This is a genomic window from Rhodococcus ruitaii (assembly GCF_055230935.1).
This window is the reverse complement of record NZ_JBUYWC010000002.1, coordinates 57,672-169,999: the sequence shown is the minus strand read 5'-3', so window position 1 is coordinate 169,999 and position 112,328 is coordinate 57,672. Positions and strand designations below refer to the sequence as shown.

Annotated in this window: 117 protein-coding genes and 2 pseudogenes (2 of these 119 cut by a window edge); 42 read left to right on the top strand and 77 right to left on the bottom strand. The window is 65.8% G+C overall.

The window, feature by feature from the left end; translation table 11 throughout:
* On the bottom strand, window positions 1-399 hold the 5' portion of the coding sequence (locus ACZI8W_RS01850; protein WP_463366780.1) for a CPBP family intramembrane glutamic endopeptidase. 351 nt of this gene lie to the left of the window's left edge; only the first 399 of its 750 coding nucleotides appear in the window; its start codon is at window positions 397-399; the stop codon falls past the left edge of the window.
* 219 nt (window positions 400-618) lie between these two features.
* Between ACZI8W_RS01850 and ACZI8W_RS01845 the strand changes: the two genes are divergently transcribed.
* Window positions 619-2,316 carry a fumarate hydratase gene (locus tag ACZI8W_RS01845; protein WP_463366779.1) on the top strand — a complete coding sequence of 566 codons (1,698 nt, stop codon included), beginning with the start codon at window positions 619-621 and terminating at the stop codon, window positions 2,314-2,316.
* Window positions 2,317-2,409: 93 nt separating this feature from the next.
* Here ACZI8W_RS01845 and ACZI8W_RS01840 read toward each other — a convergent pair whose 3' ends face one another.
* Window positions 2,410-2,802, bottom strand: a complete 393-nt coding sequence (locus ACZI8W_RS01840) for a hypothetical protein (RefSeq protein WP_463366778.1) — start codon at window positions 2,800-2,802, stop codon at window positions 2,410-2,412.
* A 247-nt stretch (window positions 2,803-3,049) separates the two neighbouring features.
* Here ACZI8W_RS01840 and ACZI8W_RS01835 point away from each other — a divergent pair, with 247 nt between their 5' ends.
* Together ACZI8W_RS01835 and ACZI8W_RS01830 are read left to right on the top strand one after the other, a co-directional pair.
* Window positions 3,050-3,388 carry a helix-turn-helix domain-containing protein gene (locus ACZI8W_RS01835; protein WP_463366777.1) on the top strand — a complete coding sequence of 113 codons (339 nt, stop codon included), beginning with the start codon at window positions 3,050-3,052 and terminating at the stop codon, window positions 3,386-3,388.
* 131 nt (window positions 3,389-3,519) lie between these two features.
* Window positions 3,520-4,011 carry a hypothetical protein gene (locus ACZI8W_RS01830; RefSeq protein WP_463366776.1) on the top strand — a complete coding sequence of 164 codons (492 nt, stop codon included), beginning with the start codon at window positions 3,520-3,522 and terminating at the stop codon, window positions 4,009-4,011.
* Window positions 4,012-4,031: 20 nt separating this feature from the next.
* On the opposite strand, the gene ACZI8W_RS01825 is transcribed toward ACZI8W_RS01830, so the two are convergent.
* The 9 genes from ACZI8W_RS01825 to ACZI8W_RS01785 all read right to left on the bottom strand — a co-directional run bounded on the left by ACZI8W_RS01825 (window position 4,032) and on the right by ACZI8W_RS01785 (window position 12,684).
* Window positions 4,032-4,628, bottom strand: coding sequence for a ClpP family protease (locus tag ACZI8W_RS01825; RefSeq protein ID WP_463366775.1), 597 nt, complete (start codon window positions 4,626-4,628; stop codon window positions 4,032-4,034).
* Complete coding sequence (locus ACZI8W_RS01820) at window positions 4,625-5,254, bottom strand: ClpP family protease (RefSeq protein ID WP_463366774.1); 630 nt, start codon at window positions 5,252-5,254, stop codon at window positions 4,625-4,627. The genes ACZI8W_RS01825 and ACZI8W_RS01820 overlap by 4 nt, the downstream gene beginning before the upstream one ends.
* Before the next feature lie 73 nt (window positions 5,255-5,327).
* Window positions 5,328-6,647 carry an MFS transporter gene (locus tag ACZI8W_RS01815; RefSeq protein WP_463366773.1) on the bottom strand — a complete coding sequence of 440 codons (1,320 nt, stop codon included), beginning with the start codon at window positions 6,645-6,647 and terminating at the stop codon, window positions 5,328-5,330.
* 39 nt (window positions 6,648-6,686) lie between these two features.
* The gene (locus ACZI8W_RS01810) at window positions 6,687-7,160 is read right to left on the bottom strand and encodes a VOC family protein (protein WP_463366772.1); all 474 of its coding nucleotides are present in this window, start codon (window positions 7,158-7,160) and stop codon (window positions 6,687-6,689) included.
* 69 nt (window positions 7,161-7,229) lie between these two features.
* Entirely contained in the window at window positions 7,230-7,772 is a 543-nt protein-coding gene (locus ACZI8W_RS01805) for a hypothetical protein (protein ID WP_463366771.1), read from the bottom strand.
* Between the two features lie 74 nt (window positions 7,773-7,846).
* A complete protein-coding gene (locus ACZI8W_RS01800) occupies window positions 7,847-9,274 on the bottom strand; it encodes a xylulokinase (protein WP_463366770.1) in 1,428 nt (475 codons plus the stop codon).
* Window positions 9,271-10,197, bottom strand: a complete 927-nt coding sequence (locus ACZI8W_RS01795) for a carbohydrate kinase family protein (RefSeq protein ID WP_463366769.1) — start codon at window positions 10,195-10,197, stop codon at window positions 9,271-9,273. Before ACZI8W_RS01795 ends, ACZI8W_RS01800 begins: the two co-directional genes overlap by 4 nt.
* Window positions 10,194-11,666 carry a mannitol dehydrogenase family protein gene (locus ACZI8W_RS01790; protein WP_463366768.1) on the bottom strand — a complete coding sequence of 491 codons (1,473 nt, stop codon included), beginning with the start codon at window positions 11,664-11,666 and terminating at the stop codon, window positions 10,194-10,196. The genes ACZI8W_RS01795 and ACZI8W_RS01790 overlap by 4 nt, the downstream gene beginning before the upstream one ends.
* Window positions 11,653-12,684: an NAD(P)-dependent alcohol dehydrogenase gene (locus ACZI8W_RS01785; RefSeq protein WP_463367027.1), complete on the bottom strand. Its 1,032-nt coding sequence runs from the start codon at window positions 12,682-12,684 to the stop codon at window positions 11,653-11,655. The genes ACZI8W_RS01790 and ACZI8W_RS01785 overlap by 14 nt, the downstream gene beginning before the upstream one ends.
* Before the next feature lie 126 nt (window positions 12,685-12,810).
* Between ACZI8W_RS01785 and ACZI8W_RS01780 the strand changes: the two genes are divergently transcribed.
* The 8 genes from ACZI8W_RS01780 (at window position 12,811) to ACZI8W_RS01745 (ending at window position 21,770) form a co-directional block, all read left to right on the top strand.
* Window positions 12,811-13,866 (top strand): sugar-binding transcriptional regulator, encoded by a 1,056-nt coding sequence (locus ACZI8W_RS01780; RefSeq protein WP_463366767.1) that lies wholly within the window; start codon window positions 12,811-12,813, stop codon window positions 13,864-13,866.
* A gap of 59 nt (window positions 13,867-13,925) precedes the next feature.
* Window positions 13,926-15,251: an ABC transporter substrate-binding protein gene (locus ACZI8W_RS01775; protein ID WP_463367026.1), complete on the top strand. Its 1,326-nt coding sequence runs from the start codon at window positions 13,926-13,928 to the stop codon at window positions 15,249-15,251.
* Window positions 15,252-15,283: 32 nt separating this feature from the next.
* On the top strand, window positions 15,284-16,213 hold the full coding sequence (locus ACZI8W_RS01770; protein ID WP_463367025.1) for a carbohydrate ABC transporter permease: 930 nt from the start codon (window positions 15,284-15,286) through the stop codon (window positions 16,211-16,213).
* On the top strand, window positions 16,210-17,100 hold the full coding sequence (locus tag ACZI8W_RS01765) for a carbohydrate ABC transporter permease (protein WP_463366766.1): 891 nt from the start codon (window positions 16,210-16,212) through the stop codon (window positions 17,098-17,100). Before ACZI8W_RS01770 ends, ACZI8W_RS01765 begins: the two co-directional genes overlap by 4 nt.
* Window positions 17,101-17,143: 43 nt before the next feature.
* Window positions 17,144-18,226, top strand: a complete 1,083-nt coding sequence (locus ACZI8W_RS01760; protein ID WP_463366765.1) for an ABC transporter ATP-binding protein — start codon at window positions 17,144-17,146, stop codon at window positions 18,224-18,226.
* A 78-nt stretch (window positions 18,227-18,304) separates the two neighbouring features.
* A complete protein-coding gene (locus ACZI8W_RS01755) occupies window positions 18,305-19,936 on the top strand; it encodes a helix-turn-helix transcriptional regulator (protein WP_463366764.1) in 1,632 nt (543 codons plus the stop codon).
* A gap of 92 nt (window positions 19,937-20,028) precedes the next feature.
* A complete protein-coding gene (locus ACZI8W_RS01750) occupies window positions 20,029-21,165 on the top strand; it encodes a flavin-containing monooxygenase (protein ID WP_463366763.1) in 1,137 nt (378 codons plus the stop codon).
* Window positions 21,166-21,185: 20 nt separating this feature from the next.
* Window positions 21,186-21,770, top strand: coding sequence for a hypothetical protein (locus tag ACZI8W_RS01745; protein WP_463366762.1), 585 nt, complete (start codon window positions 21,186-21,188; stop codon window positions 21,768-21,770).
* 38 nt (window positions 21,771-21,808) lie between these two features.
* Here ACZI8W_RS01745 and ACZI8W_RS01740 read toward each other — a convergent pair whose 3' ends face one another.
* The 11 genes from ACZI8W_RS01740 to ACZI8W_RS01690 form a co-directional block, all read right to left on the bottom strand.
* The gene (locus ACZI8W_RS01740; protein ID WP_463366761.1) at window positions 21,809-23,242 is read right to left on the bottom strand and encodes a lipase maturation factor family protein; all 1,434 of its coding nucleotides are present in this window, start codon (window positions 23,240-23,242) and stop codon (window positions 21,809-21,811) included.
* An 80-nt stretch (window positions 23,243-23,322) separates the two neighbouring features.
* Window positions 23,323-25,218, bottom strand: coding sequence for an exodeoxyribonuclease V subunit alpha (recD, locus tag ACZI8W_RS01735; RefSeq protein ID WP_463366760.1), 1,896 nt, complete (start codon window positions 25,216-25,218; stop codon window positions 23,323-23,325).
* Window positions 25,215-28,532: a UvrD-helicase domain-containing protein gene (locus ACZI8W_RS01730; protein ID WP_463366759.1), complete on the bottom strand. Its 3,318-nt coding sequence runs from the start codon at window positions 28,530-28,532 to the stop codon at window positions 25,215-25,217. The genes recD and ACZI8W_RS01730 overlap by 4 nt, the downstream gene beginning before the upstream one ends.
* 29 nt (window positions 28,533-28,561) lie before the next feature.
* A complete protein-coding gene (gene recC / locus ACZI8W_RS01725; RefSeq protein WP_463367024.1) occupies window positions 28,562-31,885 on the bottom strand; it encodes an exodeoxyribonuclease V subunit gamma in 3,324 nt (1,107 codons plus the stop codon).
* A gap of 88 nt (window positions 31,886-31,973) precedes the next feature.
* Window positions 31,974-32,189: an RNA-binding S4 domain-containing protein gene (locus ACZI8W_RS01720; RefSeq protein ID WP_463366758.1), complete on the bottom strand. Its 216-nt coding sequence runs from the start codon at window positions 32,187-32,189 to the stop codon at window positions 31,974-31,976.
* A gap of 78 nt (window positions 32,190-32,267) precedes the next feature.
* Window positions 32,268-32,777 (bottom strand): SgcJ/EcaC family oxidoreductase, encoded by a 510-nt coding sequence (locus ACZI8W_RS01715; RefSeq protein WP_463366757.1) that lies wholly within the window; start codon window positions 32,775-32,777, stop codon window positions 32,268-32,270.
* Between the two features lie 94 nt (window positions 32,778-32,871).
* A complete protein-coding gene (locus ACZI8W_RS01710) occupies window positions 32,872-33,084 on the bottom strand; it encodes a hypothetical protein (RefSeq protein WP_463366756.1) in 213 nt (70 codons plus the stop codon).
* 68 nt (window positions 33,085-33,152) lie between these two features.
* Window positions 33,153-34,355 (bottom strand): alpha/beta fold hydrolase, encoded by a 1,203-nt coding sequence (locus ACZI8W_RS01705; protein WP_463366755.1) that lies wholly within the window; start codon window positions 34,353-34,355, stop codon window positions 33,153-33,155.
* A gap of 147 nt (window positions 34,356-34,502) precedes the next feature.
* Window positions 34,503-35,006, bottom strand: coding sequence for a DUF2505 domain-containing protein (locus ACZI8W_RS01700; protein ID WP_463366754.1), 504 nt, complete (start codon window positions 35,004-35,006; stop codon window positions 34,503-34,505).
* A 94-nt stretch (window positions 35,007-35,100) separates the two neighbouring features.
* Entirely contained in the window at window positions 35,101-35,307 is a 207-nt protein-coding gene (locus ACZI8W_RS01695) for a hypothetical protein (protein WP_463366753.1), read from the bottom strand.
* A gap of 90 nt (window positions 35,308-35,397) precedes the next feature.
* Complete coding sequence (locus tag ACZI8W_RS01690; RefSeq protein ID WP_463366752.1) at window positions 35,398-35,673, bottom strand: helix-turn-helix domain-containing protein; 276 nt, start codon at window positions 35,671-35,673, stop codon at window positions 35,398-35,400.
* 72 nt (window positions 35,674-35,745) lie between these two features.
* On the opposite strand from ACZI8W_RS01690, the gene map reads away from it, so the two are divergent.
* Window positions 35,746-36,516 (top strand): type I methionyl aminopeptidase, encoded by a 771-nt coding sequence (map, locus tag ACZI8W_RS01685; RefSeq protein WP_463366751.1) that lies wholly within the window; start codon window positions 35,746-35,748, stop codon window positions 36,514-36,516.
* 249 nt (window positions 36,517-36,765) lie between these two features.
* Here map and ACZI8W_RS01680 read toward each other — a convergent pair whose 3' ends face one another.
* Window positions 36,766-37,407, bottom strand: a complete 642-nt coding sequence (locus ACZI8W_RS01680) for a TetR/AcrR family transcriptional regulator (RefSeq protein ID WP_463366750.1) — start codon at window positions 37,405-37,407, stop codon at window positions 36,766-36,768.
* Between the two features lie 101 nt (window positions 37,408-37,508).
* Here ACZI8W_RS01680 and ACZI8W_RS01675 point away from each other — a divergent pair, with 101 nt between their 5' ends.
* Window positions 37,509-38,390: an alpha/beta fold hydrolase gene (locus ACZI8W_RS01675; RefSeq protein ID WP_463366749.1), complete on the top strand. Its 882-nt coding sequence runs from the start codon at window positions 37,509-37,511 to the stop codon at window positions 38,388-38,390.
* A 209-nt stretch (window positions 38,391-38,599) separates the two neighbouring features.
* Here ACZI8W_RS01675 and ACZI8W_RS01670 read toward each other — a convergent pair whose 3' ends face one another.
* On the bottom strand, window positions 38,600-39,193 hold the full coding sequence (locus tag ACZI8W_RS01670; protein WP_463366748.1) for a TetR/AcrR family transcriptional regulator: 594 nt from the start codon (window positions 39,191-39,193) through the stop codon (window positions 38,600-38,602).
* Between the two features lie 42 nt (window positions 39,194-39,235).
* Between ACZI8W_RS01670 and zapE the strand changes: the two genes are divergently transcribed.
* Together zapE and ACZI8W_RS01660 are read left to right on the top strand one after the other, a co-directional pair.
* Window positions 39,236-40,285, top strand: a complete 1,050-nt coding sequence (gene zapE / locus ACZI8W_RS01665; protein ID WP_463366747.1) for a cell division protein ZapE — start codon at window positions 39,236-39,238, stop codon at window positions 40,283-40,285.
* Between the two features lie 178 nt (window positions 40,286-40,463).
* Window positions 40,464-41,960, top strand: a complete 1,497-nt coding sequence (locus ACZI8W_RS01660) for an arylsulfotransferase family protein (protein WP_463366746.1) — start codon at window positions 40,464-40,466, stop codon at window positions 41,958-41,960.
* Window positions 41,961-41,977: 17 nt separating this feature from the next.
* Here the strand turns inward: ACZI8W_RS01660 and ACZI8W_RS01655 are convergent, their stop codons facing one another.
* Both ACZI8W_RS01655 and ACZI8W_RS01650 read right to left on the bottom strand, forming a co-directional pair.
* Window positions 41,978-42,943: an NAD(P)/FAD-dependent oxidoreductase gene (locus ACZI8W_RS01655; protein WP_463366745.1), complete on the bottom strand. Its 966-nt coding sequence runs from the start codon at window positions 42,941-42,943 to the stop codon at window positions 41,978-41,980.
* Window positions 42,943-43,782 (bottom strand): class I SAM-dependent methyltransferase, encoded by an 840-nt coding sequence (locus tag ACZI8W_RS01650; protein WP_463366744.1) that lies wholly within the window; start codon window positions 43,780-43,782, stop codon window positions 42,943-42,945. The genes ACZI8W_RS01655 and ACZI8W_RS01650 overlap by 1 nt, the downstream gene beginning before the upstream one ends.
* Window positions 43,783-43,830: 48 nt before the next feature.
* On the opposite strand from ACZI8W_RS01650, the gene ACZI8W_RS01645 reads away from it, so the two are divergent.
* Entirely contained in the window at window positions 43,831-44,430 is a 600-nt protein-coding gene (locus ACZI8W_RS01645; protein ID WP_463366743.1) for a helix-turn-helix domain-containing protein, read from the top strand.
* On the opposite strand, the gene ACZI8W_RS01640 is transcribed toward ACZI8W_RS01645, so the two are convergent.
* Window positions 44,410-44,778 (bottom strand): hypothetical protein, encoded by a 369-nt coding sequence (locus ACZI8W_RS01640; protein WP_463366742.1) that lies wholly within the window; start codon window positions 44,776-44,778, stop codon window positions 44,410-44,412. The genes ACZI8W_RS01645 and ACZI8W_RS01640 overlap by 21 nt on opposite strands.
* Window positions 44,779-44,929: 151 nt before the next feature.
* Here ACZI8W_RS01640 and ACZI8W_RS01635 point away from each other — a divergent pair, with 151 nt between their 5' ends.
* Both ACZI8W_RS01635 and ACZI8W_RS01630 read left to right on the top strand, forming a co-directional pair.
* Window positions 44,930-45,574, top strand: a complete 645-nt coding sequence (locus ACZI8W_RS01635) for a DNA alkylation repair protein (protein ID WP_463367023.1) — start codon at window positions 44,930-44,932, stop codon at window positions 45,572-45,574.
* Window positions 45,575-45,591: 17 nt separating this feature from the next.
* Window positions 45,592-46,005: a hypothetical protein gene (locus ACZI8W_RS01630; RefSeq protein WP_463367022.1), complete on the top strand. Its 414-nt coding sequence runs from the start codon at window positions 45,592-45,594 to the stop codon at window positions 46,003-46,005.
* A 113-nt stretch (window positions 46,006-46,118) separates the two neighbouring features.
* Here the strand turns inward: ACZI8W_RS01630 and ACZI8W_RS01625 are convergent, their stop codons facing one another.
* Window positions 46,119-47,738 carry a long-chain fatty acid--CoA ligase gene (locus tag ACZI8W_RS01625; RefSeq protein ID WP_463366741.1) on the bottom strand — a complete coding sequence of 540 codons (1,620 nt, stop codon included), beginning with the start codon at window positions 47,736-47,738 and terminating at the stop codon, window positions 46,119-46,121.
* A gap of 224 nt (window positions 47,739-47,962) precedes the next feature.
* On the opposite strand from ACZI8W_RS01625, the gene ACZI8W_RS01620 reads away from it, so the two are divergent.
* A complete protein-coding gene (locus ACZI8W_RS01620) occupies window positions 47,963-48,838 on the top strand; it encodes an RCC1 domain-containing protein (protein ID WP_463366740.1) in 876 nt (291 codons plus the stop codon).
* Here ACZI8W_RS01620 and ACZI8W_RS01615 read toward each other — a convergent pair.
* Window positions 48,826-49,701, bottom strand: coding sequence for an alpha/beta fold hydrolase (locus ACZI8W_RS01615; RefSeq protein ID WP_463366739.1), 876 nt, complete (start codon window positions 49,699-49,701; stop codon window positions 48,826-48,828). The genes ACZI8W_RS01620 and ACZI8W_RS01615 overlap by 13 nt on opposite strands.
* A 203-nt stretch (window positions 49,702-49,904) precedes the next feature.
* Window positions 49,905-51,107, bottom strand: coding sequence for an acid phosphatase (locus ACZI8W_RS01610; RefSeq protein ID WP_463366738.1), 1,203 nt, complete (start codon window positions 51,105-51,107; stop codon window positions 49,905-49,907).
* 175 nt (window positions 51,108-51,282) lie between these two features.
* Between ACZI8W_RS01610 and ACZI8W_RS01605 the strand changes: the two genes are divergently transcribed.
* Genes ACZI8W_RS01605 through ACZI8W_RS01595 form a run of 3 tightly spaced genes read left to right on the top strand, consistent with a single transcriptional unit; the run spans window position 51,283 to window position 53,635 of the window.
* Window positions 51,283-52,260: a pseudouridine synthase gene (locus ACZI8W_RS01605; protein WP_463367021.1), complete on the top strand. Its 978-nt coding sequence runs from the start codon at window positions 51,283-51,285 to the stop codon at window positions 52,258-52,260.
* A 59-nt stretch (window positions 52,261-52,319) separates the two neighbouring features.
* Window positions 52,320-52,922, top strand: coding sequence for a TetR/AcrR family transcriptional regulator (locus tag ACZI8W_RS01600; RefSeq protein ID WP_463366737.1), 603 nt, complete (start codon window positions 52,320-52,322; stop codon window positions 52,920-52,922).
* Window positions 52,919-53,635: a GAP family protein gene (locus tag ACZI8W_RS01595; protein WP_463366736.1), complete on the top strand. Its 717-nt coding sequence runs from the start codon at window positions 52,919-52,921 to the stop codon at window positions 53,633-53,635. The genes ACZI8W_RS01600 and ACZI8W_RS01595 overlap by 4 nt, the downstream gene beginning before the upstream one ends.
* 124 nt (window positions 53,636-53,759) lie before the next feature.
* On the opposite strand, the gene ACZI8W_RS01590 is transcribed toward ACZI8W_RS01595, so the two are convergent.
* The 5 genes from ACZI8W_RS01590 to ACZI8W_RS01570 all read right to left on the bottom strand — a co-directional run bounded on the left by ACZI8W_RS01590 (window position 53,760) and on the right by ACZI8W_RS01570 (window position 56,531).
* Window positions 53,760-54,542: an aminoglycoside adenylyltransferase domain-containing protein gene (locus tag ACZI8W_RS01590; protein ID WP_463366735.1), complete on the bottom strand. Its 783-nt coding sequence runs from the start codon at window positions 54,540-54,542 to the stop codon at window positions 53,760-53,762.
* Between the two features lie 343 nt (window positions 54,543-54,885).
* A complete protein-coding gene (locus tag ACZI8W_RS01585) occupies window positions 54,886-55,311 on the bottom strand; it encodes a type II toxin-antitoxin system VapC family toxin (RefSeq protein WP_463366734.1) in 426 nt (141 codons plus the stop codon).
* A complete protein-coding gene (locus tag ACZI8W_RS01580; RefSeq protein ID WP_463366733.1) occupies window positions 55,308-55,541 on the bottom strand; it encodes a FitA-like ribbon-helix-helix domain-containing protein in 234 nt (77 codons plus the stop codon). The genes ACZI8W_RS01585 and ACZI8W_RS01580 overlap by 4 nt, the downstream gene beginning before the upstream one ends.
* Before the next feature lie 37 nt (window positions 55,542-55,578).
* Window positions 55,579-55,800 carry a hypothetical protein gene (locus tag ACZI8W_RS01575; RefSeq protein ID WP_463366732.1) on the bottom strand — a complete coding sequence of 74 codons (222 nt, stop codon included), beginning with the start codon at window positions 55,798-55,800 and terminating at the stop codon, window positions 55,579-55,581.
* Window positions 55,801-56,072: 272 nt separating this feature from the next.
* Window positions 56,073-56,531: a hypothetical protein gene (locus tag ACZI8W_RS01570; protein ID WP_463366731.1), complete on the bottom strand. Its 459-nt coding sequence runs from the start codon at window positions 56,529-56,531 to the stop codon at window positions 56,073-56,075.
* Between the two features lie 93 nt (window positions 56,532-56,624).
* Here ACZI8W_RS01570 and ACZI8W_RS01565 point away from each other — a divergent pair, with 93 nt between their 5' ends.
* The 4 genes from ACZI8W_RS01565 (at window position 56,625) to ACZI8W_RS01550 (ending at window position 58,979) form a co-directional block, all read left to right on the top strand.
* The gene (locus tag ACZI8W_RS01565) at window positions 56,625-57,233 is read left to right on the top strand and encodes a TetR/AcrR family transcriptional regulator (protein ID WP_463366730.1); all 609 of its coding nucleotides are present in this window, start codon (window positions 56,625-56,627) and stop codon (window positions 57,231-57,233) included.
* Between the two features lie 34 nt (window positions 57,234-57,267).
* On the top strand, window positions 57,268-57,966 hold the full coding sequence (locus tag ACZI8W_RS01560) for a hypothetical protein (RefSeq protein WP_463366729.1): 699 nt from the start codon (window positions 57,268-57,270) through the stop codon (window positions 57,964-57,966).
* A 29-nt stretch (window positions 57,967-57,995) separates the two neighbouring features.
* Window positions 57,996-58,577, top strand: coding sequence for a hypothetical protein (locus ACZI8W_RS01555; protein ID WP_463366728.1), 582 nt, complete (start codon window positions 57,996-57,998; stop codon window positions 58,575-58,577).
* A gap of 99 nt (window positions 58,578-58,676) precedes the next feature.
* The gene (locus ACZI8W_RS01550) at window positions 58,677-58,979 is read left to right on the top strand and encodes a MarR family winged helix-turn-helix transcriptional regulator (protein ID WP_463366727.1); all 303 of its coding nucleotides are present in this window, start codon (window positions 58,677-58,679) and stop codon (window positions 58,977-58,979) included.
* Here ACZI8W_RS01550 and ACZI8W_RS01545 read toward each other — a convergent pair.
* From ACZI8W_RS01545 to ACZI8W_RS01500, 10 genes are all read right to left on the bottom strand, one after another.
* Window positions 58,918-60,156 (bottom strand): type II toxin-antitoxin system HipA family toxin, encoded by a 1,239-nt coding sequence (locus ACZI8W_RS01545; protein ID WP_463366726.1) that lies wholly within the window; start codon window positions 60,154-60,156, stop codon window positions 58,918-58,920. The two genes, ACZI8W_RS01550 and ACZI8W_RS01545, sit on opposite strands and share 62 nt — an antisense overlap.
* Window positions 60,153-60,440 carry a helix-turn-helix domain-containing protein gene (locus tag ACZI8W_RS01540; RefSeq protein WP_463366725.1) on the bottom strand — a complete coding sequence of 96 codons (288 nt, stop codon included), beginning with the start codon at window positions 60,438-60,440 and terminating at the stop codon, window positions 60,153-60,155. The genes ACZI8W_RS01545 and ACZI8W_RS01540 overlap by 4 nt, the downstream gene beginning before the upstream one ends.
* A 264-nt stretch (window positions 60,441-60,704) precedes the next feature.
* Window positions 60,705-60,884, bottom strand: a complete 180-nt coding sequence (locus tag ACZI8W_RS01535) for a hypothetical protein (RefSeq protein WP_463366724.1) — start codon at window positions 60,882-60,884, stop codon at window positions 60,705-60,707.
* A 149-nt stretch (window positions 60,885-61,033) separates the two neighbouring features.
* Window positions 61,034-62,020: a quinone oxidoreductase family protein gene (locus ACZI8W_RS01530; protein ID WP_463366723.1), complete on the bottom strand. Its 987-nt coding sequence runs from the start codon at window positions 62,018-62,020 to the stop codon at window positions 61,034-61,036.
* Between the two features lie 58 nt (window positions 62,021-62,078).
* The gene (locus ACZI8W_RS01525) at window positions 62,079-62,306 is read right to left on the bottom strand and encodes a hypothetical protein (protein ID WP_463366722.1); all 228 of its coding nucleotides are present in this window, start codon (window positions 62,304-62,306) and stop codon (window positions 62,079-62,081) included.
* Between the two features lie 6 nt (window positions 62,307-62,312).
* A complete protein-coding gene (locus tag ACZI8W_RS01520) occupies window positions 62,313-63,248 on the bottom strand; it encodes an alpha/beta hydrolase (RefSeq protein ID WP_463366721.1) in 936 nt (311 codons plus the stop codon).
* 57 nt (window positions 63,249-63,305) lie between these two features.
* Window positions 63,306-63,629 carry a carboxymuconolactone decarboxylase family protein gene (locus ACZI8W_RS01515; protein WP_463366720.1) on the bottom strand — a complete coding sequence of 108 codons (324 nt, stop codon included), beginning with the start codon at window positions 63,627-63,629 and terminating at the stop codon, window positions 63,306-63,308.
* A 13-nt stretch (window positions 63,630-63,642) separates the two neighbouring features.
* Complete coding sequence (locus ACZI8W_RS01510) at window positions 63,643-64,500, bottom strand: aldo/keto reductase (RefSeq protein WP_463366719.1); 858 nt, start codon at window positions 64,498-64,500, stop codon at window positions 63,643-63,645.
* Window positions 64,497-64,931, bottom strand: a complete 435-nt coding sequence (locus ACZI8W_RS01505; protein ID WP_463366718.1) for a cupin domain-containing protein — start codon at window positions 64,929-64,931, stop codon at window positions 64,497-64,499. Before ACZI8W_RS01505 ends, ACZI8W_RS01510 begins: the two co-directional genes overlap by 4 nt.
* Before the next feature lie 11 nt (window positions 64,932-64,942).
* Window positions 64,943-65,674 carry a dihydrofolate reductase family protein gene (locus ACZI8W_RS01500; protein ID WP_463366717.1) on the bottom strand — a complete coding sequence of 244 codons (732 nt, stop codon included), beginning with the start codon at window positions 65,672-65,674 and terminating at the stop codon, window positions 64,943-64,945.
* A 146-nt stretch (window positions 65,675-65,820) separates the two neighbouring features.
* On the opposite strand from ACZI8W_RS01500, the gene ACZI8W_RS01495 reads away from it, so the two are divergent.
* Complete coding sequence (locus ACZI8W_RS01495; RefSeq protein ID WP_463366716.1) at window positions 65,821-66,714, top strand: helix-turn-helix domain-containing protein; 894 nt, start codon at window positions 65,821-65,823, stop codon at window positions 66,712-66,714.
* Here ACZI8W_RS01495 and ACZI8W_RS01490 read toward each other — a convergent pair.
* The 4 genes from ACZI8W_RS01490 to ACZI8W_RS01475 form a co-directional block, all read right to left on the bottom strand.
* A complete protein-coding gene (locus ACZI8W_RS01490; protein ID WP_463366715.1) occupies window positions 66,693-67,457 on the bottom strand; it encodes a dihydrofolate reductase family protein in 765 nt (254 codons plus the stop codon). The two genes, ACZI8W_RS01495 and ACZI8W_RS01490, sit on opposite strands and share 22 nt — an antisense overlap.
* 74 nt (window positions 67,458-67,531) lie before the next feature.
* Complete coding sequence (locus tag ACZI8W_RS01485; RefSeq protein WP_463366714.1) at window positions 67,532-68,293, bottom strand: SDR family NAD(P)-dependent oxidoreductase; 762 nt, start codon at window positions 68,291-68,293, stop codon at window positions 67,532-67,534.
* A 29-nt stretch (window positions 68,294-68,322) separates the two neighbouring features.
* The gene (locus ACZI8W_RS01480; protein WP_463366713.1) at window positions 68,323-69,201 is read right to left on the bottom strand and encodes an aldo/keto reductase; all 879 of its coding nucleotides are present in this window, start codon (window positions 69,199-69,201) and stop codon (window positions 68,323-68,325) included.
* 133 nt (window positions 69,202-69,334) lie between these two features.
* On the bottom strand, window positions 69,335-70,459 hold the full coding sequence (locus ACZI8W_RS01475) for an FAD-dependent monooxygenase (protein WP_463366712.1): 1,125 nt from the start codon (window positions 70,457-70,459) through the stop codon (window positions 69,335-69,337).
* Window positions 70,460-70,572: 113 nt separating this feature from the next.
* Here ACZI8W_RS01475 and ACZI8W_RS01470 point away from each other — a divergent pair, with 113 nt between their 5' ends.
* The 3 genes from ACZI8W_RS01470 to ACZI8W_RS01460 are packed head-to-tail and all read left to right on the top strand — an operon-like array spanning window position 70,573 to window position 74,464.
* A complete protein-coding gene (locus tag ACZI8W_RS01470) occupies window positions 70,573-71,316 on the top strand; it encodes a TetR/AcrR family transcriptional regulator (protein ID WP_463366711.1) in 744 nt (247 codons plus the stop codon).
* Window positions 71,313-73,841 carry an AAA family ATPase gene (locus ACZI8W_RS01465; RefSeq protein ID WP_463366710.1) on the top strand — a complete coding sequence of 843 codons (2,529 nt, stop codon included), beginning with the start codon at window positions 71,313-71,315 and terminating at the stop codon, window positions 73,839-73,841. The genes ACZI8W_RS01470 and ACZI8W_RS01465 overlap by 4 nt, the downstream gene beginning before the upstream one ends.
* Entirely contained in the window at window positions 73,838-74,464 is a 627-nt protein-coding gene (locus ACZI8W_RS01460) for an alpha/beta hydrolase (RefSeq protein ID WP_463366709.1), read from the top strand. The genes ACZI8W_RS01465 and ACZI8W_RS01460 overlap by 4 nt, the downstream gene beginning before the upstream one ends.
* A gap of 250 nt (window positions 74,465-74,714) precedes the next feature.
* On the opposite strand, the gene ACZI8W_RS01455 is transcribed toward ACZI8W_RS01460, so the two are convergent.
* From ACZI8W_RS01455 to ACZI8W_RS01395, 13 genes and pseudogenes are all read right to left on the bottom strand, one after another.
* A complete protein-coding gene (locus tag ACZI8W_RS01455) occupies window positions 74,715-74,972 on the bottom strand; it encodes a type II toxin-antitoxin system RelE family toxin (protein WP_463366708.1) in 258 nt (85 codons plus the stop codon).
* Window positions 74,969-75,211 (bottom strand): type II toxin-antitoxin system Phd/YefM family antitoxin, encoded by a 243-nt coding sequence (locus ACZI8W_RS01450; protein ID WP_463366707.1) that lies wholly within the window; start codon window positions 75,209-75,211, stop codon window positions 74,969-74,971. The genes ACZI8W_RS01455 and ACZI8W_RS01450 overlap by 4 nt, the downstream gene beginning before the upstream one ends.
* Before the next feature lie 650 nt (window positions 75,212-75,861).
* A complete protein-coding gene (locus ACZI8W_RS01445; protein WP_463366705.1) occupies window positions 75,862-76,278 on the bottom strand; it encodes a type II toxin-antitoxin system VapC family toxin in 417 nt (138 codons plus the stop codon).
* Window positions 76,275-76,505 carry a type II toxin-antitoxin system Phd/YefM family antitoxin gene (locus ACZI8W_RS01440; RefSeq protein ID WP_463366704.1) on the bottom strand — a complete coding sequence of 77 codons (231 nt, stop codon included), beginning with the start codon at window positions 76,503-76,505 and terminating at the stop codon, window positions 76,275-76,277. The genes ACZI8W_RS01445 and ACZI8W_RS01440 overlap by 4 nt, the downstream gene beginning before the upstream one ends.
* 231 nt (window positions 76,506-76,736) lie before the next feature.
* Window positions 76,737-76,961 (bottom strand): annotated as a pseudogene (locus ACZI8W_RS01435) (transposase); the annotation flags it as partial.
* A gap of 8 nt (window positions 76,962-76,969) precedes the next feature.
* Window positions 76,970-77,488, bottom strand: coding sequence for a DUF6262 family protein (locus ACZI8W_RS01430; RefSeq protein ID WP_463366703.1), 519 nt, complete (start codon window positions 77,486-77,488; stop codon window positions 76,970-76,972).
* Entirely contained in the window at window positions 77,478-79,706 is a 2,229-nt protein-coding gene (locus ACZI8W_RS01425) for a tyrosine-type recombinase/integrase (protein ID WP_463366702.1), read from the bottom strand. Before ACZI8W_RS01425 ends, ACZI8W_RS01430 begins: the two co-directional genes overlap by 11 nt.
* On the bottom strand, window positions 79,703-80,809 hold the full coding sequence (locus ACZI8W_RS01420) for a site-specific integrase (protein ID WP_463366701.1): 1,107 nt from the start codon (window positions 80,807-80,809) through the stop codon (window positions 79,703-79,705). The genes ACZI8W_RS01425 and ACZI8W_RS01420 overlap by 4 nt, the downstream gene beginning before the upstream one ends.
* Window positions 80,810-80,930: 121 nt before the next feature.
* Window positions 80,931-81,982: pseudogene (locus ACZI8W_RS01415) on the bottom strand (IS256 family transposase); the annotation flags it as partial.
* A 175-nt stretch (window positions 81,983-82,157) separates the two neighbouring features.
* The gene (locus ACZI8W_RS01410) at window positions 82,158-82,652 is read right to left on the bottom strand and encodes an NUDIX hydrolase (RefSeq protein WP_463366700.1); all 495 of its coding nucleotides are present in this window, start codon (window positions 82,650-82,652) and stop codon (window positions 82,158-82,160) included.
* Window positions 82,653-82,655: 3 nt separating this feature from the next.
* Window positions 82,656-82,910, bottom strand: a complete 255-nt coding sequence (locus tag ACZI8W_RS01405) for a HigA family addiction module antitoxin (protein ID WP_463367020.1) — start codon at window positions 82,908-82,910, stop codon at window positions 82,656-82,658.
* 34 nt (window positions 82,911-82,944) lie between these two features.
* Window positions 82,945-83,226, bottom strand: coding sequence for a type II toxin-antitoxin system RelE/ParE family toxin (locus ACZI8W_RS01400; RefSeq protein ID WP_463366699.1), 282 nt, complete (start codon window positions 83,224-83,226; stop codon window positions 82,945-82,947).
* Between the two features lie 133 nt (window positions 83,227-83,359).
* Window positions 83,360-83,809 carry a MarR family winged helix-turn-helix transcriptional regulator gene (locus ACZI8W_RS01395; protein WP_463366698.1) on the bottom strand — a complete coding sequence of 150 codons (450 nt, stop codon included), beginning with the start codon at window positions 83,807-83,809 and terminating at the stop codon, window positions 83,360-83,362.
* Between the two features lie 99 nt (window positions 83,810-83,908).
* Here ACZI8W_RS01395 and ACZI8W_RS01390 point away from each other — a divergent pair, with 99 nt between their 5' ends.
* Window positions 83,909-85,387, top strand: a complete 1,479-nt coding sequence (locus tag ACZI8W_RS01390; protein WP_463366697.1) for an MFS transporter — start codon at window positions 83,909-83,911, stop codon at window positions 85,385-85,387.
* A 340-nt stretch (window positions 85,388-85,727) separates the two neighbouring features.
* On the opposite strand, the gene ACZI8W_RS01385 is transcribed toward ACZI8W_RS01390, so the two are convergent.
* From ACZI8W_RS01385 to ACZI8W_RS01365, 5 genes are all read right to left on the bottom strand, one after another.
* On the bottom strand, window positions 85,728-86,147 hold the full coding sequence (locus tag ACZI8W_RS01385) for a PIN domain nuclease (protein WP_463366696.1): 420 nt from the start codon (window positions 86,145-86,147) through the stop codon (window positions 85,728-85,730).
* Complete coding sequence (gene vapB / locus ACZI8W_RS01380) at window positions 86,138-86,362, bottom strand: type II toxin-antitoxin system VapB family antitoxin (protein ID WP_463366695.1); 225 nt, start codon at window positions 86,360-86,362, stop codon at window positions 86,138-86,140. Before vapB ends, ACZI8W_RS01385 begins: the two co-directional genes overlap by 10 nt.
* Before the next feature lie 435 nt (window positions 86,363-86,797).
* Window positions 86,798-87,229 carry a MepB family protein gene (locus ACZI8W_RS01375; RefSeq protein ID WP_463366694.1) on the bottom strand — a complete coding sequence of 144 codons (432 nt, stop codon included), beginning with the start codon at window positions 87,227-87,229 and terminating at the stop codon, window positions 86,798-86,800.
* A 114-nt stretch (window positions 87,230-87,343) separates the two neighbouring features.
* Complete coding sequence (gene ychF / locus ACZI8W_RS01370; RefSeq protein ID WP_463366693.1) at window positions 87,344-88,423, bottom strand: redox-regulated ATPase YchF; 1,080 nt, start codon at window positions 88,421-88,423, stop codon at window positions 87,344-87,346.
* A gap of 36 nt (window positions 88,424-88,459) precedes the next feature.
* Entirely contained in the window at window positions 88,460-88,933 is a 474-nt protein-coding gene (locus tag ACZI8W_RS01365; RefSeq protein ID WP_463366692.1) for a hypothetical protein, read from the bottom strand.
* Window positions 88,934-89,049: 116 nt separating this feature from the next.
* Between ACZI8W_RS01365 and ACZI8W_RS01360 the strand changes: the two genes are divergently transcribed.
* Window positions 89,050-90,297: an AI-2E family transporter gene (locus ACZI8W_RS01360; RefSeq protein ID WP_463366691.1), complete on the top strand. Its 1,248-nt coding sequence runs from the start codon at window positions 89,050-89,052 to the stop codon at window positions 90,295-90,297.
* A 7-nt stretch (window positions 90,298-90,304) separates the two neighbouring features.
* Here ACZI8W_RS01360 and ACZI8W_RS01355 read toward each other — a convergent pair whose 3' ends face one another.
* Window positions 90,305-93,283: an AAA family ATPase gene (locus ACZI8W_RS01355; RefSeq protein ID WP_463366690.1), complete on the bottom strand. Its 2,979-nt coding sequence runs from the start codon at window positions 93,281-93,283 to the stop codon at window positions 90,305-90,307.
* Entirely contained in the window at window positions 93,280-94,470 is a 1,191-nt protein-coding gene (locus tag ACZI8W_RS01350; RefSeq protein ID WP_463366689.1) for an exonuclease SbcCD subunit D, read from the bottom strand. Before ACZI8W_RS01350 ends, ACZI8W_RS01355 begins: the two co-directional genes overlap by 4 nt.
* A gap of 78 nt (window positions 94,471-94,548) precedes the next feature.
* On the opposite strand from ACZI8W_RS01350, the gene ACZI8W_RS01345 reads away from it, so the two are divergent.
* Both ACZI8W_RS01345 and ACZI8W_RS01340 read left to right on the top strand, forming a co-directional pair.
* Window positions 94,549-95,712, top strand: coding sequence for a DNA recombination protein RmuC (locus tag ACZI8W_RS01345; RefSeq protein WP_463366688.1), 1,164 nt, complete (start codon window positions 94,549-94,551; stop codon window positions 95,710-95,712).
* 24 nt (window positions 95,713-95,736) lie between these two features.
* Entirely contained in the window at window positions 95,737-96,657 is a 921-nt protein-coding gene (locus ACZI8W_RS01340; protein ID WP_463366687.1) for a DUF6542 domain-containing protein, read from the top strand.
* Window positions 96,658-96,703: 46 nt separating this feature from the next.
* On the opposite strand, the gene ACZI8W_RS01335 is transcribed toward ACZI8W_RS01340, so the two are convergent.
* A complete protein-coding gene (locus ACZI8W_RS01335; protein WP_463366686.1) occupies window positions 96,704-97,702 on the bottom strand; it encodes a 4-hydroxy-3-methylbut-2-enyl diphosphate reductase in 999 nt (332 codons plus the stop codon).
* Between the two features lie 78 nt (window positions 97,703-97,780).
* Here ACZI8W_RS01335 and ACZI8W_RS01330 point away from each other — a divergent pair, with 78 nt between their 5' ends.
* The 3 genes from ACZI8W_RS01330 to ACZI8W_RS01320 are packed head-to-tail and all read left to right on the top strand — an operon-like array spanning window position 97,781 to window position 100,142.
* On the top strand, window positions 97,781-98,644 hold the full coding sequence (locus tag ACZI8W_RS01330; protein WP_463366685.1) for a lipid droplet-associated protein: 864 nt from the start codon (window positions 97,781-97,783) through the stop codon (window positions 98,642-98,644).
* Window positions 98,641-99,888: an exodeoxyribonuclease VII large subunit gene (gene xseA / locus ACZI8W_RS01325; protein ID WP_463366684.1), complete on the top strand. Its 1,248-nt coding sequence runs from the start codon at window positions 98,641-98,643 to the stop codon at window positions 99,886-99,888. The genes ACZI8W_RS01330 and xseA overlap by 4 nt, the downstream gene beginning before the upstream one ends.
* An 11-nt stretch (window positions 99,889-99,899) precedes the next feature.
* The gene (locus ACZI8W_RS01320; RefSeq protein ID WP_463366683.1) at window positions 99,900-100,142 is read left to right on the top strand and encodes an exodeoxyribonuclease VII small subunit; all 243 of its coding nucleotides are present in this window, start codon (window positions 99,900-99,902) and stop codon (window positions 100,140-100,142) included.
* 16 nt (window positions 100,143-100,158) lie between these two features.
* Here ACZI8W_RS01320 and ACZI8W_RS01315 read toward each other — a convergent pair whose 3' ends face one another.
* Complete coding sequence (locus ACZI8W_RS01315; RefSeq protein ID WP_463366682.1) at window positions 100,159-100,728, bottom strand: DUF4245 domain-containing protein; 570 nt, start codon at window positions 100,726-100,728, stop codon at window positions 100,159-100,161.
* Between the two features lie 188 nt (window positions 100,729-100,916).
* On the opposite strand from ACZI8W_RS01315, the gene glpX reads away from it, so the two are divergent.
* A complete protein-coding gene (glpX, locus tag ACZI8W_RS01310) occupies window positions 100,917-101,954 on the top strand; it encodes a class II fructose-bisphosphatase (RefSeq protein ID WP_463366681.1) in 1,038 nt (345 codons plus the stop codon).
* A gap of 85 nt (window positions 101,955-102,039) precedes the next feature.
* Window positions 102,040-103,458 carry a class II fumarate hydratase gene (locus tag ACZI8W_RS01305; RefSeq protein WP_463366680.1) on the top strand — a complete coding sequence of 473 codons (1,419 nt, stop codon included), beginning with the start codon at window positions 102,040-102,042 and terminating at the stop codon, window positions 103,456-103,458.
* A gap of 52 nt (window positions 103,459-103,510) precedes the next feature.
* Here ACZI8W_RS01305 and ACZI8W_RS01300 read toward each other — a convergent pair whose 3' ends face one another.
* The 5 genes from ACZI8W_RS01300 to ACZI8W_RS01280 form a co-directional block, all read right to left on the bottom strand.
* A complete protein-coding gene (locus ACZI8W_RS01300) occupies window positions 103,511-104,110 on the bottom strand; it encodes an LGFP repeat-containing protein (protein ID WP_463366679.1) in 600 nt (199 codons plus the stop codon).
* Window positions 104,111-104,310: 200 nt separating this feature from the next.
* Window positions 104,311-105,630 (bottom strand): RNA 5'-3' helicase PhoH2, encoded by a 1,320-nt coding sequence (locus tag ACZI8W_RS01295; RefSeq protein ID WP_463366678.1) that lies wholly within the window; start codon window positions 105,628-105,630, stop codon window positions 104,311-104,313.
* Window positions 105,631-105,881: 251 nt separating this feature from the next.
* Window positions 105,882-106,565 (bottom strand): isochorismatase family protein, encoded by a 684-nt coding sequence (locus tag ACZI8W_RS01290; RefSeq protein WP_463366677.1) that lies wholly within the window; start codon window positions 106,563-106,565, stop codon window positions 105,882-105,884.
* A gap of 224 nt (window positions 106,566-106,789) precedes the next feature.
* Window positions 106,790-108,085: a serine hydroxymethyltransferase gene (gene glyA / locus ACZI8W_RS01285; protein WP_463366676.1), complete on the bottom strand. Its 1,296-nt coding sequence runs from the start codon at window positions 108,083-108,085 to the stop codon at window positions 106,790-106,792.
* Window positions 108,086-108,179: 94 nt separating this feature from the next.
* Window positions 108,180-109,379: a DUF885 domain-containing protein gene (locus ACZI8W_RS01280; RefSeq protein WP_463366675.1), complete on the bottom strand. Its 1,200-nt coding sequence runs from the start codon at window positions 109,377-109,379 to the stop codon at window positions 108,180-108,182.
* A gap of 175 nt (window positions 109,380-109,554) precedes the next feature.
* On the opposite strand from ACZI8W_RS01280, the gene coaA reads away from it, so the two are divergent.
* Window positions 109,555-110,487 (top strand): type I pantothenate kinase, encoded by a 933-nt coding sequence (coaA, locus tag ACZI8W_RS01275; RefSeq protein WP_463366674.1) that lies wholly within the window; start codon window positions 109,555-109,557, stop codon window positions 110,485-110,487.
* Window positions 110,488-110,520: 33 nt separating this feature from the next.
* On the opposite strand, the gene ACZI8W_RS01270 is transcribed toward coaA, so the two are convergent.
* The gene (locus ACZI8W_RS01270; protein WP_463366673.1) at window positions 110,521-111,288 is read right to left on the bottom strand and encodes an isoprenyl transferase; all 768 of its coding nucleotides are present in this window, start codon (window positions 111,286-111,288) and stop codon (window positions 110,521-110,523) included.
* A 156-nt stretch (window positions 111,289-111,444) separates the two neighbouring features.
* Here ACZI8W_RS01270 and trhA point away from each other — a divergent pair, with 156 nt between their 5' ends.
* The gene (gene trhA, locus ACZI8W_RS01265; protein WP_463366672.1) at window positions 111,445-112,110 is read left to right on the top strand and encodes a PAQR family membrane homeostasis protein TrhA; all 666 of its coding nucleotides are present in this window, start codon (window positions 111,445-111,447) and stop codon (window positions 112,108-112,110) included.
* 48 nt (window positions 112,111-112,158) lie between these two features.
* Window positions 112,159-112,328 carry the 5' portion of a mechanosensitive ion channel family protein gene (locus ACZI8W_RS01260; protein WP_463366671.1) on the top strand. 763 nt of this gene lie beyond the right edge of the window, so 170 of the gene's 933 nt are visible here — the first part of the coding sequence; it begins with the start codon at window positions 112,159-112,161; its stop codon lies off the right edge, out of view.

Genomic DNA, 112,328 nt, shown 5'->3' with positions numbered 1-112,328 from the left:
GACAGTCTGCAACGGGATGATGATCATCGACGCCACCAGGGCGCCGGACACGGTCGCATACCGCTCGGACAGGAAGAACTGCCTGGTGAACGGCAATGCGATGCCGATGGCGACCACCGCGAGAACCAACCCGATCGCACCCACCGAGTAGAGCGTGCCGCGCTTCCAATGCCGCGGCGACAATCCGAGTTCGTTCCAGTGCATGCCACGCTGCCGCATGATCGCGACGAGCACAGCGGCCGCGATGGGGACAGTGGCGATCGACGCCCACACCGTGGTGAAGTGTGCGATGAGGTTGGTGACAACGAGAACGGACACGACCACAGCGACGTCGACCCACGCGTGGAAGTGCGGGGCCCGCCGGACCAATGGGACGATCCGTACGGCTTCGACGGTCACGCGGAACCACCCTCGATCCGGCGTGATCCGGGAGAATTGGTGGCGTCTTGCAGGTGACTCTGAAGCATCTCGTCCAGTGTACGGATCGAGGCACCACGTTTCCGTGATGCACATCACGAGCGGGGCGGAAGAGGGCCGTGTCACACGCCCCGTTGTCAAGGCCTTGCGTTGGCACCACTAATCTGATTCGCGAACCTCAGCCTCTTTTCAGGAGAAACAATGGCCGACTTCCTCTACGAGGACCTGCTGCCGATCGGGGAAGACCCCACCGAGTATCGGCTGCTGACCAGCGAGGGGGTGTCCACCGTCGAGGGACCCGACGGCCGCACTTTCCTGAAGGTCGAACCGGAGGCGATGCGGCTGCTCACGGAGACCGCGCTGCACGACATCTCGCATTACCTGCGCACCGATCACCTGAAGCAGCTCGCGCGCATCCTCGACGATCCCGAGGCATCGAACAACGACAAGTTCGTGGCCCTCGACCTCCTGAAGAACGCGAACATCGCGGCGGCCGGTGTGCTGCCGATGTGCCAGGACACCGGCACCGCCATCGTCATGGGCAAGCGCGGACAACACGTCCTGACCCCCGGCGACGACGAAGAATCGATCGCGCGCGGCGTATACGACGCGTACACACGACTGAACCTGCGCTACTCGCAGAACGCTCCCCTCACCATGTGGGAGGAGAAGAACACCGGCAGCAACCTGCCCGCGCAAATCGAGCTGTACGCCGACACCGCGAAAGGACACGAGAACTCCTACAAGTTCCTGTTCATGGCCAAGGGCGGTGGATCGGCCAACAAGTCGTACCTGTATCAGGAGACAAAGGCGATCCTGAACCCGGACTCGATGATGCAGTTCCTCGAGGCCAAGATCCGTTCGCTCGGCACTGCCGCGTGCCCGCCCTACCACCTCGCGATCGTCGTCGGCGGTACGTCTGCCGAGTTCGCATTGAAAACGGCGAAGTATGCGTCAGCGCACTACCTCGACGAGCTCCCCACCGAGGGCGCGATCACCGGCCGCGGCTTCCGCGACCACGAGCTCGAACAGAAGGTCTTCGAACTCACCCAGAAGATCGGCATCGGGGCGCAGTTCGGCGGTAAGTACTTCTGCCACGATGTCCGCGTCGTCCGGCTCCCCCGCCACGGCGCGTCGCTGCCCGTCGCGATCGCGGTGTCCTGTTCCGCAGACCGCCAGGCCAAGGCGAAGATCACTCCCGAGGGCGTCTTCCTCGAGCAGCTCGAGTTCAACCCCGGCCAGTTCCTGCCCGAGGTCACCGACACCCAGCTCGATGCCGAGACCTCCGGTGTCTCGGGCACCGGTAAGGGCGCAGCGGTCAGGATCGATCTGACCAAGCCGATGCCGGAGATCCTCGCGGAGCTGTCCAAGCACCCAGTCAAGACGCGCCTGTCGCTGACGGGCCCGCTGGTCGTGGCCCGCGACATCGCGCACGCCAAGATCAAGGAACGCCTCGACGCCGGCGAGGAGATGCCGCAGTACCTCAAGGATCACCCGGTGTACTACGCCGGCCCGGCCAAGACCCCCGAGGGTCTGGCGTCCGGCTCGTTCGGCCCGACCACGGCCGGTCGCATGGACTCGTACGTCGAGCAGTTCCAGGCGGCGGGCGGTTCGATGGTGATGCTCGCGAAGGGCAACCGTTCGAAGCAGGTCACCGACGCGTGCAACACCCACGGCGGCTTCTACCTCGGCTCGATCGGCGGCCCGGCCGCGCGTCTGGCCCTCGACTGCATCAAGAACGTCGAGGTCGTCGAGTACGAAGAGCTCGGTATGGAAGCTGTCTGGAAGATCGACGTCGAGGATTTCCCGGCGTTCATCGTCGTGGACGACAAGGGCAACGACTTCTTCGCCCACACCGGCGAGGTCACCCTCACGGTGGGCAAGCGCCCCGGCCTCTAGACATCCGGCGACCCGTTCCCGCGATTGAATTCGCTTCCCGCTACAGCAATTACCCGCGCGGGAAGCTGGAAAGGTCGCGGGAACGAGTGCGCGTCAGGCAGCGCAGGAATGTGTGCGCGAAAGGACCGCGGGTGACCGCGCGACGACGCTCTGCAGGAAGTCTGCGACGACAGCCGGTGTGGGTTCTTCACGCGGAGCAAGAATCTCGCACAGACGGCGGTAGGTGTCGATGCTCAGCACAGGCGCCACGCGGAAGTGCGTGGTCATCGCCAACGTGAAGCCGATTCCGTGCCTTCGGGAGCGCACCAACAATTCGGGTCCGTGTGCACCCTCGGTCAAACAGATTTCGAATACCGCACTGCCGGCGTCGTGCTCGAAGGACGCGGAGGCTACGTTGCCTCGGAGCATCTGACGATGGAGCGGCCGCAGTCCGCCGAGCACCAGCGGCGGAAGCGTCACGGTGCGGGAACGATCGGCGGTGAACATGCGAATCTCTCCTTGAGCTTCTCCGGCCATCGTACTCCGACCGGGATTTTTCTGGAATCAATCCAATAACTGGAACTATTCCAGAAAAAGTAGCTTGTCGCAATCACCCGATCCGAGGGGAGGTTCCGTGCACTATTCGATCACCGACTTCGACGCGCTGCCCCAACCCGGGCGGTCACGAAGTGCGGCTGTTCGTCGAGAGCGGAAGTGAACCCACTTCGCGGTCCGAAGCGCGACAATGAACCCCATGGAGCCGGAGCCACGGAACGTCGTCGATCTCGGAGCCGCGCGCGCTGCCCGCGAGCCGCGGCTGCTACGTCAGGTCTACGGAGAAGTTCTCCGCGGAGAGAGACGCGACCAGGACCGCAGCCTCGACGACGTTGCCCGCGCTGTGGGGATGTCGAAGCAGTATCTGTCCGAGATCGAGCGCGGGCGCAAAGACCCGTCGTCGGAGATACTCGGTTCTGTCTGCAGTGCGCTGGGCATGCCGGTGGAGCAGCTCCTCGAGAGGGGAATTCGCCGTATGTCGGCACATCGCGCGATCGGGACCACGCAGCAGACAACTGTGGAACTGCGCGCGGCCTGACGCTGATCAGCGAAGCGAATCAACAGATTTCGACACTTCTGTCTCCGGATTCGTTGTACAGTGCCACAATCGGCAGGGCAAGCAATCATCCACACGTGAGAACTCACGTTGTCGACTCGTGAAGGAGTGGTATGTACCGGAAGGTTCCCGGTCTCGTCGTCACCTCGTTCGTTGCCGCCACCGCTGCTGCTCTGACACTGAGCGCCGGAGCCCACGCGAACCCTCTGGGGTCCCTCGACCTCGATCCACCGGCCGATCCCGTCGAAACGCCGTTCTGCAGCATCGAATACCCCGACCCCAACCAATTCGACCGCACCGACACCAGCGACGTGACGGTCTCCTCGCCGGCGGGCGGGCAGGTGCGGTTCACCTTCCACACACGGTCGCAGACCTCGGCACCGTACACACAGGCCGCGTCGGTGACCTGGGCGAATCTCGACAGCGGGATCAGCGGTGTCGGCGACACCTCAGCACGAGTCGGAGCGGGTGAGACGACCCTCACCGTGCCGGTGCAGGAGACCGGCCCGGGTCGCATCACCGCGGTCACACGGGTCACCAACACTGCAGACAACGGGCAGGACGTCACCACACTCGATTGTTCCTCCGAGTACACGGTGCCCTGACACGCTTCGCTCTCACGGCTCTAGCCATCGTCGCGGTTGACGATGATGTGGTCGGCGAGCCCGTAGGCGACGGCCTCCTCCGGAACGAAGATGCGGTCGCGGTCGGTGTCGCGGCGAAGTTGCTCCACGTCGCGGTCGGTGTGCGCCGAAAGTATCTCCTCGGTCTGTGCGCGTACCCGCATCACCTCCGCGGCCTGCAACGCGAGATCGGAGATGGTGCCCTGGCCTTGCGACGACGGCTGGTGGAGCAGCACTCTCGAATGGGCGAGCACATGCCGACGTCCTTTCGTGCCGGCGGCAAGGAGAACCGCCGCAGCCGACGCGGCTTGCCCCATGCAGTACGTCGCGACCCCGGCCCGCAGGAACTGCATGGTGTCGTAGATCGCGAGCATCGCTGTGGTCGATCCACCCGGCGAGTTGATGTACAGCCCGATCTCCCGGTCCGGCGATTCGGCTTCGAGATGCAGCATCTGGGCCATCACGACATTCGCGACGCCGTCGTCGATCTCGGTGCCGAGGAAGATGATCCGCTCGTTGAGGAGGCGGCTGAAGACGTCGAACGATCTCTCCCCCGACGGTGTGCGTTCGATGACGTTGGGGATCGTGTACGAGCTCATCGGACGTCCTCCTGCCGATCGGCGAACAACCCGAGCGGACGTGTCGCCGCAAACGGGGCGATTTCCTGCAGCGAGCCCACGACGGCGTCGACCATCCCGTACTCGCGGGCCTGATCTGCGGTGAACCACCGGTCGCGGTCACTGTCGCGAGCGATCTCCTCTACCGAACGCCCTGTGGCGTCGGCGAGGATCTGCTGCGACTGCTGCTTCATGTATTCGAGGTGCTCGGCCTGGATCGCGATGTCGACTGCCGTACCGGAGAACCCGGCGGATGGCTGATGCATCATGATTCGGCTGTGCGGCAAGCTCAGCCGCTTACCTTTCGATCCCGACGCCAGGAGCACCTGACCCATGCTCGCGGCGAAACCGACAGCGACAGTGACGACGTCGTTGGGGATCAACCGCATGGTGTCGTAGATCGCCAGCCCGGCAAGGACAGATCCTCCCGGAGAGTTGATGTGGAGGACGATGTCGCGCCTGTCGTCGTCGTTGGCGAGCAGCACCAGTTCCGAGCAGACTCGTTCGGCCATCTCGTCGTCGACTTCGCCGGTGAGGAGGAGGGTTCGGTGCCGGAAGAGTCTTTCGACGAGGGTGTCGCGATAGGTGGGTGTTCCGTTCGTTGCCATGCGATCACCTTCGCCGCCGTCGGCGTGATTCGGTCCGTTTGTCCGCCCAGGGCAGACGGCGTCCCGGGGCAACCTAGTCCTCGAGCGCTACCCGGGCACGTTCCGGCAGGGTGAACGCGGCGACTGCCGCGACGACGAACGCCGCCGCAAAGGTGCCGAAGACCAGGGCGTTGCCGCCGCCATCGAGCAGCAACGGCACCAAAAGCGGGGCAATGATCGATGCGAGTCGGCCGAACGCTGCGGCGGCGCCCGTGCCGGATCCGCGTACCGAAGTCGGGTACAGCTCCGGCCCGATCGCGTACAAGGCACCCCACGCACCCAGGTTGAAGAACGACAAGGCCATGCCGGCGGCGATGATCGTTGCGGGTGTGTCGGCCAGTCCGAACAGGGCCGCGGACACGGCCGATCCCGCGAGGAACACCGCCAGGGTGATGCGCCTGCCCCACACCTCGATCAACCACGCGGCGACGCCGTAACCGGGTAGCTGAGCAAGGGTGATGATCAGCGTGTAGCCGAACGAGGTGACCAGGTCGAAGCCCTGTGCGACGAGCAAGCTCGGCAACCAGATGAACGCGCCGTAGTACGAGAAGTTGATGCCGAACCAGACGATCCACAGCGCGGCGGTGCGAGCGCGGAGACCCTCGTCCCAGATCGATCGCCGCGGCACCTCTGCCGGCGCTGCCCCGGCCGGTGCGTCGACGAGCTCCTCTCCCGGGGCCGCGACTCCCGCCGAGCGTTCGTAGTCACGGACGATGGCCTCGGCCTCCGCGTAGCGCCCCTTGCTCTCGAGGAACCGCACCGATTCCGGTAACCCGAGACGCACGACGAGCGCGTACGCGGCGGGAACCAGGCCGATCGCGAGAGCCCACCGCCACCCTTCGTCGTTCAGCGGCACGACGAAGTAACCGATCAATGCCGCGAGAAGCCACCCGGCAGCCCAGAAGGCTTCGAGCGCCACCACCACGCGACCACGGATCTTGCGCGGCGCAAACTCGCTGACCAGCGTCGACGCGACCGGAAGCTCTGCGCCGAGCCCCAGGCCGACGACGAAACGAAGAGCTATGAGCATCGCGACCGACGTGGACAGCGCCGCCGCACCCGTCGCCAGCCCGTACACGAGTAAGGTCGCGGCGAACACCTGCCGACGACCGATCCGGTCGGCGAGCAGCCCACCGATCGACGCACCGATCGCCATGCCGAGGAATCCGACGGAGCCGATCCACGACAGCTGGGTGGACGACAGATCCCACTGCACTGCGAGGGCTGCCATCACGAACGAGATGAGTCCGACGTCCATCGCGTCGAGCGCCCATCCGATTCCCGATCCGCCCAGCAACCGACGGTGCTTGGCTGTGAACGGCAGTTCGTCGAGCCGCTGGGTGCGCGTGGTCATGGATCGGAAGCTACACCCGGTGCCTCCGTGATCGGGTGGTCAGCCTCGCGCCGCCTCCTCGAGTTGCGCGATCTCGATCTTCTGCATCTTCATCATCACGTCGCTGACCCGCTCCGCGACCTTCGGATCGGGGCCGGTGAGCAGCTCCATGAGTCGCCGCGGTATCACCTGCCACGACACCCCGAACCGGTCCTCGAGCCAACCGCACTGCGATTCCTTACCGCCGTCGGCGATGAGCGAGTTCCAGTAGTGATCGACCTCGTCCTGGTCGCCGCAGTCGATCTGGAACGACACGGCCTCACTGAACGTGAACTGCGGACCGCCGTTCAGACCGGTAAATCGGGAACCGTCGATCTCGAATTCGACGGTCAGGACGGTACCGGGCGGAAACGGCCCGCCCTCCGGATAGTAGGAGGTGCTCAGGATCTTCGAATTGGGGAACACCGCGGTATAGAACTCGGCGGCTTCCTGGGCGTTCATGTTGAACCACAGGCACGGGGTGAGAGCAGGCATCACGAGGCTCCTTCATAAGTGGTGCGGCTGTCATATGGACTGACCGCCACCGAAGCCAAACCTCATCGCTCACGCGACGGCGTAACGCAGCGGGGGTTCGTACAAAGAACGGTCGGACCACAAGCTCGCACCGGCGTGACCGAGCAGCAGCTTGGTGTAGTACAGCGGTCCGAACCAGGGTGCGATACGTGCCGGACCGAGTGCCCGGTCCAGAGCGATGCCGCCCAGCGTCAGTGCCACACCGAGCGGGCGCCGATATCGGGGAGTGGCACGAATTGCGACGGTGGCAGCCATCATGTAGCCGTAGTGCGCGCCCGCCCACAGCCACACCGGAGCACGTTTCGGCTCATCGCGATCCCACCATGCAAACAACAACGGATGCACATGCAGTACAGCAAATTTCAGGTGTTCAGCGTCGGTTGCGGCGGGGCGCTCGTACCAGCGGACAGATGCCCGTGTGTTGTTCACCCATGCCCCTCCCCACAAGTCGACCGCGCACGCGCGAAGCGTCAGCGATTCGACGACAGACAGGTCGCGCGATCGACGTGAGAGTCTTGGCGGCGCCACCGCGCCGAGCACCGACAGCCCCGCGGTGGCGGTATTCTCCACCATCCCCGCTTCCGGCCCGACAAACCTGTCCCACGCTTTCCGAACTCGTTCTCGTTGATTCATACCCACGGAGTCTGTCAACCGTCCTCACCGTCAGCCATTCCGGGTGGAGCACCGTCCGTCAAGTCTCGCACGTCGGCGTACCGCTGACGGACATGCGGCGCCGGGTCGGCCTCGTAGCGTCGAATCTCGCCCTCCGCCCACTTCGGAGGTTCATCGCCACCACTGAGTACCCACGCCGCCTGCCTCGCCGCGCCGCGGGCGACGTACTCGCCCGGTTCGGGTACGTCCACCGGTAGACCGAAGATCGTCGGCGCAAGCTCACACAAGGCCTGGGACCTGGCCCCTCCCCCGACCATCAGCACCCGCCGCACCGGGGTGCCCTGACCGACGATGTGGTCGAGCCCCTCGGCCAGCGAGCACAGCAACCCTTCGACGGCAGCGCGGGCCAAGTACGCGGGCGTCGAATTCGTCAGTCGTAGACCGTGGATCGCGCCTGTCGCGTCGGGGCGGTTCGGGGTGCGCTCACCCTCGAGATACGGCACGAGCACCAAACCGCCGCTGCCCACCGGGGCAGACAGCGCGAGCCGGGACAATTCGGCATGTGCTACGCCGAGCATCGCCGCGGTTGCGTCGAGCACCCGGGCCCCGTTGAGCGTGCACACCAGCGGCAGGTGTCGCCCGGTAGCATCGGCGAAACCGGCAACGTATCCGTCGGAATCACGAGGCGCGGTCGTCGACACCGCACACACGACGCCGGAGGTTCCGATCGACACGATGACATCACCTTCGCGGGCATCCAATGCCAGTGCCGCGGCAGCATTGTCACCGGCTCCGGGGCCGAGCATTGCCCCCCAGGACGTTTCCCCGACGGAATCGCCCGGCCCCGCAATGGATGGCAACGCCGGACTCGGGCGTCGCAGTGCAAGTTCGAGCAGATCGCGACGATACTCACCGCTGGTGGCATCGAAGTAGCCGGTGCCGCTCGCGTCGCTACGGTCGGTGGCGATCGCGCGGATGTCGGTGCGGCCTGCAATTCGCCATGTCAACCAATCGTGCGGTAGGCACATCGCGGCGGTGCGCGCGGCATTGTCCGGTTCGTGGTCGGCCAGCCAGCGGGCTTTCGCGATGGTGATCGAGGCGACCGGCACGACTCCGACGGCATCCGCCCATGCCTCGGGCCCGCCGAAATCGCGGATCAGATCCGCCGCCGAAGGCGCAGATCGGTTGTCGTTCCACAGCAGAGCATCTCGCACCACCTGACCGGAGGAGTCGAGACACACCATCCCGTGCTGCTGCGCGCCCACCGACACCGCGGCGACGTCCTCGACACCCCCGGCCGCGGCGATCGCCTCGTCGAGCGCCGTCGACCATGCACGAGGATCCACCTCTGTTCCGTCCGGGTGCGACGCTCGGCCTTCCCGAACCACGGCGCCGGTGTCCGCGTCGCACACCATCACCTTGCAGGACTGGGTGGACGAATCCACACCGGCTACGAGCGTCATGGAGTCACCGCCTGGTTGCGTTGGGTCCGTGTGGGAAGGTCCGCACCGGGTCGAGCAACCGTGAGTCCCGCCATCAAAGAAGCTGTGTGTAATACGGATTCGAGGTCGTCGACTCCGATTTCGCGCAGCGCCTCGCGCTGTTCCGCGCCCAGAAGACCGAGTTCCCACAGCGCGTCGAGCAGCCCGACGGTGAACGCGTCGCCCGCACCGACCGTGTCGACCACATCAACTTTCAGCGCGGGCACCTCGACGGCACCGGTGCGACACACCGCGACGGCGCCGGCGGCTCCACGCGTGACGGCGACGATCGCCGGCCCTTGCGACAGCCAGTCGCGTGCGACGTCGAGCAGATCACGTCCCGGTGCGACCCATGCCAGGTCCTCGTCGCTGACCTTGACGACATCCGCAAGTGCCACCAGCCGCGCAATCCGGTCCCGGCCGCGCTGGTTGTCTCCGATCAGCGCCGGCCGGATGTTGGGGTCGAAGCTGATCGTCGATGTCCGCGCCTGCTGCTCGACGAGATCGGCGACCGCGTCGCATCCCGGCTCGAGTACGGTCGCGATCGAACCCGTGTGGACGAGCAGCACTTCGTCGGACGACGCCGGGAGCTCAGGGTGCCAGCTGATATCGAATTCGTATGTGGCGGCGTTGTCGTCGCCGATCCTCGCGGACGCGGTCGCGGTACTTGTCGGCGACACGCTGCCGTCGGTCAGGGCGACACCGGATGCATCGAGATGGCCGACGATGCGCCTGCCGCGTTCGTCCGCGCCCACACTCGTCGCGAGCCGCACTGCCCGGTCGAGCCGGCCCAGTCCGACGGCGACGTTCAGCGGACTCCCGCCGACGTGCTCGACTGGGTTGGCGTCACCGCGTCGGACGATGTCGATGAGGGCTTCTCCGACGATCAGTGCCCGGCCGCTCATTCCGGCTCCACAGGTAGGGCTTCGAGGGTGCCCTTCGCGCCCTCGTTGTGCAGGGAGTTGAGGGCCCAGGTGTACGCGTCGACAAAGCGCGTGCTCCGGGCGAGATCCCCGAACACCGAGGTGTTCTCGATGAACACTGCCGGGTGGGTGAGTTGCTTACGTGCGAGTGGCACCAGTTCTTCGGCGAGGCGATCCACCACCTCGATCGGGGTGCCTTGTTCGTCGACGCCTTCGGCATAGCGGGCCCAGGATGCGACGATCGCAGTGGAGCGGACGATGTGGCCGCCGCTCTCGAGATTCTCCCGGACGACCGGGAGGAGCCACTTGGGGATGCGATCGGACGATTCGGCGCACAGTCGCGCGATGGTGTCTCGGATCTCTGGGTTGGCGAACCTCTCGATGAGCGTCCGTGTGTATTCGTCGAGGTCGATACCCGGGACCGGCTTCAGAGTGGGTATCGCCTCGTTGGCCATGTAGTTCCGGAGGAACTGCGCAATCAACGGATCCTGCGCTGCGTCGTGCACGTACCGGTAGCCCATCAGGTACCCGAAATAACAGAGACCCTGGTGGCTCGCGTTGAGCAGTCGCAACTTCATCAGCTCGTACGGTGCGACATCGCCGACCACCTGCACACCTGCCTTTTCGAACGGTGGCCGCCCGTCGGTGAAGTCGTCTTCGAGGACCCACGTGGTGAATGGCTCTGCTATCACGGGCCAGCGGTCCTGTACATCGAAACGCGACGACAGTTCGTCGATCACGCTCTGCGTGGTGACCGGAGTGATGCGATCGACCATCGAGTTCGGGAAACGGGTGTTCTGGGTGATCCAGTCCGCGAGTTCGGGGTCCACCAGGCGGGCGTAGGCGGTGAACACCCGTCGGGCGACCACGCCGTTGCCTTCGATGTTGTCGCAGGACATGAGAGTCGGCGACGGAATGCCCCGAGCCCGCCGGCGCGCCAGTGCTTCGACGACCAGGCCGAACACCGTCGCCGGCGGTCCGGCGGAGCTCGAGTCCTGCCGCACCGCCGGGTTGTCGGTATCGAACTCTCCGGTGTCGTGGCGGATGTTGTAGCCGCCTTCGGTGACGGTGAACGAGATGATCTTCGTGGTGGGTGCGGCGAGGAGTTCGATGACGGCTTCGGGATCGTCGGGTGCGTACCGATAGTCGACGATCGATCCGATCACGCGGGGCTCCCACGTTCCATCGGCGTGAGTGAGGACGAGGGTGTAGAGATGATCCTGAGCGGCAAGTGCCTCCTGCATGCGCCGATCCCCCGGCATCACGCCGACCCCGCAGATCCCCCAGTCCTTCGCGAGGCCCTGCTCGAGCAGACGGTCGACGTACATCGCCTGGTGCGCACGATGGAATCCCCCGACACCGAAATGCACGATGCCGACGCTCACGTCGTCCCGGGAATAGGTCGGCGTAGGTATACCCAGTTCCGGCAGGGTCTCTTCACTCGGTTCCACGTTGCTCCTCCACGGTGGGTGATACGTGCACAACAGCCTTGATCGAGCCGGGAACCCGATCGGATTCGAGAGCGTCGGCCACTTTCTCGAGCGGGAAGTGTGCGGTGACCATCGAATCGAGGTCGACCCGCCCGGAGTGAAGAAGACTCAGAGCCGTCGGCCATGTGTTCGCATATCGGAAGACTCCGGTGAGCACCAATTCGCGGTTCTGAATCACCTGCACGGGCAGCGGCATCGTCTCGGCCCCCGACCCCACCAGCACGACGGTTCCGCCGGGGCGGACGGCCCGGATTCCCGAATCCACCGCCGCGGGCGAGCCGGATGCATCGATGTAACTGTCGACCCCCAGATCCGACGTGTCGTCCGATCGCGGATCGAGGGTGGCGGTAGCGCCGAACCTCCGCGCGACCTCGCGTCGGTGTTCGTCGAGGTCGGTCACGACGATGTCCACGGCACCGAATGCGCGCGCGACCTGGACGGTGACGATGCCGACCGGACCCGCGCCGCTGATCAGCACGCTCGACCCGGCCGTCACCTGCGCCTTCCGGACCGCGGCAATCCCCACCGAGAGCGGTTCGCACAGCGCTGCGGCGTCATCGGACACGGTGTCCGGGACAGGATGAGCGAAGTGTGCGCCGATGGTCACGTAGTCGCACAGCGCGCCGTCGACCGGTGGCGTCGCATAGAACTGCATGTGCGGACACAGGTTGTAGTCGCCGCGCCGGGTCGGGGCGCTGCCCGGGTCGGGGCGCTGCGGCTCGATCGACACCCGTTGCCCGACGCGTTCGGCGGGCACGCCGTCGCCCACCGCAACGACCGTGCCGGACGCCTCGTGCCCGAGGACGAGCGGTGCCTCGACCACGAATTCACCGATGCGGCCTTCACGGTAGTAGTGCGCGTCGGATCCACAGACACCCACCGAGGCCACACGGACCAGCACATCACCCGGTGCGGGCTCGGGAACGGGGCGTTCCTCCATGACGATCCGACCCGGCTCCACGAGAACCGCAGTGCGCATCGTGGCGGGAAGAGCCAATTGTGTTGTGTGGATCACACCTCGATGCTAACCTACTGAGCACATGGACGCACCCCTGCGCATCTGCTCACCATGTCGAATGCTTCTCGGGTGCAGAGGAGCTTCTCCGTGACTGATCCGCGTGCAGTACCGAAGACACCGGACGGCGATACCACCGCCGCACCCGAAGATCTTCGCCTTGCGCTGCGCGCGGCCTCCCTCTACTACCTCGACGGGCTCACACAAGCCCAGGTTGCCGACAGACTGGGTGTCTCCCGCGCAACCGCAGGACGCCTCGTGGCCCGTGCCCGTTCCCACGGACTCGTCCGCATCGAAGTCACCACACCACCCCATCTGCGCGACGATCTGCACGCCGACGTCGAACACGCACTCGAGAAGCGTTTCGACCTTGTCGAAGCGGTAGTCGTCGGCGTCCGGGTCGACGACCGCGGTCCGGTGGACAATTCGGCGAGCTTCACCTCACTCGGCCGGGCCGCCGCCTCACTTCTGACCCGCCGCCTCCGCCCTGCCGACACCCTCGGATTCACTTGGGGACCCGAAACCATCGCCGTAGCCCAAGCAATCCCGTCCGGTGTCGCGACCTGCAAGACGATCGTGCAATTGGACGGGTCGGTCACCACGAGCACCTACCAGACCGGAACCGAGTACGTGCTCGGTCGCTGCGCCGAACAGCTCCAAGCGCAGCCGGTCCGGCTTCCCACACCCCTGTACGCCGACGCCTCGACGGTCGCCTCCATGCGCACCGACTCCGTCATCTCCCGCACACTCGAACTCGGATCCCGCGCCGACGCGATGATGTTCGGCGTCGGCGCGGTGTCCTCGTCCACCACACTGTTCGAGGGCAGCTTCCTCGACACGGCAATGCTCGACACTCTCGACGAGCTCGGCGCGGTCGGTGAAATCGGAGGCCGCTTCTTCCGAGAAGACGGAACACCTGCCCACGCTGAGCTCGAAACCCGCACGATGTCGACACCGCTGTCCGACATCGCCGCATGCCCAGCAACGATCCTCATCGCCGGCGGCGCATCCAAGCACCGCGCAGTCCACGGCGCGCTCCGCGGCCGGTACGCAACCATGCTCGTGTGCGACATCTCGTGCGCTCAATGGCTTCTCGATCGAACCGACACTCACCCGTACGACTCGGACAGGACCCCACCGAAATGAGGTAGATGGCCGTGCAACCGCCCGGAAGCAGTACCCGCACGCTCGGTTTCGCCGGAAGGATGGTGGCGACCGCCGGCGCTCTGTGCCTGACACTGACCGGCTGCGCCGGCGCCGGGGCCCTCGGCGCGTCCGACCGGACCGTCACCATCGCGATGGTGTCGAATTCCCAGATGACGGACGCCCGGTCGCTCTCGGCACAATTCGAGGCCGAGAACCCCGACATCGACCTGCGCTTCGTCACATTGTCGGAGAACGAGGCACGCGCAAAGATCACCGCATCCACTGCGATGGGCGGTGGCGAATTCGACGTAGTGATGATCAGCAACTACGAGACGCCCCAGTGGGCGGAGTACGGCTGGCTGACGAACCTCGGTCCCTTCATCGACGCCACCGAAGGATACGACGAAGACGACTTCATTCCGTCACTGCGCGAGGCGCTCTCGTACGAGGGCGAGATGTACTCGGTCCCGTTCTACGGCGAGTCGTCGTTCCTGATGTATCGGCAGGATCTGTTTGAGGAAGCCGGCATCTCCCTCTCCGACCCGCCGACGTGGACCGAGGTCGCCGAGGCCGCAGCGCAACTCGACGGCCCGGACATCAACGGAATCTGCCTGCGTGGCAAACCGGGCTGGGGTGAACTCCTGGCACCACTCGACACCGTCATCAACACCTTCGGCGGCCGCTGGTTCGACGAGAACTGGAACGCTCAGCTCAACTCACCCGAGGTACAGCGCGCCGTCGAATTCTACGTCGACCTCGTCCGCAGTCACGGTCAGCCCGGAGCCGCCACCAGCGGGTTCACCGAATGCGCCACGCAACTCGCACAGGGCCGTGTCGCGATGTGGTACGACTCGACCTCCGCAGTCTCGACGCTCGAAGACCCGTCCTCGAGCAATGTCGTCGGCAAGATCGGATACGCACCCGCGCCCGTCATGGAGAAGGCCCCCTCCGGATGGCTCTACACCTGGTCGCTCGGGATCCCGGCGAGCAGCGAGAATTCCGAGGATGCATGGAAATTCATCTCGTGGATGACTGATCAGAGCTACATGCGCCTCGTCGGTGAAGAACTCGGGTGGGAACGGGTTCCCCCCGGTAGCCGGCTCTCGACCTACGAGATCCCCGAATACAAGGAGGCAGCGCGAGCGTACGGGCCCATCACCCTCGAATCCATCGAGGGTGCCGACCAATCGAATCCCACCGTCGAACCCGTCCCCTATACCGGCATCCAGTTCTTGGCGATACCCGAATTCCAGGACCTCGGCACCCGGGTGAGCCAACAGATCAGCGCCGCCATCGCCGGCCGCCAGACGGTCGCCGAGGCGCTCGACCAAGCCCAGAAGTACGCCGAAGCCGTCGGCGCAACGTATCGAGAGGAATCGCAGTGACTGCCCTCGACGTGTCTCAACCGACACCGGACGTGGCCGAACGCATCCGCCGCGTCAAGGCAGCGAAGAACGAGAAGGTCTCCCGCGCCGAAGGCTGGCGGCTGCGAGGCCCCCTCCTTCCCGCACTGATCTTCATGATCGTGGTGACACAGATACCGTTCCTGTTCACTCTCTTCTACTCCACACAATCCTGGAACCTCGTCAACCCAGGTTCCCGCCGGTTCGTCGGGATCCAGAACTACGTGGATGTCTTCCAGGACAGTCAGTTCTGGCAGGTCGCGCTCAATACCGTGATCCTCATCGTCGGAACCGTGCTGATCTCGGTGATTCTCGGGTTGCTGCTGGCGCTCCTGCTGGACCGGGCGTTTCTCGGTCGCGGCATCGTCCGCACGATGCTGATCACGCCGTTTCTCGTCACCCCGGTTGCCGCAGCGCTGGTATGGAAGACCTCGATGTTCGATCCGATCTTCGGCATCGTGAACTGGGTGTTGTCGCCGTTCGGCGTCGGTGATGTCGACTGGATCAGTCGGTACCCGCTACCCACGGTGATGGTTGCGCTGATCTGGCAGTGGACACCGTTCATGATGCTGCTGATCCTCGCCGGGCTGCAGTCGATGCCCCGCGACATCCTCGAGGCCGGCCGGGTCGACGGAGCGAGCGGGTTCTCGTTGTTCCGCGAGCTCACACTTCCGCACCTGCGCAGATTCATCGAGCTCGGCACCGTACTCGGCGCCATCTACCTCATCAACACCTTCGACGCCATCTACATGATGACGCAGGGTGGGCCCGGAACAGCGAGCGCTAACCTGCCGTTCTACATCTATCAGCGCGCCTTCCTCGGCTTCGACATCGGCCAGGCGGCAGCGATGGGGGTGGTCGTCGTGATCGCCACGATCGTCATCGCGACCTTCGCTCTGCGTCTGATCTTCAAGTCGTTCACCGGTAAGGAGGAAGCAGCATGAGCACCACAGCTGCGGGTCCGAAGGCATCGGACACCACGCTGCCGACCGGAAGAACCGCACGGGCGGTACGCAAACGCAAGAATCGCAAGATGAACCCGTGGGGTGTCCTCGCGTGGATCGCCGCGATCGGCTTCTTCTTCCCGGTGTTCTGGATGGTGCTCACCGCGTTCAAACAGGAGTCGGATGCCTACTCCGATCCACCGAAATTCTTCTTCACACCTACCCTCGACCAGTTCCGGTCCGTCTTCGAGACCGGTGCGAGCACGGCACTGCTCAATTCGGCGTTCGCGACCATCGTCTCAACCGTGTTGGTGCTCCTCCTCGGTGTTCCCGCAGCGTTCGCGTTGTCGCTGCGACCGGTCCGCAAGACCCAGGATGCACTGTTCTTCTTCATCAGCACCAAGATGCTGCCGATCGTCGCGGCGATCATCCCCCTGTACGTGATCGTCGCGAATATCGGTATGCTCGACAACATCTGGGCTCTGATCATCCTGTACACCGCAATGAACCTCCCCATCGCCGTATGGATGATGCGATCCTTCTTCCTCGAGGTCCCGGGTGAACTACTCGAGGCCGCCAGCATGGACGGCGCGAGTCTGTGGACATCCGTACGCGAGGTCATCCTCCCGCTCGTCTCTCCCGGTATCGCCGCGACCGCACTCATCTGCGTCATCTTCTCGTGGAACGAGTTCTTCTTCGCCGTCAACCTCACCGCGGTGCAAGCGCAGACGATTCCGGTGTTCATGGTCGGATTCATCACCGGCGAGGGCCTGTACTGGGCACAGCTGTCGGCCGCGGCGACCATGGCGGCTCTGCCCGTCATCCTCGCCGGATGGGTCGCACAGAACAAGCTCGTGCGCGGCCTGTCGTTCGGCGCCATCAAGTAAGCCACCGATACTCGTACATCTGCTGATTCGAAGGGTTTCCATTATGGCCGAGATCACCTACCGGAACGCCTCGTGCATCTACGAGAACTCCGATTCGCTCGCCGTCGACTCGCTCGACCTCGACATCGAAGACGGCGAGTTCGTCGTCCTCGTCGGACCGTCCGGATCGGGCAAGAGCACGGCACTGCGGATGCTCGCAGGCCTCGAGGACATCGACGAGGGCTCGATCTCCATCGGCGGCGTCGACATGACGGGCGTACCGTCGAAGGACCGCGACATCGCCATGGTGTTCCAGAACTACGCGCTGTACCCGAACAAGACCGTCGCCGAGAACATGGGCTTCGCGCTCAAGATGCGCGGGATCAGTGCCGAAGAAAGGCGGCGGAAGGTCGAAGAGGCGGCCAAAGTCCTCGACCTCACCGAATATCTCGACCGCAAACCCGCCAAGCTGTCGGGCGGTCAGCGTCAACGTGTGGCGATGGGTCGCGCAATCGTCCGCGAACCGCAGGTGTTCTGCATGGACGAACCGCTCTCGAACCTCGACGCGAAACTCCGGGTGCAGACCCGCACGCAGATCGCTGCGCTCCAGCGGCGTCTCGGCACCACCACCGTGTACGTCACCCACGACCAGGTCGAGGCGATGACCATGGGCGACCGCGTCGCCGTGCTGAAGAAGGGTCAATTGCAGCAGTTCTCGTCGCCGACAGAACTGTACGACCGGCCCGCAAATGCCTTCGTGGCCGGATTCATCGGGTCTCCCGCGATGAACCTGCTCCCCGCGACTGTCACCGACGACGGGGTGCTGTTGGGCAAGACCGTGATACCGGTCGAACGTGAACGGATCACCCGGCTGCACACGGCCGGCATCACCTCGGTCACCGCGGGTATCCGGCCCGAACAGTTCGAGATCACCGAGGGTGAAGGCGTGGAGGCCGTCGTCGAACTGGTCGAGGAACTCGGCAGCGAAGCGTACGTGCACACGCGGGTACCCGACAGCGGAAACCAGATTGTGGCACGGTCACTGACCCGCACGCCCGCCCGGCTGGCGGACACGATCCACTTGCGCAAACGCGAGGGCACAGTGCACCTGTTCCACCCCGACACCGGGGAGCGTGTGGGCGACTGACGTCGTGATCGTGGTGATGTGCCAGCGTAGAATGCCTCCTCGAGAGGATTCCGGCGACCACGGTCGATGGGAGCTCGGATGGACGCTACCGAGGCGCTCGAGCAAGCAGGTCTCGCGTTTCAGGACCGCAGGTGGACCGACGCGACCGCACATTTCCGCGTGGCCGACGAACACCTGCCGCTCGAAGCAGGCGATCTCGATCGTGCCGCGCAGTGCGCATACCTGACGGGCAACGACGACGAATGCGTCCGCTTGCTCGAGCGCGCCGTCGGAGCACACGTCAACGACCGACCGGCCGCGGGCCAGAGTACCTTCTGGTTGGCCTACATCCTGTCGAGCCGCGGCGACTCTGCACGCGCCTCAGGGTGGCTCGCACGGGCCGCACACGCCCTCGAAGACGAGCCGCCGACAGATGCCGTCCGTTCGGTCCGAGCACTTCTCTCGGTGCCGCAGGCGATCGGGGCACTACTCGGTGGCGACCCGGAGTCGGCCCTTCCCACACTCACCGCAGCGCGCGAGATCGGTGTCGCGTGTGGGCATCACGACCTCGTTGCGCTCAGTGGTATCGGCGTCGGGCAAGCGCGCGTGCTGCTCGGTGACACTCGTTCAGGGCTCGCGGTGCTCGACGAAACCATGGTGGCGGTCACCACCGGCGAGATCTCCCCCATCGCCACCGGGATCCTGTACTGCGCCGTCATCATCACCTGCCATCAGACCTACCAGCTCCGGCGTGCCGCCGAGTGGACCCGCGCGCTGGGCGACTGGTGTGATGCCCAACCCGACCTGGTGCCGTTCCGCGGCCAATGCCTCGTCCATCGGGCCGAGATGCTGCACCTGCGCGGCGCGTGGAGCGATGCGATGGAACAAGTGCGGCTCGCATGCCGACGCCTGTCCGAGCCGGTCACCGACCCCGCGATCGGCATGGCCCACTACGAACTCGCCGAACTGCACCGACTGCGCGGCGAATTCTCGGCCGCGGATGCCGCGTATCGGCGCGCGGCACTTTCGGGACATGAAATCCAGCCGGGGATGGCTCTGCTCCGACTCGCGCAGGGTAACTTCACCAGCGCCTATGCTGGAATCCTTCGAGCACTCTCCGAGACGACGTCGCTCTGCCGCCCGCGGCTACTCGAAGCGGCGGTCGAGGTGGCGCTTGCAGACGGCGACGTCGCGCAAGCACGGCGCTACGCAGAAGAACTGGACGAGGTGGCATCCCGTGCGGAGTCGACGGCGCTCTCCGCTATGACCGCCCATGCATTCGGTGCGGTGCTGCTCGCGGAAGGTGAGCCGCATCCCGCCCTCGATCGGCTCCGCGCCGCGTGGCGATTGTGGCAAGACCTCGACGCGCCCTACGCCTGCGCACAGGTGCGCGTTCTGCAGGGCCGCTGCTGCGAGGCGCTCGGTGACCACGACACCGCGCTGATCGAGCTCGAATCGGCCGCAACGGTGTTCCAGGAACTCGGGGCCGTACCGGATCTGCAGCAACTGCGACAGTACATGCCACATCCGTCGACGCGTACGGGGCTGACCGCGCGCGAACTCGAAGTGCTGCGAGTCGTCGCCGCGGGACACACCAACCGAGAGATCGCCGAGGCCTTGGTCCTCAGCGAGAAGACGGTCGCCCGTCACCTGAGTAACATCTTCGCCAAGCTCGGCGTCTCGTCGCGCTCGGCCGCCACAGCATACGCATACGCGCACCGTCTCGTCTGACGCCCTACACAGAATTACCCATGCCGGCGCAGGCGATGATCTGCACAGATCTCCCGATGCGACAGCAACTGCGCCGAATCTACCGTCGAAACATGACTACCGCATCGCTCTCCCAGACAGGTGCGCTCCCCCGGGCCGAGAACGTCGACACCGTCGTCATCGGCGCCGGACAGGCCGGGCTGGCCACCGGATATCACCTCGCCCGCGCTGGTCGGCACTTCGTGATCCTTGACGCGAACCCCCGCCTGGGCGACAACTGGCGTTGCCATTGGGATTCGCTTCGGCTGTACAGCCCGGCCGGTCGCGACGGTCTACCCGGCATGACGTTTCCCGCGGAGCCCGATTCGTTCCCCGGGAAAGAGCAGGTGGCGGACTATCTCGAAACCTATGCGGAAGCGGCCGATCTGCCGGTGCGCACCGCCACGCGAGTGCATCGCATTGCACGCAGCGACGACGGGTTTCTCGTCGAGTGTGGCACAGCGCGGATCGTCGCGCGCAACGTCGTGGTCGCGACCGACACCTTCGGACGGGCCCCGGCCGTACCCGGCTTCGCGCACGAACTCGACCCGTCGATCCTCCAGCTGCACTCGAGCGAATACCGCAACCCCGAGCAGTTGCAGGACGGTCCGGTACTCGTGGTCGGCGCCTCGCATTCGGGCTGCGACATCGCATTCGAAGTCGCAGGCACACACCCCACGATCCTGTGCGGGCGCGACACCGGGCAGATTCCGGTTCCGTTGGAGACCCGCCGGATGCGTGCGGTCTTTCCCGTCCTCTGGTTCGTGTGGGGCCACGTCATGTCGCTGCGGACACCGATCGGGAGGAAGCTCCGGAATCACGAGCGTCTTCATGGCGCTCCGGCACTACGTGTCAAGCGCAAGGACCTGGTCGCAGCCGGTGTCGAACGTGTCACCGACCGCATGACCGGCGTTCGCGACGGGCGCCCCACGCTCGGCGACAACCAGGTTGTCGATGTCACAAACATACTCTGGTGCACCGGGTTCCGTCAGGACTACGGCTGGATAGACCTCCCCGTCGTCGGCGACGACGGGTGGCCGCTCGAACACCGCGGAGTCGTCGCGGGTGTTCCCGGACTGTACTTCACCGGCCTGGCGTTCCAGTCGTCGTTCCGATCCATGCTGATCGGGGGTGCCGGAGCCGATGCCCGGTTCGTCGTCGATCATCTCGTGGCGCACCGTCCGGAGAGGGTCGTCGAACGCGGTGCATGAGGGTCGCTATGCTCCCGGGCATGATCAGTCGGGGCACTACCGCATCGTTCATCGCAGTCGCCGTAGCACTTGTCACCGTCACAGCATGCGGCGACACGGTTTCCGGAGAGGCCACCGCCGCTGACCCGGCCACGTCCGCGGCACAGACCACATCGGCCGCGCCGACGACCACGACCACAACGACCACCACGACCACAGCACCTGTTCAAGCCGATCCCGCGGACTACGCGGGTTCACAGCCCGGCGTGTATTACTTCCTCTCCGAGAGCGGAAAGTTCGAGTGCGCGATCCTCACTCACACCGATCCTGTTGCGGGCTGTCAGGGCACCATGCCGTCGAGCGCACCCCGTGTTCCCGGCAGCGGAGCGGCGGACGTCATGGTGCCTGCGAACGTCGTGATCGTGGAATCGTCCGGAGAAGGTCAGTTCAGCAGCATCGGCGACATCGCGTTCATGGACCCCAACCGGACCGCACAAGTCCTTCCGTACGGGGAGGCGTTGAAGGTCAGCGTATTCACCTGCACCATCGACGAAAGCACCGGTGTGACGTGCGAGTCGGACGCGCACGGATTCACCGTGTCCTCCGACGACTACGAGTTGTGGTGAGTGTCCGTGTGCGTGTGTATCGCCCGGTAGCGGCGGATTCAGAAGCCGGCCAGGTCGGTGCGCGATACCGGCAGCATGAAGTCGCCGTCCGGTGCCCGCACCCACCACGCGCCAGTCGCGCGCTGTTCCGCCCTCGTGGTGTATCGGTATCGGAACACTCGGGCACGGACCAAAGCGGGAGGTACGTCCGGAAACGGGTTGTGACGCAGTAACCGCAGGGTGTCGGGGTCGTTGTCGAGGAGTCGCGCGACGAAACGCGGGAACCAGCCGGCAGCGTAGTCGCGCGAGATCGCGGCGAACCACATCAGCCAGTCGAGTCGACGGTGGTAGGGCGCGCATTGGCGAGGCCGACGGAACACGTCGCCGGGCTTGCCGTCGAATTGGTACTCGAGCCATTCGGTTGCCGGGGTGATCACCGCATCGGTGGTGCCCTCGACGATCACTTCCCTGCGGATTCGGGTGATGCTGCCGAACGCGCCGTAGGTGTTGACGAAATGCCACGGGTTGTACGACGCATTCATCGCCTGCCGCTTCGATATCAGGTTCCGCACCGGCCGATAGCTCAGAACCGCAACCAGAGCGGTCAGCGCGAGGACTGCCGCGGTGAACGGCTCGGGCGTAGGACCGAAGTCGGAGTTCGGGGTGATGAGGACGGCGTAGAAGCCGTCGGGCAGCACCGACAACGCCAGCACAATGGTGACCCAGTTCAACCACGCGAAATTGCCGCTGAGCACCAGCCACAGCTGCGTCACGATCATGATTCCGGCAGCGATCCCCGCGACAGGCTGCGGTGTGAACAACGCGAACGGGATCACGAGTTGGGTCACATGGTTGCCGACGACCTCGATCCGATGCAGCCACCTCGGCAAGTGGTGGAACCACCGGCTGAACGGGCCGGGCATCGGCTGGGTTTCGTGGTGGTAGTACAGGCAGGTCAGGTCGCGCCAGCAGCGGTCCCCGCGCCACTTGATCAGTCCCGCACCGAACTCGAGACGGAACAGCAACCACCGCAGCATGATCAACACCAGGGCTGGCGGTGCGGTCTCCGCGTTGCCGAGGAAGATCGCGAGTACGCCGACCTCGAGCAAGAGCGATTCCCATCCGAACGAGTACCAGATCTGCCCCACATTGACGATCGACAGGTACAGCACCCACAGCGTGAACCACACGAGCGTGCAGACGATCAACGGCAGACGCTCGGTGACACCCAGAACAGTCGAGGCCGCCAGAATCGCACCGAGTGTCGCTACTGAGGCGAAAGTGCGGTCGGTGAACCGCCAGTGGAACAGGCTCGGGGACGAGCGGAACGGGTGTTTCCGCACGAAGTCGGGCACCGGCAACATTCCTCGTTCACCGATCAGTGCACGGAACTGCAGTAGGGCGGCGAGGAACGCAATCAGGTACAGCGCAGCAAGGCCCCGGGTGACCAGCAGCCGCCCGATCACATACTCGTCCGCGTCCAACCAGTGCACTGTCGTGAGATCCCGTCCGCCCCGGGTGCGGGGCCGAGCACCGTCCCCCTACAGGGTGTCACGGCGGACGGACCCCGGTGTCAGATACGAGTCGCGTGGCTGCGAATCGTCCGGCGCAGCCCGCTCGCTCGCAGCACTTGACGTTCCACACCCGCGCGCACCGCCGCTTCCGTCCCGACGACCCGCACCTTGGACCGCGCACGCGTGATCGCGGTGTACAGCAGTTCGCGGGTGAGCAGTGAGGATCGTTCGTCGGGCAGGATCACCGACACGGTGCCGTACTGGCTGCCCTGACTCCGGTGGATCGTCATCGCGTACACGGTCTGCACCGCCGACAGTTGGCTCGGGTGGAGTACGAACGGCTGCTCGCCGCGTGCGAAGGCGGCTGCGAGTTCACCGTCGTCGCGGCGCACGACGACACCGGTATCGCCGTTGTAGATACGAGCCTCGTGGTCGTTGGCCGTCACCAACAGCGGCTGCCCCGGATACCATCGCTCGGGGTCGAGTCGACGGCCCGTCGATTCGCCGATCCACTCCATGGCCTGCCGCGCCCACCGCTGCACCCCGTACGGGCCGTCGCGGTGCGCGCACAGCAGACGGTGCGTCTCGAACCGTTCGAGCACTGCTTGAACGTCGCCGGCCAGAGCGGCTGCGGTGACGTCCCGAGCCGAGCCCACCACGTCGTGCCGCAGCGACTCGACGTCGTCGGGCCGGTGGAACGCGATCTCCGGCGCTCCGCTGTTCAGAATCTCCATGACCTTGTCGCCGTCGCCGTCGCGCACCGCGACGGCCAGGTGCGCGATCTCCCCGCCGAAGCGGCGGCCACGGCTCAACCGCACGATCCCACCCCGCAACCGGTCGTGTTCGCGGGAGCTGAAGGTGGCCTCGTTCGGATCGCCCGAAGCCTCGAGGTCCTGGGCTGCGGCCCTCCTGAACGCCGGGTTCACATCGCCGGAGACCGGACGCGCGATCAGGTCGGCGAGCACCGCACCGGCGTCGACGGAGGCGAGTTGGTCGGGGTCGCCGACCAGGACGAGGCGCGCATCGGGGCGGATCGCTTCGAGGAGCCGGCACATCATCGTCAGCGACACCATCGAGGTCTCGTCGACGACGATGAGATCGTACGGCAGGTGATTGTCGGCGTGGTACCGGAAGCGGGTGCGCCCGCGTTGCCAGCCCAGCATACGGTGCAGCGTCATGGCCGTCAGTCCCGTCGGCAGCGACAACACCGACTCCTGCTCGCGCACAGACTCCTGCAGACGTGCCGCGGCTTTACCGGTAGGTGCCGCCAGGCCGATGCGCAGACCCGGTCCGTGCATCGTCTCCAGCAGCGCGAGGATCCGCGCGACGGTGTGCGTCTTTCCGGTTCCCGGCCCGCCTGCGATGACGGTGGTGCGGTGTGTGGCGGCGAGCGCCGCCGCGACACGTTGACGATCGGGCGCCGGAGACGGCTTCGTACGATCGGACTGGTCGCGGAACAAGTCGTCGAGTGTGACAGCGAGCCGATCGTCGTCGACGGCGGGGAAGCTGTCGGCGCGGGCAGCGAGGATCTCCCGGATCGACTGTTCCTGCCGGAAGTACCGGTCGAGGTACAGCAGCGGCCCTTCGACCGTGTCGACGAGACGCAGCGGGCGCAGCGACCCGTGGTCGCTGCCGATCACGAGCGGACTGCGCTGCAGCGCGCCCAGCACCTCGCGGTCGGGTGGCCACGGCAGCGACTCCGGGTCGACCACCGGATTGCCGTCCTCGTCCTCCTCGACGGTGACGTCGCGCAGTCGCGTCAGGTCGAGGCACACCGAACCGGAGCGCACGGCACGGACCGCGAGGGCGGTGGCGAGGTGCACGTCTGCATTCGGTTCGCCGCCGAGGTTCGCGAGTCTCAGCGCGACGTGGACGTCGGCGGCGGCCAGCACCCCGGCCTCGTTGAACTCGCGCAGTGCGCCTTTACCCCGCTGCGCAATTCGGGCTTCGATCACGGTAGTGCCCTTCCCGCAAGCAGATCCGACAGGTCGGTGACGAGCACGGCGGGTGGCGTCCAGTCGAACACGCCGCTGCCGGGGGGACTGGCCGGCCCCGCCATGCCGCGCACGAACAGGTACTGCGCGCCACCGAGATGGGTCTTCGGATCGTAGCCGGGCAGGCGCCACCTCAGATATCGGTGTAGCGCAACCGAATACAACAGTGCCTGCATTGGATAGTGAGCTCGGATCATCTCCGCTGCCATCGCGCTGCGGGTGTAGTGCCCCGTGGTCAGTTCCCCGGGGGCGAGCCGGTTGGTCTTGTAGTCGATTACGACGAACCGAGGTCCGTCGACGCGCAGGACGGCATCGATACTGCCCGTGAGGTATCCGCGCAACGGTACCGGCTCGAGAGTATGCACGTGATCGGCGTACCCGAACAGCGGATCGTCGGGCTCGAGGTGATGTCGTAGCAGGTCGGAGACCTGCCCCAGGGTGACCGTCGTGGCGGCGGGATCGTCGCCGCCCGCCAGCGGCAACTCGAAGTCGAGCTCCGCGAGCCTGTCTTTCGGCGGGAAGTCGGCGAGCGTCCGGCCGAGCCGGCCGAGCGGGGTGTGCAGGACGGGAAGCAGCGCGTGCGCGAGTTCGTCGGGATCGATGTCGGACAGCCGCTGCGCCACCACGATCCGACAGCATTCGGCGAGTTCGGCTTCGAGGTCTGCGCTGGCGGTGTCGACGATTTCGAGTACGGCGTGGACGAGCGTGCCGAAAACCGTGCCGCCGGGCAGGTGGTTCATGGTCGACGGGATTCCCTCCACCGGGGAATCGGGCGTCGCCAACGGAGGTTCTTCCGGCTCGTCGTCCGTCTCCGGTTCTTCGATCTCGCTGCCGACACCGACACCGTCGTGCGCCGAGGCAGTGAGCGCCGAATACGAGGTGCGCCGCCACGCGCTGTCGAGTACCCGGGTGAACTGTGCAGCTTCCAGAGACGCCGCACCGGGCCGCGGCTTCGACCAACTGATCGCCTTCTTACCGACGACCCCCGTGGCTTCCACGGAGATCCGGCCGCCGGCGGTCTTCGCCCACGACTCGAACTGATCGGCCATCACCGAGTCTGCGGGAATTCCTGCTGCAGGCGCAACCTCGGAGGTGCCTGGTTTGCGGGCGAACAACACACGGTGCAGCGGTGAGCGGGCGGTCCCGTAGGACGGAGCCCACCACAGAGTGAGCTGACAGCACGCGCGGGTCAGTGCCACATACAGCAGGCGGAGTTCCTCCCCGGCTTCCTCGGCCTCGTGGGTGCGGCGCCGCTCGCCGTAGCCCGGGCTCCCCTCACCGCCGACGTCCAGGATGCGGCGGCCGCCATCGTGCAGCAGCAGCGTGTCGGGGTACGGATTCTTGGCCGCATCCCATGCGTACGGCACGTAGACGACCGGGAATTCGAGCCCCTTGCTGCCGTGCACCGTGAGGATCTGTACGGCGGCGGCGTCGCTGTCCAGTCGGCGACTGCGGTCGGAGCTGCCTCGGCCCGGATCGTTCATCCGGTCTTCGAACCATCGCGCCAGCGCCGCAATACCGAACGAGTCGGAGGTGGCGGCGTCGTCGAGCAACTCCGCGATGTGCCGAAGGTCGGTCAGGTGCCGCTCCCCCGACGCCGTTCGCAGCAGCCGCGCCTCGAGTCGGCTCACGGTGGCGAGGCGCTCGAACAGGGCAGCGAATCCGGACTGTGCGAACACCATCACCAGGTCACGGAGCACACCCCCGACCTGCGCGATCAATTCGTCGCCGCGTGCAACGAGCTCTTCTGCGGTGTATCCGAGCAGCGGTGTCAGCGCTGCGAGACGCACCCGATCGGCGCGGTGCGCTTGCTCGAGCGCCTGCAGTACCCATAGCCACTGCTGGGCTGCGGGGGTGGTGAACACGCTCGTACCACCGGCGAGGACGCATGGCACACCCGTCCGTTGCAGTTCCTCGTACACCAGGGACACCTGGGCGTGCGTCCGCACGAGAATCGCAATATGGCCGGGTTCCATCGACTCCGGGCGCCCGCCTCGTTCGATCGTGGCGTCGCTGTCGAGCAGCGCGACCACATCGGCAGCGACGTCGCGGGCAACATTGACTCGCAGCGGCCCGATCGTCGGGTATCCCGACTTGCCCAGTGGTCCGGCGCCGGTACGCGGCAGGTGACGCAGACGCAGGGGAGGTCTTCCCGCGAGACGCGTCCCGTTGCGTGCCGCGTCGACCCGATGCACGACAATCCTCGAATCTCCCAGTGCTGCACCGCCATACACACATTCAAGTGCGGCGATCAGGTCAGGGTCGCTACGCCAGTTGGTGGTGAGCTCTCGGTGCGCGTCGGACGTGTTCACCGCATCGAGGTAGCTCAGCACCTCCGCTCCACGGAAGGCGTAGATCGCCTGCTTCGGGTCGCCGACCAGCACCAGAGTACTGTGGCCGTGAAACGCCCGATGGAGGATCTCCCACTGCTTGGGGTCCGTGTCCTGGAATTCGTCGACGAGGACCACACCGAATCGTGCGCGGATCCGCCGGCATGCGGCCGCACCGTACTCGGGATCGCTCAACACACGGTGCAGCAGCGCGAGCTGGTCGTCGAAGTCGCGCAGCCCCGTCATTCGCTTCCGGCGCTCGACCTCCGCACGTACCTGGTGCGCGAACTCGACGCGTTCCCCCGCCGGCGTTCCATCGGCGTGTTCGGGGGCGAGCGTCGCCTGCTGGTCGAAGATCGCTGCGCGGGCGGCGATCTTGGCTTCTGCGTAGGAGATCGGTGGCTCGCATCGAGCGTACCGACGCAGGTAGATGTCGGCGATGACCTCGAGCGTGAGATCGTCGACGTCCTCGACCACCGTGACGTGGGGTTCACGCTCGCCGGCGATACCGAGCTCGTCGAGCATGCGCTGGCAGAACCCGTGTGTCGTGGCGATGGTCGCGGCGTCGAAATCCGACAAGGCCTGCCGCAGGCGGGTGCGACGGTTGCCGACGTCATGAGCAGCCAGATACCGGATCAGCGGATCGCTGCCGGCTGCAGCTACCTGCGGGTGCGCAAGGGCATCGACGACCTCGGCGAACCGCGCGCGGGTCCGTTCCCGGAGTTCCTGCGTAGCTGCGCGACTGAAGGTGACGAGCAGTAGGTCGGACAGGTCGGTGATACCTTCGGCCACGTAACGGGTCGCAAGACCCACGATCGCGTAGGTCTTCCCGGTCCCGGCCGACGCTTCGAGTACCGTCGTCCCCGTCGGGAGCGCACCGAGTAGATCGAAACCCGTTGCGGTCGATACTGTCACGTTGTCCGGCGCTGTCGCGTTGTCGGTCATTGCGTCTTCCCGCACGATGTCACTTTCCATCACGGACGTCCCTGTGTTTCCGCTGCCAGCAGCGGTTCCCACAACCGGCGTGACAGCACGCCGAACCGGGTCGGGTCGTCGAACCAGGTGCGTTCGTCTACCAGCGGTTCGGCAGCGATCAGATCCCCGAACCCGACGCCGCTGCCGTACAGGTACTGCACGTGCCGGTCCTTCCCATCGCCGAATTTTCCGCCGAACTCGCCCCCTGCGGAATCAAGTGCCGTGTCGGCGGAGCCACCGCGGGCACGCTGCTCCGCATACGATGCGGACGCTCCCGTCGTCAGAGGGAGCGCCGCACCCAGGCCGCGGTCGCGGAGGTCTACGAGCTGCAGGAGCAGTTCGTGGGCGTTGTCGGGCGCCACCATCGTCGAACGCCACGCCGGCATCCGACCGCGGCCGCGCCCCGTGGTCACGGCCTGCCATCTGCCGTCATGGCCGGATGCGACGACGGCGAGGAGCTGGACCCATGCGGTGATCCGGTGCTTGGCAGACAACTTCGAGAAGATGCTGCGTGCGATCACGTTGCCGTGGAGCCCACCGACCGTACCGGTGAGCCGTCGCCCACCGCCCAGGTCCACCATCGTGTCGATGGTGGTGGACCGGCCGCGGTGCACGGCCGCACACGCGGACACAAGGTGTTCCACCGCATTGGTGATGTCGTCGAGCGAACTCTCGCCGAGTGCATACGGCGGGAGCGTCCCTCGGCGCCATTCCGCGGCCCGAAAGTCGGCTGCGGACACACCTGCGAGCCGAGATTCGAGCATGCGATCGCCGAGACTCCAGCGGGCCAACGGGTCGAGACCGACATCGAGCGCATCGGCCGCGCCTTCGTCGAGTTCGGGAATACGGATGCCGAGCCGTTGCCGCAGGAAACCCTGTGTGGGATGCACGAGATACGCGACGAGGTCGGCGAGGTCGATGTCGGTCTGCTGTTCGGGCTGGGCGAGGAGCATCTGAGCGAGAGCAGGGGTCGCGTCCGCCGTGACCGGGCTCTGTGCCGCGCGGGCACCGGCGAGCGCCGTCTCGTCGAAACTGAACGGCGCATCGGGCAGGAAGTTCCGGGCGTCGAAGGGCTGCAGCGGATGGTGTCGGACCACCGAAGTGACGCCGGCATCCGCGCCACCGATCATCGTGGCGACCACGTCTCGTACTTCGCTGAGCGGAATAGCGGGCGGTCGAGGTGCACCGGTGACCGGATCGGCACCGGTATAGAACAGCAGCACCTTCTCGCCCGCCGACATGATCGCGTCGAGCAGCAACTGCCGGTCTTCGCTTCGAGGATCGCGTTCACCGATGCGGGGGTTCTGAGTGAGCACGTCGTCGCCGTCGATGTGTGCGCTGCGGGGGAAGACGTCGTCGTCGAGTCCGAGTAGCACCACCACCCGATGGGGTACCGAGCGCATCGGCACCATGGTGCACACCGTCAGCTCGCCGGTGCGGAAGTTCGCCCGGGTGGGTCGACCGGCCAATCGGCTGGCGAGCATCGCCCGCACGTCGGCAAGTCGCAGCTCGGCGTCGCCGCTGTGTTCGACCGCCGCGCCGATCTCGCGATGCGCCTGCGCTCGTTGCCAAGCGTCGGCGGTGGGAACGTCCACCAACAGATCGAGTGCGTGGGCGAGCGCCTCCGCCCACTGCTCCGCGGCTTGTGGCCGACGCAGAACCCACAACGCTTTGTCGAGCCGGTCCACGTACTCGGCGAATCGCCCAGCGAGATCGATGTCGTTGCTCTCTACGTCGTCGAGCGGCATTGCGAGAGCGAGCCATTCGCTGTCGGTACCGTCTGCGGTGACTCCGAGCAGGACCCGGTCGAGTGCGGTGCCGAAGGTGTTCTGTGGGAAGTCGGCGAGCCCGAACGCGCTGCGTTGGCGTGTGCCCAGACCCCAGCGGGCGCCTGATTCGGTGGTCCATTCCTGCAGTCGCTCGAGGTCGTCGTCGTCGAAGGAGAACATCTGCCGGACCGGCGCCGATGCAGCGAGGTCGAGTGCGTCGCTCGCGGTGACGCGCGCATCGGCGAGGTCCAGCAGGGCGGCCACCACAGACAGCACCGGGTTGGTGCGACGCAGTCCGCGGTCGGCGAGGCGGACCCGCAGGCGGTGCCCGGGGTGTCCGCCGACGTCCTGGCCGAACGATGTCGCGACGAGCGGCGCGTAGGTGTCGACGTCCGGGCACATGACGATGACGTCGCGAGGATCGAGCGTCGGATCGTCCTCGAACAGGTGCAACAGACATTCGCGGAGCACTTCGACCTGGCGAGTAGGCCCGTGACACGCGTGGATCTGCACGGTGTCATCGACCCGTGGCCCTCCCGATCGCGTCGTTCGCCCCGAAACCCCCCGTCGCGTCGGAGCGCGATCGGCCCGGATGTCGGCCTGCAGCCTGCCGAGCAGCGTGTCGGGTGGCGCAGGCACGTCATGCAGTTCGTCCACCGCGCCGAGCTCGGACAACCTGCCCTGCAGTTCGCGGACGTCGCGAGCGAGCGCAGCGAGGAGGGGATGAGTGACAAGATCGACACTGCGGTCGTCCGCGCGCCGCAAGGCCGGCTCGCAGGCCGAGAGGTTCGCCCACATCCGAGGACTCGCGTGTGGCAACCACAGATGGACGTCTCGGCGGGCACCCAGCGCCGCCAGCACCTCGAGTTGCACCCGGTCCAGGCGGGTCGGCCCGAACAGCGACAGTCGATCGGGTAGCCCGACGATGCCGGGCTCGGCCCGCAGACGCGCGCACATCTCGTCGAGCCGCTGAGCGGGGCTGTCGACACCGAGGCGGTCGCGCAGGCGGCGCCACAGCTCGGCCTGCCACCTCAAGTGCTCGCCGAGCGGAGCGCCTGTGCCGTCGGTGTCGTGCCCGTCGGCCCAGTCGGTGAGCATGCGCGGCCGTTGCTGACCGTAGCTGCGCAGCAGGTCGCGGAGGTGTTCGGCGGTGGCGTAGCGACGGCCGGCCCGGTGATCGTCGGCACCGTGGCCGAGGTGCCGCGTCAGCGCTGCGCACCACGGTTGGCCGAGGCTTTCGTCGATGACGTCGAGCAGCGTCCACAGCACACGCGACGGATGCCACGGATCGTCGTCGGGGGTGGTTCCCGCGGCAGCGGACAACGCCTCGTCGACGAGGCGGGCCGGTGACGGGAAGGCGATGTTCGCGGCGACCCCATCGCCTGCGACAGCACCGAGCACGGTCGACAGCCGCTGGGTGAGCCAGCGCTCGATCCCGCGGGCCGGAACCGCGACGACCTCGTGGGCGAACGGGTCGGGCAGCGGGGTGGACAGAAGCTCGGCGAGTGCATCGGCCAACGTGTCGGTGCACTCGGCACGATGCAGTCTCAGCACGCGCAGCTCCCCCTCGTTGTCGTTCATCCGTCGGCTACGGCTTATCACACCGCGCCGACAGATGCCGACGGCCTGCGCTTCCCGAACGTCAGAGCAGGGACGTTGCTCCGAACACTGCAACCGCGTGGCTCCCCGACACCGACACCACATCGCCGGCCTTCAACTGCCTCCGTGGACTACGCACGGGAAAGTGGTTGACGCATACTGCGCCTTCCATGAGCAACGCTGCGGCTTCACCTCCGGAGGCGGCCAGGCCACTTTCCTGGAGGAATCCGAACAGCGAGTCGGGCACGAGTGCCTGCATGCATTCGATGGTCGCGGGGTAATGCATCAACACGGTCACCGGCCGGTGATGATCAGGTGAACTCGCGACGAACTGAGCTCACCCGGGCAGGAGCGGGTCGAGACGGCTGTTCTGGAACGAGCGGATGAGCCATTGCCCATCCGTCTTCAACGCGACAGTCGTATTCCGCGACAACGCCTCGTCGCTGCACTCCGTCTCGCCGTTCCAGAGCACACACCCGGTGCGGATGATGATGGCCATGTCCGGTCGGGGAAAGGCGATGTTCTCGGAGACTTCCTTCAGCTCGGTGCCGCCGACGTAGGTGTCGAAGAAGTACTGCATGCCCGATGCGATTTCGTCGTGGCCGTGCAACCGGTCGCCGCTGAAGGTCACCACGTCGGCATCGTGCGTGTGGATCGCGGCATACGCTTCACCGTCACCAGTGCTCCACGCGTCGTGCTGACGCACGCGCAGGTCTTCTATCGCTTGAAGGTCTGATGCGAGTTCTTGCGCTGCAGTCGGTGGCGCGGCCCCCGCAGTTGGGACACCGCCGAGCAGCGTGGCCGCTCCGAACAGGAGCGTGAGCACTGTGCTTCGCCGTTTCGACATCGGGACTCCTTCGACTGCTGGAGATTCTCGATGTCGAGTGTGCGTGGTACGACGTCGGGAGACATCCGGGACACTACCCATTTCGTCCCCCAGATCACACCCTCGAGGCACCACCTCCGCCGGGAATATCGAACAGTGGAAGCTGATCCCTCAGCGCCAACGCCGTGCATTCCGCGTGGTACTTCTCGCCGAGCTCGCGCGCCACATGTGCGGGGCATCCGAGCTCGGTCGCGATCTGCTCCCAGGTGTATCCGGCTTCGCGTTGCTCCCATGCGAAACCGCCATCGTCATCCCACGGCGCCGACATGGCCCGATACTGCGCCTACTACGTGCCGCCCGCAACGACCAGTGTCGGCGTGTCGCATATCACACGTCTCAGCTCGTCCCGGGGCGGATGCGCGACGCGACCGACCCCACGCATCTGCCCACTCCCACCGCGGCCGCAATCGACCGGCCGAGAGTGTTGGACATTCCTCTCTTCGGCAACCTCGACAACATGGGAACCAAAGAGGTCAGGCTCTCGAACCCGTTGCCGCCCCCCACCTCCGAGCATGCACCTGCAACCCTGACCGCCACGAGTTGATGAGTATCAAGCGCGCTGTGCGCCATCCCCGAGATCGGCACGAGGACCGCCCCGGGAATCAGTTCCACGATGCGTTCCGCGACGGGGCGCGGCGTGCGTAGATCACGCTCACCGGACAGCACCGCTGTGGGCCAGGTGAACTCGGGGATCAGGGAAGGTAGGTCGAACGGTTCCGCGTCGTACGCCGGATGCGGCCCCGCCGCCGCAAAGATCGACTGAGGGTCGAGCGGGTCTCCGTCGACGGGGAGGCCGAACCCCAGTTCGCGGTACATGATGCCCCGCACGAGATCGGTCTCCGCATAATAGGGCACCCCTGCGCCGCTGACCTCGGATCGGCCGAGTCCGCTCACCGTGCGCCAGGTTCGACGCAAGCGTCCACGAATGCGCTCGCGCAGGAGATCACGAAGCACGTCCGGCCCGGCGAATTCGTAGGTGATCTGCACTATTTCGCTGATCTCATCCTGCGGAAGGCCGGCATCGATCGCGTCCCGTACTGCCTCGGCGACCGATGCAAGTTCGGGGTCGGCGCCGTCCAGAAGCTGTCGTCGACGGTACGCACGCGCCATCTCGAGATCCTGTTCGACAGACAGCACCGGCGAATCCAGGATCATGCTCGCGACACGCGCCGGGTGTCGCACCCCGAACCCCTGCGCCAGGAAGGTCCCGTACGACGAGCCGTAGACGACCGCGCGCGGCACGTCGGCGTGGTCCAGGACCGCAGCAATATCGTCGACGGCACGCTCGATCGTCACTGCCTCGCCCGGAAGGTCGTGTCCGCGTTCGTCTCGGCGGGACAACCCGACGCCACGATGCTCCACCATGATCACGTCGAGTCCGTCGCGGGCCGCGAGTGCCCGAATCCGCTGGTACGGCACGGCCGATGCCAGCCCGGGCCCGCCGGGGAGGATCAGGACCGGAACGCGACCGCGCGGACCCGTACGGAGATAGGTGAGGCGAAAGCGGGCATCGGTGCCGTCGCCGACCGGCCTGTCCACCCGATGCCCATCGCGTTGCGCGATGCGGCGTGCGGTGCGCTCCGGTCCCGTTCGTTGTGCATCAGAAGACGTTCGAGTGGCACGCGATCGAAATCCCATACCACCCGAACATACGGCACGGGGGGCCGCCGGAGCGGCCCCACCGACTTACTTGGCTGCGAGCCAGTCGTTCAGTTCCTTCTGGTCGGCACTCACGATGCTCTCGACCATCTGGATGACGAGGCCCTCGACCTGTCCGCCGACGACCGGGATCTTCACGGCAACTTCGCCCGTGACCTCGACGACAGAACCGCCCGATGCGGAGGAGCGCAGTTCGGAGCGGCCTTCGATCGAGACGGGCAGGCTCGACGAGCCGCCGGTCATCGTGCCCTGCGCGTGGCCGCCGTCGAGTGCGTTCCACTCGTCTGCCCGGTTCATCTCCAGCGGGCCGCGCAGGATGCCACGAACCACGGCGGGTAGACCCGAGGGGTCCGTCTGCCCGGTGATCTCGACTCGGATCGTCCCGGGACCGCCCGGAGCGGACACGGTGATCGAGCTGCCCTCGGCGTCGGCTCCGCCTCTGCCCTTCCAGTACTGCTCGCTGGTCAGGGCAGCATGCACCGCGTCGACGCCGTGCTCGAATTCGGTGGTGAAGGTAAATGCTTTCGACATGGCGGGAAGAATAGCTCCCCCACATCACAGCTCCGCCACGGGATCACCCGCGTCGGCACGCACCCGTGACGCATGCCCGTCCGACGCGAGAACTTCACAACAGCGCGGCAAGAGCGGGTGCGCCGAAGCCGATCGCAGCGGCCGCCGCAGCTCCGAGTAGCGGAGAACCCGCAACGAAGGCCATTGCGAGACCGCCGAGTACGACCATGATCACCAGGAGCACGACGCCTGCCGCTCCGCTCTCGGTCAGCGCTCGGTCGCGAGTCGCGGTGTCGATCCGTACGGGTGTCGCAGTGACCATCGCTTCGTCCCTACTTTCGACTCATTCGATCTAGGGTTCGGGAAATCGTGTTCCCCGTTGCGGCGCTGCCCAAACACGCGCGACCGGTTCTTACCCGGTCGGTCGGATCGATTCTTCGCTGGGAGCAGTGCGCACGAGTTCCGCGAGTTCATCGAGGGGCACTGCGAGGACCTGCGCCAATGCGGCTACCGTCGCGAATGCGGGTGTCGCCATCCGACCGGCTTCGATCTTGCGGAGAGTTTCGGGGGAGATCCCCGCCTCACTCCCAATCTCGGCGAGCGTGCGCGTACCGCGCGCCGCGCGGAGGCGGCCACCGAGGCGCCGGCCGGCGGCGAGCTGTTCCGGGGTGAGCGGGAGACGAACCATACGCATGATCCTACACCGATTGGTATTAAAATACCGGTATCGTTGTTGTCTCCTACGTTCGAAGGACTGCAGATGCTCGAGCTCAAGACACCCGGAGAAGTTGCCGCCATGCGCGTCACCGGTACCTTCATCGCCGATTTGCTCGCCGACCTCTCGAACAGGGCCGAGCCCGGCGTGAACCTCCTCGACCTCGAAGAGCGTGCCCGCGATCTCATCGCAGAGCGCGGCGCGGTGTCCTGCTACTGGGACTACTCTCCCTCGTTCGGGCGCGGCCCGTTCCGCAATGTCATCTGCTTGTCTGTCAACGACGCCGTGCTGCACGGACTCCCCCACGACTACACGTTGCGCGACGGCGATCTCCTGAGCATGGACATCGCTGTCTCGATCGACGGCTGGGTCGCTGATTCGGCACGAAGCATCATCGTCGGCACACCGAGGGTCGAAGACCTACGGTTGATCGACGCGACGAGGCACGCACTCGACGCGGGAATTGCGGCCGCGCGCCCCGGCAACAGGCTGGGCGACATCTCCGCGGCCATCGGCACGGTCGCGGCCGAATACGGATATCCGGTCAACACCGAGTTCGGTGGACACGGCCTGGGGCGCACCATGCATGAGGACCCGCACGTCTCGAACACCGGACGAGCGGGACGAGGCCTGGTCCTGCGGCCCGGACTCACCCTCGCCCTCGAACCGTGGTTCGCGGCGGGAACCGACAAGATCGTGTACGACGCGGACGGTTGGACCATCCGGTCAGCGGACGGTTCACGCACCGCGCACAGCGAACACACCATCGCAGTCACCGATGACGTCGCGCAGGTCCTGACTCTCCCCGCCGCCTGACAGCTATGCAGTCACCTTCCGAACGAAGGTGATCGTGCGGTCGAGGGCATCGCGGACGTCGAACCAGAGTTCGCTCGGCTGTCATCGCGGTCTCCCTGTCGTGAGTCCGACCTTGCGCGGGTTCGCAACCCGGGCGACTTGATCATCGCAGGACACTCCTCCGAATGCCGCGAGTCGACCTTCAGGACGCGCTGCCCAGCTCGCGGGAACCATAGATCTTCAGGCGGAAAGCAACTCGTCGCGCGCTCTTCACGGTGCGACGTCATCCATGTCCGAGCCGGACGGCTTGTCGTCTGGGAGTCCGAGGACGAGGTCGAGTTGCTGATCGACGAGTTCGACAGCCAACTGCGCTGTGCCGTGGCCTTGAATCACCCCCTGGGCTATCCCGGCAATTGCCGCCGTGATGAGTTCCGCGACGAGGTCGGTCCGCTTCACTGCGGGTTCGAGATGGGAGACCTCCTTCAATTGCTCCGCAACGATCGAGACCAGCAGACGCGATGCTGTCAGCGTTTCCTCCGGGGTGATGCCTTGCCCGGTGACCGACCCCGTGCCGAACACTCCGAGAACGATCGTCTCCTCACGGCGCTCCTCGTCGAGGGGAAGTAGCTCGGTCAGCACTGCCCGAATGGCTTCGCGAGGCGTGACATCTTTCCCCAACGCGGACCAGCGCTGAGTGAACCGGGCACCCACGTTCTCCATCACCGACCGGTGGGTTGCCAGGAGGAGCTCCTTCTTGGTTCCGCAGTAGTACTGCACCAAGCTCACCGAAAAGCCCGCTTCAGCAGCGACCGACTGGAAGGTGACACCGTCCAGGCCACCGCGGACGATGAGTCGCCGCACGGCGCTGGTGATCTGCCGTCGCCTCAGCTCATGGTCGACCAATCGTGGCACTGATTCACTCCCTACTCCTTGACCTGCACAACCTCACCTTCATAGTATGCCCGTACTATCTAATATAGTATGTTCGTACTATAAAATGCGGAGGTAAGTCCATGGCGAAGATCGGACGATTCAAGAACGACACCTCGAAGCAGGCCTACCACCGGGCCTACCAGGTACTGGAAGGCAAGTGGCCGGTCCCCTCGACAACGTTGGACATCCCGACATCGTTCGGGTCCACCCATGTCCGACAGTCGGGCACCGGCACGCACACGCCGATCGTCCTGCTACACGCGGTCGGAGCCAATAATCTGCAATGGCACATCGTCATCGAGGATCTGTGCCGGGACCGGATCGTGTACGCGCTGGACACCATAGGGACCGCAGGCCGCAGCGTGCAGACTGCGCCGTTGTCCGGGGAAGGCGACTTCGCTACCTGGATCGGTGAGGTAGTGACCGAACTCGGCGTCGACCGCGTTCACCTCGTCGGCTACTCACACGGCGCATGGCACGCCGCTCTCGTAGCCCTCCACGCTCCTGAACGACTGGCCAGCGTGACGCTCATCGAGCCAGGAGGGGTCTTCGACAAGCCCTCGTGGCGCGTGTTGCTGAAGATGGTCCGCGCCGGTATGTCACGCACCGACAAGAGCATGCGCAAGCTCAACGAATGGATGTCGCCCGGCTACGACATCAGCGACCTGGAGTTCACCCTCGTCAAAGAAGCGCTGAACTACCGACCGGGGATCGGGTGGGCTCGAATGCTCGATGATGAAGAAGTGCGGTCGATCTCAGTCCCGATGCTCGTGGTCTCCGGAGCCGAGACCGTCGTTTCCAACCCCGATCGGGTGGCAGCGCGCCTGGCTGACCTCCTGCCTGAAGCGGAAGTGGAGATATGCGACGGAACCGGCCACGGCATCCTGGGGCACATCCCCGAGCTCGTGATTCCCCGGATCATGGAGTTCGTTCGACGTCACGACGACGCAACGCGGACTTGATCTCTCTCCCACCCTGTCACCATGACCGGCCGGCTGCGCTGCTCGCCGAAACTGCATCTGTCGGGATCCTGGGAGTCGACATCCAGGACGCGAAATCCCGACTTCGTTCCTGAGGCACTTCCGCGAGGATCCGAAGCGCTTTGAGCCCCACCCCGTAGAGGGCCGCCTTTCGCACCTGTCGCGCTGTGGTCATGGGTCCGATGGTAGGGCTATCGATCGCAGAGCGCGCCGATCCAGAGCGCGATCGCACGCTGCACCGATTGCCGGTGTTCGGCGAACCGAGTGTCGGTGTCCAGTGCCCGCGACCCGTAGGTGAGATCGAATACCAGCCCTTCGAGCAGGGCGATCAGGTCGCGCGCTGCAGCATCTGGATCGTCAGCTCCCAGCGAGTCCATCAGCGCGGTGGCGGCCGACCGAGAAAAGAGACATGCCGCCAGGGCTGTACGCAATTCGTCGTCGCCGGATGCGTCGATTGCGAGCGAGTATCTGGCAAGAACGTCGCGTCGACGGTCGACAACCAACGTCTCGAGTTGCGCGGTGATCAGCGTGCTCGCCTCCTCCGCAGACCGTAGCGGCAGCGTGGGCAACACAGCACGGAAAGACTCGCCTGAGAGCTGCGTCAAGTAGGCGATCGCGGCAACGACGAGAGCATGACGGGTTCGGTAGTAGTACGACGTGGATCCGCGTGCAAGTTCGAGCCGTGCGTCGATACCCCGGTGGGTAAGCGCATGATTGCCACCCTCTGCGGCGAGATCCAGGGCGGCGTCGCAGATGAGGTCGCGGCGGGAGGAGCGGTGAGGCATCTCTCCATGCTCGCAGACTCTACGATAGTAGAGTGCGTGAGCATGCGATGGTTTTCGATCACGGGGCGGTACCCACGCGCACTCCGAACAACCCCACGACACCTCGTTTCACCCGATGTATTCGACTCCGCTGCAGATGAACTCGGATTCGTTCTGGATACAGCACAGCGCCTGGCCGCGTTTGAACTCGCAACCGCCGCACGAGGCGTGTACCTGTGGGGGCCGGTCGGACGAGGGAAGAGTCAGCTGATGTCGATGTACTTCGAGGCCCTGCCGACTCACCGGAAGCTTCGCGTCCACTTCCACGAGTTCTTTCACGACCTGCACCTCGCCATCGGGCGTCACCGCCAGGATCTCGCTGGCGCCCTGGACGAACTCCTTCACAGAGTGGACGTGGTCTGCTTCGACGAGTTCCACGTCCATGATCCCGCCGACGGCACGTTCATCTCGCGTCTGTTGCCCGCGCTCTTCGAACGCGGGATCAGGGTCATTCTGACGTCGAACTATCCTCCGTCGTCCCTCCTGCCGAATCCGCTGTTCCACGATGATTTCGTGCCGACCATCGAATTGATCGAACAGTGCCTGACGGTCGTGGCGGTCGACGGTCCTGTCGACTACCGCACCGTGTCTACTCACAACACCGGATTCAGCGCCGGGCAGTGGGTGACCCCCGGCACACCGCAACAGTTCGACACTCTCGGCCTCGACCCACCGACGGCCAGCGAGGAGGTGATCCTCGTCCCGGCCGGCCACCCGATCCGCCTCCGGCGCGCCTCCGCCGGTGCACTCTGGATCGAGTTCGAAGACCTGTGCGTCGACACCACCGCGCCTTCGGACTATCTCGCGCTGGCCGCGTCGTTTCAGCACTGGGTCATCAGCGGAATTCCCGATCTGCGCAGTTCAGGGAGCGAACCGGCGCAGCGTTTCGCGAACGTCGTGGACGTACTCTACGACCGCGACATCACCACCGTATTCATCGCCGGCACTCCGCTCGGCGCACTCACCTACGATGCGCCGCTGCCCCACGACGTCGAACGGGTCATGAGCCGGCTGGGTCAACTGACCGGGGCGAGCGAAGCGACGGGGAGATGACGGGGCGAGCGAAGCGACGGGGGGGACGCGGCGGACGGAGCAATAAGGCCCGGACCATTGAGTAGCGCAGCACTCCGTCGTATCTGAGTAGCGCAGCACTCCGTCGTATCTGAGTAGCGCAGCACTCCGTAGTATCGAAACCGATACTCGAACGCCCTACCATCCGGAGTGATCTACCGTGCGCCGACTGGCACGATTGACGTTGCCGATCACCACCTGCCTGATTCTTGCGGCCTGTACCGGGGATACTCTTCTCGACTCTGCCGACGATTCACCTCCGCAGACATCGCGGTTCGTCACCCGTCCCGATCTGGCTCCACCGGCCGTAGACGTCGGAACGCCGAGTCAGGAATCGGGGGGCCTGGTGTTCTTGACTCCGCGAGTCCACGACCCCGGCACCGACGACCCCGATTCCGGCATTCTCGTCGTCGATCGCGATGGCAATCCTGTGTGGATGATGCCGCACGACGACCCGGACGGCGGCACCTACGTCAACGATGTCGACGTGCAGACCTACCGTGGACAACCCGTGCTCACCTATTGGGAAGGGTCGTCGTCCGGGATCGGCTGGGGTGAAGGCACGTACCGAATCCTCGACTCGTCATACCAGGAGGTGGCGTCCGTCGGTGCCGGAAACGGGCATGCCGCCGACTTCCACGATCTGGTGATCACACCGCGCGACACCGCGCTGCTCACCTCGTACGTCACCGAGCACCGAGATCGACCACTGCTTTCCGCGGTCGTGCAAGAGGTGGATATCGAGACCGGTGCAGTGCTTTTCGAATGGAACAGCCTTGACCATGTCGATCCGTCCGAATCGGCGCTCGCCGAGCCGGACGACCCGGAAGAACGCCATGATTACTTCCACATCAATTCCGTCGACGAGGACGCCGACGGAAACCTGCTGTTGTCGGCCCGACACACCCATGCGCTGTACAAGATCGACCGCGATACCGGCGACGTGCTGTGGCGCCTGGGCGGCACGCGCAGCGATTTCACCCTCGACGACGACGCCCCGTTTGCATGGCAGCACGATGCACGTTGGCTTCCGGACGGACAAATCAGCCTGCTGGACAACGTCTCCGATGACGAAGAGGCAGGATTGCCGTCGCGAGCTCTGATTCTCGACCTCGACGAACAGGCCCGCACCGCGTCGACTGTCCGAGCGTTCGAGAACCCCGATCCGCGTACCAGCTCGACGCAGGCGAACCATCAGACCCTGCCCGACGGGCACAGCTTCGTCGGATGGGGATCCCTCCCCACCGCTACCGAGTTCGATGCAGATGGTGCGGTGGTATGGCACTCGAGCCTGCCTGAAGGTATGTATTCGTACCGAGCTCACGTGTTCGACTGGATCGGAACGCCGACGGAGCCGCCGACGGTGGTGGCCCACCGCGTCGACTCCACGGGCACCGGTCCGATCGAAATCGCAGTGAGCTGGAACGGCGCTACCGAGGTTGCCGCGTGGCGTATTCGTTCCGGCCCGGAATCCGACGCGACGATCCATGTGACCGATGTCGCCGCAACCGGTTTCGAAACCGTCGCCACAATTCCCAGCGACAGTGCGTCGCCCATCGCACCTCTCTCGCCGACCTTCGTCACCGTCGAAGCGCTCGACGAGACAGGTGCGGTGTTGCGTGCGTCGGACCCGGTCGAGGCAGCCGACTCCCGCTGATCTGAACCCGCTCCCGGTCAACCCTGTTCGGTGTGCTCCCGGACGGCCGCGGCGACGTCTTCTGCCACGAGGTCGGCGTTGACCGCGGCACCGGCCATCACGCCTGCTCCCGAGGCCACCATCACCATCGCCGACAGATCACGCGCATTGCCCGCAGCCCAGACCCCGGGAATCTCCGTCTTCCCTGTCGGATCGGAGTCGATGAACACCCCGTGCGGGTGGTCGGTCACGGTACCACCGAGCTGTTCGTACAGGTCTGAGCGGGCGTAGAACCGTGGGGCGACCACCACCGCGTCCTGCTCGGCGTCGGGTGCGCCGTCGAGTACGGCGGTGACACCCTCCTCCCCTTGGTCACGCACACCCGCAACAAGGGCGTCGACGACGCGAATCTGCCGCGCCGCCAGCTGTTCGGTCACGTCGGCATCGAGTTCCGGCATCGCGTGGGTGAACAATGTGACGTCGGCGGTGAGCTGCCGGAACAGGAGTGCCTGGTGGACGCTCATCGGTCCCGACCCGATCACGCCGATGCGCTGATCGCGGACTTCCCATCCGTGGCAGTAGGGGCAGTGAAGCACCTTCTTTCCCCACATCTCCTTCACGCCGGGCAGGTCGGGAAGTTCGTCGACGAGGCCCGATGCCAGTACGAGTCGCCGCGCCCGGACGGTTTCGCTTTCCTCGAGGTGCACCTCGAACGCATCGTCGTCGCGTCGTGCCGCCACTGCGGTGTCGACGCGTAGTTCTACCCCGTACCCGATGGCCTCCTTGCGTCCGGCCGCGAGTAAGTCGAGCGGTGGAATGCCGTCCTGACCGAGGACGTTGTGCGCGCCTTCGGCCGGGGTGTTGCGCGGCTCTCCGGCGTCGACGACGAGCACTGATCGTCGCGAGCGGGCGAGCGCGATCGCGGCACTCAATCCTGCTGCGCCACCCCCGATCACGGCAACATCGTAGCGTGCATTGGTGGGCAGATCCGTGTTGGAATTCATCAGTTCTCTCCTCCATTGAGTTTTCTTGCTGCCCATGCGGTTCGGCACCCGCGGACCCTCAGGTCGCTCCTCTTCAGCACCGAGCGAGGGCCGCGGTCCGACACCAGTTGCGCCAGGGTGTCGAGATCGTCTGCGGTCAGGGCGCTTTCGAGCCCATCTTGGAGTCTACTCAACACCGTATGGGCGTAGGTTCTCGCGATCGGCGCAGTGCCATCGAGGTCGATCTCGGTGCGGCGCACAGCTTCGACGTCGAAGCCCGCACGTTCGAGGTCGTTGCTCCAGTCCGGGTGGTTGTTCCATCCGCATTCACGCGCGAGCGCGTGAGCGCGCGCCTCGATCCCCGGCGTACCGATTCCGATCTCGTCGGGAAGGAATCGCGGTTGGGATTCCATTTCGACGACTACCAGGAGCGCTCCAGGATTCAGCGAATGGTGGAGTTGCCGCAGGATGGAGGCAGGGTCTTGGACGTGATGCAACGACAGTGCCGCCCACACGAGATCGGCCGAGTCGACGGTCGGCCAGCCGGCGTCCAGATCCGCCTCGACAGTCTCCACCCGATTCCGAAAGCCGTGGCGAAGGGCAGTGTCGCGGACTCGCGCCAGCATCTGCGGCGACCGATCGATTGCAATCACCTCTGCTTCGGGGAATCGTGCGGCGAGAGTGCGCGTACCCGTCCCCGTTCCTGCCCCCACGTCGACGATGACACGGGGATCGACCCGATCGGCAACCCAGTCGACCAGGCCGGCCAGGTACTCGCGGTGCACCTCGGCATCGAGATCCAGCAGATCTACCGGGGAGTCGCTTCGCCCGTGCGCTTGATGATGACTGTGGTGATGCATTCCGCCAGGCTATAGCGAACAATGCGGATTCAGCATAGTATTTTGCCTATGGAGCAAGAACAGCTCGATCTGGACCAGGTCGTGCGGCAGCGCATCCGAAGTCTGCGACTGGCCCGTGGATGGACGCTCGATGCACTGGCAGCCCGCTGCCACATCAGTCCGTCGAACCTGAGCCGCATCGAAACCGGCCGCCGCAGAATTGCATTGGATCAGCTCGTCCCGATCGCGCGGGCACTCGACACCACAATCGATCACCTCGTCGAATCCCATGACGACCAGGATGTGGTGATCAGACCGCAATCGTGCGACACCCCCGGCTTCACCACCTGGCTTCTCTCTCGCGAACGATCCCTCAACGGAGTGACCATTGCGAAGATGCGCATCACCAGCGAAGACCCCCACCCCACGGACACGCTGCCGGTCCACCCCGGACACGAATGGTTCACGGTACTCGCAGGCACCGCTCGCCTTCAGCTCGGTGAACGCACCATCCTCGTCCAGGAGGGCAACGCAGCCGAGTTCTCGACGATGACGCCGCACGCGATCAGCGCCCACGACGGCGTCGTCGAAATCCTCACGATCCTCGACCACAACGGCGAGCGAGCGCATCTACACGGCAACGGGGCGTCAGCGGGCACCCGGCCGTAGAACCAACTGTGCGGTCGCGGCAAGTCCGTCCAACAGTGCGGTGGCGACGAGGAATACCCGCCCCGATCGTGACTGTGCCCGCGACAATCCGACGCAGCACGCTGCCACCCAGCACAGATTGACCACCCCGGCGACCTCGAGGTCGCGTCGTCGAACCGGACGACGGGCAGCTGCACGGCCCAGGACGACGCTGGTGATACCCAATGCGACAGCAACGGGTACGTGTGCGCGGCGCGACGGAGCTACCGAATCCGCGATCCGTTCGTCCACCGACACTGCCACTGCGGCCGCCACGCACCCGACACCGTCGAGCCCGAGCAGCACCCGAGCGAGTTCGTCCCGGTTCATTGCGGCTCCCCTGTATCCCCCGGATCATGGTCGGTGGCAGCGTAACGCGGTCAACGGGTGATCGACGCACGTAGTGTGATTTCCGAACCAGTGACGAACGGAGCGAACGGTGGCCGGAACCACAGTGGAACCGCCGACGGTGGCGGAGTTGATGGCCGAACTGGCGGAACTCGAAGACCCGAAGATCCGTGAGGTGAACGTCAGGCACGGCGACGACCACGGGGTGAACCTCAGTCAACTACGCGCAATCGCCAAGAGACTCCAGATCCAGCAGGACCTCGCTGGGGAACTCTGGGAGACCGGCGACAGCGCGGCGAGACTACTCGCGATCCTGATCAGCCGCCCGAAAGCATTCACGCGCGACGCGCTGGACACCATGCTGCGGGAAGCACGATCACCGAAGGTCCAAGATTGGCTGGTCAACTACATCGTGAAGAAGAGTCCACACGCCGACGAATTGCGCGGCGTGTGGTTCGATGATCCCGACCCTGTCGTGGCGAGCGCGGGCTGGGCCCTGACTTCCGAGCGCGTGGTGAAAAGGCCCGAGGGTCTCGATCTCTCCGGCCTGCTCGACATCATCGAAGCCCAGATGAAGGATGCTCCGGAACGCCTGCAGTGGGCGATGAACACCTGTCTCGCCCAGATCGGGATCGAGCACTCCGAGTATCGCGCCCGGGCGCTCGAGATCGGTCACCGCTTGAAGGTCCTCGAGGATTACCCGACCTCCCCGGGCTGCACGTCCCCGTTCGCACCCATCTGGATCACCGAAATGCTGAACCGGAAGACCGACAAGTGAGGTCGTTCATGAACCTGATGCGCGCCGTCGGCGTCTGCGCCACCACCATCGCCACGTCTGCCTTTCTCGCTGCAGGAGTGGCTTCGGCCTCGGTGACCGTCCCCTTCCAGATCGATCCGGCACCATTCGGGAATCCGAACGGAAGTTTCGACGCCCCGTCGATCCGCTGCGTCGCGGTGGTCGGCGACGAGCCGGGCGTCGTGACGATCACCGGCGGGAAAGAAGACGGCTGGGGCTGCCTCCTCTACGCGGACGTGCACTGGGTGAATCTGTCGACCGGCGAATCCGGCTCTGCCCGCCTGTCCGACGGGCTGAACGGTATTCCGGCCTTCACTACCATCGATACGGGCCCCGGGCAGGTCGCCGTCCTCATGACCTCGGCAGCGGGCGGACCGGTCACCCCCGGCATCGCCACATTCGAGGTGCCGTAGGCGCCACCCACCGAAGAAGCGTCACCTCGGGAAGGGGTGCATAGCTTGCCCGTCCGCTGACACCGCAGGGCTTGCTGCACCACGGGCGGTGCGGCAGGCCCTGCGAGTTCCCGTCAGATCCGGGTGATGTCCAGCCCGCCGTCGTGGTATTGCGACCGAAGGCGCTTCTTGTCGAACTTGCCGACACTCGTCTTGGGTACCTCACTGACGACAGTCCAGTTCTCGGGGACCTGCCACTTGGCGACCTTGTCCGACAAGAAGTCGCGCAGCGTATCGACGGTCGCGGTGGCCCCCGCACGAAGCACGACCGCGACCAGCGGACGCTCGTCCCACTTCTCGTCGGGCACACCGATCACCGCCGCTTCGAGGACATCAGGGTGCCCCATGACCGCGTTCTCCAGATCCACCGAGGAAATCCACTCGCCGCCGGACTTGATGATGTCCTTGGTGCGGTCCGTCAGCGTGAGATATCCGTCCGGGGTGATGGTTCCGACATCTCCCGTGCGCAACCAGCCGTCGTGGAACTTGTCGGGTGCCTCGACACCGTAATAGGACGCCGCGATCCAGGGACCGCGAACCTCGAGTTCACCGATGCTCACGCCGTCGTTCGGGACCACCTCGTCGTCGCTGACGAGACGCGCTTGCACCGACGCCGGGAATCGTCCCTGCGTGTACCGGTAGCGCCACCTTTCGTCGCCCTCGGCGGCCACCGGCGGTCTCGCCACCGAACCCAACGGCGACGTCTCCGTCATTCCCCAGGCGTGCAGGACCTGCACGTTGTGGTCGGTCTCGAACGCGTGCATCAGCGATGGTGGCACCGCCGATCCGCCGATGAGCACCTCCTTCATGCAGGAGATGTCCTGCGGGTGCTCCCCGAGATACTGGTGCAGGCCGAGCCAGATCGTCGGGACAGCAGCGGCGAAGGTCGGGCGCTCGGCGGCGATGAGCGCGGCGAGCGGTTCTGGCTGCAGGAAGCGGTCGGGCATGATCAGCGAGGCACCGATCATGAACGCCGCATACGGCAGACCCCACGACATGGCATGGAATTGCGGCACGACCGCAAGCGCCCGGTCGCCCTGACGAAGTGCCGGCCCGTCCGTCATGCACACCTGCATCGAATGCAGGTAGATCGAACGGTGCGAGTATGCAACACCTTTCGGGTCGCCAGTGGTTCCGGAGGTGTAGCACATGGCGGCCGCGTCCCGTTCGTCCACCTCGGGCCAATCGAATGCGGTCGGCTGATCCGCGATGAGCCCCTCGTAGGTGTGCAACTGCACACCGTCCGGGACCTCGAGACCGGCGGTCGAGTCGCCGGTGACAACTACGTGCTTCACAGTGCTCAACTGCGGCAGCTGCGGTGCGAGCAAGGGCACGAGGGTCGGATCGACGATGATCACGTGATCTTCGGCGTGGTTGGCCACGTGGATCAGCTGTTCCGGGAACAAGCGGATGTTGAGGGTGTGCAGGACGGCGCCCATCGCCGGTATCGCGAGATACGCCTCGAGGTGCTCGGCGTTGTTCCACATGAACGTCGCGACACGCTCGTCGCCATTCACGCCGAGTCCGCGCAAGGCGTGCGCAAGCTGCGCGCACCGTTGACCTACCTCGGCGTAGCTACGCCGACGCGCACCGGAATCGGTCCAGGTCACCACCTCCGCCCCGCTGTGAACGGAGCTGCCGTGGCGCAATATCTGCGCGATGGACAAGGGTGCGTCTTGCATGGTGCTCAACATGAATCGCTCCTCTTCGATCGGGTCGCGACCATTGTGTCGTACGCCGCCCGATTCCGGCCATCTCCCCGCCCCGGGCTCGGGCGCCGCGCACGAGAATTTTCCTCCTGTTGCTCGGCTTACCGCAGGTCGTGAGGCAACGGAAACCCGTATTACTGGAGGAAGGTGTCGCGACAACGACTGATCGCTCAGCGTTGGCATCCCCGCGGGTGGCAGTATCGAATCGCATGACCGTACTTGCCGCCGGCAGACGCCATTCGGTGGGACTCCACCCCGACGGAACCGTCGCCGCGGTAGGCAACGACTCCGCCGGCGAGTGTGACGTTCTCGGATGGCGGAACATCGTCGCAGTGGCTGCCGGGAATGTGCACACCGCCCGGAACACCGGACGGTCTCACACCGTCGGCCTGCGATCCGACGGGACGGTGGTGACCACGGGATGGAACGACGACGGGCAGTGCGACGTCGGCGCGTGGCACGACGTCGTAGCGATCGCCGCGGGATGGCGCTGCACCCTCGGCGTGCAGGCAGACGGCACCGTTGGGGCCGCCGGCCGCGACAACGAACTACAGTGCGACGTCGGCTCGTGGCGCGAGATCGTGGACGTTTCGGCGGGCGACTGGCACTCCGTCGGGGTCCGGGAAGACGGCACTGCAATCGCCACGGGCAACAACCGATTCGGACAGTGCGCGGTCGGCGAGTGGCGCAACCTCACCGCGATCGCGGCGGGATACCTGCACACCGTCGCCTTGAGAACCGATGGAACCGTTGCTGCCGTCGGACAACGCAAGTCGGGTGCGTGCGGCATCGACGAGTGGGTCGAGGTGACGTCGGTGGCCGCCGGAAGCCATCACACCGTCGGGGTGCTCGCCAGCGGCAGGGTTCGCGCAGTCGGCGACAACAGTCACGGGCAGTGCGATGTCCACCAGTGGCGCGACATCGTCGCGGTTGCGGCGGGCTCGGCCCACACGCTCGGTCTACGCATCGACGGTACGGTTCTTGCGTCGGGAAATCGGGGTGACGGTCGATGCGATGTCGAGGAGTGGCACAGCATCCGGTCACCCCGTTTTCGAGGTGGCCCGCAGCCGTCCTACCGATCGTGACGTCCGAGAAATCCGCGAACCCGGTCGATCACCTCCTGAGGCTCGTCCACCAGCACCGCGTGGCTCGCCGTGCGAAGTGTGTGCAGTTCGGCCTGTGGTGCGACTCCGCGAACCACCTTCGACGCCCGTCGCGACGGAACCAACCCGCTTCGACCTCCGAGCATGATCATCAGGGGCGTTCGGATTCCCTGCCACTGGGTCTTCGTCAGCTTTTTCGGACGGGGCGTTCCTCGCTGCACGTAATCGGATCGGGCCGCCATCAGCAAGTCGAGCGTCGCGGATTCCGGTAGCCGTCCGCCGCGCACCCATGTCAGATAAGCCAGGTACCGATCCTCGTTGCCGAACAGCATCCGCAGCATCTTCCACCACGCGCGCGGGGGCATCCCCACAATCGCTCCGGGCGGCTCGATCGATGTCACGCTCAGTAAACGTTCGGGCGACTCGACAGCGTGATTGAGCGCGACCCAACCACCGTACGAGTAACCGACGAGGTGCGCGCGATCGATGTCCAGGCCAGTGAGCGTCTCGTCCAGCCAGGCCGCTACGTCCCTCCCCTCGCCGACGGGCCTGCGCTGCACGCTTCTGCCGGCGTCCCACACTGTGTCCACCGCGATGATCGGTCGATCGGTTCGCCAAGCCTCGACGAACCGACCCCAGACTGCGATGGTGCTGCCCCCACCTTGCAGGAGTACGAGTGGGTCCCCAGCCCCCGAGTTGCGCACCGTCGAGACCATGGTCGACCCGAAACTCGTCTCCACCGAACGGTCTTCGCGATCGGGCCACTTCGTCATCGCCTTGTCGAAGGCATCTAGAAAATGCTCTTCGGACCGCGTGCTCTCGAACCTCCCGACCAATTCACCCACACGACGAACATAACTCGAGACTCCAGGTGCGGCCCCTCTGTCGATACGCCGACGCCAGGACCCGTACGACCGTGGATGTGCCGACTCCCTCGGCCGATGGATTCTGCCGCGATCGGCGCGGCGCCGAGGAGAAGGTACGCCTGCTCCGGGCTGCACCCGAACTTCGTGAGGTAACGTTACGCCCCTGTCTGCAGCGTGACCAATTATGCGAGGGAGACAGTTCCGTCGCTGTTCACGGTGACATTCGAAGTCATCGCAGCCATCAGGTCGATGCGCTGCCAGCCGCCGTCCACACCTTGCTTGTCGAGGGGGTACCCGGAGTCGATCGCGGTCAGCTCGAGCACCTGCTCGCGCTGTTCCGGGGTCAGGTCCGGGTGGCTCGAGATCAACAGGGCCGACGCCATCTCGGGTGTGGTGAACTCCTGTCCCGGGTCGCCGATCGGTTCGAAGCCGTAGGTCATCCGCTCCTGGTAGATCTCAGCAGCTTCACCGGCGGGGAGGTAGGGCGTGTCCTCGGCGATGCACTCCGACAGCTCCGCGCCGCATCCGGCCTCGAGCACCGCGCGCAGTTCCTCGGAGGCCTGTTCGAACAACACTCGGAACTCGGTGTCCGCCCAGCGTTTCGCAGCGATCGCCTGCCCCATCATGCGTCCGCCGACCACGTCGAGCGGGTAATGCACACCCATCACGACGCGGTTATGACCGGCTTCGGAGGTGCGGGCCAGGATGCCGTCGGCGAGTTCGGGGAGCATCGTCGCAAGCAGGGTTCCCTGCCAGTACGCCTGGCTGGTGTGCCCGCTGGGGAATGCGCCGCTCGTGGAGTCGTACGCATCGCCGCCTTCCTTGTCGATGTACTCGATGGCCTCGGGATCGGCGATGTACGGGCGTGGAAACGAAAAGTACTCTTTCGACGGGTTGGACGAAGCGCCGTCACCGGCCGCTCGCTGCTCCTCTTTCGAGATCAGAGCGGTTGTCTTCGGCAGCAGGCCGTCTGCTACCGCCTCGGCATAGATCTGCCCGAGGTTCTCACCAAGACCGTCGGCCATTGTCAGCGACATATCTTCGTACTGATCGATACGTGCCCGCTCGCGCTGCTCCTCCGATGCCGAGTGATTGATCTCGATCGTCATCTGCATGTTGCGGTCGATCACATCGCGACGTTGCTCACGAATGTCATCGAACGCGTTCAGGATCGGGACGTAATCGATCGTACGGTCGGATTCGTACACTGCATCGAGGACATCGGCACTGAACGGCGCCGATGTGTACTCGATCGATTCTGTCACGGGCGCGGCGGGGCTCGACGTGCAGCCACCGGCCAGAGCAAGCGCGGTCAACGTGACACCGACGGCCTGGAGGGTGCGTTTCTTCGGTGCACCGGATCCAAGAGAGCGGGGGGTACTCATTATCGTCCTTTCGTCGGCGGAGACGCTAGAACTGCCGGGCATACGACAAGTGAACGATCTCCCGCACAATTCGTTCAGACTTGTGTGGTACGACCATCAGAGCGCCCGACATGGGAGGACACTCCACGCACGCGGGGTGACAACCCGCCGCGCGGCGGAACGAGCAGTCGGTGGGATGATGGTGCGCGTGCCCATGCCCTCGCCACTACCCGTCAGGAACGGGGTCGGACCGACGCGACTGCGTGTTCCGACGACCGGGCCGTGGGCGACGATCGCCGAGTACGTCGTCGCAAGATTCGACCACCTGCATGCCGACGACCTCTACCGAAGGTTCGACCTCGGCGAGGTCGTGGGGGCCGACGGTCACCCGATCGGCTACGACGAGGAGCTCGGAGCACACGAATTCATCTGGTATTACCGCGATCTGGCTGAAGAAGAGCCAGTGCCGTTTCGCGAGGAGATCGTGCATGTCGACGACGACCTCGTCGTGATCGACAAGCCACACTTCCTCCCGACCACCCCGGGCGGACGATATCTGCGCGAGTCCGCACTCGTCCGACTGCGGATCCGCCTCGACAATCCGGATCTGACACCGATCCATCGACTCGACCGAGCTACCGCCGGTCTGGTGATGTTCTCGGCCCGTCCCGAGACGCGCGGCGCCTACCAATCGCTTTTCGAGAAGCGACTGGTCGCGAAGGTCTACGAGGCGGTGTCGGCGCTGCCGCCCGGATGGAACCCGGACGCCCCGATGGTGGCCGGGCGCCCCGTTCCCCTCGTCTACCGCAATCACATCGAAGCACAGCGCGGGGAACTACGCGTTGCCGTCGACGACTCCCGTGATCCCAACTCCGAGACGGTAATCGAGGTTCTCGGTACCGGTGTGAGCGCGTCCGGACGCCCCGTGCTCCACACGATTCTGCACCCACGCACCGGGCGGATGCACCAACTGCGGGTGCATCTGGCCGCGCTCGGCATCGGCATCCTGGGCGATCGGTGGTATCCGGATCTCCTGCCCGAGGTACCGGACGACCATTCTCTTCCGCTCCAATTACTCGCGCGGAAACTGGAATTCACCGACCCTCTGTCGGCGGCTCGTCGACAGTTCGTCACGGGCCGAACGTTGAGTGAGGCACCCGCCCGCGGGCACTGAGCCGAAAGAGGGCAGAGCAAGACTTGCCACCATTAAAATATGTTCGTAATATTTAGCGCATGGCGAGAACAAGCGATCACGAAGAACGTCGACAGCAGGTCGCCGATGCATTGCTCCGCACCGTGGCCCGACGCGGCCTACGGCAGACCACTCTGGTAGACGTAGCAGAGGAGGCCGGGGTCTCCGTCGGCCTGGTGCAGCGCTACTTCCGAACCAAGGACGACCTGCTGCGATTCGGTGTGACCTGCATGTACGAACGCGTCGAGGAACGCATGCGCCGAGTCGCGATCGTTCCGCCGCTGCGAGACCTGCTGAACCAGTTGCTCCAGACGATCCTTCCGGTGGACGACGACCGCCGTGCCGAACTCGTACTGTGGCTCGAGTTCCTGCCGGCGACCCGAAGCGATCCGGAACTGTCGCGGCTCCACCATGGCGCCACGCGTGGGCTCGTCGACAGCGTCACAGAGGTACTGTCCGGTGCTCAGCGAGCTGGCGAAGTCGCGAAATCGGTGGATGTGCGCGCCGAGGCACTCCTCCTGACCGCGTTGTGCGACGGCCTCTCCCTGCACTTGCTGGCAACCGAGCAGATCTATGACTCCGAGACCGTGCGAAAAACCCTGTCTGCTGCGATCGAGCGCATCTTCCTCGGTGACGTCCCTTGACCCCCGTCCTGATCGGTGGCCTATTCGGGCTTGCGCTGATCGACAGCACCAGCATCGGAACGCTGTTCATCCCGGTGTGGCTGCTGATGACCCCTGGACGAGTGCGCGCTGGGCGCTTTGCCGTCTACCTGGGCACCATCGTCACTTTCTACTTCGCGATCGGAGTCGTCCTCGCTCTCGGGGCCGACGCCGCGTTCAGTCACCTCAGCGAGGTTCTCGCCGACGACAACGACAGTCCAACGCTCCGGATCGCCCAGATCGCCGTCGGGATCGTGTTGTTCACGTGGGGCTGGTGGCTCGGCTCGAAAAAGCGGCGAGAACGGCAGAGTGGGGCCGGTCGCCTGACACGGTGGCGTGAGCGCGCCATGACCGGCACCGGCACCCCCGGTGCATTGGTAGCTCTCGCGCTCTTCGCTGCGGGGATCGAACTGGCATCGATGCTGCCGTACATTGCAGCGATCGGTTTGATGACCGCGGCCGACCTCGGCTGGGCCGGCACCGCTCTGACGCTCGCCGGGTACTGCCTGGTGATGATCCTGCCCGCGACCGCGCTTGTCGCGGCGAGGATCGTAGCTCACGATCGGATCGATCCGATACTGCGGCGACTCGCCAACTGGATCACCAAGCACTCCGACACCCTGCTCAGCACCGCCCTCTGCGGCATCGGATTCTACCTCACCCTGAATGCACTTATCATCCTCTTCATCGCGTAATATCTTCCGGCCCTGTGCATTACGCTGGCGATTGGTGCTCGACTGCTGGCGGCCCCGGGCGACCGAAACTCGGCCACGTCCCCACGTGTAGGGGCTCCGTCCGCGCGACTTCCGTGATGTGCATTCACGGTGCCGCAGACGTCCGGTGGATCAACTCGATCAACGACCGCGACAGAGCCGATACGCGCTTCGAGCCACGATCCCAATCGACCTGTTCCTCACCCCGGTACTCCCGAGCAGCAGCATGAAGCAGTTCCGCACCATCGGCGTCGACTCGCTTCGCTGCCAGGCCCGCCGCACGATCCTTCGCGACGATCTCGCCCGTCTCCACCGTATGAAGCGCACGCGCCAGGGTCAGCAGAACATTACGACCGTCACTGTGCAGATCTTCGACGAGTGCAGGCACGGCAGCGAGCTGGGCTTCCCGCAAGAGGGCGAAGGGTACCTCGGCGACCAGACTGTCGAGGGATGGACCATGCAGCACTCGGTGCGATGCCCGAGCTGTCGCGAGCAGGATCACCACGTCAGGATCGTGCTCTGGCTCGGGCACGTAACCCCGGGTGAAATCGCTCCGGCGCCACTCCCCGAACTGGAAGTCACGCCATGGGTCACCGGCCAGAGGATCGAGGGTGTCTGCGACCAGACTCGTCACCTCGAGCGGACGCCGGTCGGCGACATCCGGAAAGTCTTCGGCGTGACCCTTCCATCCCGAGAGCCCGAGCAACAAGGCGACCAGCGATCGGCGCTCCTCGACCATCAGCGACTTGCGCGTCACGAGCAGCAGGTCGACATCGCTCTCCGGGCCGAGCCCCGTCGTCGTGCTGGAACCATAGAGATACACCCCAACGATCCCGCCGGGGTCGTCTGCGAGCACTCTGCCGAGAACAGTCCGGATCAGATCGTCCATAACAGCCGAGACTACGCACCGGATGCCCTTCGAGAGCAAGCACCGAACCATTCGGCGGACACACGGAGCTCAGACGTTGAAGCGAAACTCATCCACCTGAGAAGTAAGCTCACGCATCACTCTGACCTGGGATTTTACATATCAAACCTGAACTCCACCGGGTTCCGGCACATACGGCCATCTGCAGGAAGCGACTACCAAGCGCGTCCGCGCAGGTCGATGTCGCCGTCCGGCCGCAGCTCGAGCGACGCGGCGATCGGCCGGACGAGGATCGGCTGGCCTGGCTCCTCCACGTCAGGTTCCTCATTCCGCCCGATCGACCTCTCTCGGGCAGCGATCCGCTTCATGCGTCGGCCTGCCATGGATCGACCAGCTCCACGCCGGTGTGCGCGAAGTCCTTCGCATTGCGCGTCGCGCAAGTCGCTCCGTGCGCCAGACAGATCGCGGCGATCTGCGCATCGGCCGCGCTGATCGGGGCGCCTGCAGCCTCCCGTGCCACGAGCACGTCGGCATAGCGGCCGGCCGCCAACTCGTCGAACGCCAGCAGGGCGCGACTGCCCCGGTATGACTCGATCACCGCGTCGAGGCGCGTGTCCAGCTCATTCTTGCGCCGGCCGTCAGGTAGCCTCCGGACACCTGCAAGCAGCTCCGCGAGGGTGATGGCCGTTATCGCGACGTCACCCGTGAGCGATGCGAGCCAGTCCACTACACGCGGCTCGGGCGAGGGACGAAAGACCTCAGAGATGACGTTCGTGTCCAGGACAATCACTCGAAGTCCACCGCCCGTGCGCCGTCAACGCGCTCCGGGATCTCCAGCTCTTCGACACCGCCGACGTCCTGCGCTGCAGCGAGCAATGCCATCCCGATGTGCGGCCGCCGAGCGGCTTTGGTGAGAATGTCGCGGACCTCAGCCTCCATGGACCGGCCATGTACTTTCGCCTGTGCGGCGAGCTGCTGCTTCACGCCGTCGTCGAGTCCGCGGACGATGATGGATGACATCGGCGACCACCTCCTTTGCTATCACATATGATAGCACTCAGGACACCGGCCCGCCGGAGCCATGTCGCGGTCCGTCGAGGTCGGCGTCACGGGCCACGCCCCCGATTACTCCGCTGACGCGACCTGCCACCGAGAACCCGACCAAGGCAAGTGCGAGGCACGCGCCGGCCAGACCGAAGAGGGCCTCGTGGAGGTTCCAGAGCGGATCCGCGCCGTCGTGCTTGCCGGCCCGCGCTATCGCCAGTCGAATACCGATCACGATGGTGAATGTGGCGTTCTGCCGGAACTCCCCCGAACCCCACGAGCGCCCAGGGCTGGCTCGCCGGTCCGCCGACGCGTGCCAGCATCCCCGTGGCGAACAGCATCGCGTCGGTGTGGCCGTCATCAACGTCCCGCCCCGCAACAAACTAGCCATCCGAGACGGCTTTTCATGGACTGCGAGCGAAAGGCTTCTGCTCCGGACCTCAGTTCGAAAATCGAAACTCCACCGCATTTCGGCACGTAGAGCCATCTGGCTTCCCGGTCGCTGCGCTACCGTTCCTCGGGCACCAACGCATTGGCGACGTCGCCCTCAGGCAAGATCAGGCGTGCGATCGCAGTTCGGTCGTCGTCATCAGACTCGTCTTCCCAGAGGTCCGTCAGCAGGTCACGCACTGCGCCAACAAAGTCCGACCACACCGTCCACGGCTGATCCTCCTCGGCATCCCACTGCAGGAACGACCCATCGCCGGCCGAGAAGACCGTCACGGTCCCGCATGTCCACAGCGGCACGAGGTCGTCCCTTCGCGAGGAGCGCACGATCGACCATGCCGGCCCGTCCAGGGACATCGACACCGATTCGGCCCGGTAGTCCAGCGCCGGATGCACGGCCGCTCCGCCGCGCGTGGCGATCTCGACGACACTCTCAGGCAGTCCGCGGGTTCGGATGCGCTCAGCCAGATCGTCGCGGGGGACGTTCGCCGGTTCGTCTGTGTCGAACTGATGGTTCATGGGTTCGTCCGGCTCCGGTTCTGCACATCACGCATCCTCAATTTGTACACTGAACAGATCGGGTTTTCACCCGACGATCTCGAGGAGAGTTCCATGGCGGCACGCGGTCCCCGCGGCGACATCACTGCGCAGCGCATCCTCGATGCTGCCGATCGGCTGCTGGCAGAGCACGGCCGGGTCGAGGGCATCTCGCTGCGGTCTGTCGCGGCGGAGGTCGGCGTCGCTGTCAACGCGCTCTACACGTACTTTCCGTCGCTGGACGCGGTCTGGCACGATCTCGCCGACGCGCGCCTGGGCCTTCTCGCCCCGCAGGACCTGCTCCACCGCGAGTGCGCGCACTGTGCGCTTCTCGAGCTCGCCGACCGTGCGGTAGTCGCCATGTCCACCCCTGGAACGATCTCCCTGCTGCGCCGAGGTCCTGTGCTCGGGCACTCGTCGTTCGTCCTCAGCGAGACGATCATGACGCTCACCGAGCGCGGGAGCCTCGACCCCCGGGACGCGCATGACCTCATCGTCGGCTGGTTCTACGGCAGCGCAGTGCTGGACGGCGAGGGATGGACCTCGGGCACCGACGCCATCCGAGAGGTCGAGACCCTCGCCGACTTCCCCCGGATCGCCGGGCGCAGCCAGCCCGACCGCCGTCGGCAAGCCGAGGCGATCCTGCGCGGCATCGGACTGACCTGCTCGGCCACGGGCACCTGACTCTCTCATCCCGCGCACCGAAAGGACCGACCCCATGGGTCTCCTCCGACATCGACCTGCTGAACCGGCACGGCCTCCTGGCCCGTCGCCGTTCATAGCCGAGGCACTGGGCCGAGTCTGCGAGGAGTACGGCGGCTTCGACACGCTCACACCCCTCACCACCGCCGACATGTTCGGCACGACAGAGCAGGAAGCGCACGTGACAACCTTGGTCCCTTCGCACCTCGCCGGCCGCGTGGCCATCCTCGAAACGGACACCGGACGCCGGTTCGGGCTGCGCTCCTCCGCAGGGGCCGACCGGTTCGAGATCCGGTACAGCGGCGAACTCCTGGCAGAGCACGGTCTCATCGTCGGCGGCGAGACTCCCACCCTTGTCGTGGCGCGAGCCGTGGACACCGGCGAGGAGATCGTCGTCTTCGACGAGGGTAGGCACGGCTACAACGCCATGTTTGTGGACGAGCACGACCCCGCCGTCCTCGACGCCCGCCAGGCCCGGATCGTCTTCGAGCATGAGGGACGCACCGAGTTCGCCGTCGAGATCGAAGTCATCGACAACATCGACTGGGACGACGAGGAGGACGAGGTCCGCGATGAGGACGGCACGCTGCGACTCCTCACCGGCGAGGAGATCAGCCCCGAGCGGCTGCGGGCCGATGGCTTCGACGTGCTCGGCGTCGCCGTCATCACCTCAGACGGGCGACGCCTCGACATCGTCGACGAAGAGCTCGCCTGATATCACTACGAGAGACCGAGGAACCACGTATGGCCAGATCGAAGCACGTCCCCTACCTCGACAGCGCTCAGGACGGTCTGTCGCCTGCGACAAGCCACCCGGACTACGTCGCCGTGGTCCCGGACTGGTTCTGGAGCGAGGACGATCCACGTGCGCCGTTCGGCAGCGACGACGGACACGACACCCTCAGCACCCTGCAGGAGCACTTCATCCAGGGCGGCGGCGACGAGCACGTCCCGGGCTGCATCGCGACCCTGATCTCCGACTGGACGCTGGTACCCGAGCGGATCTGGGAAAGCTCCGCGGACGAGATCACCGCCTGGCTCGACGCGGACGAGAACCACGTCCGGTGCCTGCACAGCGAGATCGACGCCTACATCGCCGCCGCGTGCGGGCAGTTCAAGACCTCCGGGTGGATCCACCCCGCACTGCGGTTCTGGGCCGAGCGCGCGATGATGCTCCTCGAGCACGTCCTGGACCCGTGGGAGCAGAAGACCTTCGGGAACGCGCCAGGGCGGTATGTCGAGAAGCTCGCTGCGACTCGCGCGGTCATCCACGCCGCCCCGGAGCCACCGAAGAGGATGCAGCTGCGCATGTACCGCAGCACGTAGGCCGAGGGCGAGTCGGCCCCACCGCCGCACGGCCTCCCCGGGGTGGATCATTCTGGGTGATACCGAAACCCGTGATGAAGTACTCCATGAGGACCGCGAATGGTCGACCGGCTTCTGGCGGCGGGACTCGTCACTCGAGAGGCCGACCCGACGGACCGCCGACGAGTCATCGTGACGGCAACGAACCAGGCACTAGAGCGTGTCGCTGACTTGTATGGACCCATGCATCAAGGCCTCCAAGACCATCTTGAAGGACTTCCCGACGACACCCTGCGGAACGTCTGGCACCCACAACCCGACGCGCTGCTGCTCCCGCCCCTTCGAAGCTGTCGTCGTGCAATCAGGGTCGACCCGCCGCGTCGACGGCCTCGAGCCGCGGCCCGATCGACTCGGCCATCATGATGATCTCCTGCTCGCGGATCTGATTCCTGCGCGACGCCGCCCGCCAGCCGGTGAAAACACTGGTGATGCGTTCGATCCTGCCGCGGGCCTGCTCGAGGCTGAGGCTGCACTCGTCGGCCAAGGCGAGCAGGGCTTCTGCCTCATCGGGCAGCGCTTCAGCCCCCATGATCGAGGTCGCGCGTACTCGCCACGGGTCGGGGGTCGGGTTGACGTCGAACGCTGGGCTGAGGGTCCAGTGGCCGCGGTCGACGAGGAAGCCGTGGTTGCGCAGATGGTCATCCGTGTTGCCGAGAACGACACTGGCGACCACTCGGTCGAACAGCTCATGATGATCCGCTTTGGGCGAGCGGGAGAGGTCCCGGATGGCTCCTGCGATGTCGGCGTAGTCGCGGTAGTCGCCGTCGCTGGCTCCCAGCGCCGTCATGGCGCTGATGTAGCCGACTCTGTGCTCGTGATCCGTGCGATCGAACCGGCGCAGAATGAGCACACTGCGTTCCCCCACTCGCGTCAGTCGACGCCATGGCGTCTTGATGCCTACCGCCTGCAGCAGGTCCAGCGCCGTGGCCTCCCAGGCCATGACGTCCCACCGATCACTGGAGTGCGGAAACTTCGCAATCGCCAACGCACCGTCTTCGAGGCGCACGGAGGCCTTCGGCCGCGCGCCGCCGAGGCCCGTCGTGCCCGTATCGAGGAGTTGCTTCACCGCTGCAGCAGGATCAGCATCCGAGGCGAGCTCGTCGGCGGCGTGCAGGAGCTCGGGAAGCGAGATCAACTGGGGAACGTGCGCCGGTGGACCTATGAAGGCGTCACTCCCGGCGAACCGATACCGCAGCGCACCCTGGCGGGTGTCGTCGCTGACATCGTGCAGGAAGTCCAGGTCGTCAAGCCGGCGCGGCGCGCGGTCCTCGGCGCGGGCACGCAAACGCTCCGCCTTCTCGATCAGGTTTCGGCCCCAGCGGTCCGGCGCACTGTCTGCGAATGCGCGCACGAGGCCGGTCTGGTGCTGCGCGCCGGAGACCAGCGGCAGCGCAGGATCGACGCTCGTGCCGTCGCCAGCCAGATAGCCCGCGTCGTACAAGAACGTGGTCGAGAGTCTGCCTCGCCGCCGGGTGAAGTGCGCTTGGCCCACCAAGCGCGGGCCACCAGAGCCATCGACGAAGACGTCGATCGCAGTCATCGGGCACGCTTCTTCGCGAGGTTGCCCGCCCGCAGTCGGCCGATGTCGCTCCCGAGCGGATCGATGGCGTCGACGGCCTGATCGAGCACGCCCACGGCACGCAGCACCTGGGCAACGTTGTCGAAACCCACGCCCGGATCTCCGGCCTCGATCTTCCGCAGCGTGTCGCGGGTGATGCCCGCACGCTCGGAGACCTGCTGAGCGGTGAGCCCGAGCACCATGCGCCAGCCGCGCACGTGCTCGCCGAACGCATTCAGCTGCTCCTCGATCCGGTAGCCAACCATGGGTGATCCTCCCGTATATGACGATATACGGCAGGCGTATCGTATAGATATGGCGAGTCACATAGCCATATGCTGACGACCCGGGACGAACACCGACCTCAGGGCCGATCCGCACCGGCGTCGTGGGGCGGAGTCCAGGTGAACTTTCGAACCGGGCTCAGCACGGCATCACTGAGCGGGGTAACGCTGGCCAACCCACGTTTGGGATGACAGCATCATCGACGGCACGGTGGCTGCCGCATGGAATGGATGTATGGATCATCTTCAGGCGCCAGCACGGCCTGCACCGACCATCCGTGCCGAGCAGATCGTCAAGAGCCGAGAGGCAGCATGGGGCAGCCACATCCTTCGGGGTGTCTCACTGGAGGTGAGCGGTGGCGGACTCACCGCGGCACCGCCGCCGACGTCGTTGGAGTCGTCGTTGCTGTGCACTACCGTGAGCACGGGCGTACCTTCCCGCCAGCGTTGGCGCGCTCGACTTGATCAGAAAACCTGGACTCGAACTCCACCGCATTCTGAGGCTCAGGAACGGTCGATCAACGAGCCGGACCGAGGGACCACGGCCAAGGTTCTACTGACAGCCGAACGCCACCTCATCCGAAGGTGAGGACGATCTTGCCTACGGTTTCCCTTGAGCGGAGCCGGTCCGTCGCATGTTGGAGATCGGCGACATCCAGGGTGGAGTCGATGACCGGGACGATGTCGCCGCGGGCGACCGCGGGCAGCACTTGTTCGCGAAGCGCCTCGAGGATCGGGACGGTCTCCCAGTCCCGGGAGAATCCGAACGAGACCCCGTGCACGGTCAGGTGCCGGTAGGACAGGGCGTCGAGGTCAATCGTCGAGGCGGGGCCGGCGAGCCGGCCGATGTTCACCACGTGCCCATCGACGGCGGTCGCGGGCAGGCACTGAGCGAAAGTGTCGCCGGCTACGTGGTCGAGGACTACATCCGCGCCCTCACCGTTCGTCGTGGCCAGCGCCGCTTCGGTCAGGTCCTCCTCGCCGGTGATGATCACCGCGTCCGCACCCAGGCCCGTGAGCAGGTCCTTCTTGACTGCGGTCCGCGTGGTCGCGATTACCCGCGCGGCTCCGAGGGCCTGGGCGATCTGGATGCCGATCATGCCGATGCCGGTGGTCGCGCCGGTGATGAGCACGCTCTGCCCGGACCGGAAGCCGGCGACGGTGAGCGCGCCGAACTCGGTCAGCAACGCGGTCGGCAGCGCGCACGCCGCCTCCGGTGCAAGCCCTTCTGGACGCGGCAGTACGAACCGGTGATCGGCGACCAGGTACTCGGCGAACGCGGACGGGAAGGTGCCCATCACCGCATCCCCGATCTTCCAGTCGCCGGCATCCGGGCCGAGGGCGGCGATCTCACCGGCGTACTCGAACCCGGCGATCGCCTCCTTGCCTGTTCCGCCGCTGCTGGGATCGGCCTCGGCGAGCATGGGCAGGTCGGCGTTGTTGGTCGCCGACGCCCGATTGCGGATGAGGACCTGCCCGGGCCCCGGAGTGGGGGTCGGCACCTCGTCGAGAATCCACTCCGGTCCCCGTCCGAGCAGGAGGGCTCTCATTGTGTCGGTCATGGGGTGATGCTCCGTTCGTTCTCGTGTGCAGTGCGTGTCCACTGTCGTCTCCTACCCTTCAGCGGGGCTCGATGCGCAGCGTTGCCTGCTCGGAGGTGGCGTTGGTGATGCCCCGGGTAGGTGCGCCGTCGACGATCGCGTGCCACACCGGAGTCACGCTCCGCAGCGTTCCGTCCCGGCGGCGACCGGCGACGCGGATCTCGTAGGCGCGCCCGATCGAGGCGAGTTCCTGCTCGGACCAATGGGGTATGTCAGATCGGCCTGCTGCTGTCGTCTGCGGCGACACGTCGGCTCAGAGGTTCTCGGTGAAAAATGATGCGAGCTTGTCGAAGGGGATCAGGTCGGTCTTGTCGTACAGGTCGACGTGGTTCGCGCCGGGCACGGTCAGCAGTTCCTTGGGCTCGGCGGCGGCGGCGTAGACGTCCTCGCTGAAGTACAGCGAGTGCGCCTCGGTGCCGGCGATGAGCAGGATCGGGCGGGGCGAGATCCATTCGATGTGCTCCAGCAGCGGGAAGTTCACGAACGACGGGGTGCTGGTCACGGTGAACTGGCTGAGCGCGTTATGGTGGTAACCGCGTGGGGTGGAGTAGAACTCGCCGAACTCGCGGGCGATCGGATTGGTGTTCTCGTCGAAGCCGATCGCTGCTCCGCGGCCGGTGAGCACCGGGGCCGGAGCTTCGAAGTCGGAGTATCGCTGCTCGGCGTTTGCCGCGAGGGCTTGTTTGCGGTCCTCCTCGGAGCCGGTGATGCTCTCGCGCTGCATGCGGGAGATGTCGTACATCGACACGGTCGCGATCGCCTTGATGCGCGGGTCGACCTGCGCGGCGCTGAGGGCGAAGCCGCCTGAGCCGCAGATGCCGATCGCGCCGATCTTCTCCCGGTCGACGAAGGCGCGGGTGCCGAGGAAGTCCACTCCGGCGTGGAAGTCCTCGACGAAGAAGTCGGGCGAGGACAGGTGTCGGGGCTCGCCGCTGCTGTAGCCGTTGAAGGACGGGTCGAAGGTGAGCACGGCGAACCCGCGCTGGGCGAGGATCTGCGCGTACAGGCCCGGGCTCTGCTCCTTGACGCCGCCGTAGGGTGCGCCGATGATCAGCGCCGGGTGCTCGGCGGTCTCGTCGAACTCCTTGGGCGTGTAGAGGTCCGCGGCGATCTCGATGCCGTACCGGTTCTTGTAGGACACCGGGGTGCGGGTGACGTGCTCGTCGAGGTCGAAAATGTAGTTGTCCATCATGTTTTCTCTTTCTGAGTTCTCGCAGATAGTCGTTCGGTCGACCCGCAGCCGGGTTCAGTCGGTGTAGACGTCCTTGGCCATGCTCATCGCGGTCCATGCCTTGGGCCAGCCGGCGTAGAACGCAGCGTGGGTGAGGATTTCGGCCATCTCTTCGGCGGTGACGCCGTTGGCCTTGGCGCGTTGGATGTGGCCCTGCAGTGTGGGGGTGAGCACGCCGCTGGCCATGATCGCGGTCACGGTCACGATGCTGCGGTCCCGCGCGGAGAGCTGGGCCTCTCGCGACCAGACCTGCCCGAACAGGACGTCGTCGTTGAGCTCGGCGTACTTCGGAGCGAAATCTCCGAAGGTGTCGCGGCCTGCCGTCACTTTCTCAGCCATGGTCCTTCTCCTCTCATTTGCCCGAGTAGACGGGGAAGTCGCTGTGCTCGCCGTAGTCACGGGCCTTCAGGTCCTGCAGCGCGGTCATGTCGGCCGCGGAAATCTCGAAATCGACCTGCGTGTTGGAGCGCATGTGGTCCGGGTTGGCGGTCTTGGGCAGCGAGACCGTGCCCAGCTGGAGGGTGTAGCGGATGCACAGCTGCGGCACCGTGACGCCGTACTTCTCGGCCATCGCCTGCACGTCCGGGTTCTTGAGCATCTCGCCGTGGGCGATCGGCGAGTAGGCCTCGACGAGGACGCCCTTCGATTCGCAGTAGGCGATGAGCTCTGACGGAGTGTTGCCGACGTGGGCGAGCAGCTGATTCACGTGCGGGACAACCGTGCAGGAGGCGAGGATGTTCTCCAGGTCGGTCTGCAGGAAGTTGGAGACACCGATGGCGCGGATCTTTCCTGCCGCATATGCCTTTTCCAGCGCCTTCCACGCCTGACGGTTGCCGTCGGCGTAGTCGCCGCCGCGGAAGTCGTCCCAGGGCTGCGGGGCATGGACCAGCATCAGGTCGACGTAGTCCAGGCCCAACGTCTGCAGGGAACCATCGATCGCGGCGACCGCGCCGTCGTAGTCCTTGATTTCGGCGGCGAGCTTGGTGGAGACGAACAGCTCCGAGCGAGGGGCGCTGGCGGTGCGTACGCCTTCGCCGACACCGCGCTCGTTGCCGTATGCCTGGGCGGTGTCGATGTTGCGGTAGCCGATCCGCACGGCGTCTCGGACCGCCTGCGCGGCCTTGTCGTCGTCGATGAACCAGGTGCCGAGCCCCAGCTTGGGGATTACGACATCGTTTGCGAGCGTGTAGGTCTCGTTCAGGATGCTCATGCGTTCTCTCCGTTCTTCGGCAGCCGGCCGTACATCTCGTCGGTGACCGGCTCGAGCCATTCGTTGCTGACGTCCTCGCCCGGGGTGACGAAGGCGACGTGGGAGAACCACGAGTCGGCCTTCGCGCCGTGCCAGTGCTTGGTGCCCGCCGGGACGCGAACCGTGGTGCCCGGCACCATGCTGATCGGCTCCTCGCCCTCGGCCTGGTACCAGCCGGAGCCTGCGGAGCACAGCAGGATCTGGTCGCCTCCGCCGTTGCTGCCGTGGTGGATGTGCCAGTTGTTGCGGCAGCCCGGTTCGAACGTCACGTTGCTGACCGGGACGCTGCCGTCGGTCAGCGGGGCCAGGTAGCTGCGCCCGATGAAGTATTGGGCGTAGGCGTCGTTGGACTCCCCGAGCGGGAAGATCTGGTCGAATCCGTTCTCAATCATGGCTATCTCCTTCAGTCGTTCTGGTCGTTGTCGACGGTGTAGCGCAGCCACACGGCCCCGCCATCGCGCGTCTCGGCCGCCTGCAGCGTGAACCCGCGAGGACTATCCGAGGTGCGGCCGGCTGTCTCGAACAGCGACGAGCTGTCCGTGGCGCCGTCCGCGGCGGGGGCGAGGACGATGCTGAGCTCGTCGCACAGCCCGGCCTGGATGAAGGACCAGTTCAGAACGCCCCCTCCGCCGAGCATCAGCGTCTCGATGCCGAACAGGCTCTGGAGCTTGTCCAGCAGCAGTTCGAAGTCGAGCTCCTCATCCCCGGCGATGACGTAGGAGATGCCCAGGTCACGCAGGAATGCCTTGTACGCGTTCGACGCCTTCCCGGTGAGGACTTCGAGCACATGCGCCGTGGTGGTCTGGTAGGTCACCTCCGGGCTGTCCCAGCCGAGCTTCCCGGACGGGTCGATCGACACGTAGCACTTCTCCGCGTCGCGCACGGCGACGAAATCGCCCTCGGGTACCGGGGCCGCGTCCTCATCCAGGACGGGGGCGCGGTGGTGGGTGAAGTTGTCGTCGGTCGTCACCCGGCCCGACAGCCACCCCTGGTGCCGGTAGTGCGCGTCCTCGCCGAACGCAAGGTCGTAGAACACCTCCCCGGCGGCCGACGCCTCCGGGGTGCGCATCCAGTTCCCGATGATCTTCCCGTCCAACGAGGTCATCATGTGGCAGAACACGTACGGCCGCGTCACTATCGCTTCTCCCCGTCCCTTGCTTCTCTGTCGTTGATTCACTTGTCAACAGTCCTGCGCGACTGGCAGTCCCACCAGAGGAAGGATTCATCCTGGGAGGGATTCCTCCCCCTCACACAGGGATGCTGTTCGAGCACAATGGAGACATGACCCCCGACACCCGGCAGAACGAGCTCGGCACCTTCCTCAAGGCCCGCCGTGCGGAGCTGACCCCGCGCAAGGCGGGGCTCCCCGACGGCGCGGGACCGCGTCGTGTCGCAGGGCTGCGGCGGGAGGAGGTTGCCACGTTGGCGGCGATCAGCACCGACTACTACACCCGTATCGAGCAGGGACGCATCCAGGTCTCCGCCCCCGTCCTGGGCACCCTCGCCGACGTGCTCAGGCTCGACGAGGACCAGCGCCGCTACCTGTTCAGCCTCGCCGGCAAGCCGTCCACCAGGACACCCCGGCAGACCGTGCAGAAGGTCAAGCCGCAGCTGCAGCGACTCCTGGACGACCTGGCCGCGACCCCGGCGATCGTGATGGGAAGGCGCATGGACGTCCTGGCGTGGAACCGTCTCGCCGCGGCGATGATCACCGATTTCGGCCAGGTCCCGGCAGCCCGCCGCAACTACGTGCGGATCCTGTTCACCGACCCGGCCATGCGCACCCTCTACAAGGACTGGGAATCGGTCGCGAAGACGGCCGTCGCCCAGCTGCGGATGGAGGCCGCGAAGTACCCCGACGACCCTCGACTCGCGGCGTTGGTCGGCGAGTTGTCGGTCCAGGACACGCAATTCGCTCAATGGTGGGCCGCCCGCCACGTCGCCAGCCTCTCCACCGGCACCAAGACCCTCGTCCACCCCACGGCGGGCGAGCTCGTCTTGGACTGGGACACCCTCGCCGAAGCCGGCGACGCCGACCAGCAGCTAGTTGTCTGGACCGCCCCACCGAACAGCCCAACCCGCGAGGCGCTGCGCTTCCTCGCCTCGTGGACGAATCATCCGCACCGATGGGGAGGCAAAGCGCTCGTGTCCCGTCAGACGCTTGCGGACGGTTGAGCCTCGTTCTCGACCACCGGACCCTGCACGTCGTATCGCAGCCACACACTGCCATCCTCGAGCGGCTCGAAATTCTTCAGTGAGAATCCGATCGGCACGGGCGCAGAGTACTTCTCATTGGCCTCGAACAGGGAGTTGGTGTCGTTCTCCCCATCCGCAGTCGGCATGAGGACCAGGCTGATCTCGTCGCAGAGGCCGTCGCGAATCATCGACCAGTTCAGTGTGGCCCCACCACCGAGGATGATCTCTCCCGTGTCAAAGACGTCGCCGATCTTGCGTACGGCTTCTGCCATGTCCAGCTGCTCGTCTCCCGCGATGAGGTAGGAGACGCCGACGGACCGCAGATGCGCCTTGAAGGCATCGCTGACCAAGGCCGGGATCAGTTCGACGATGTGGACGTCGACGTCGAAGTAGGTGAAGGTGTTCCGATCCCAGGCGAGTTTCCCGGAACGGTCGACGGCGAAATAGTGCATCTGCGCGTTGGGGTCGGCGATGAAATCACCGGCCGGCACGGGCTCGGTCGGTTCTGGGAGCTCGATCTCCGACTCGCCGCCCAGGATCGCCCGGCTCGTCCCGCTTCCGCTGATCCACCCTCGGTGCTTCGTGAAGAAGCGGTTCTCGCCGAGGAAAAGATCGAAGTACAGCTTCTGCGAGCGCATACCGACCGACGTCGGGTTAGCGACGCCGTCGATCTTCCCGTTGAGCAGTGTGTGCATGTGGCAGATGATTCGTGGGCGGGACATAACTCTTCCTTCTCCTCGTACAGCGGATGATGAGTGCTGGTGGCGGCCTCTCGCCGCGAGGCCCTGAGCCTTGGTCAGTTGTGTCCGGCGTAGATCTGGGTCTGCCCACCGTCGACGGTCAGCTCGATTCCATTGATGAAAGACGCCTGATCCGAGGCCAGAAACGCGACCGCGTTGCCGATATCGGCAGGCTGCCCCACCCGCCCGGCCGGGATTTCTTCGACGACGCGTTCCACGTATGCCTTGGCTCCGTCGATGCCCATGTCCTTTTCGTAGGACTCGGTCTCGATGACGCCCGGGCTGACCGCGTTCACCCGGATACGGCGATCGCGCAACTCGTTCGTCCAGGTACGCACGAAGCTACGCAACCCAGCCTTCGTCGCTGCGTACACACCGAAGGTGGGCAGACCCATGTCCTTCGTGATCGAGGTGTTCACGATGATCGTCGATCCGTCGGGCATGAGCGGCAGAGCGGCCTGCACGGTGTGGATGGTTCCTTTGAGATCCAGATCGAGTCCGTGCGAGATCTGTTCGTCGGTGAGCTTGTCGATCGTGTTGTACCAAGCCGCGCCAGCATTGGCGAAGACGATGTCGATCCTGCCGTGACGCTCACGGATCGCGTCGACGACGGCTTCCAAGTCGGCGGGCGCGGTCACATCGGCCGAGAGCACGCTCCCCCGGTCTCCGAGCGCGGAGGCGGCGCGTTCCATCTTCGCGGCGTCGCGTCCGGTGGCATACACGAACGCGCCTTCCTCAGCGAACTTCAGCGCGGTGCCCAGGCCGATCCCCGAGTTCCCGCCGGTGATCAGGGCGATCTTTCCTTCCAACATTCCCATGCGGTCCTCCTTGCCGTGGTGACCTGGTGTCACGCCTCGGGGACCTCGATGCCGAACGCGTCGAAATCGAGATCGTCGGGAACCATCGTCATGCCCTGTTCGAGGGCGTCGATGCGGGCGATCTCCTCGGCCGTGAGTTCGAAGTCGAACACGTCGAAGTTCTCCGCGATCCGGCTGGGCTTCACGGACTTCGGGATGACCTGGCGGCCCTCCTGGATGTGCCAACGCAGCATGACCTGGGCGGGCGTCTTGTCGTGCGCCGTCGCGATCGCGACGATGGCGTCGTCTGTGAGGGGGGTGTCGCCGTTGCCGTAGGTGCGCAGGCCGCCGATGGGCGACCATGCCTGGGTGAGGATGCCATGCTCGCGGTTGAACACCTGCAGCTCTCGCTGCTGGGTGTAGGGGTGCACCTCGATCTGATTGACCGCCGGGACGACGTCGGCCTCGGCCAGCAGCCGCTCCAGGCGCACGGGCAGGAAGTTGCTCACGCCGATGGCGCGCACCTTGCCGTCGGCCAGCAGGGTTTCCAGGGCCTTGTACGCCTGGATCGTCTTGTCGAACGCCTTCGGGTAGGCCTGGTGCAGGATCAGCAGGTCGATCTGGTCGACGCCGAGCTTCGCGGCGCTCTTCTCGAAGGCGTGCAGGGTTTGGTCGTAGCCGTAGTCGACGACCCAGACCTTGGTCTCGAGGAACACATCGGACCGGTTGAACCCCGAACGCTTCAGCGCCTCGCCGACTCCCTTCTCGTTGCCGTACGCGGCGGCGGTGTCGATGTGCCGGTATCCGGTGTCGAATGCCGTCTGCACCGCCTCGGCGGTCTCCTCAGGAGGGGTCTGGTAGACGCCGAAGCCGAGCTGCGGCAGCTCGACGCCGTTGTTGAGGGTGAAGTGAGACTGTGCGGTGGTCATCGCTGACTCCTTCCGAGAGCTATCGGGAGCAAAATCGGATACTTCGCATCCATATAGGCAAGAGTAGCACGCATTCGGATACATCGCATCCGCTTATGCGCGGATCGCGGGTCGCGGGTGCGGTTCTTGACGGTCATCTCCCGGCGAAGGAGCGACTGAAGCTCTGTCCGGACTGAACGAGGCGTCGGGCTGGCCCGAGCCGGTCGCGCTCGTAGGCGCGAAGCGCATCGGGAACCTGGCTGGGCGCCACTCCGCGGAGCGCATCAGCGAGGGCGGCCGCGTCGTCGAGGGCAGCCGCGAAACCGCTGCCGGTCATCGGCGTCGGCACGTGTGCGGCATTGCCGACCAATGCCGCGCGTCCGCGGACCAGCAGGTCGGGGACATACTCGGCGATCGGGGTCGCGGTGATGGCGCGGCGTCGGGCGCTGTCGGCGATCGCCGCCGCCCACGGCGCGGACCAGGCCCTGCCGGCTCGGGCCGGGAGCTCACGGTAGATGCTCTCCGGCACGTCGGAGGCGTGGATGGAGTGGCGCACCACGCCGTCGCGGACCGCGCCGGTCGAGGCCAGCAGCCTGCTGCGATCGGCGTCGTACCAGGCCCAGCCGAGACGCCGCATCCCCGGCTGCAGGCTTCCATCCGGGCCAGGCAAGGGATATCCGAGCAGGACATGATCCCCGCTGGACTGGATGTCCAGCCCAGCGGGCCACGGCCCACGCAGGTCCAGGTCGCGCTCGCGGGCGATGCCGACCCAGAGCAGGTAGCCGGCGAAGTCGGCATCCGGCCGCTCGGGCGCGACGTGACGTCGCACGCGGCTGCGATGACCGTCCGCGCCGATCAGGATGTGTGCGTGGTACCGGGTTCCGTCGTCGGTCCTGACCCACGCCGCCCCTGCATCCTCGCCGACGGACTCCACCTGTCGACCTTCCAGCAGTGAGATGGAAGGACTCAGGAGTGCCGCCTGGACCAGGCCCTCGCGCAGGTCTTCCCACGCCACGGACCGCAACCCGCGGGGCTGGCGCCCGGGCCCGGGCCCGGGCCCGGCGAGATGATCGAGCACCACGGCGGCGGCCTCGTGCCCGATCACCCACTCGAGATCAGCCGGGTGCACCGCCAGGGCAGCACCGCTGCGCCGCACAGAGGCGCGCTCCAGAACAATGGCTCGCGCGCCGATCTGCGCCAGGGCCAGCGCACTCGTCAATCCCGCCAGCGACCCGCCGACGACCAGCGCCTGCGGCCCGTGCACTTCTTCACCCCTCATATCTACTTCCCTCTTCCAGGACTCGATACACAATCCGGATGTCTCGTATCCAGATATGTCCACAATAACGTGCATGTGGATACACTGCATCCGCTTCGTGTAGGGTGTGACGCATGACTTCCACGAGCGCGATCGACCAGAAGCTGCGCAAGGACGCCGCCGCCAACCGAGAGCGTCTGCTCACCGCGGGGCGGGAGCTGTTCGCCCGGTACGGGTTGGGAGTCACGCTCAACGATGTCGCCCATCACGCCGGTGTCGGCGTCGGCACCGCCTACCGGCGCTTCTCGAACAAAGAGGAGCTCATCGACGCGATCCTGGAGCGCCAGGACGAGGAGATCGAGCAGATCCTGCATGCCGCGCTGGCCGAGCCGGATCCCTGGCAGGGGCTGGTGCTGTATCTGGAACGTTCCCTTGCCCTGCAGGCGAAGGATCGGGGCATGGCACAGATCTTCGCGGGGCGGCACGGCCGCCCTGTCAAGTACGACGAGAGTCGAGACCGGGTGGCCCCCCTGGTCAACAGGGTCGCCGAGCGGGCGCGCGATGCTGGCGTGCTGCGAGCCGACGCGACGGGCACCGACCTGATCTTCCTGCAGATCGCAATCAACTCGATAGCCACGGTCGCTCAGGACGGGCCGCCACTCGAGGGACGCGATGACGTCGAGCAGCTGTACCGCCGGCACCTGTGGATCGCACTCGACGGACTCCGCGCGGACCGCCACACCTCCGAGCTGCCGATCCCGGCACTGACCACCACACAGACCCATGCCCTGCTCCAACCGAAGAGACCGGACCAGCACATCGCGCGCCCTGACGCGACAGACGGAGCCGCCGGCACCGAAATGCAGAGTGCCCCATGAGCGAAACCCAACCCGACCGCATCCGTGTGCGGGGAGCTCGAGTGCACAACCTACGCGGCATCGACGTGGACATCCCGCTGCACTCGCTGGTGGGCATCGCAGGCGTCTCCGGCTCCGGGAAGTCGTCACTGGCCCTGGGAGTGCTGTATGCGGAGGGGTCCCGCCGCTACATCGAGGCGCTGTCGACCTACACCCGCCGGCGTATGTCCCAGACCCCACGCGCGGCCGTGGACTCGGTCGAGCACGTCCCCGCCGCCCTGGCGCTCCGCCAGCGGCCCTCCGTGCCGAGTATCCGCTCGACCTTCGGCACCTCCACCGAACTGCTGAGCGTGCTGCGGTTGATGTTCTCCCGGCTCGCCTCCCACGTGTGCCCCAACGGACATCGGGTCGCACCAACCATCGACGTAGCGGCCGAAACCGCCTTCTCCTGCCCGAAATGCGGCGAGCAGGTGCACCCGCCGAGCGCCGAGGACCTGTCCTTCAACTCCGCAGGCGCATGTCCGTGCTGCCAGGGGACCGGCATCGTCCGCACCGTCGACGACGCGGCACTGGTGTCCGACCCGTCCAAGACCCTCGACGAGGGTGCCGTCCTGCCCTGGCAGATGTTCGGGTTCAACGTCCAGCCGGCCATCGCCCGCGAGTTCGGCGTGCGCACCGACGTCCCCTGGAACGAGCTGACCGACGACGAGCGGCAGATCGTGCTCGACGGACCAGAAGGGAAGAAGCACATCACCGTCACCACCAAGAAAGGCGTCCACGAACTCGACTTCACCTTCCGCAACGCACGACTGACGGTCACCGAAGAGCTTCGACGCGCCGACACCGAGAAACGGCTGGCCAAGGTCAGCCGCTTCCTGCGCGAAGGGACCTGCCCCGACTGCGGCGGCACCCGCCTCAACCCGGCCGCCCTCGCACCCGGCATCGGGGACCTGAACCTGGCGGAGGTCACGGCCAAGCCCCTTGACGACCTGCTGACGTGGGCCCAAGGCATCCCGACAATCGTTCCTGCAGACATGCAGCAGATGGCCGCGGCCATCGTCGGTACCCTGACCGAGATGGCACGCCGACTGGTCGAATTGGGCCTCGGCTACCTCGCCCTGGACCGAGCCGGCTCGACCCTGTCCACCGGCGAGCGGCAGCGCGTCCAGCTCGCCCGAGCCGTCCGCAACCGCACCACCGGAGTCCTCTACGTCCTCGACGAACCGTCCATCGGCCTGCATCCGGTCAACGTCGACGGCCTGCTCGGGGTGATGCGCGACCTGCTCACCGACGGCAACTCGGTGGTCTTCGTCGACCACGACGTGCAGCTCCTCCGCGAGGCGGACTGGTTGATCGAGATCGGCCCCGGCTCAGGGGCCGAAGGGGGCACCGTCATCGCAGAAGGCGCGCCCGACGACCTTCCGGTGACCTCCGATTCCCTCCTCGCCGGCTTCCTCACCGGCGAAGAGCCTGTCGTCGTGCGACCCACTACGGACGCCGCCTCGACGTTCGGGCACGGCACGATCCACCTCGAGACCAATGCCATCCACACCGTCCACCCGCTGACCATCGACATCCCCCTCGGCCGACTGACGGCCATCACCGGCGTCTCCGGATCCGGCAAGAGCACTCTTCTGCTGGAGACTCTGGTGCCCGCCCTCCAGGCGCGCTCCGGCTCCGATTCCGCCGCGCCCCCGGATCACGTGCGCAAGCTGATTGCACCGGAAGGCATCCGGGCCCAGGTGGTCGACGCGACCCCGATCGGCCAGAATGTCCGTTCCACCGTGGCCACGTATTCCGGTGTCATGGACGAGTTGCGCAGGGCCTACGCGACGACCGAGGCCTCCCGAGCCGACAGGCTCACCGCCTCTGACTTCTCCTATAACACCGGCACGCTCGCCTGCCCCCGCTGCGACGGCACCGGCGAGATCTCCCTCGACGTCCAGTTCCTCCCCGACGTCGACATCGTCTGTCCCGACTGCGATGGGAGTCGATACGCCCCTCGCGCGGACACGTATTTGCGGGGCGGCATCTCACTGCCCGGCCTGCTCGGATGCACCGTGCGCGAAGCGCTGACCCACACCGCCGAGCTGCGACGCGTCCACCGGCGACTGACCGGACTGGACGACCTCGGGCTGGGCTACCTCACCCTCGGCGAGGCAACCCCCGCGCTCTCCGGAGGCGAAGCCCAACGCCTCAAACTCGTCAGCCAGATACACCGCGATCAGACCGACGCGGTCTTCGTGCTCGACGAACCCAGCGTCGGCCTGCACCCACTCGACGTCCGCACCCTTCTAGGCGTGCTCCAGGAGCTCACCGACCGCGGTGCCACAGTCATCCTGATCGAGCACGACCTCGACCTGATCGCCAACGCCGATTACGTCATCGACCTCGGCCCCGGCGGAGGTGAAGACGGCGGGAGAGTGATCGCCACCGGCACTCCGTCGCAGGTGGCGAACGACCCTAGCTCCGTCACCGGCAGGTATCTGACTCGGGCGCTGGGAAGCATCCGGGCAGGGAACACCGAGAGGCGGCCGACGTCATGAGCGGAGAACATCGCCCCACGGGGCATAGGACGCATCTGGTCGCCATGTTCCAGGGCTATGGCCAGGACGCGAACTGCTTCGACTATCTGCTCGCCCACCTGCCCCAGGAGGACGTCACCTACGAAGCCCTCCGAGCGCCGCACTCCCTCGGTGGACGATCTCGATACTGGTTCCCCTTGATCGACTCGCCGGAATTCAGTGTCTCGCACGTCATCGACGTGTCCGACGAGATCATCGGCTGGCTGGAGGAGTGCCGAGCGTCGTACACACCCATCATCCTGCTGGGATTCTCCCAAGGGGTCGAGGTGGCGACGAGCGTGGCGAGACACCGTCCTGATCTAGTCGACGGGCTCGTCATGCTTGCCGGAATCGCCGTCGACAGCCCGCACGAATATTTCAACGACGAGTCAGCGTCTGCGAAAGACTTCCCGATCTTCGTCGGGAAGGACCCACAAGATGGCGTCCTGCCCAAGACTCTCGTCTCTTACACCGACCGATGGCTGACAGGCTTTACGAACGTCACGGTCAAACACTACGAGGGAATCGGACACCGCATCTCAGAAAAGGAAACTGAAGACGTGGCGTCCTTTCTCGGCAAGATAACGAGATTCTCCACCAATTGATCTACACATCAAACTTCCATTCCACCACGTTCCGGTACAGACCGACCTGAGGTCCAATCCGTAGTCATCGCGAGCCTAGTCCCGAGCCACTGATCGATGCCGACCAGTGCCATCTGATCACGAGGCCAGTGCATAACGGACACCGCCATTAACGCTGAACGTCAAATCTGAACTCGACCGGGTTCCGGCGCGGACCAACCTCTGCCGCATGACACCGGTCTCGGGCATTCGATCTCGGTCTGGAGGCCCGTCAGCCTCGGTAGACGTCACGCCTGTCCCCCGCCGCGACGACCAGGACGAGGAGTTCGTCATCGTGGATCTCGTAGATGACTCGCCAGTTCCCCGTGCGAACGCGCCAGGCGCCACGGCCGGTGAGTTTCTTCGACGCCGGCGGTCGAGGCTCGTCGGCGAGCAGGGAGAGCACGGCAATGACCCGCTCCTGACCGTCACGCGGGAGCTTGCGGATCTGGCGACGCGCGGCGGACGCGATGCGAACCGCGTAGGTCACAGGCCGAGCTCGCGCCGGAGCTCATCGAGCGTGACGCCCCCTCCCCCCTCGGCCTTCGCCGCATCATAGGCCGCAATGTCCTCGAGCTCCTCGGCCGCTGCCATCAGCCGATCGAGGGTGTCGGCATCCACGATCGCGCCCACCCGCCGATTATGGCGAGTGAGATACACGGGCTCGCTGTGCGCCCGGTCAATGAGCCGACCGAGCTGGTCTCGTGCCTTGGTTGCGGTGACCTCCATGACCAGAGAGTACCCCAAAATGTACATTCTCGGGAGGGTTAGTGTCCGAGGCTCCGCGAGCGGTCTCCAGCCGATCGCCGCCTGGATCTGTCGGACCGCTGAGCCGAGCACGCCGCGCGACAGACGACCTTCTCCGAGCGGTCCGAAGGTGTCAGCGAAACGGTCTTGGCGGCGTAGGCGGCAGCCCCAGCACGTGGACACCCACGCGCGCGACCGCGGCCGCCTGGCCCACCGCCCGCACTGCGGCAGCACCGATCGCGTCGTCGCGGCCTTGGCCGCCTTCACAGCGACCAACCGCTTCTTGATCTCCTCGCCGGCGCTGCTCTCCCCGGCGCTGTAAGCACGGGACGGCCCACCGCATCGCGGATCTCAGCGTACGCAGCAGCGTCGGCAACGAACTGCGGAAGCACTCACTCAGCGTGTGCCCCGCCTACCGAGCGAGCACCCCTCGGCCCGAATCGCTCGAAGCCTGAAACGGCGCCACGTAGTGAGCATATTCGGCAAGATCACCACACGAGGGCCAAGACGGACGGACGACGACCCGGAGCCCGACTCACACGTTGAACCTGAACTCCACCGCATGCCCACACTCAGGGCAGTCACGCTGGACGAGGGGCGGCGATCCCGAACTGCGCAGTCTGTGTGAGGACTCAGCTCCACGGGTTGACGACCGGCACGTCGAGGGAGCCGAAGTCCTTGACGTTGCGCGTGACGAGGGTCAGACCATGGACTGTCGCAGTGGCCGCGATCAGGGCATCGCGCTCCGGCCTGGGATCTGGGACATGGAGTCGACCGGCGCAGCGCGCAACTGGCACATCGACCGCCAGAACTCGGCGGGCGAACGCATCGAGCAGCTCGTCGTCGAGCCACGCCTGCAGTCGATCAGCCTGAGCTGGCTCGCGCCTGCCCAGCCGCGCGATCCCCACCTCCACTTCCAGCACTGTGATCGCCGAGAGGAAGAGATCGGTGACGGCCTTCGCGGCCACCCAGGCACGCACACCGGAGTTCGCCCGACGCTCAGGCTTACGGAGCTCACTGACAACGTTGGTGTCGAGCAGATAGCTCACAGGTCGGGTACCGCGAGTTCGATACGGGCAGGCTCGAACTCGATGTCGAGGTCGTCGTCCATACTCAGACGATCGACAAGTGACGCACCCTTCTCCCCCATGCGGCGATACTCCTCGATCGACAGAAGCACGTAGGCCGGTTCGCCGCGGTCCGTGATCACAACGGGCCCCCTGTTGGCCTCACGCTTCGCGGCACTGACATCACGGTTGAACTCACGTGCGGTCATCATTGCCATCGTCATCACCCCTCGCGCTTCGTAGGTACGTACCTACGTTACGTCCGTCCCCGATGGGGCACAAGACTCGTCGCGCCGTCTCAGCTCTGGAGCCTCACCGAGCCGCGTGTGGACGGGACCCGCTCATCGCGAAGACTCCACTCCGCCACGGTCGACGTGCATGGCCATGTGCGACAAGGTCGCTCATACCAGGTCAAGTCCCGTTGAGTGGTGGCTTTTGGGTCAGGCGGTCATGAGGAGCCGGCTGGTGTTCTCGGGGGTGTTGGTGGTGAGCATGTCGGCGAGGCGGCGCAGGGAGATGTCGCTGATGTAGCGGCGTTCGCCGTACTGCCATTCTTCGTGCTGGTCTTGGAGGACGGCTCCGACGAGTCGGGTCGCGGAGTCCCGGTTGGGGAAGATCTGGACCACGTCTGCGCGGCGTTCGATCTCCCGGTTCACCCGCTCGATCGTTATCTCTAGTGAGGCCGGCGAGCGGAGCTGTGAGCAGCGGTTTCGCGATGTGGACGGTGTCCAGGAAGAGGGTTGATGGGTTCCGGGTGCTCCTGTCGTGGGTCGTCGATTGTTATCGGATTGCGATCGGTGGTCGTGGGCAGTCGTGTGTCGTCGCGGAGTCGGCCGAGGGCGTGGGCGAGTTGACTACGCAGGCGTCGGTTTTCGGCGGCGAGTTCGCGGTTGCGTTGGTTCGCGAGGTCGAGACGGTGCCGCAGCGAGGTCTGGTCGGCTCGCTGCCGGTCGGGAACGGCCGACCGGGGTTTCGGTTGCGATAGGGCGCGGAGCCTGCGGATCTCGTCTTTGATGTCGGCTTGACTGTAGAGCCAGGAACGTGAGACTGCTGCGGCTGTGGCGACGGCTTCGAAGGTGATCGGTTTCCCGGCCCTGTCGAGCTCGTGGATAGCCGCGATGGCCTTGGCCCGGGTGTACTCGTGTCTCCGCTTCGCAGCGGTGACGATATGAATACTGTTGTCATACTGCATGTTCAGGGACTTCCTGTGGGTTGTCGGGCTCGTCGAGCGCGGTAATGATGGTGTCGAGGTTGGCCAGCACGGTCTTGTTCATGTCGGCCAGTCGTTGCTGTCCGCGTGCTTCGGCGGCGGTGATCAACTCCAGGGTCTGTCGCCGTTGAGCGTGGTGCTGCGGCAGGAATTCGCCGGTAGTGAGGAACATCGGGCAGGTCAGGCAGGCGTTGGCGTGGGGGCAGCTCTGTTGGATCGGCAAGCCGCAGTAGCCGTTGGGTAGTGCCTGGGTGGCGCGGCCGAGTCGTTGCTTGGCCCACGCGGCGTCGGCGAGCGGCCCGTCCGGGTCGAGGGTGACCTGGTAGCCGCGGATGTCGACCTTGCGGGCGTTCTCCCAAGCCCGGCGGACGGTGGTGTCGTGCAGGCGGGCGTAGTGCGCGGTCATCTGAGGTGAGTCGTGGTCGAGGATGCGGCGCACGACTTCTTGGGGGACGTCGCGGTTGATCAGACGGGTGCCGAGGGTGTGGCGCCATTGATGCGGGGTGAGATGAACGCGGTGGCCGTGTTCGTCGCGGATGTCGCAGGCGTCGAGCCAGCGCAGCATCGCCGCCCGGTAGGTCGGTGAGGCTATCGGGTTCACGCCGTCGATGTTCTTGCTCGGCCGAGGGAACAACACCGGCGTCCCGGCCGGCCATCGTTCGGTGTTGCGGCGACGTTGGTCGCCGAGGGCCTCGACCAGTGTGGGGTCGATGGGGACCAGCGCGTCGCGTTTCATCTTGTGGTTGAAATACCGCAGGTAGGGTGCGCCGTCTGCGTCGGTGGTGACGCAGTCCGACCGCAGCCGCAATGCGTCGGTGACCCGCAGTCCGCAGGACATGAGGATCACGGTGACCAGTCGATAGGCGGGGTTGGCGAACCGGTCAAGGTTGTGGGGCTGTTCGAGTTGGACCATGACGTGTTCGGCCAAGGCTCGGGGCACTCGTTCGTCGCGGCGAGGGTAGTCCTCGGCGAAGAACATTGCTGTGGCGGGAAGGTCTGTGTCCCAACGGTGTTGGCGGATGGCGGCGAAGAACTCGCCCAGCAGCCCGAGGTGGCTGCCGTGCAGCTGCGGGCCGGCCATCTGACTCAGGTCGGCCAGATAGCGCTCCAACAGGGCCCGGTCGATCCGCTCGATCGTCTCGATGCCGGCGTCGGCGAGGAACCCGGCGAACCTGATCAACGCCCGCAGGGGCCGTGCGCCCGCTGCCTCCAGGCCGAGACCACGGGACAGTCGCAGCCGGATCCAGCGTTTGGCGGGTTCCCGCAGCCAGTGCTGGGGAATGCGGTCGAACCGTAGGGTGATTCGACCCTCGAATCCCAGGCGGTGCATCCGCCAGACGTCACGGCGATACTCGGATTCCCACCCGCCGGCTTCGGCCAGGTCCAGCACAACACGATGCGCGTAGAGCAGAAACCCTTTTGCTCGACTGTCGTTGGCCATGGTTGTGCCGCGTCGGACCCATTCGGGTTCGTCGTGGTCGACCAACGATCCGGCGCCGGAGTCGACCAGCAGCCGCACGACCCTGGCGACGACGGTGGGGGTGAGGGTGCCGTGCCGCTGATCGTGGCGATGCTGCAGCACGTACTGCATCTCCAGCTTCAACTGCGGGGTCAACTGGTGCAGGCGGATCGTTTCGTTCGCCGGTGTCGGTGTGGCGGCGAACCGCTCGACGAACTCACCGATGTCGGGTCTGCCTCCGGCTTTCCATGTGCTGCGGTGGGTCTGGCAGAACACCGAGCTGCCCTGGGGCCACAACCGGCAGTGTGTGATGCGGCAGGTCGCGCCGGGCGGCGGCTGTCTGACCTGCGGCGGATTCACCAGCCAAGCCTCGATGTCGGGGCGCCCGGCCCGGCTCCACCGCTGGGCATGCGACGAGCACAAACCCCGGCGGGCACTGCCGTATCCGCAGTCGCGGACCCGGCACTGCTGGTTGGGCTGTTGTCGACGCCACCGCGGATCGGTGGTCGCCGCGAATCCTGCCGGTTCGGGGCGGCCCGCGTCGACCCAGCGCTGATAGTGGCCAGGGCAGAACCCGAGGCCGCGGGCACCGCGCCCGCAGGCAACGACCAGGCAGGGGCCACCACCGAACACGGGATCGTCGGCGGGGAACTCCAACACGTCGCGCCGAAACTCGCCGCGAACCGCGGCCATCAGCTTCCCCAACAGGCTGGTGGGCTCGACCTGGTCGGGTGCGGTCACCATCGCACCGACCGCCCGGCGAACCAGCCCGCCCGCTCCATCGCCTCACGGGCGTCCTCTGCCGTGAGGTGCCCATAGGTCACGACGGTGACCTGGATGTTTGCGTGTCCGAGCAGTTTCGCCACGACCTCGAGTGCGATGCCGTCGCGCAGCATCCTGGTCGCTGCCGAGTGCCGCAACCAGTGCGGATCGAAGTCGATGCCGGTGCGGCGGCGCAGCCGCCGAACCAGGTCGTAGACCGCCGAATAGGTCAACGGACGCCCGAACGGGCGGCCCCACAGATTGACGAACACGTAGTCGCTGTCCAGGTCCCCGTATTCGGTGTGCAGGTAGTCGGCATACAACCGGACCAACTCCGCCGCGACCGGGACTGTCCGGGAACGGATCGACTTGGCGCGGGCCCGGTTGTCGTTGTCGCGGCGACGCACCGTGATCGCACGGTCGGCGGCGGAAATGTCGCTGTGCCGCAACCACAATGCCTCCCCGATCCGCATTCCGGTGTCATACAGCACAGCCAGCAGGAACCGATCCCGCAGGTGCTCGCACGCATCCAACAACGCCTGCACCTCGTCCGGAGCGAGGATCCGCGGGATCTTCTTCGCCGATTTCAAACCCACTGCCCGCCGCGGTCGGGGCTGATGCTTGTTGATGTGGTGCAGGAACGGTTTCCATCCGCCCCGTGACCCGCCGACCTGCCACGTCGTCAGCAGCCCAGCGACATCGACGCCGTCGCGGGCGGCGTGGACGTAGAACGCCGACAACGCCGACAGCTTCCGGTTCACCGTCGCTTCGCTGCAGTGGTGCTCCACCGACGGCAGGACGCTCACCAAGCCGGAGCGCGCTGCGGTCGGTAGTCGCAGCCATGCCACGAACGCTCCGACATCCTCCAGGCCCACGTCCGTCCAGTCCAGGCCACGGCCGGACAGGAACTCGAACCAATCCTTCAGATCGTGCGCATACGCCTTGACCGTGTTCGGTGACCGCTCGATGTCGGTCAGATACGCCAGATACCGATCCACCGGTTCCAGTGTCGCATCATCATCACCGAGAACGGTCCACGACTCACGCGACGAGACCGACGAAACCACCCGTACGACAAGCACTCCAACTCCCAGGGTTCTGCTTCATGGACCGCTGGAGATAACCACGTCCAGCACGCAGAACCGAACCACCCAAGTGTCCGTGGAAGACATCACGGACAGGCTCAGGAGGACTAGAGATAACGATCGGGTTGTTCGACCAGGTCTTCCGCCAGTGCTCGATCGGGAACGCCGCAAACGCTGTCAGGTCCGCTTCGGCGTCTTTCAGCATCGCCGCAATCTGCGGGAACGAGCTCTCGAGCGAGGCGGTGACCTGTTGATACGTGTCCCGGACGGTCTCCGGGCTGGTCTGGGCGAAGATCGTGGAGACCACAGCGTTGACGGGCTTGGACCGTGCCGAGCCGAGCGCCTGGGTGATGTTGCGAGCGAAGTGGACCCGGCAGCGCTGCCACGACGCGCCGGGCAGCACGGCCTTGATCGCGTGCTTCAGCCCAGAATGCGCGTCGCTGGTCACCATCAGCACACCCTCCGGCGCGGCCGCAGTGGAGACCTTCAAGCCTCGTTCGCGCAGGCCGCGGAGGAACTCGGTCCAGAAGTCCGTGGTCTCCGCATCGCCGATCGCCGATCGCCATGCCGAGCACTTCTCGGTGACCGGTCGCAGCCACCCCCGTGGCAACCACGACGGCTTGGGAGACGACGCGGCCGGCTTGGCGGATGTCGAGATAGGTCGCGTCCAGGAACAGGTAGGGGAACCAGGTGTGGTCCAGTCGGCGGTGGAGGAATGCGGCGACGACCTCGTCGATCTCGCCGCAGATCCTCGAGACCTGGGACTTGCTGATCCCGGACTCGTTGCCCAGCGCTCGCACGAGGTCCTCGACCTTCCGGGTGGAGACCCCGTCGATCCAGGCCGTGCAGATCACGGCCCAGAGTGCTTTGTCGACCCGGCGACGAGGATGCAGCAGGGCGGGATAGAACGAGCCGGCACGCAGCTTCGGGATCGCCAGATCCAGCTCGCCGGCCGGAGTGGCAAGGCGCTTCGCCCTGGTCCCGTTACGGCGGGTCGAGCGACGGTGAGCGCTCATAGCGGTCCGCACCGATCTTCGCGGACGCCTCGGCATCTCTGCGGTCTTGGAGCCCGGCCTGCAGGAGACGTCGGAACAGCTCCTCATGGGCAAGGTCAGGGTCGTGCAGCAGTTCACTGACAAGAGCAGACAGGGCAGACTGGCGCCGGGTCATCGCCTACCAGCAGCTCCAACGCCACCCCGGGAATGCCACCACGCTACGGGACGCACCCTCATACCATGCCGATGCACGCCCCGAGCGCGCCCACGCCGACGTGCCCAGCTCCAGAAGTCAAGCCCCGGGCTAGACGTTGAACCGGAACTCCATCGGTTTCCGGCACGGGCAACCATTACCGGATGGCTGACGATGCCCCTTCGCCCGTCGAACCTCCGCTGCCCCCGAGCACGATCTCACCGAGTCGCGCGCCGAAACCCGCACACAGCACGTGAGCCTGCACCAAGGGGATCCACCGACATGTCCAACGCTGCGGGGGTCCGCCGCCCGATGGGCTGGGCTCACCTGCGCTCCACTGCTCTTCGAGATCCGCACCCAAGGCAGCCAGTTGAAAGAAGTGCCGTTCGTGAATCTCGGGCTTCGATGGCCAGAGGTCATACCGCTCGACCCCTAGTGCCCGGATGACACGAGTCTGGAGGTTCGTCTCCTCGAGGACCTCGCGCACTGCCGCGGTCTCCGGCGCCTCCCCGTCCTCGATGGTGCCTGCCGGAACTTGGACACCCACGACCTCAAGCGGTATGTCGTCATGGCTGAAAACCAGTAGCCGGTCGTTGCGCACGACGTAACCGACTACCTTCCGCACGAGGCGGCGTTCCAGTCCGACCGGCACGCGCTACGCGACCTTCAGCGGGGTGATCGAGGCGATCTGCTCTCCCGCGAGATCCTTGGCACGGTCAAGCTCGTAATGGCTCTGGAGGTTGATCCAGAACTCCGCCGACGTGCCGAAGTACTTCGCCAGCCGCAGCGCGGTGTCCGCCGTGATCCCCCGCTTGCCGTGGACGATCTCGTTGATCCGCCGAGGCGGGACACCGATGGACACGGCGAGCTTGTTCTGAGTGATCCCGAAGCCCTCGATGAAATCCTCCATGAGGACCTCGCCCGGGTGGATCGGCTCGATCCTGTCAGTGGTCGTCAACGATCTGCACCTCCTCTGGTCCGGTGTCGGTCCACACGAAGCAGATCCGCCACTGGTCGTTGATCCTGATGCTGTGCTGCCCGGTCCGATCACCCTTGAAGACCTCGAGCCGATTGCCCGGTGGGATGCGCAGGTCGTCAAGAGTCTCGGCGGATCCCACCTGGCGAAGTTTGCGCAACGCGACCCGATGGATCCTGGGATCGATCGACCGTACGCGCTCTCGACGCCACAGCCGTTCGGTCTCCTTGTTGCCGAACGATCTGATCACGAGAGCAGTGTATAACGGGGAACGTCAATAACGCCAGACGTTAAACCGGAACTCCACCGAGCTCCGGCACGGACCAACCTCTGCACCGCCATCCACACCCAGGGTCCCGACCGACTGCGTGGCTCCAGTCGCCTCACTGAAGGAGGTCGGTGCACTCCTCAAGCGCACTGTTGATCTGCGTCGCGAAACCGAGCAGATCGGCACGCTCAGCAGCGGGGCGTTCGCTGATGATCTTCGAGTAGGAGTCGGCCAGCCGATCGAAGACCGCGGTGAGCTCGGCGTAGGGACCATTTCGGAGAAGCTCCACGGAGACCTTGCGGCGATCAGCGTTGCTGCGGGCGCGACTGACGAACCCGGCTCGTTCGAGCCGGTCGATGGCCGCGGTGATTGCCCCGCCACGGGTAAGTCCCGCGTACTGGGCCAGTTCACCAGGGCTCAGCGGGCCGTACTTATCGAGCACGCCTAGGCAGGTGACATCAGTGATGTTGACTCCGGCGTGAGCAGCGAGCGTTGCATGGAACCGGACGGCGAGGAAAGCCCCGGTACGCAGCTCGTCAACCAGACCATGAGCATCGTTCTGCATCCGGCACCATCCCCTGCTAGTCTCTCCATAAACGAGACACTCTATAGTCGCGTTTCTCTTCTTCTGGCAGGTCCAGTGTATCGGCGAACGGAGCCCCTGATGGTGGAACTTGGCGCACAGGCGCGGACGGGCATGGCGCGGAGCCGTGGACGGTGGGTCGTGCTCGCTGTGTTGCTGCTCGCGGTCTTCGTCGATCTGGCGGACGCGACCATGGTGAACATTGCCCTGCCCCAGATGCAGTCCAGTCTGGGCGCGGAATATGGGGCGGCACAGTGGGTGATGGCCGGATACTCCCTGACCTTCGCTCTAGTCCTGGTGACGGGTGGCAGGCTGGGCGACACGCTGGGTCGCAGGCGGATGTTCCTGGCCGGCATGGTCGGGTTCATGCTCTCCTCCATCGCGTGCGGTGCCGCCCCGAACGCCGAGGTGCTGATCGCAGGTAGGCTCGTTCAGGGTGTTGCAGCGGCACTGATGCTGCCTCAGGCGATGTCGGTCATCGTCGTGCTGTTCGATCGTGCCGAGCGTGCAAGGGCGTTCGTCTTCTACGGCATCACCCTCAGCCTGGCCAATGTGTGCGGCCCGTTGCTGGGCGCGGTGCTCACCGAAGCAGATCTTCTCGGCCTGGGCTGGCGCACCATCTTCTACATCAACGTCCCCCTCGGGCTGCTGGCCATCGCCCTGGCAGTGTGGCTCATGCCTGAGAGCCGGGCGGCCGATTCGCCACGCATCGACCTCGCCGGGATGCTTCTGGTGAGCCTGGCGATGCTCGCCGTGATGTTCCCACTCATCCAGGGCCGCGAGCGTGGGTGGGACAGCTGGACGATCGCGTCCTTGATCGCCTTCGTCCCGGCGATGGTGCTGTTCGCGTGGCAGCAGCGGCACCGCGAGCGCACGATCGGGTCTGCGCTCGTGCCACCCTCCTTGTTCATGCATCGTTCGTTCACGGCGGGCCTGGCGATCATGCTGGTGGTGTTCTCCGGGCTCGGATCGCTGTTCCTCGTTCTGACTTACAACCTCCAACTCGGTCAGGGCTGGTCAGTGCTGCGAACCTCCGTCGCGGTGGTGAGCTGGCCGGTAGGAATCGTGCTCACCTCGCCCATCGCACGCCGCTACGCCACCACCCACGGTCGCCGCGTCATCGCCATCGGCCTGGCCACCATGAACGTCGGCGCTCTCGCACTGATCGCCACAATCGCAGTCATCGGCCCTGCAGCGACGTGGTGGCAGATAGCACTCCCGGTACTGGTGATCGGGTTGGGCATGGGCATGGCCGTCCCCATCCTCACCGGAGTCGTCCTCGCCGACATCGACCAGGACCTCGCAGGCGCTGCGTCCGGCATCGCCAATGCCGTCATGCAACTCGGCACAGCACTGGGGATCGCCATCGTCGGAACCATGTACTTTTCCCTCACGGAATCCACCACGCCCACCAGATCCGAAGCCTTCTCCGACGCCGCAGCGACCACACTCTGGTATCAGGTCGCCGCCTTCACTCTCGCGCTCTGCGTGACGCCCCTGCTCCCCCATGCAGCCCGTGAAGAAGCCCCGCCCGAGGAAGCCGCACCACAACCGAGGTAAACGCGATCGCCGACACCACGGTCACCGGCCACAGCTTCACCATCGGAGCGGGACTGCAAACTACTCGCCGTAGGCCACGAAGATGCGATGAACACTCACGTGCCACTGGTCGACATCGAGGCGCGAAGCAGATCCGACTGGAATGATGCACGCTGCTGTGATCATCAGGCTGCGCAGCACCCCTCCGCGCTGCTGCGATAGTGTTGCCACGCGATGTGCCGCTGCGTGGTCTTGTACTACAAATAGTGTATCTGACCAGGGATCTAGACGTTGAACCGAAACTCCACCGCATTCCGGCACGTACAGCCATCTCATGGCCCGGCGACACGACCTCGATGAGTCAGACCAGCGCGAGCGTCTCCACGGACTGACCGGTGACCTCGGCGATGAGATCGAAGTCCTTGTCAACGGCCAGGACCGTGAGCCCGGCCTTCTCCGCGGTCGCTGCGATGAGCAGATCCGGGATGGACGGAGCACGATGCTGGCCACGGTCGGCAAGGAGCATCTGCACCTCGAAGGCGCGGTCCTCCATCGCGGGCGTGAGATGCTCGACCGGCATGAGCGACAGCGGTGGCAGCCCGAAAGCCTCGCGACCTGCTTCACCCGAGCGGGCGGAGAAACCAAGTTCGAGCCGCGTCACCGACGACAGACGCAGCAGCCCACGCTCGATGCGCGAGTTCCACACGGCAATGCTCGCCGCCTGGCCCGCCTGCATGCGCACGTATGCCGACTTGTCGACCAGCCAACTCGTCACTGCCACGCGGCATCCATCACGTCAGGATCGGCAAGGTCTCCGAAGGCCGCCGCCGAGCGACTCCAGTCATCGGCAGCGACCGTCGCGGCGACCGGAGTCGAGGCGTCCTGCTCCAGTCGCCGACGAAGGAACTCGTTGCGCGAGAGCCCTAGTGCCGCCGCCTCAGTATCGATGCGCTCGACGGCAGCCTCACTCAGTCCACGGATCAGCACGTTCGTCATCGTCACCACCTCCACCACGATGATATCGCGATATCACACGCAGAGTCGAGTGTCGCCTGATCAGTACGTCGTCGCTCGCTCGGCAGGTAGCCATCCGTACAAGCCGAACGGGTCCTGGCTCGCGCGCAGGCTCGCGACTGGGTGGACTCCCCGCAGGAGACCAGGACCCGCTTGATGCTGCTGCGGGCCGGATACGAGGAGCACCTTGGCGATGAGAGACTGGACTGTGCTTCATCGACCCAAGATCGTCTGAATCTGTGGCTCCGCCCGAGTACGCGCCCTCCACCCCGTCATGAACGGGAGGTTGCATGCGACGCCATTCGCAGGAGTCCCCGCGGGCAGTAGTTCCTTCACCACCGCCTCAGGGTCCAGCGAGCTAACCGCAGTGGGGCGAAGCCTGCTCCCCAGTAAGCGGCACTCTCGAAACCGAAGCTCCTAGAACTCCTGAAACGCTGGAGATTGCGCACGTTGAGTGGCTGCCGCAGTCGCGTTCAAGCCCACACACCAGTCGGGATACACGCGAAAGCCGCGCTTTCCACACCCCGGCTCCGATGTGATTCCAAGCCGGGCAAGGTGTGACGGGGTGAAGCGAAAGACACCGCGTTGACCCAGCTGTTCCACGAACACCAGCAGACCCGCGTTCACGGCATCAGTCGAGAAAGGAGTGGTCACACCGTCCGCATCGCGCGTCCAGAACGCAAGAAAAGCACCGGGCTTGGTCGGCGTGGTGCGCGCGGTCCTGATATGCCAGCACTCCTCGCCAACCCTGGCAAGCCCCGACTCGTAGTCACTGTTCTGCGCTTCGGGCATCACCGATGCAGTCATTCCGACCGTGGCGGTATACGCCTCAAATGCACTGAAAGTCACCCAAGGAATCTACCAGGGCAGATCGACCCGGCCCCAGCATCGCCCTGCACAGAGCACAAGCCCCGACCCCGCTGCGGATCCAGCGCTCGTCCAAGACGTTAAAGCGACACGCGACTACACGTTGAACCGGAACTCCACCACGTCCCCGTCGGCCATGACATAGTCCTTACCCTCCATACGCACCTTGCCCGCAGCCTTCGCGGCGTTCGTCGAGCCGGCGGCGTCGAGGTCGTCGAACGAGACGATCTCGGCCTTGATGAACCCGCGCTCGAAATCGGTGTGAATCACGCTCGCAGCCTTGGGTGCCGTGTCGCCCTTGTGGATCGTCCAGGCGCGGGATTCCTTCGGTCCGGCCGTGAGATAGGTCTGCAACCCCAGGGTGTGGAAACCCGCGCGGGCAAGCTGCTTCAGTCCGGCTTCTGTCTGACCGATGGATTCGAGCAGTTCCATCGCCTCGTCCTCCTCGAGTTCGAGAAGTTCGGCTTCTACCTTGGCATCGAGGAACACCGCGTCCGCCGGCGCAACAGCAGCGCGCAATTCGTCCTTGCGTTCATCGCTCGTCAGCACAGCCTCATCGGCGTTGAACACATACAGGAACGGCTTGGCGGTGAGGAGATGCAACTCTCGCAGCAACTCGGCCTTCACCTCGGCCTGAGCGGAGAAGACAGTACGGCCATCCTCGAGAATCGCCTGCGCCTTCTTCGTCTCCTCCAGCTGCGCGACGAGTTCCTTGTTCTTGCGCGCATCCTTCTCGAGGCGCGGCACCGCCCGCTCGATCGTCTCCAAATCAGCGAGAATCAGCTCGGTCGCGATGACCTCGATGTCGGCCATCGGGTCGACCTTGCCGTCGACATGCACGACGTCCGGGTCGTCGAATACGCGAACGACCTGGCAGATCGCATCGGCCTCACGAATGTTGGCAAGGAATTTGTTGCCCATCCCCTCGCCCGCGGACGCGCCCTTGACGATCCCGGCGATGTCGACGAACGACACGGTTGCCGGCAGGATGCGCTCCGACCCGAAGATCTCGGCGAGCCGATTCAGCCGCGGATCCGGCAGCTCGACGACACCGACGTTCGGCTCGATCGTCGCGAACGGATAGTTCGCAGCAAGCACGTCGTTCTTGGTCAGCGCGTTGAAGAGCGTCGACTTGCCGACGTTGGGAAGTCCGACGATTCCGAGGGTAAGGCTCACGGAATCAAGAGTCTACGTGGTCGTTGCGCGACCTACTCATCCGCACGCCACGCGAACCAGTTGGGCGATGCGCGCAGCCTGATCGTCGGTTGGCTCAGCGGAGCCGTTGGTTGCGAGCTCGCCGACTTTCGCGTTCACCTCGGCGTCGTCGGCGCCGCTCTCGATCAGCGGGCAGGTTTCGGTGACAATCGTTTCGATCGACTGAGTTTCACGGTCGGCAGACAGGTTCGGATAGGCAGCACGGAAGGCGGTGACGAATGCGCCGAGCTTGGCGTCGTCGAACCAGCCTCCTGCCCGTTCGGCGACACTGGACGCCGCGCTCTGCACGGATGAGGCTGCGCCCTCCGCGCCTTCCTGGACGGAGGTGACCGCGACACCCGCCGAAGAACGTACGCCTTCCGAAGTGGCGGAATCGTCGTCGCCGCACGCACTGAGAACTCCGGCACACGCGATGGCGATCGCTACACACATCACTCTGCGAGAAGGGCGATTCTCGATGTGCAAGGACATTCTTCGAGGATGCCACCCGTTCGCGGTGGACACGGCTTTTCCGGCAAACCCGTATCCCACGGCACATCCGGCACTCGAGCCGTAGATTGGCGAATACCGATCGAGGTGATCAACACATGCGCGCGGAAGGACCCCCGTTGAGCGAGTCGAAGAACACCCCCGACCACCAGGCGGGCGACAAGACTGCCGCCAAGCCCGATCGTGGGACGTTGATCGGGATCGGTGGGATCTGGTTGGCGAAGTGGTCGGGCTGCCTCGTTCTCATCGCCGCCGGGGCATTGGTGCTCGGCTGGATCATCGAAAAGATGTGGGTGATCGTCCTGCCGGTCGCCCTCGCCATCGTCATAGCGACGATCCTGTGGCCCCCGACTCGCGGCATGACCAAACGCGGGGTGCCTCCCGCGGCAGCGGCCGGCCTGACGCTCGTGCTGTTCTTCGCGATCGTAGCCGGGATCATCGCCGGTATCGTCCCGTCCGTCGTGGCGCAGGTTCCCGAACTCGCGAACAAAGCCACCGAAGGCATCAACACCGTGCAGGACTGGGTACAGGGCCCACCGATCAATCTGCAAGACGAACAGATCGACAACGCGGTGCACGTCGTCGTCGAACGTCTGCAGGGCAGTGCCGCCTCCATCGCGGGAGGTGTGTTCTCCGGGGTGAGCACTGCGGGATCATTGCTCGTGACCCTGGGTCTGACGCTCGTCCTGATCTTCTTCTTCATCAAGGACGGCCCCCGGTTCCTACCGTGGTTGCATGGGGTGAGCGGCAGCAGGGCAGGCCGCCACATCGAGGAAGTCCTCACGCGGATGTGGACGACCCTCGGCGGATTCATCCGCACCCAGGCATTGGTGAGTTTCATCGACGCGCTGTTCATCGGCATCGGGCTCGTCATCCTGGGCGTCCCGCTCGCCCCGGTACTCGCAATCCTCACGTTCATCGGCGGCTTCATCCCGATCGTCGGTGCGTTCGTGGCAGGTGCGCTCGCGGTGCTCGTCGCACTGGTCGCGAACGGGTTCACCACCGCAGTGATCGTGCTGGTTCTGATCATCGCGGTGCAGCAGATCGAGGGCAATGTGCTGCAACCGGTACTTCAGTCCAAGAGCATGAAACTGCACGCCGTGGTGGTCCTGCTCTCGGTGGCGGCAGGTTCGTCGTTGTTCGGGATCATCGGTGCCTTCCTGGCTGTCCCGGTCGCCGCGGTCACCGCAGTGGTCATCCGCTACGTGGGCGAGCAGATCGACGCACGTGCGGTCGAGCGGGAACCAGAGGAAGACGAGGACGAAATCGAGGACGAAACGAAGGCGTTGCCTGCCCCGGGCGACACTCCGTCACCCGCACCGGACTCCTCCCCTACCAACTCGTAGGCACGATTCAACTCGCCATCTGCACGGTAGAGCCGGTGCGTCCACGCAGCACGTGGAGACGGCTCGGGATTCGCTGCCGCAGTTCGTCGACGTGACTGACCACACCCACCACGCGACCACCGGCACGCAGTTCGTCGAGGACCCCCATCACCGCATCGAGCGCGTCGGCGTCGAGGGTGCCGAACCCCTCGTCGATGAACATGGTGTCGATCACCACCCCACCGGCTTCGGCGGCGACGACATCTGCGAGCCCCAGAGCCAGCGCCAGGGACGCCTGGAACGATTCGCCACCCGAGAGCGTCTTGGTGGAGCGCACCGCCCCCGTGTACTCGTCGTGGATATCGAGACCCAGTCCACCGCGCCTGCCGTGGTTTCCGGCCGCGTCGCTGTGCACGAATTCGTATCGGCCACCGGACATTCTGCGCAGCCGGTCGGACGCCGCTTCCGCCACTTCCTCGAGTCGTGCGGCGAGCACATAGGAACGCAACGACATCTTGCGATTGTTCGCTCCGCCACCGGCGACGACGTCGGCGAGCGCAGTGAGTTCCGCCTGCTCGTCGCGCAACGGAACCAGCTCGTCGTAGGCCTGCTCGAGCCGGTTCGTATAGGTGGCGATATCCGTGTAACGGCGATGCGCTTCGGTCGCTGAAGTGAGCGCCGATTCGAGTGCCGTGGCACCGGAGGTCACCATCGCGCGCGCAGCCTCGACATCGACGACCTCCTCGCCTGTGAGCGCGTGGATCTCCGGTTCGTCGAGCACGGCCGCGACGATCGCCCGACGGTTCTCGGCGTCGCGGATCTCACGGTCGATCTCGGCGATCCGCACCGCGGGACGCAGAGCAGCACGCGCCTGTAGTAGGTCGGCGAAGCCTCCGTCGGTTGCCGCAATCTCCGCCTCACGCACCCGTTTCTGCGCGACCGCGCGTACCTGAGCCACCCGCAGTCGCGCGTCGAGCCATGCGGTGGCGGCTTCCACCAGAGCAGCGAGACGCTTGCGCTTGGCCGACAACGATTCGTTTCCGTCGACTGCCAGCGCGACACGGCGACCGATCTCGTCGGCCTCCGATGCCAGTACGGCGTCGTCACGGGCGATGGCCGCCAGAGCCGCCTCCGCTTCCCGCTCGCGTGATCGGAGTGCGAGATCGCGGGCGTCGAGGTCGGCGACCGCGCGACGGCGCCGATCCAGCTGTGCCGCCGCAGACTCGGCGGTGTCGTGCACCTGAACGGCGTCGGCGTGCGCTACGGCCAACTCGTCTTCGGAGGCGTCGCCGCTGCGTTGCCGCAGGACCGCCACTGTGTTCGCGGCATCTGCGACGGCCTCACGCGCCTCGGTAAGCACCTTCGCTGCCTGCCGTTCAGTGGCGTGGGCACGTTCTTCATCGTCTTTGGTCGCGGCGTCGGGTTCGGGTCGTGCAGGTGACGGATGCTCCACCGCGCCGCAGACCTCGCAGGGGTCCCCCTCGACCAGTCTCGCGGCCAGTTCGGCCGCCATACCCGCAATTCGACGAGTACGAATGTCGAGCAGCGCCTCGTGCGCCAGGTTGTGCTCCGCATGGCGCTGCGCGGACGCCCGCTCCCGCTGGTCGAGTTCTGCACTGCGCAAGTGCAGTTCACGCGCGGCAGCAAGCGCGTCGGCAGCCCGGTCGCGGGCATCGCGGAATCCGGGGAGCGATGCCGCCGCCTTCTCCGCCTCCGCGGCTGCACCCGCAGCCTGGGCCACCCTACCGGGAAGCGCGGCACGCTCCGCGACGATACTCGCGAGTTCTGCGTCGGCAATCTTCCGATTTTCGTTCAACACCTCACGTCGGGAGCCGATCTCGGAGATTCGTTGCTGCTGGTCGATCAGGGAGTCGAGTCGAGTCACCTCACTCGACCACTGCTCGCAGCGGGGACGGATCACCGCGCGATCGCGGTCTTCGGGTGGCCCCGGAACCTCGTCGAGCAGCTCACGCCCCTCGGGGGACTTCGCGAGAACCGCTGCGGTGGAGTCGAGTTCGTCCAGCGCGGTCTCCGATTCAGCAACGGCTCCGGCCGCTTCACGATCGAGCACCGCCACCAGCTGCGCACGATGTGCTGCGTCGCGTTCGACGGTCATCTCCGCGCGCTCCGGCTCACCGGCGTCGAGCCTGGCTTTCATTTCGAGGGCTTCGCCGCGACGCCGGATGCGTTCCTGTAGCGCTACCGCGCGGTCGAGCGCCGCCCGGTTGCTGCGGTCCAGCTCGCGGGCGTCGGCGTGCAGGGCCGCGGTAGCGTCGCGAACATCGGCGGCGTCGGCCAGCAACCTCCGGGCCCATTCGACGGGCTCGGCGTCTGCCCCGGCCTCGATCCCCGCGGCGGCACCCACCTTTGCGGCGAGAACGTCGACGGTATTCTGTTGTTCGGCAAGCGCTTTGGCGCCCGATCCGCGGCGCTCGCGGAACCATTGCTCGACGTCGCCGAATCTCGCGGTGTCGAACAATCGCTCGAGAAGCCTGCCCCGCTCGTCGCTGGCCGCCCGAAGGAATTTGGCGAACTCCCCCTGCGGGAGCAGCACGACCTGGAAGAACTGTTCAGCGCTCATCCCGAGCAACCCTTTGACCACGTCGCCGATCTCCTGGGCGCGCGACAGGTTCTCCCCCACACCGTCGAGCCACGTCAAGGTTGCTTTCGCCTGCTGCTTGGTAGTGCCGACGCCCCGCTTCTTCGCGCGTTCGAACTCGGGACTTCGCTCGACGCGCAGTCGCCGGCCGGCAATCGTCGCCTCGAGGCAGACCTTCGGTGTGGCGCCTGCGGGCGCGTGATCGGACAGCAGTCTGCGTCCGTCGGCGCGGGCACCGGGCACCGTCCCGTAGAGCGCGAATGCGACGGCATCGAGAATCGACGTCTTCCCTGCGCCGGTCTGCCCGTGCAGAAGGAACAGCCCGTCGGCGCCGAGGGCGTCGAAGTCGACAGCGACGGTGTCGGCGAACGGCCCGAAAGCGGTGATCTCGATGGAATGCACCCTCATGCCGGCACGTCCGCCCGCTCGTCGCGAGCGGAATCGTCGCGCCGCGATTCGTCGCCGATACCGCGCCTGCGATCACCGTCGCGAAGGGCCTGTTCGAACCATTCCGCTTCGCGTGTGGACGGCTCGGATCGGACGTCGGTGAGGAACGACGAGGCGATCTCGAGATCGGTGCGGCCACGCACCTTCTCGCGGTAGCTACCCTCGGACTCCGAGGCGCGGCGTTCCCACTGCACGTGCACCGCATGCGGGAACCGTTCTTGCAGCCGCCGCATCGCGTCCACCGGGCGAGCGCGGTCGGTCAGGACGGCGGCGACATAGTGGTCTTCGGCGGTCTCGTGGCCCGGATCGGCGAGCAGGTCGTCGAGGTCGCCGGTGAGCTGGGTCAGTTCTCGCACCGTCGGAAGGTCGACACGTTCGACGGACGCGAGGCCCGTCGCGTCGAGGTCGACGAGCCACACCGCCTTGCGGTGCGAGCGTTCACCGAACGAGTACGGCAGCAGCGATCCCGAATACCGGACGTGCTCGGACACCGTCTGCGGCGAATGCAGGTGCCCGAGGGCAACATAATCGGCACCGTCGAAGGTGGCCGCGGACACCGTCTCGACACCACCGACCGAAATCGACCGTTCCGACTCTGTCGGCGCCCCGCCGACCACGAAGGCGTGCGCCAGAACCACGGTGCGGCCACCGCAGGTGGTGTCGGCCTGCACCCGCGCCATCGCTGCGTCGAGGATCTCCTGGTGCGATCGGGCACCGGGCACGTCGAGTTCGGAGCGGGTGATCTCCGGCTCGAGATACGGGATGCCGTAGAACGCAACCGGCCCGTGCTCGTCGTGCAACACCACGGGCCGATCGATCTGCGAGACCCGCGTGATCAGGTGCAGTCCCCCGTGCGCGGCGAATGCTGCACCCGCTCCGAGGCGGACAGGCGAGTCGTGGTTGCCGGACGTTGCCACGATCACGGCACCGGCAGCACGGATCGCTTCGAGCCCGGCATTGCACACCGCGACCGCATCGGCGCTCGGGATGGCGCGATCGTAGATGTCTCCCGGTACCACCACCGCGTCGACATCGCGCTCGGCGACGAGGTCGGCGATGGCGGTGAGCGCGACGCCCTGGTCGGCGAGGAGGTCGACACCGTGGAAGGTGCGACCGATGTGCCAGTCAGAGGTGTGCAGGATCCGCATGCCGTCAGACGGTAGAGGAGGACACCGACACGCACGGGATCCGGGTAAGTGTCGCCACAGTGCGGCATCATGCGGCTCATGTCAGTTCTCACCGCACTGGGTCTCGTCGTTGCACTCGTCCTCGGGGTGGTGCTCGGCTGGCTGCTGCACGCATCACGCAGCGGCGACCGGGCAGCGCGCGCCGAGGCGAAGCTCGCCGCGCTCGAGGCCAACGAGTCGCAGCTCCGGCAGTCGTTGAGCGCAGTGAACGAGGATGCCGCGAGACGGCAGTCCGGAGCCGTAGGTGAGCAGGTGTCGCGGCTGGTCGGACCACTGCACGAAGCTGTCGGTGCGTTGTCCCGGCAGGTCGAGAACGTCGAGCGGAGCCGGATACACGCGTACGCCGGCCTGACCGAGCAGGTGGAGGGCATGCACCGCGCCTCCCAGTCGCTGTCGACGCAGACTCAGCAACTCGTCACCGCCCTGCGGGCACCGCAGGTGCGTGGCAGGTGGGGTGAGATCCAGCTCGAGCGGGTCGTCGAGCTGGCCGGGATGGTGCGGCACTGCGATTTCGACACGCAGGTGTCGAAGGAGGGTGTCCGGCCCGATCTGCTGGTCTACCTCGCGGGCGGCAAACAGATCGTGGTGGACGCCAAGGTGCCGTTCGCCGCATACCTCGACGCAGCGCAGGAGGAGGATTCGACACAGCGGGACCGACACCTGACCCGGCACGCACGCCAGTTGCGTACCCACATCGACCAGCTTTCCGCGAAGTCGTACTGGGAGTCGTTCGATCCGACACCCGAGTTCGTCGTGCTGTTCGTTCCGGGCGACCCGTTCCTCGATGCGGCGCTCGGCGCAGACCCGGATCTGCTCGAGTACGCGTTCGCGCGAAACGTGATCCTCGCCACCCCGACCACACTCGTGGCCCTGCTGCGCACGATCGCCTTCACGTGGCGTCAGGAAGCCTTGTCACGAGACGCCGCAACCATCCACAGGCTGGGTAGAGAGCTGTATCAACGCCTCGGCACGGTAGGCGATCATCTCGATCGGCTCGGGGGGCAACTGGGCAAAGCGGTCGATTCGTTCAACGTCACGGTGTCGTCGATGGAGACACGCGTGGGAGTCACGGCCCGAAAACTCAATGAGCTGGAACTTTTCGACGGCGACGTGCCCGAGGTTCGGCGCGTCGACTCGTGGCCGCGCCGCAGCACACTCGCAGAAACTGCCGAAACCGACGGTCCTGTCGACGAAGCAAGCTGATTCTCTCGGGTTACTGTTTACCTTGTGTCTGCATCCCAACGCGCTCGCTCGGCAGTGCCGCTCGACATGCGGTCGTTGGTCCCGTCGCTTCCCGGTGTTCCCTGGTGGGGGGCGCCGCTCATCGCGGTCGGCGTGACCCTCGTCGGGCTGCTGATCGATGCGGCCGGCGGCGACCAGTTGACCTCCACCTTCACCGCGTTCTATGTCCTCGGATGCATCGTGGCCGTTGCGGCGGTCCGCTACCGCGGACTGTTCACCGCGATGGCCCAACCACCGTTGTTGTTGCTGGTGGCGGTGCCGGTCGGTCAGGAAGTCCTTGCCTCCGGCAGCACGAGCGGCCTCAGGGACTTGGCACTGAACGTCGCATATCCCATGGTCAACCGGTTTCCGGCCATGTTGCTGGCCACCGTGGTGGTGCTGGCGATCGGTGCCGCACGGATCTTTCTCGCGAAACAGAACGCAGGTGTGCGTGCGCGTGCTCCGCAATCTCGTAGGTCCGCACCGGCTCGCGGTGCCGCTGCCGCGACCGGGCGTCGAGGGAGCGCGAAGCGCCCCACATCGGAGGCACCGAAACCGGCCGACGCTCCTCGTAAGGCCTCGTCATCACGGACGTCCGCGATGCGCAACCCCGCGGCGCGCGCAGAACGAGGCGAGCCACCCATGACGAAGGCCTCGGTGCGCGACGTCGCAGATTCACGCGGCCGGCCGGCAGCACCTCGTCGCCGGAACACGATGCCCCGGGCCGGCGACCCGGCACCGCGCGCAACAGCTGCGCCGCGCCGTGGCGATATCGATCCGAGGCGGGATCCTCCGCAGCGGCGACGCCCCCGGCCCGAGGAAGCATCCTTCCGAGCACCGCGGCCGACACCCATGGCAGGTGCCCCGAGGCAGGCCCCGGGGCACAGTCCGCCGGTGGCACGCTACCGGGATCGCGTCGAAGACTGACACGGAGCCCTCCGACGAGGGACAACCGCGACGAAAGGGCGACCGCTCAGCGGCGAGCGTCCCGTAGCTCCCGCGGCAGAGCGAACACGAGGGTCTCGTTCGCGGTGGTCACCGACTGCACGGTGTGGAATCCGGACTCGTCGAGCAGGTCGATCACGCCACGGACAAGGATCTCCGGCACGGAGGCACCCGAGGTGATTCCGATGGTCTCGACCCCTTCGAGCCAGGCTGGGTCGACTTCGCGGGCGTAGTCCACCAAGTGCGCCGCCCTTGCGCCGGCACCGAGCGCGACCTCGACGAGCCGGACCGAATTCGAGGAGTTCCGGGAGCCGACCACAATCACCAGATCGCATTCGGGAGCCATCGCCTTGACCGCCACCTGACGGTTCTGGGTGGCATAGCAGATGTCGTCGCTCGGCGGATCCTGCAGCTGCGGGAACTTCTCGCGCAGCCGCTGCACGGTGGTCATCGTCTCGTCCACGCTCAGGGTGGTCTGCGACAGCCAGATCACCTTCGACGGATCGCGCACCGTCACCGCGTCGACCGCGTCGGGGCCGTCGACGAGCTGGACGTGGTCGGGTGCCTCTCCTGCAGTGCCTTCGACTTCCTCGTGCCCTTCGTGACCGATGAGCAGGATGTCGTAGTCGTCGCGGGCGAATCGCTTCGCTTCCTGGTGCACCTTCGTCACCAGGGGACAGGTTGCGTCGATGGTGTGCAGGTTGCGGATGGCCGCCGACTCGTGCACAGCCGGAGACACTCCGTGCGCGGAGAACACGAGCACCGATCCCTCAGGGACCTCGTCGGTCTCGTCGACGAACACGACGCCCTGCTCGGCAAGAGTCTCCACGACGTGGCGGTTGTGCACGATTTCTTTGCGGACGTAGACCGGAGCACCGTGCTTCTCGAGAGTCTTCTCGACGGTTTCCACTGCACGGTCCACACCGGCGCAGTAACCTCTCGGCTCGGCGAGAAGGACGCGCTTTCCCGGCGCAGATGCACCGGGTGACCGTGTGATTCCTACTTCGAGCGGAACAGGCGCAGACATACCTCCAGAGTACGGGCCGAGCGGCCACCTCGACCCGCTCGGCTACCAATGACACCGTTCGTGAGGCAGGGTGAGGGAATGATCCGTCCACCGTTCATGGCACGGGTGGCCGCCGGCGTGGCCGTCACCGCGTACGAAGAGACCCTCCGACTGCCGAGTACTGCCGTCGCGCTCCCGATGACCACGGTGAGCCAGATCCTGCAGACAGCGATGCGGATGCAGCAAGTGATGACCGGCCTGGCGATCAAGGGCGATCAGCTGTTCGACGCGTTCGGATCCGCGCCCTCCGCGGAACCCGAGTGGGCAGTGTTCGACGAGGACAAAGACCCTCTCACCAGCAACGATGAACCCGCAGAGAAGGACTCGACTCCGACGCCCGCATCGGCGTCCGGGCGCTTTGCGCTGTACTCGACACCACCAGGCGAGGTTGCGGGGAAGCCGACCCCTGCCCCCGCGTCCACCACTGCCCCCGCGTCGAGGCAGTCGTCCAGCACCGCTGCTGCCCCGTCCGAATCATCCGCGATCGAGGCAAAGACTCCTGCCGCGGCCGAGGCGAAGCGGCCGCCCGCAGGCAAGCCTGCCGCAGAGAAGTCCACCGCGAAGAAGGCGCCCGCGAAGAAGGCTGCCGACACGCGACCCTCCTCCTCGAAGCCAACTGTGACGAAGGCCTCACCAGCAAAGAAAGCCTCACCGGCGAAGAAGGCAGCCCGGAAGTCTGCCGCGAAAGCAACCGCCGACTCGGCAGCCAAGCCGACACAGCCGGCCGAGATCGCCGAGTACCTCGACTACGACTCGCTGACGCTCGCGCAACTGCGTGCTCGTCTCCGCACGTTGTCGGTCGAGGATCTCACCGCGCTGCTCGCCTACGAGAACGCGAATGCCGAGCGGGCACCGTTCGTCACGATGCTGTCCAATCGCATCTCCAGCGCCGAACGCAAGTGAACACCGGTCCGTCCGGCGCCCGCGCCAACACTGCGGACAACCCGTGGCCGGTGCGTACCGTGTCGCAGAAGATCTCCGGGTGGATCGACAAGCTCGGCACGGTATGGGTGGAAGGGCAGCTCACCCAGATCAACGCCCGGCCCGGGACCCGGACCGCGTTTCTGACCCTGCGCGACCCGTCGGTCGACATGTCGTTGCAGCTCACCTGCGACCCGCAACTTCTCCGCGCGTCCGAGGTACCGCTCACCGAGGGCACCAGCGTCGTAGTGTTCGGCAAGATCACGTTCTGGCCGGGTCGCGGCAGTCTGGCATTGCGGATCACCGAGATCCGTCCCGTCGGTATCGGCGAACTACTCGCCCGCCTCGAGCGCCTGCGCAAACTCCTCGCCGCGGAGGGACTGTTCGATCCCCGGCTCAAACGCCCCCTGCCGTTCCTCCCGCAACGGATCGGGCTGATCACCGGCCGAGCCAGCGCTGCAGAACGCGACGTGCTGTCGGTCGCGGAGCGGCGGTGGCCGGCCGTGCAGTTCGATGTGCGCAACACCCCGGTGCAGGGCCCGACCGCGGTGCCGCAGATCCTCGACGCGCTCGCCGCGCTCGACAAGGACACCGACGTGGATGTCATCATCCTCGCGCGCGGCGGCGGCAGTCCCGAGGATCTCCTGCCGTTCTCCGACGAGGCCCTGTGCCGCGCGATCGTCGCGTGCACCACACCCGTCGTCAGTGCGATCGGGCACGAACCCGACAGCCCGCTGTCCGATCACGTGGCCGACTTGCGGGCCGCGACCCCCACCGACGCCGCGAAACGTGTGGTGCCCGACGCGGTCGCCGAGCGCGATCTCGTCGACGATCTCCGGGCCCGGGCGGCCGGCGCGCTGCGGAACTGGGTGCGCAGAGAAGAACACGTCGTTGCCCAGCTGCGCGACCGGCCGGTGCTGGCCGATCCGATCGCCGCACTCGACCGGCGGACCGACGAGATCGACCGGCTCCGGGTGGCCGGACGGCGCGACGTCTCGCGGACGGTCGCGGCGGAGGCAACGACCGTCGAGCATCTGCGGGCACGGCTGTCCACACTCGGACCTGCGGCAACGCTCGCCCGCGGCTACGCCGTGGTGCAGCGGATCGTGGCCGACGACGATCCCGAGGTGGTGCGATCGGTCGACGATGCCCCGCCCGGCACACAACTGCGGGTGCGAGTGGGTGACGGTGCGGTGCGGGCCGTCGTCATGGGACGAGAGAATTAGAGGATCACACTGTGAGCGACACGAACTCCGATATTGCCGAACTCGGCTACGAACGCGCACGCGACGAACTGGTGAACGTCGTCAAGATGCTCGAACAGGGCGGTCTGGACCTGGACGATTCACTCGCATTGTGGCAGCGCGGTGAGGCACTGGCCAAGCGGTGCGAGGAACACCTCGCCGGTGCACGTCGACGTGTGGAAAACGCACTCGCGCACGCGGACGACACCGACGACGAGTACGACGACGGGGACTAGACGAGTCGCGAGCCGGTCAGGGCTGCAACGGCTCGGCGACGCCGACCGTGGTAGCGAGCTCGGTGAATTCCTCCGCGGTGCCCGAACCGCCGATCAGGATGCGAACATCACCGAAATCCGACACCCACAGCGCTTCGACACCCTCTCCCCCGTAGACCGTCCAATCGCGGGTTCCGATCTGCTCCGCGCCGGTGACGCGACGTGATTCGCCGGCCACGAACCGAACGAGTTCGTCCTGGCCGGCATCGGACTGGGTGAGGCGCACATAGCGGCCTCCGGCCGTGACGAATCCCACGGTGCTCGAATCGCCGCCCTGGTTACCCGCGATGATGCTGCGGCTCCCTGAATTGGACTGCCAGCCCTCGGGCACCTCCGGGTGCCGAATGGGGAAACCCAATTCCTTCGCGTCGTACTTCAGGCCCGCATCGAGATCGAAGCTCGGCGCAGGACCGGCCGTCGGACCACCCGGGCTGAAGGAGCATTGGCTCGCGATCCCGGCAATGACCAGCATTGCGACAACCAGCGGAATCAGCGACCAGGCCATATCGCGGGTGTCGTTCAGGATGCGAGGTTTCTTGGAGGCCACCGGTCCAGTCTGACAGCCCGCCCCGATGTGCAATGCGCCCGCCCTGGGTCCGACACGTCATCCCGGCCCGGGTGATGAGACAATAACCACGCGAAACACCATCCGATCGTGCGGCCCCGATCCCGGCGGCCACGAATGCGTCGGCGTCACTCGAGCGCCGACCCACTTTCATCAGGAGGCAGTAGCCCATGACGGCCAGCACCCCACAGCGCCGCGAAGCTCCCGACCGCAACCTCGCGCTCGAACTGGTGCGCGTCACCGAGGCCGCAGCAATGGCAGCAGGCCGCTGGGTCGGACGCGGCGACAAGGAGGGCGGTGACGGAGCCGCCGTCGACGCCATGCGCCACATGGTGAGCTCGGTGTCGATGCAGGGCGTAGTCGTGATCGGTGAGGGCGAGAAGGACGAAGCGCCCATGCTCTACAACGGCGAGGAAGTCGGCAACGGCGACGGTCCGCTGTGCGATGTCGCTGTGGACCCGATCGACGGGACCACCCTCATGTCGAAGGGCGCCCCCGGTGCGATCGCAGTGCTCGCTGTTGCCGAGCGCGGCGCAATGTTCGATCCGTCGGCCGTGTTCTACATGGAGAAGATCGCGGTCGGCCCCGAAGCAGCCGACGTCATCGACATCACCGCCCCGGTCGCGGAGAACATCCGTCGTGTGGCGAAGGCCAAAAACATCGCGATCCCGGACCTGACCGTCACGATCCTCGATCGTGAACGTCACACGGGAATCATCAGCGAGGTGCGTGAAGCGGGTGCCCGGATCCGGTTGATCACCGATGGCGACGTTGCCGGCGCCATCGCGGCGGCACGACCCGGTTCGGGTGTCGACATGCTGCTCGGTATCGGTGGCACCCCCGAAGGCATCATCGCCGCAGCCGCCATGCGCTGCATGGGTGGCGCGCTGCAGGGCCGGCTGGCGCCGAAGGACGACGCCGAACGCCAGAAGGCCGTCGATGCCGGGCACGACCTCGATCGGGTGCTCACCACGACAGACCTGGTGACGGGCGAGAACATCTTCTTCTGCGCAACCGGTGTCACCGACGGTGAACTGCTGCGTGGCGTCCGCTACACGCCGGGTGGAGCGGAGACGCAGTCGATCGTGATGCGCAGCAAGTCCGGCACGGTCCGCATGGTCGAGGCCTACCACCGGCTCAAGAAGCTCGGGGAGTTCTCGTCGATCGATTTCCAGGGTGTCGACGGCGCGGCGCCGCCGCTCCCCTGATCCTGAAGCACCACTGTGGGGTGCCCCGGACATGTTCTGTCCGGGGCACCCCACAGTTCTATGCGGCGGGCCTACCGTAGACGGCATGACCGACACTTCCGAGCAGTCTTCCCCTCAGTACCGCATCGAGCACGACACCATGGGTGAGATCAAGGTCCCGGCCGACGCTCTCTGGCGCGCGCAGACACAGCGCGCCGTCGAGAACTTCCCGATCTCCGGGCGGGGCCTCGATCGCGCACAGATCCGCGCTCTCGGACTCCTCAAAGGCGCATGCGCGCAGGTCAACAAGGATCTCGGGCTCCTCTCCACCGAGAAGGCCGACGCGATCATCGCCGCCGCACGCGAGATCGCCGACGGCAGGCACGACGACCAGTTCCCGATCGACGTGTTCCAAACGGGTTCGGGGACGAGTTCGAACATGAACGCCAACGAAGTCATCGCGTCGATCGCCGCGCAGGCCGGTGTCACTGTGCACCCGAACGATCACGTCAACATGTCGCAGTCCTCGAACGACACGTTCCCCACCGCGACACATGTCGCTACGACCGAAGCTGCGGTGACCGATCTCGTTCCGGCGCTCCATCGGCTGCAGGGTGTGCTCGGCGACAAGGCCACCGAGTGGCGGACCGTCGTCAAGTCCGGTCGCACACACCTGATGGATGCCGTGCCCGTCACCCTCGGTCAGGAATTCGGCGGCTACGCCCGCCAGATCGAGGCCGGTATCGAGCGGGTGCAGGCCACCTTGCCGCGCCTCGGTGAGCTTCCCATCGGCGGGACTGCCGTCGGCACCGGGCTCAACGCTCCGGATGATTTCGGACCGCGGGTCGTCACCGAACTCGTCAGGTCCACCGGTATCGATGCGCTGAGACCGGCACAGAACCGGTTCGAGGCGCAGGCCGCGCGGGACGGTCTCGTGGAGGTGTCCGGTGCGCTGCGCACGATCGCGGTGTCGCTGACCAAGATCGCCAACGACGTGCGCTGGATGGGGTCGGGTCCGTTGACGGGTCTCGCCGAGATCCGGCTGCCCGATCTGCAGCCCGGAAGCTCCATCATGCCCGGCAAGGTCAACCCCGTTCTCCCCGAGGCTGTTACACAGGTTGCGGCACAGGTCGTCGGGAACGATGCCGCGGTTGCATGGGGTGGTGCGGCGGGCGCGTTCGAACTCAACGTCTACATCCCGATGATGGCGCGGAATGTGCTCGAGTCGATTCGACTCCTCGCCAACGTCTCGCGATTGTTCGCCGATCGGTGCATCGTGGGCCTGGTTGCGAACGTCGAGCATCTTCGGACACTCGCCGAGTCGTCGCCGTCGATCGTGACCCCGTTGAACTCCGCGATCGGCTACGAGGAGGCCGCCGCAGTAGCCAAGGAAGCCTTGAAGGATCGGAAGACCATCCGGCAGGCGGTGATCGACCGCGGGCTCATCGGTGGGGACCTCAGCGAAGACGAGCTCGACCGTCGCCTCGACGTGCTCGCGATGGCGAAGGTCGAACCCGAGCAGTGACCGATGCCTCGGCAGACCTTCCCGGCCCCGAAGTCCGGGGCCGGGATTCGTGTCATCCCATCGTCACTTCGGTCTGACCGTCGATGTAGGTGATGTTGCCATTGGCGAAGTCGCTCTGCAGCCCGTTCTCGATCGGGTGTTCGTCGCTGACCGGGAAGCCGAGCTCGCCGCCGGCTCCACCTTCGGCCTCCCACGCAACCCGGATCTCACCCCACACGACGTGGGCGTCACTGTCGGGACTCCACGCGATGATGCCGCCCTCGAATTCTGCGACGTTGCCGTCGCCGACATCTTCCTGGTCTCCGGTGGCCATACCGAGCGGGCTCGATTCACCGCCGACCTCGTTGTACTTGGCGAGGATCTCCCCGCTCAGTTCGACTGATTCGCCGTCTGGACCTGGAACGGCACTGGTCTGATCCACTGCCGGTTCAGTGCCTTCCGTCCCCTCACGTTCTGTGGTTTCCTCGGCACCGGTGGTCTCACCAGCGCCCTGTGCCTCGGATACGACGCTCTCGGCTACGGACTCCACCGCGCTGGTGGCACTACCCACCGCATCCTCGGCCGAGTTGTCGTCGCCGCAAGCCGAGGCCACCAGACCGACTGCAGCAAGCGCAGCAACGGTGGCTGCCATTCGACGGTTGATTCGGTTCATGGATCTTCTCCTGTCGGGCCACCCGCACCGATCGTGGCGCACGAGAGTGGACAAGCGGACCTCCTGACCGTAACCGCGGATGACCGGTGTTCGTCGCGGTTCGGCGTGCATGAGTCCACTTTCCCCTCCGAATGCCGACCTCTGAGCGAATGTCACATTCAGTTCGGTAGTCGTACTGAATGTGACATTCGGTCAACGGGTTACGCACCCGGCGCGAACTCCTCGAGCATCTCGGTGACGAGTGCCGCGATCGGCGAACGCTCGCTGCGCGTCAGCGTGATGTGCGCGAACAGCGGATGTCCCTTCAGCTTCTCGATCACCGCTGCCACACCGTCGTATCGACCGACACGCAGGTTGTCGCGCTGCGCGACATCGTGGGTGAGCACGACCCGCGAACCGGCACCGAGCCGCGACAGCACCGTCAGCAGCACATTGCGTTCGAGCGACTGCGCTTCGTCGACGATCACGAACGAGTCGTGCAGCGATCGTCCGCGAATATGGGTGAGCGGCAACACTTCCAACATCCCTCGGGCCGCTACCTCCTCCATCACCTGTGCGCTCGCGAGTCCTTCGAGCGTGTCGAACACGGCCTGGCCCCACGGGTTCATCTTCTCCGCCTCGGTCCCCGGGAGGTAGCCGAGTTCCTGTCCGCCGACGGCGTAGAGAGGCCGAAACACCACGACCTTGCGGTGGGACCGCTTCTCGAGTACTGCCTCCAGGCCCGCCGTCAGAGCAAGCGCCGACTTGCCGGTTCCTGCCTTGCCGCCCAGCGACACGATGCCGACGGATTCGTCGAGCAACAGATCCAGCGCGACCCGCTGCTCGGCGGAGCGTCCGTGCAGACCGAATGCCTCGCGGTCTCCGCGGACCAGCTGCACCTGCTTGTCCGCGGTGACCCGGCCGAGTGCGCTCGACGATCCCCCGAGCAACCGGATGCCGGTGTGGCACGGAAGATCCCGGGCTGTGTCGAGATCGACGACGCCCGCGGAGAACAACTCGTCGATCAGCGCCTTGTCGACTTCGAGTTCGGTCATGCCGCTCCAGCCGGACGTGACCACATCCTGGGCGTGGTATTCGTCCGCGGTCAGGCCGACCGCTCCGGCCTTGACCCGCAGCGGCGTGTCTTTGCTGACGAGCACGACGTCGCGACCCTCCGCTGCGAGATTCATCGCACACGCGAGGATCCTCGAGTCGTTGGAATCGGTGCGGAAGCCCGAGGGCAGGACCATCGGGTCGGTGTGGTTGAGCTCCACGTGCAGCATCCCGCCGGCGTCGCCGACCGGAATCGGCCGATCGAGCCGACCATGGCGCTGCCGCAGGTCGTCGAGCAACCGCAGTGACTCCCGTGCGAACCACCCGAGTTCGTGGTGATGGCGCTTGCCCTCGAGCTCGCCGATCACCACCAAAGGCAGCACGACCTCGTGTTCGGCGAATCTCGTGACCGCCCACGGATCGGAGAGCAGGACGGAAGTGTCCAGCACGTAGGTGCGTACAGCCGGGACGGAGCGTGTTGCGTTCACGTGAGGCTCCTCGACCTGCGCGGCACCGCGCAGATTGTTCGGTGGCCGGTCGTTCCCTGGTGGTCCTCACGGACACGAGGGCCGGGTGCCGGCCCCTCGCTCGGACTGTTCTGCCGCACGATCAGGGACCTCCCGTGTAGCCGGCACCTGCGCCGCCTACACCATCGACGCTAACCCCGACGTGCTCCCCCCGCTCGGTAGCGGTGAGGCGTGTCGGTGAAGTTTGGGTTAACCCCGATCGTCGTGTCGCTTCACCGTGTCACGGTCAGCTGCTCCTCGTGTGGCACATTGCGGTGGGCCGTCGCTTCGAGTGCCTCGATGACCGTGCCGGTCGTCTCGACTCGGCCTACTCGTTTCGCGACGTAGTCGAGGGCCATGACGTGCTCGTCGCGGGAGAAGTCGGCGGTGCCGTCCGCGACCATGAACGGCGCGACGTCGCTCATGAATGCGTCGGCCGCGCTGAGCATGCAGCCCATATGGGCGTAGACGCCGGTGACGATCAGCTGATCACGGCCGTAGTGCGCGAGCAGTTGCCGGAAATCAGTGCGCTGAAACGCCGAGTAACGCCACTTGGTGACCTGGATGTCGGCGAGGTCGGGGGCAAGTTCGTCGATCACGTCGGTGTCACGACCCGCGGTCAGACCCGTACCCCAGAAGTCGGCGAGGATGCCTCGGCGCGACGGGTGCTGGTCACCCGGCTGCATCGTGTACACGACGGGCACACCGGCGGCCTTGCACGCCTCGCGGATGCGAACGATATTGGGAACCACGACCGACAGCGGTTCGGCGTCCGGTTCGTATGCGTCGATGAAGTACTTCTGCATGTCGTGGATCAGCAGGACGGAACGCGAGGCATCGAGAGCCCACTCGACTCTGGCATCCGGGAGTTCGTCACGGGTGGGCATCGAGTACGGAGAGATGGCGGGAATGGCCATGCGGCGTCGTCCTTCTGGTCTCGGGGGCACAAGGGTGGTCTCGAACAGGTGCAGCCATCGACACGACCGCAGCAGAGCATAGGCTACCCTAATCGCATACCCGAGATGGGTGCCGGACACGCCCGCTCGAACGACATACCACGTGAGCCCGGTCCACACCGACGTCGGTGTGGACCGGGCTCACAGGAAGAGCTGGTCGAGACCGGAGGCCCGGTCTGCACAACTCAGATCAGAGGCCACCCCTCCAGTCCGTCGTACAGCGGAATGTCCTGCGCCAGCCTGCTCACGCGGGCACGCAGCGCATCGAGATCTGCGCCACCGACGAGGGTCTGCGCGATGATGTCGGCGACCTCGGTGAACTGCTCGTCACCGAAACCGCGGGTCGCGAGCGCCGGGGTACCGATACGCAGGCCCGAGGTGGTCATCGGCGGGCGCGGGTCGAACGGCACCGCGTTGCGGTTGACGGTGATGCCGACCTCGTGCAGCGCGTCCTCACCCTGCTGCCCATCGAGCTGCGAATTGCGCAGGTCGACGAGAACCAGGTGGACGTCCGTGCCACCGGTCAGGACCGAGATGCCCTTGTCGGCCACATCGGCCTGCGACAGCCGCTCGGCCAGGATGCGGGCACCCGACAGCGTGCGCTGCTGCCGATCCTTGAACTCGTCGCCCGCGGCGATCTTCAGCGCGACGGCCTTCGCGGCAATCGCGTGCATGAGCGGACCGCCCTGCTGACCGGGGAACACCGCCGAGTTGAGCTTCTTGGCCCACTCCTTCTTCGCGAGGATCAGCCCGGACCGAGGGCCACCGAGGGTCTTGTGCACCGTGGTGGACACGACGTCGGCGTACGGCACGGGTGACGGATGCAGATCCGCCGCGACCAGGCCGGCGAAGTGCGCCATGTCGACCCACAGGTAGGCACCGACCTCGTCGGCGATCGCCCGGAACACCGCGAAATCCTCATGCCGCGGATACGCGGACCAGCCGGCGACGATGACCTTCGGCTTCTCACGAAGCGCGATGTCGCGGACCTCGTCCATGTCGATGCGGTGATCGTCCTTGCTGACCCCGTAGGACGCAACGTCGTACAGCTTGCCCGAGAAATTGAGCTTCATGCCGTGCGTGAGGTGACCACCGTGCGCGAGGTCGAGACCGAGGAGCTTCTCCCCCGGTGTCATCAGAGCCATCAGCACTGCTGCGTTGGCCTGTGCGCCCGAGTGCGGCTGGACGTTCGCGAACTCGGCGCCGAACAGCTCTTTCGCACGGTTACGGGCGAGGTCCTCGATGACGTCGACGTGCTCGCAGCCGCCGTAGTAGCGGCGACCGGGGTAGCCCTCGGCGTACTTGTTGGTCAGGACACTGCCCTGAGCCTGCAGGACCGCGCGCGGCACGAAGTTTTCCGACGCGATCATCTCGAGGGTGTCGCGCTGACGAGACAACTCGCCGGCCATCGCCTGCGCAACCTCCGGGTCGAGATCGGCAAGTGAGGCGGTGTTGACGTCAGCGCCGGGCACAGTTGTCATCGAGGATTCTCCAAGCTGAGGGCGGCATGATTCGGCGACCAGTCTACGAACCTCGCCCCGGCTCGAGGAACTCGGTCCCCGCAGGTGACCGGGGTCACCGCAACGAACTCGGCACGAGCGGTTCGTCGAGCAGGCGAAGAAAGCGCGCCGAGCGCTCGTCACCGACCGGGACCTGAGCGAGCCAGCCACCGAGCAGCCGGTACCCCTCGACGTAGGTACTGATGTAGGCGCGCCACAGCGGCGACGACAGGAACCGCAACGACTGCCGTGCGCGTTGCGGGCTCGACAGCGACCAGCGCTGCAGGAATTCGGCGACGTCGTCGTGGCTACGCCCGCGGTCGTGCAACAGCAATGCGGCGTCCTGACGCACCGACAGCAGCCCGGAAGATGCCTCTCCCAGCCGCTCGGCCAGTTCACCGTCGAAACGCAGGCCGAGATCCGCGTAGATCTCCTGCGCCCAGAGTCCCCACCCCGGCCCGACGACAGCTTCGAGCGCGAGGTCCGCGAGCCCTTCGGCCATGAGGCACTGCGGGGTGTTGACGAGGAACAACGTCTGCTCACCCTGCCCGGCGGCGACGAGGCCCGCTTCCTTCCGGCAGTGTTCGGTGTGATGCCCGGGATAGGCCTCGTGCGCGATCAGCCGCGGCAGATTCGACATCTGCTGCTCGAGGTCGGAGTTGATCGCGACCTTCGACCGATAGTCGCCGAGGTAATAGTTGAACCCGGACCACGGCTTGTCGCCCACCACCTCGTACTCGACGCGCTCTGCCTCCGGCAGCGGGTACACCGCGCGAACCTTGTCGCGGAGCGCGCTGGAGAACGCGTCGACGCATTCGGCGAGCCGGTCTGCGGGGATCACCTCGGTCTTGCGGTGGGCCTGCAGCCGCTCGGCCAGCGACGCTCCGCTGCCGTCTCCCGGCAGGAGCGCGTCGAGGCGACGATGCGCGTCGCGGTAGTCGTCTTCGTTTCCGGGCTCGATGTGCACGTCGAAATAGGTCTCGACCTCGTCGACGAATCCGATGTCGTCGCCCGCGAACTTGCGTGCGGAGCAGTCCAATGCTCGCAGATGGGCGTCGAGAAACCAGGTCCGCTCGTCCGAGAGCCCCGCCGCCGGGAGCTCATCACGGAGCCGCCGCGCCGTGTGGGATAAATCACGAGGAACCGGCGCGGGCGCGTTCTCCGTTCGGCGACGCAACTCCGGGTCGCCGGTGTAGGCGTCGACGAATCCTTCTTCGAGGCGGTCGAAAGCCAGCCCCAACAGCAGGTATTCCTCTACGAATGCGTCCGATCCCATATTCGGCAACCCTAGTCGCTCCCCCGACGGGACAACACGCGCTTCTGTCGCATGCAGGGACCCCGGCGAGGCATCATCCTGTGTCAGCGAGCACAATCCCCTGCATGGACACGCAGCGCCACGACCCACACAGGGGCCGCATCGACGGGATGCGCGTCGTCGGAGGGACGTGCCGATGGCGCGTCTGAGCGAACCCAGCCCCTACGTCGAGTTCGACCGCAAGCAGTGGCGCACACTGCGCAAGTCCACCCCGCTGGTACTCACCGAGGACGAACTTGTGGGGCTACGCGGACTCGGTGAACAGATCGACCTCGCCGAAGTCGCCGAGGTGTACCTACCTCTCGCTCGACTGATCCATCTCCAGGTGGCAGCGCGGCAGCGCCTGTTCGCAGCAACCGCGACCTTCCTCGGAGAGAAACATCCCGACCGCCAGGTGCCGTTCGTGATCGGTGTCGCGGGCTCAGTCGCCGTGGGCAAATCCACCACTGCGCGCGTGCTCCAAGCCTTGCTCGCGCGATGGGAGCATCATCCCCGCGTCGACCTGGTGACGACCGACGGATTCCTGTATTCGTCGAAAGAACTGATCCGCCGGAACATCATGCACCGGAAGGGATTCCCGGAAAGCTACGACCGGCGCAAACTGCTGCGCTTCGTGACGGAAGTGAAGTCGGGCGCCGAAGAGGTTGCGGCACCCATCTATTCACACATCTCGTACGACGTCATCCCCGGCCAATACCACGTAGTACGGCAACCGGACATTCTCATCATCGAAGGCCTCAACGTCTTGCAGACCGGCCCCCGTCTGATGGTGTCCGACCTGTTCGATTTCTCGATCTACGTCGACGCCCGCATCGAAGACATCGAGAAATGGTACGTCGACCGGTTTCTCGCCCTGCGGAAGACGTCGTTCTCGAATCCCGACGCGCATTTCCACCACTATGCGGAGCTGTCCGATCGCGACGCGATGAGCGCCGCAAAGGAGCTGTGGCACTCGATCAACCTGCCGAACCTGGTGGAGAACATCCTGCCGACCCGGCCGCGCGCGATGCTCGTGCTGCGCAAGGACGCCAATCACTCCATCAACCGGTTGCGGCTCCGTAAGATCTGACCGACCCGGCCGTGCAAGATCTGACCGACCCGGTCAGATCCCGAAACGACGGTGCCGGGCCGCGAAATCGCGCAGGGCGCGCAGGAAGTCGACCCGCCGGAACTCCGGCCAGTACGCCTCGGTGAACCAGATCTCCGAGTACGCGCTCTGCCACAGCAGGAAACCCGAGAGTCGCTGCTCACCGGAGGTGCGGATGACGAGATCCGGATCGGGCTGCCCCGAGGTGTAGAGGTGACTGTCGACACCCGCGACGGTGACCGCGTCGATCAGGTCTTCGCCCGACAGCCCCTCGGCCTGCTTCTTACGCAGCAGCGTTTGCACCGCGTCGACGATCTCCTGCCGACCGCCGTATCCGACGGCAACATTGACGTGCGTGCCGGTACGGCCGGCCGTACCGGCGGCCGCCGCGCGCAACCGTGCCGCGTGATCGTCGGGCAGCAGTTCGGGGGAGCCGACGATCTTCACGCTCCAGTTCTGATCCGGAGCCGAGATCTCTTCGACCACGTCGGCGATGATCTCGAGGAGCGTGCCGAGTTCCTCCGGGTCGCGGCGGAGGTTCTCGGTGGAAAGCAGATAGATCGTCGCGGTCTCGATGCCTGCGCCGTCGCACCAGCTCAGCAGTTCGGCAATCTTGCGGGCACCCATGCGATGCCCGTGAGCGACGTCTGCGAACCCGTTCTCGCGGGCCCATCGGCGGTTCCCGTCGCACATCACCGCGACGTGTCGCGGGTGGCGAGCCCCCTCGAGCTCCCTGAGCAACCGCCGTTCGTAGAGCCCGTACAGCACGCCGCTGAGCCTCACCGCGTCATCACCACGTGAGCCACATTACGCCCACGAGTGGCCGCGGTTGCGGCGGTGGGCAACAGCACTCGCGCGCTCTGCCCGTCGCCCGGTACCGTGACGTCCAGAAAACCTACGCAACCGTAGGTTACTGGCCGGTTGGGGAGTGCTCATCTCATGACGATCTTCGGAATCGACGAACTGCCCGTCAAACCCCGCATGCGCGGGTGGATCCACCTCTGGGCATTCGGGGGCGCTGTGGTCGCGGGAATCGCCCTGGTCAGCGTCGCCTCGTCGGCGCACCCCGCCGCGACGTGGCCGACCGCGGTCTACAGCATCACGGTGTGCGGCGTCTTCGGCGTGAGCGCCCTCTACCACCGCGCAAATTGGCCCGATCCCCGACACCGGATGTGGATGAAGCGCGCCGATCATTCGATGATCTTCGTGTTCATTGCGGGCAGCTACACGCCGTTCGCCACGCTCGCTTTACCACAGGAAACTGGACGCATCCTTCTGAGGATCGTGTGGCTGGGTGCGGCGGCCGGTATCGCGCTGAAGATGTTCTGGCCCACTGCGCCGCGATGGGTGGGTGTGCCGCTCTACCTGTTGCTCGGCTGGGCGATCGTCCCCGTCGCCGGCGATCTCGTGTCCGAAGCGGGCGTTGCCCCGATGCTCCTACTCCTCGTGGGTGGGCTGTTCTACAGCGGTGGCGCGATTCTCTACGCGACGAAGTGGCCCGATCCATGGCCTTCGACATTCGGACACCATGAGTTCTTTCACGCGGCGACCGTGATCGCGGCACTGTGCCACGCGATCGCGGTGTGGCTCGTCGTAGTCACATAGACCTCATGCGTCACACCCACCCAGTCACGGATTGATAACATCGAGGCAATGTCTATCTCGTTCCTGTCCTTCGAATTCACCGACACCCATCGCGACTGGCTGATCGACCGACCGTTGTCGATCGTGAGCTACATCGTCGTCGCAGTGCTGCTGCGTCTTGTGCTGCACAAGCTGATCGATCGCATGACGAAGCCGCGCCCCGCCAACGATGCCGCCGA

Coding starts and splice junctions, on each gene's coding strand:
- ACZI8W_RS01480 (WP_463366713.1), bottom strand. CDS start 69,201: ATGACCACCGCACAGTCTCACTTCACCCTCAACAACGGCGTCGAGCTG.
- ACZI8W_RS01700 (WP_463366754.1), bottom strand. CDS start 35,006: ATGTCGAAAGCATTTACCTTCACCACCGAATTCGAGCACGGCGTCGAC.
- ACZI8W_RS01760 (WP_463366765.1), top strand. CDS start 17,144: ATGGCCGAGATCACCTACCGGAACGCCTCGTGCATCTACGAGAACTCC.
- ACZI8W_RS01765 (WP_463366766.1), top strand. CDS start 16,210: ATGAGCACCACAGCTGCGGGTCCGAAGGCATCGGACACCACGCTGCCG.
- ACZI8W_RS01650 (WP_463366744.1), bottom strand. CDS start 43,782: ATGCATCACCACAGTCATCATCAAGCGCACGGGCGAAGCGACTCCCCG.
- ACZI8W_RS01715 (WP_463366757.1), bottom strand. CDS start 32,777: ATGTCGAAACGGCGAAGCACAGTGCTCACGCTCCTGTTCGGAGCGGCC.
- ACZI8W_RS01730 (WP_463366759.1), bottom strand. CDS start 28,532: ATGACCGACAACGCGACAGCGCCGGACAACGTGACAGTATCGACCGCA.
- ACZI8W_RS01820 (WP_463366774.1), bottom strand. CDS start 5,254: ATGGCAACGAACGGAACACCCACCTATCGCGACACCCTCGTCGAAAGA.
- ACZI8W_RS01560 (WP_463366729.1), top strand. CDS start 57,268: ATGGGTCTCCTCCGACATCGACCTGCTGAACCGGCACGGCCTCCTGGC.
- ACZI8W_RS01530 (WP_463366723.1), bottom strand. CDS start 62,020: ATGACCGACACAATGAGAGCCCTCCTGCTCGGACGGGGACCGGAGTGG.
- ACZI8W_RS01590 (WP_463366735.1), bottom strand. CDS start 54,542: ATGGACGATCTGATCCGGACTGTTCTCGGCAGAGTGCTCGCAGACGAC.
- ACZI8W_RS01800 (WP_463366770.1), bottom strand. CDS start 9,274: ATGACGCTCGTAGCCGGTGTGGATTCGTCCACCCAGTCCTGCAAGGTG.
- ACZI8W_RS01495 (WP_463366716.1), top strand. CDS start 65,821: ATGACCCCCGACACCCGGCAGAACGAGCTCGGCACCTTCCTCAAGGCC.
- ACZI8W_RS01775 (WP_463367026.1), top strand. CDS start 13,926: ATGGTGGCGACCGCCGGCGCTCTGTGCCTGACACTGACCGGCTGCGCC.
- ACZI8W_RS01745 (WP_463366762.1), top strand. CDS start 21,186: ATGATCAGTCGGGGCACTACCGCATCGTTCATCGCAGTCGCCGTAGCA.
- ACZI8W_RS01640 (WP_463366742.1), bottom strand. CDS start 44,778: ATGAACCGGGACGAACTCGCTCGGGTGCTGCTCGGGCTCGACGGTGTC.
- ACZI8W_RS01695 (WP_463366753.1), bottom strand. CDS start 35,307: ATGGTCACTGCGACACCCGTACGGATCGACACCGCGACTCGCGACCGA.
- ACZI8W_RS01485 (WP_463366714.1), bottom strand. CDS start 68,293: ATGGGAATGTTGGAAGGAAAGATCGCCCTGATCACCGGCGGGAACTCG.
- ACZI8W_RS01405 (WP_463367020.1), bottom strand. CDS start 82,910: ATGGAGGATTTCATCGAGGGCTTCGGGATCACTCAGAACAAGCTCGCC.
- ACZI8W_RS01355 (WP_463366690.1), bottom strand. CDS start 93,283: ATGAGGGTGCATTCCATCGAGATCACCGCTTTCGGGCCGTTCGCCGAC.
- ACZI8W_RS01645 (WP_463366743.1), top strand. CDS start 43,831: ATGGAGCAAGAACAGCTCGATCTGGACCAGGTCGTGCGGCAGCGCATC.
- trhA (WP_463366672.1), top strand. CDS start 111,445: ATGACGATCTTCGGAATCGACGAACTGCCCGTCAAACCCCGCATGCGC.
- ACZI8W_RS01565 (WP_463366730.1), top strand. CDS start 56,625: ATGGCGGCACGCGGTCCCCGCGGCGACATCACTGCGCAGCGCATCCTC.
- ACZI8W_RS01810 (WP_463366772.1), bottom strand. CDS start 7,160: ATGCCTGCTCTCACCCCGTGCCTGTGGTTCAACATGAACGCCCAGGAA.
- ACZI8W_RS01450 (WP_463366707.1), bottom strand. CDS start 75,211: ATGGAGGTCACCGCAACCAAGGCACGAGACCAGCTCGGTCGGCTCATT.
- ACZI8W_RS01545 (WP_463366726.1), bottom strand. CDS start 60,156: ATGACTGCGATCGACGTCTTCGTCGATGGCTCTGGTGGCCCGCGCTTG.
- map (WP_463366751.1), top strand. CDS start 35,746: ATGCTCGAGCTCAAGACACCCGGAGAAGTTGCCGCCATGCGCGTCACC.
- ACZI8W_RS01835 (WP_463366777.1), top strand. CDS start 3,050: ATGGAGCCGGAGCCACGGAACGTCGTCGATCTCGGAGCCGCGCGCGCT.
- ACZI8W_RS01825 (WP_463366775.1), bottom strand. CDS start 4,628: ATGAGCTCGTACACGATCCCCAACGTCATCGAACGCACACCGTCGGGG.
- ACZI8W_RS01520 (WP_463366721.1), bottom strand. CDS start 63,248: ATGGACAACTACATTTTCGACCTCGACGAGCACGTCACCCGCACCCCG.
- ACZI8W_RS01350 (WP_463366689.1), bottom strand. CDS start 94,470: ATGCGGATCCTGCACACCTCTGACTGGCACATCGGTCGCACCTTCCAC.
- ACZI8W_RS01330 (WP_463366685.1), top strand. CDS start 97,781: ATGATCCGTCCACCGTTCATGGCACGGGTGGCCGCCGGCGTGGCCGTC.
- ACZI8W_RS01300 (WP_463366679.1), bottom strand. CDS start 104,110: ATGAACCGAATCAACCGTCGAATGGCAGCCACCGTTGCTGCGCTTGCT.
- ACZI8W_RS01510 (WP_463366719.1), bottom strand. CDS start 64,500: ATGAGCATCCTGAACGAGACCTACACGCTCGCAAACGATGTCGTAATC.
- ACZI8W_RS01395 (WP_463366698.1), bottom strand. CDS start 83,809: ATGCAGAACGATGCTCATGGTCTGGTTGACGAGCTGCGTACCGGGGCT.
- ACZI8W_RS01490 (WP_463366715.1), bottom strand. CDS start 67,457: ATGTCCCGCCCACGAATCATCTGCCACATGCACACACTGCTCAACGGG.
- ACZI8W_RS01675 (WP_463366749.1), top strand. CDS start 37,509: ATGGCGAAGATCGGACGATTCAAGAACGACACCTCGAAGCAGGCCTAC.
- ACZI8W_RS01600 (WP_463366737.1), top strand. CDS start 52,320: ATGGCGAGAACAAGCGATCACGAAGAACGTCGACAGCAGGTCGCCGAT.
- ACZI8W_RS01280 (WP_463366675.1), bottom strand. CDS start 109,379: ATGGGATCGGACGCATTCGTAGAGGAATACCTGCTGTTGGGGCTGGCT.
- ACZI8W_RS01630 (WP_463367022.1), top strand. CDS start 45,592: ATGCGCGCCGTCGGCGTCTGCGCCACCACCATCGCCACGTCTGCCTTT.
- ACZI8W_RS01845 (WP_463366779.1), top strand. CDS start 619: ATGGCCGACTTCCTCTACGAGGACCTGCTGCCGATCGGGGAAGACCCC.
- ACZI8W_RS01670 (WP_463366748.1), bottom strand. CDS start 39,193: ATGCCTCACCGCTCCTCCCGCCGCGACCTCATCTGCGACGCCGCCCTG.
- ACZI8W_RS01795 (WP_463366769.1), bottom strand. CDS start 10,197: ATGAGCGGCCGGGCACTGATCGTCGGAGAAGCCCTCATCGACATCGTC.
- ACZI8W_RS01785 (WP_463367027.1), bottom strand. CDS start 12,684: ATGCGCACTGCGGTTCTCGTGGAGCCGGGTCGGATCGTCATGGAGGAA.
- ACZI8W_RS01830 (WP_463366776.1), top strand. CDS start 3,520: ATGTACCGGAAGGTTCCCGGTCTCGTCGTCACCTCGTTCGTTGCCGCC.
- ACZI8W_RS01335 (WP_463366686.1), bottom strand. CDS start 97,702: ATGTCTGCGCCTGTTCCGCTCGAAGTAGGAATCACACGGTCACCCGGT.
- ACZI8W_RS01625 (WP_463366741.1), bottom strand. CDS start 47,738: ATGTTGAGCACCATGCAAGACGCACCCTTGTCCATCGCGCAGATATTG.
- ACZI8W_RS01465 (WP_463366710.1), top strand. CDS start 71,313: ATGAGCGAAACCCAACCCGACCGCATCCGTGTGCGGGGAGCTCGAGTG.
- ACZI8W_RS01390 (WP_463366697.1), top strand. CDS start 83,909: ATGGTGGAACTTGGCGCACAGGCGCGGACGGGCATGGCGCGGAGCCGT.
- ACZI8W_RS01620 (WP_463366740.1), top strand. CDS start 47,963: ATGACCGTACTTGCCGCCGGCAGACGCCATTCGGTGGGACTCCACCCC.
- ACZI8W_RS01440 (WP_463366704.1), bottom strand. CDS start 76,505: ATGACCGCACGTGAGTTCAACCGTGATGTCAGTGCCGCGAAGCGTGAG.
- ACZI8W_RS01605 (WP_463367021.1), top strand. CDS start 51,283: ATGATGGTGCGCGTGCCCATGCCCTCGCCACTACCCGTCAGGAACGGG.
- ACZI8W_RS01540 (WP_463366725.1), bottom strand. CDS start 60,440: ATGGTTGGCTACCGGATCGAGGAGCAGCTGAATGCGTTCGGCGAGCAC.
- ACZI8W_RS01655 (WP_463366745.1), bottom strand. CDS start 42,943: ATGAATTCCAACACGGATCTGCCCACCAATGCACGCTACGATGTTGCC.
- ACZI8W_RS01475 (WP_463366712.1), bottom strand. CDS start 70,459: ATGAGGGGTGAAGAAGTGCACGGGCCGCAGGCGCTGGTCGTCGGCGGG.
- ACZI8W_RS01690 (WP_463366752.1), bottom strand. CDS start 35,673: ATGGTTCGTCTCCCGCTCACCCCGGAACAGCTCGCCGCCGGCCGGCGC.
- ACZI8W_RS01460 (WP_463366709.1), top strand. CDS start 73,838: ATGAGCGGAGAACATCGCCCCACGGGGCATAGGACGCATCTGGTCGCC.
- ACZI8W_RS01550 (WP_463366727.1), top strand. CDS start 58,677: ATGGTCGACCGGCTTCTGGCGGCGGGACTCGTCACTCGAGAGGCCGAC.
- ACZI8W_RS01635 (WP_463367023.1), top strand. CDS start 44,930: ATGGCCGAACTGGCGGAACTCGAAGACCCGAAGATCCGTGAGGTGAAC.
- ACZI8W_RS01755 (WP_463366764.1), top strand. CDS start 18,305: ATGGACGCTACCGAGGCGCTCGAGCAAGCAGGTCTCGCGTTTCAGGAC.
- ACZI8W_RS01430 (WP_463366703.1), bottom strand. CDS start 77,488: ATGCAGTATGACAACAGTATTCATATCGTCACCGCTGCGAAGCGGAGA.
- zapE (WP_463366747.1), top strand. CDS start 39,236: ATGCGATGGTTTTCGATCACGGGGCGGTACCCACGCGCACTCCGAACA.
- ACZI8W_RS01515 (WP_463366720.1), bottom strand. CDS start 63,629: ATGGCTGAGAAAGTGACGGCAGGCCGCGACACCTTCGGAGATTTCGCT.
- glpX (WP_463366681.1), top strand. CDS start 100,917: ATGACGGCCAGCACCCCACAGCGCCGCGAAGCTCCCGACCGCAACCTC.
- ACZI8W_RS01840 (WP_463366778.1), bottom strand. CDS start 2,802: ATGTTCACCGCCGATCGTTCCCGCACCGTGACGCTTCCGCCGCTGGTG.
- glyA (WP_463366676.1), bottom strand. CDS start 108,085: ATGACAACTGTGCCCGGCGCTGACGTCAACACCGCCTCACTTGCCGAT.
- ACZI8W_RS01720 (WP_463366758.1), bottom strand. CDS start 32,189: ATGCAGGCACTCGTGCCCGACTCGCTGTTCGGATTCCTCCAGGAAAGT.
- ACZI8W_RS01365 (WP_463366692.1), bottom strand. CDS start 88,933: ATGTCCTTGCACATCGAGAATCGCCCTTCTCGCAGAGTGATGTGTGTA.
- ACZI8W_RS01555 (WP_463366728.1), top strand. CDS start 57,996: ATGGCCAGATCGAAGCACGTCCCCTACCTCGACAGCGCTCAGGACGGT.
- ACZI8W_RS01570 (WP_463366731.1), bottom strand. CDS start 56,531: ATGAACCATCAGTTCGACACAGACGAACCGGCGAACGTCCCCCGCGAC.
- ACZI8W_RS01815 (WP_463366773.1), bottom strand. CDS start 6,647: ATGACCACGCGCACCCAGCGGCTCGACGAACTGCCGTTCACAGCCAAG.
- ACZI8W_RS01505 (WP_463366718.1), bottom strand. CDS start 64,931: ATGATTGAGAACGGATTCGACCAGATCTTCCCGCTCGGGGAGTCCAAC.
- ACZI8W_RS01580 (WP_463366733.1), bottom strand. CDS start 55,541: ATGTCATCCATCATCGTCCGCGGACTCGACGACGGCGTGAAGCAGCAG.
- ACZI8W_RS01610 (WP_463366738.1), bottom strand. CDS start 51,107: ATGAGTACCCCCCGCTCTCTTGGATCCGGTGCACCGAAGAAACGCACC.
- ACZI8W_RS01805 (WP_463366771.1), bottom strand. CDS start 7,772: ATGGTGGAGAATACCGCCACCGCGGGGCTGTCGGTGCTCGGCGCGGTG.
- ACZI8W_RS01360 (WP_463366691.1), top strand. CDS start 89,050: ATGCGCGCGGAAGGACCCCCGTTGAGCGAGTCGAAGAACACCCCCGAC.
- ACZI8W_RS01305 (WP_463366680.1), top strand. CDS start 102,040: ATGACCGACACTTCCGAGCAGTCTTCCCCTCAGTACCGCATCGAGCAC.
- ACZI8W_RS01750 (WP_463366763.1), top strand. CDS start 20,029: ATGACTACCGCATCGCTCTCCCAGACAGGTGCGCTCCCCCGGGCCGAG.
- vapB (WP_463366695.1), bottom strand. CDS start 86,362: ATGACGAACGTGCTGATCCGTGGACTGAGTGAGGCTGCCGTCGAGCGC.
- ACZI8W_RS01710 (WP_463366756.1), bottom strand. CDS start 33,084: ATGTCGGCGCCGTGGGATGACGATGGCGGTTTCGCATGGGAGCAACGC.
- coaA (WP_463366674.1), top strand. CDS start 109,555: ATGGCGCGTCTGAGCGAACCCAGCCCCTACGTCGAGTTCGACCGCAAG.
- ACZI8W_RS01470 (WP_463366711.1), top strand. CDS start 70,573: ATGACTTCCACGAGCGCGATCGACCAGAAGCTGCGCAAGGACGCCGCC.
- ACZI8W_RS01345 (WP_463366688.1), top strand. CDS start 94,549: ATGTCAGTTCTCACCGCACTGGGTCTCGTCGTTGCACTCGTCCTCGGG.
- ACZI8W_RS01290 (WP_463366677.1), bottom strand. CDS start 106,565: ATGGCCATTCCCGCCATCTCTCCGTACTCGATGCCCACCCGTGACGAA.